95 protein-coding genes and 14 pseudogenes (2 of these 109 only partly in view) are annotated in these 115,343 nt (G+C 71.3%); 68 read left to right on the forward strand and 41 right to left on the reverse strand.

What is annotated here, in order from left to right; translation table 11 throughout:
• From E6W39_RS42420 to E6W39_RS38155, 5 genes and pseudogenes are all read left to right on the forward strand, one after another.
• On the forward strand, positions 1–2,967 hold the end of the coding sequence (locus tag E6W39_RS42420; RefSeq protein WP_267286725.1) for a type I polyketide synthase. 5,883 nt of this gene lie to the left of the window's left edge; the window shows 2,967 of its 8,850 coding nt (coding positions 5,884–8,850); the start codon falls outside the window, past its left edge; the stop codon is at positions 2,965–2,967.
• Positions 2,968–3,050: 83 nt separating this feature from the next.
• Positions 3,051–8,677 (forward strand): annotated as a pseudogene (locus E6W39_RS43840) (SDR family NAD(P)-dependent oxidoreductase); the annotation flags it as partial.
• A gap of 33 nt (positions 8,678–8,710) precedes the next feature.
• Positions 8,711–11,437 (forward strand): annotated as a pseudogene (locus E6W39_RS44440) (type I polyketide synthase); the annotation flags it as partial.
• Positions 11,434–13,686, forward strand: coding sequence for a cytochrome P450 (locus tag E6W39_RS43850; RefSeq protein WP_181799646.1), 2,253 nt, complete (start codon positions 11,434–11,436; stop codon positions 13,684–13,686). The pseudogene E6W39_RS44440 and the gene E6W39_RS43850, both read left to right, overlap by 4 nt.
• Positions 13,686–14,840, forward strand: coding sequence for a macrolide family glycosyltransferase (locus E6W39_RS38155; protein WP_220140328.1), 1,155 nt, complete (start codon positions 13,686–13,688; stop codon positions 14,838–14,840). Before E6W39_RS43850 ends, E6W39_RS38155 begins: the two co-directional genes overlap by 1 nt.
• Before the next feature lie 467 nt (positions 14,841–15,307).
• On the opposite strand, the gene E6W39_RS38160 is transcribed toward E6W39_RS38155, so the two are convergent.
• On the reverse strand, positions 15,308–15,922 hold the full coding sequence (locus E6W39_RS38160) for a GOLPH3/VPS74 family protein (protein ID WP_141637358.1): 615 nt from the start codon (positions 15,920–15,922) through the stop codon (positions 15,308–15,310).
• A gap of 1,145 nt (positions 15,923–17,067) precedes the next feature.
• Here E6W39_RS38160 and E6W39_RS38165 point away from each other — a divergent pair.
• Complete coding sequence (locus E6W39_RS38165) at positions 17,068–17,280, forward strand: hypothetical protein (protein ID WP_141637359.1); 213 nt, start codon at positions 17,068–17,070, stop codon at positions 17,278–17,280.
• Between the two features lie 419 nt (positions 17,281–17,699).
• On the opposite strand, the pseudogene E6W39_RS44445 reads toward E6W39_RS38165, so the two are convergent.
• Together E6W39_RS44445 and E6W39_RS44450 are read right to left on the reverse strand one after the other, a co-directional pair.
• Positions 17,700–18,229 (reverse strand): annotated as a pseudogene (locus tag E6W39_RS44445) (O-methyltransferase).
• 152 nt (positions 18,230–18,381) lie between these two features.
• A pseudogene (locus E6W39_RS44450) lies at positions 18,382–18,621 on the reverse strand (DUF2218 domain-containing protein); the annotation flags it as partial.
• Between the two features lie 263 nt (positions 18,622–18,884).
• On the opposite strand from E6W39_RS44450, the gene E6W39_RS43320 reads away from it, so the two are divergent.
• Together E6W39_RS43320 and E6W39_RS42445 are read left to right on the forward strand one after the other, a co-directional pair.
• Positions 18,885–19,019 carry a hypothetical protein gene (locus E6W39_RS43320; RefSeq protein ID WP_267286727.1) on the forward strand — a complete coding sequence of 45 codons (135 nt, stop codon included), beginning with the start codon at positions 18,885–18,887 and terminating at the stop codon, positions 19,017–19,019.
• Between the two features lie 131 nt (positions 19,020–19,150).
• Positions 19,151–19,336 (forward strand): type II toxin-antitoxin system RelE family toxin, encoded by a 186-nt coding sequence (locus tag E6W39_RS42445; RefSeq protein ID WP_267286785.1) that lies wholly within the window; start codon positions 19,151–19,153, stop codon positions 19,334–19,336.
• Between the two features lie 86 nt (positions 19,337–19,422).
• Here E6W39_RS42445 and E6W39_RS38185 read toward each other — a convergent pair whose 3' ends face one another.
• The 5 genes from E6W39_RS38185 to E6W39_RS38205 all read right to left on the reverse strand — a co-directional run bounded on the left by E6W39_RS38185 (position 19,423) and on the right by E6W39_RS38205 (position 24,193).
• Positions 19,423–19,611 (reverse strand): hypothetical protein, encoded by a 189-nt coding sequence (locus E6W39_RS38185; protein WP_141637360.1) that lies wholly within the window; start codon positions 19,609–19,611, stop codon positions 19,423–19,425.
• A 353-nt stretch (positions 19,612–19,964) separates the two neighbouring features.
• Complete coding sequence (locus E6W39_RS38190) at positions 19,965–20,201, reverse strand: hypothetical protein (protein WP_141637361.1); 237 nt, start codon at positions 20,199–20,201, stop codon at positions 19,965–19,967.
• Positions 20,202–20,245: 44 nt separating this feature from the next.
• A complete protein-coding gene (locus tag E6W39_RS38195) occupies positions 20,246–21,460 on the reverse strand; it encodes an NAD(P)/FAD-dependent oxidoreductase (protein WP_141637362.1) in 1,215 nt (404 codons plus the stop codon).
• Positions 21,461–21,564: 104 nt separating this feature from the next.
• Positions 21,565–22,437, reverse strand: coding sequence for an RNA polymerase sigma factor SigJ (gene sigJ / locus E6W39_RS38200; protein WP_228718579.1), 873 nt, complete (start codon positions 22,435–22,437; stop codon positions 21,565–21,567).
• Positions 22,438–23,329: 892 nt separating this feature from the next.
• Positions 23,330–24,193 (reverse strand): tetratricopeptide repeat protein, encoded by an 864-nt coding sequence (locus E6W39_RS38205; RefSeq protein WP_141637364.1) that lies wholly within the window; start codon positions 24,191–24,193, stop codon positions 23,330–23,332.
• Between the two features lie 46 nt (positions 24,194–24,239).
• On the opposite strand from E6W39_RS38205, the gene E6W39_RS38210 reads away from it, so the two are divergent.
• Positions 24,240–24,680, forward strand: coding sequence for a hypothetical protein (locus tag E6W39_RS38210; RefSeq protein WP_141637365.1), 441 nt, complete (start codon positions 24,240–24,242; stop codon positions 24,678–24,680).
• Between the two features lie 191 nt (positions 24,681–24,871).
• Here the strand turns inward: E6W39_RS38210 and E6W39_RS42450 are convergent.
• The 3 genes and pseudogenes from E6W39_RS42450 to E6W39_RS38220 all read right to left on the reverse strand — a co-directional run.
• Positions 24,872–24,997 (reverse strand): annotated as a pseudogene (locus E6W39_RS42450) (IS5 family transposase); the annotation flags it as partial.
• A gap of 164 nt (positions 24,998–25,161) precedes the next feature.
• Complete coding sequence (locus tag E6W39_RS38215; protein WP_141637366.1) at positions 25,162–27,570, reverse strand: CHAP domain-containing protein; 2,409 nt, start codon at positions 27,568–27,570, stop codon at positions 25,162–25,164.
• A gap of 217 nt (positions 27,571–27,787) precedes the next feature.
• A complete protein-coding gene (locus E6W39_RS38220; RefSeq protein ID WP_181799647.1) occupies positions 27,788–29,701 on the reverse strand; it encodes an AfsR/SARP family transcriptional regulator in 1,914 nt (637 codons plus the stop codon).
• A 317-nt stretch (positions 29,702–30,018) separates the two neighbouring features.
• Here E6W39_RS38220 and E6W39_RS38225 point away from each other — a divergent pair.
• Positions 30,019–30,685 (forward strand): annotated as a pseudogene (locus E6W39_RS38225) (transposase); the annotation flags it as partial.
• On the opposite strand, the gene E6W39_RS38230 reads toward E6W39_RS38225, so the two are convergent.
• Together E6W39_RS38230 and E6W39_RS38235 are read right to left on the reverse strand one after the other, a co-directional pair.
• Complete coding sequence (locus E6W39_RS38230) at positions 30,667–31,125, reverse strand: DUF5990 family protein (RefSeq protein ID WP_141637368.1); 459 nt, start codon at positions 31,123–31,125, stop codon at positions 30,667–30,669. The pseudogene E6W39_RS38225 and the gene E6W39_RS38230 sit on opposite strands and share 19 nt — an antisense overlap.
• A gap of 740 nt (positions 31,126–31,865) precedes the next feature.
• Positions 31,866–33,743 (reverse strand): tetratricopeptide repeat protein, encoded by a 1,878-nt coding sequence (locus E6W39_RS38235; protein WP_141637369.1) that lies wholly within the window; start codon positions 33,741–33,743, stop codon positions 31,866–31,868.
• A gap of 170 nt (positions 33,744–33,913) precedes the next feature.
• Here E6W39_RS38235 and E6W39_RS38240 point away from each other — a divergent pair, with 170 nt between their 5' ends.
• The 4 genes from E6W39_RS38240 to E6W39_RS40155 all read left to right on the forward strand — a co-directional run bounded on the left by E6W39_RS38240 (position 33,914) and on the right by E6W39_RS40155 (position 36,954).
• Positions 33,914–34,186, forward strand: a complete 273-nt coding sequence (locus E6W39_RS38240) for a hypothetical protein (RefSeq protein WP_141637370.1) — start codon at positions 33,914–33,916, stop codon at positions 34,184–34,186.
• A 290-nt stretch (positions 34,187–34,476) separates the two neighbouring features.
• A complete protein-coding gene (locus tag E6W39_RS38245) occupies positions 34,477–36,393 on the forward strand; it encodes a glycoside hydrolase domain-containing protein (protein WP_181799648.1) in 1,917 nt (638 codons plus the stop codon).
• An 89-nt stretch (positions 36,394–36,482) separates the two neighbouring features.
• On the forward strand, positions 36,483–36,674 hold the full coding sequence (locus E6W39_RS38250; protein WP_141637372.1) for a hypothetical protein: 192 nt from the start codon (positions 36,483–36,485) through the stop codon (positions 36,672–36,674).
• A 115-nt stretch (positions 36,675–36,789) separates the two neighbouring features.
• On the forward strand, positions 36,790–36,954 hold the full coding sequence (locus tag E6W39_RS40155) for an SflA family class IV lanthipeptide (RefSeq protein WP_180356272.1): 165 nt from the start codon (positions 36,790–36,792) through the stop codon (positions 36,952–36,954).
• A gap of 482 nt (positions 36,955–37,436) precedes the next feature.
• Here E6W39_RS40155 and E6W39_RS38255 read toward each other — a convergent pair whose 3' ends face one another.
• Positions 37,437–38,396, reverse strand: coding sequence for a LysR family transcriptional regulator (locus E6W39_RS38255; protein ID WP_141637373.1), 960 nt, complete (start codon positions 38,394–38,396; stop codon positions 37,437–37,439).
• 260 nt (positions 38,397–38,656) lie between these two features.
• Here E6W39_RS38255 and E6W39_RS38260 point away from each other — a divergent pair, with 260 nt between their 5' ends.
• The 5 genes and pseudogenes from E6W39_RS38260 (at position 38,657) to E6W39_RS38280 (ending at position 43,061) form a co-directional block, all read left to right on the forward strand.
• Positions 38,657–39,247, forward strand: coding sequence for a hypothetical protein (locus E6W39_RS38260; protein ID WP_141637374.1), 591 nt, complete (start codon positions 38,657–38,659; stop codon positions 39,245–39,247).
• Between the two features lie 272 nt (positions 39,248–39,519).
• Positions 39,520–39,903, forward strand: coding sequence for a DUF485 domain-containing protein (locus E6W39_RS38265; protein ID WP_141637375.1), 384 nt, complete (start codon positions 39,520–39,522; stop codon positions 39,901–39,903).
• Positions 39,900–41,635 (forward strand): annotated as a pseudogene (locus E6W39_RS38270) (solute symporter family protein). Before E6W39_RS38265 ends, E6W39_RS38270 begins: the two are co-directional and overlap by 4 nt.
• 167 nt (positions 41,636–41,802) lie before the next feature.
• A complete protein-coding gene (locus E6W39_RS38275; RefSeq protein WP_141637376.1) occupies positions 41,803–42,402 on the forward strand; it encodes a cysteine dioxygenase family protein in 600 nt (199 codons plus the stop codon).
• 56 nt (positions 42,403–42,458) lie between these two features.
• Positions 42,459–43,061 (forward strand): GNAT family N-acetyltransferase, encoded by a 603-nt coding sequence (locus E6W39_RS38280; RefSeq protein WP_141637377.1) that lies wholly within the window; start codon positions 42,459–42,461, stop codon positions 43,059–43,061.
• A 15-nt stretch (positions 43,062–43,076) separates the two neighbouring features.
• On the opposite strand, the gene E6W39_RS38285 is transcribed toward E6W39_RS38280, so the two are convergent.
• Positions 43,077–44,021, reverse strand: a complete 945-nt coding sequence (locus tag E6W39_RS38285; protein ID WP_141637378.1) for an NADP-dependent oxidoreductase — start codon at positions 44,019–44,021, stop codon at positions 43,077–43,079.
• Between the two features lie 103 nt (positions 44,022–44,124).
• On the opposite strand from E6W39_RS38285, the gene E6W39_RS38290 reads away from it, so the two are divergent.
• On the forward strand, positions 44,125–45,138 hold the full coding sequence (locus E6W39_RS38290; protein ID WP_141637379.1) for a GlxA family transcriptional regulator: 1,014 nt from the start codon (positions 44,125–44,127) through the stop codon (positions 45,136–45,138).
• A 21-nt stretch (positions 45,139–45,159) separates the two neighbouring features.
• On the opposite strand, the gene E6W39_RS38295 is transcribed toward E6W39_RS38290, so the two are convergent.
• Positions 45,160–45,666, reverse strand: a complete 507-nt coding sequence (locus E6W39_RS38295; RefSeq protein WP_181799649.1) for a GNAT family N-acetyltransferase — start codon at positions 45,664–45,666, stop codon at positions 45,160–45,162.
• A gap of 82 nt (positions 45,667–45,748) precedes the next feature.
• Here E6W39_RS38295 and E6W39_RS38300 point away from each other — a divergent pair.
• The 5 genes and pseudogenes from E6W39_RS38300 (at position 45,749) to E6W39_RS43865 (ending at position 51,837) form a co-directional block, all read left to right on the forward strand.
• Positions 45,749–48,531, forward strand: a pseudogene (locus tag E6W39_RS38300) (SpoIIE family protein phosphatase).
• Between the two features lie 352 nt (positions 48,532–48,883).
• The gene (locus E6W39_RS38305; RefSeq protein ID WP_141637380.1) at positions 48,884–49,378 is read left to right on the forward strand and encodes an archease; all 495 of its coding nucleotides are present in this window, start codon (positions 48,884–48,886) and stop codon (positions 49,376–49,378) included.
• Between the two features lie 41 nt (positions 49,379–49,419).
• Positions 49,420–50,403: a CapA family protein gene (locus tag E6W39_RS38310; protein ID WP_141637381.1), complete on the forward strand. Its 984-nt coding sequence runs from the start codon at positions 49,420–49,422 to the stop codon at positions 50,401–50,403.
• Complete coding sequence (locus E6W39_RS43860; RefSeq protein ID WP_323809141.1) at positions 50,400–51,179, forward strand: RtcB family protein; 780 nt, start codon at positions 50,400–50,402, stop codon at positions 51,177–51,179. The genes E6W39_RS38310 and E6W39_RS43860 overlap by 4 nt, the downstream gene beginning before the upstream one ends.
• On the forward strand, positions 51,085–51,837 hold the full coding sequence (locus E6W39_RS43865; RefSeq protein WP_323809172.1) for an RtcB family protein: 753 nt from the start codon (positions 51,085–51,087) through the stop codon (positions 51,835–51,837). Before E6W39_RS43860 ends, E6W39_RS43865 begins: the two co-directional genes overlap by 95 nt.
• 125 nt (positions 51,838–51,962) lie before the next feature.
• On the opposite strand, the gene E6W39_RS38320 is transcribed toward E6W39_RS43865, so the two are convergent.
• The 5 genes from E6W39_RS38320 to E6W39_RS38340 all read right to left on the reverse strand — a co-directional run bounded on the left by E6W39_RS38320 (position 51,963) and on the right by E6W39_RS38340 (position 55,492).
• Complete coding sequence (locus E6W39_RS38320) at positions 51,963–52,838, reverse strand: universal stress protein (RefSeq protein WP_141637382.1); 876 nt, start codon at positions 52,836–52,838, stop codon at positions 51,963–51,965.
• Between the two features lie 38 nt (positions 52,839–52,876).
• A complete protein-coding gene (locus E6W39_RS38325) occupies positions 52,877–53,374 on the reverse strand; it encodes a universal stress protein (RefSeq protein ID WP_181799650.1) in 498 nt (165 codons plus the stop codon).
• A 177-nt stretch (positions 53,375–53,551) separates the two neighbouring features.
• On the reverse strand, positions 53,552–54,331 hold the full coding sequence (locus tag E6W39_RS38330) for a hypothetical protein (protein ID WP_141637384.1): 780 nt from the start codon (positions 54,329–54,331) through the stop codon (positions 53,552–53,554).
• A gap of 136 nt (positions 54,332–54,467) precedes the next feature.
• On the reverse strand, positions 54,468–55,076 hold the full coding sequence (locus tag E6W39_RS38335; RefSeq protein ID WP_141637385.1) for a GNAT family N-acetyltransferase: 609 nt from the start codon (positions 55,074–55,076) through the stop codon (positions 54,468–54,470).
• 158 nt (positions 55,077–55,234) lie between these two features.
• Positions 55,235–55,492, reverse strand: a complete 258-nt coding sequence (locus E6W39_RS38340) for a dsRBD fold-containing protein (protein WP_141637386.1) — start codon at positions 55,490–55,492, stop codon at positions 55,235–55,237.
• 102 nt (positions 55,493–55,594) lie between these two features.
• Here E6W39_RS38340 and E6W39_RS38345 point away from each other — a divergent pair, with 102 nt between their 5' ends.
• Positions 55,595–56,257: an HAD family hydrolase gene (locus E6W39_RS38345; protein WP_141637387.1), complete on the forward strand. Its 663-nt coding sequence runs from the start codon at positions 55,595–55,597 to the stop codon at positions 56,255–56,257.
• Between the two features lie 36 nt (positions 56,258–56,293).
• Here the strand turns inward: E6W39_RS38345 and E6W39_RS38350 are convergent, their stop codons facing one another.
• Positions 56,294–57,262: an ROK family protein gene (locus E6W39_RS38350; RefSeq protein ID WP_141637388.1), complete on the reverse strand. Its 969-nt coding sequence runs from the start codon at positions 57,260–57,262 to the stop codon at positions 56,294–56,296.
• A gap of 119 nt (positions 57,263–57,381) precedes the next feature.
• Here E6W39_RS38350 and E6W39_RS38355 point away from each other — a divergent pair, with 119 nt between their 5' ends.
• Complete coding sequence (locus tag E6W39_RS38355; protein WP_141637389.1) at positions 57,382–58,020, forward strand: hypothetical protein; 639 nt, start codon at positions 57,382–57,384, stop codon at positions 58,018–58,020.
• Between the two features lie 143 nt (positions 58,021–58,163).
• Here the strand turns inward: E6W39_RS38355 and E6W39_RS38360 are convergent, their stop codons facing one another.
• Both E6W39_RS38360 and E6W39_RS38365 read right to left on the reverse strand, forming a co-directional pair.
• Positions 58,164–60,131, reverse strand: coding sequence for a putative Ig domain-containing protein (locus E6W39_RS38360; RefSeq protein ID WP_141637390.1), 1,968 nt, complete (start codon positions 60,129–60,131; stop codon positions 58,164–58,166).
• A 158-nt stretch (positions 60,132–60,289) separates the two neighbouring features.
• A complete protein-coding gene (locus E6W39_RS38365) occupies positions 60,290–60,919 on the reverse strand; it encodes a DinB family protein (RefSeq protein WP_141637391.1) in 630 nt (209 codons plus the stop codon).
• Between the two features lie 147 nt (positions 60,920–61,066).
• Between E6W39_RS38365 and E6W39_RS38370 the strand changes: the two genes are divergently transcribed.
• Positions 61,067–61,405, forward strand: a complete 339-nt coding sequence (locus E6W39_RS38370) for a MazG-like family protein (protein WP_141637392.1) — start codon at positions 61,067–61,069, stop codon at positions 61,403–61,405.
• A 45-nt stretch (positions 61,406–61,450) separates the two neighbouring features.
• On the opposite strand, the gene E6W39_RS38375 is transcribed toward E6W39_RS38370, so the two are convergent.
• Positions 61,451–62,287, reverse strand: a complete 837-nt coding sequence (locus tag E6W39_RS38375) for a pentapeptide repeat-containing protein (protein ID WP_228718580.1) — start codon at positions 62,285–62,287, stop codon at positions 61,451–61,453.
• 263 nt (positions 62,288–62,550) lie between these two features.
• Between E6W39_RS38375 and E6W39_RS38380 the strand changes: the two genes are divergently transcribed.
• The 5 genes and pseudogenes from E6W39_RS38380 to E6W39_RS38400 all read left to right on the forward strand — a co-directional run bounded on the left by E6W39_RS38380 (position 62,551) and on the right by E6W39_RS38400 (position 67,272).
• Entirely contained in the window at positions 62,551–63,258 is a 708-nt protein-coding gene (locus E6W39_RS38380) for a CHAP domain-containing protein (RefSeq protein WP_181799652.1), read from the forward strand.
• 82 nt (positions 63,259–63,340) lie between these two features.
• Complete coding sequence (locus E6W39_RS38385) at positions 63,341–64,015, forward strand: TetR/AcrR family transcriptional regulator (RefSeq protein ID WP_141637395.1); 675 nt, start codon at positions 63,341–63,343, stop codon at positions 64,013–64,015.
• On the forward strand, positions 64,012–64,710 hold the full coding sequence (locus E6W39_RS38390; RefSeq protein WP_141637396.1) for a VC0807 family protein: 699 nt from the start codon (positions 64,012–64,014) through the stop codon (positions 64,708–64,710). The genes E6W39_RS38385 and E6W39_RS38390 overlap by 4 nt, the downstream gene beginning before the upstream one ends.
• Before the next feature lie 316 nt (positions 64,711–65,026).
• Positions 65,027–65,782 carry a GNAT family N-acetyltransferase gene (locus tag E6W39_RS38395; protein ID WP_141637397.1) on the forward strand — a complete coding sequence of 252 codons (756 nt, stop codon included), beginning with the start codon at positions 65,027–65,029 and terminating at the stop codon, positions 65,780–65,782.
• Positions 65,783–65,950: 168 nt separating this feature from the next.
• A pseudogene (locus E6W39_RS38400) lies at positions 65,951–67,272 on the forward strand (DUF5685 family protein).
• A gap of 66 nt (positions 67,273–67,338) precedes the next feature.
• On the opposite strand, the pseudogene E6W39_RS38405 reads toward E6W39_RS38400, so the two are convergent.
• The 5 genes and pseudogenes from E6W39_RS38405 to E6W39_RS38420 form a co-directional block, all read right to left on the reverse strand.
• Positions 67,339–69,416 (reverse strand): annotated as a pseudogene (locus E6W39_RS38405) (phosphocholine-specific phospholipase C).
• Between the two features lie 266 nt (positions 69,417–69,682).
• The gene (locus E6W39_RS38410; RefSeq protein WP_141637398.1) at positions 69,683–70,477 is read right to left on the reverse strand and encodes a hypothetical protein; all 795 of its coding nucleotides are present in this window, start codon (positions 70,475–70,477) and stop codon (positions 69,683–69,685) included.
• Positions 70,478–71,017: 540 nt separating this feature from the next.
• A complete protein-coding gene (locus tag E6W39_RS40160) occupies positions 71,018–71,173 on the reverse strand; it encodes a hypothetical protein (RefSeq protein ID WP_181799653.1) in 156 nt (51 codons plus the stop codon).
• Positions 71,155–71,403, reverse strand: coding sequence for a hypothetical protein (locus tag E6W39_RS40165; RefSeq protein WP_181799654.1), 249 nt, complete (start codon positions 71,401–71,403; stop codon positions 71,155–71,157). Before E6W39_RS40165 ends, E6W39_RS40160 begins: the two co-directional genes overlap by 19 nt.
• Positions 71,404–71,413: 10 nt before the next feature.
• Positions 71,414–72,766 carry a ricin-type beta-trefoil lectin domain protein gene (locus tag E6W39_RS38420; protein ID WP_141637400.1) on the reverse strand — a complete coding sequence of 451 codons (1,353 nt, stop codon included), beginning with the start codon at positions 72,764–72,766 and terminating at the stop codon, positions 71,414–71,416.
• 230 nt (positions 72,767–72,996) lie between these two features.
• On the opposite strand from E6W39_RS38420, the pseudogene E6W39_RS38425 reads away from it, so the two are divergent.
• A pseudogene (locus E6W39_RS38425) lies at positions 72,997–73,624 on the forward strand (histidine phosphatase family protein).
• A gap of 205 nt (positions 73,625–73,829) precedes the next feature.
• The gene (locus tag E6W39_RS38430; protein WP_141638205.1) at positions 73,830–75,125 is read left to right on the forward strand and encodes an MFS transporter; all 1,296 of its coding nucleotides are present in this window, start codon (positions 73,830–73,832) and stop codon (positions 75,123–75,125) included.
• Between the two features lie 4 nt (positions 75,126–75,129).
• On the opposite strand, the gene E6W39_RS38435 is transcribed toward E6W39_RS38430, so the two are convergent.
• Entirely contained in the window at positions 75,130–76,128 is a 999-nt protein-coding gene (locus tag E6W39_RS38435; protein ID WP_141637401.1) for a zinc-dependent alcohol dehydrogenase family protein, read from the reverse strand.
• 117 nt (positions 76,129–76,245) lie between these two features.
• Here E6W39_RS38435 and E6W39_RS38440 point away from each other — a divergent pair, with 117 nt between their 5' ends.
• Positions 76,246–76,590, forward strand: a complete 345-nt coding sequence (locus E6W39_RS38440; RefSeq protein WP_141637402.1) for an ArsR/SmtB family transcription factor — start codon at positions 76,246–76,248, stop codon at positions 76,588–76,590.
• 80 nt (positions 76,591–76,670) lie between these two features.
• Here the strand turns inward: E6W39_RS38440 and E6W39_RS38445 are convergent, their stop codons facing one another.
• Complete coding sequence (locus E6W39_RS38445; protein ID WP_141637403.1) at positions 76,671–77,399, reverse strand: hypothetical protein; 729 nt, start codon at positions 77,397–77,399, stop codon at positions 76,671–76,673.
• Positions 77,400–77,538: 139 nt separating this feature from the next.
• Here E6W39_RS38445 and E6W39_RS38450 point away from each other — a divergent pair, with 139 nt between their 5' ends.
• Both E6W39_RS38450 and E6W39_RS38455 read left to right on the forward strand, forming a co-directional pair.
• Positions 77,539–78,285, forward strand: a complete 747-nt coding sequence (locus tag E6W39_RS38450) for a TetR/AcrR family transcriptional regulator (RefSeq protein ID WP_228718581.1) — start codon at positions 77,539–77,541, stop codon at positions 78,283–78,285.
• A 92-nt stretch (positions 78,286–78,377) separates the two neighbouring features.
• Complete coding sequence (locus E6W39_RS38455; protein WP_141637405.1) at positions 78,378–79,433, forward strand: alpha/beta hydrolase; 1,056 nt, start codon at positions 78,378–78,380, stop codon at positions 79,431–79,433.
• 212 nt (positions 79,434–79,645) lie between these two features.
• On the opposite strand, the gene E6W39_RS38460 is transcribed toward E6W39_RS38455, so the two are convergent.
• The gene (locus E6W39_RS38460; RefSeq protein WP_141637406.1) at positions 79,646–80,542 is read right to left on the reverse strand and encodes a class I SAM-dependent methyltransferase; all 897 of its coding nucleotides are present in this window, start codon (positions 80,540–80,542) and stop codon (positions 79,646–79,648) included.
• A 47-nt stretch (positions 80,543–80,589) separates the two neighbouring features.
• Here E6W39_RS38460 and E6W39_RS38465 point away from each other — a divergent pair, with 47 nt between their 5' ends.
• On the forward strand, positions 80,590–81,159 hold the full coding sequence (locus tag E6W39_RS38465; protein ID WP_141637407.1) for a helix-turn-helix domain-containing protein: 570 nt from the start codon (positions 80,590–80,592) through the stop codon (positions 81,157–81,159).
• A 9-nt stretch (positions 81,160–81,168) separates the two neighbouring features.
• On the opposite strand, the gene E6W39_RS38470 is transcribed toward E6W39_RS38465, so the two are convergent.
• Entirely contained in the window at positions 81,169–81,672 is a 504-nt protein-coding gene (locus E6W39_RS38470) for a GNAT family N-acetyltransferase (RefSeq protein WP_141637408.1), read from the reverse strand.
• A 107-nt stretch (positions 81,673–81,779) separates the two neighbouring features.
• Between E6W39_RS38470 and E6W39_RS38475 the strand changes: the two are divergent.
• A pseudogene (locus E6W39_RS38475) lies at positions 81,780–82,157 on the forward strand (GNAT family N-acetyltransferase); the annotation flags it as partial.
• Here E6W39_RS38475 and E6W39_RS43870 read toward each other — a convergent pair.
• From E6W39_RS43870 to E6W39_RS38485, 3 genes are all read right to left on the reverse strand, one after another.
• Complete coding sequence (locus tag E6W39_RS43870) at positions 82,121–82,372, reverse strand: hypothetical protein (RefSeq protein WP_323809142.1); 252 nt, start codon at positions 82,370–82,372, stop codon at positions 82,121–82,123. The pseudogene E6W39_RS38475 and the gene E6W39_RS43870 sit on opposite strands and share 37 nt — an antisense overlap.
• A 61-nt stretch (positions 82,373–82,433) precedes the next feature.
• Positions 82,434–83,090 (reverse strand): response regulator, encoded by a 657-nt coding sequence (locus E6W39_RS38480; RefSeq protein ID WP_141637409.1) that lies wholly within the window; start codon positions 83,088–83,090, stop codon positions 82,434–82,436.
• Positions 83,087–84,145, reverse strand: coding sequence for a sensor histidine kinase (locus E6W39_RS38485; RefSeq protein ID WP_141637410.1), 1,059 nt, complete (start codon positions 84,143–84,145; stop codon positions 83,087–83,089). Before E6W39_RS38485 ends, E6W39_RS38480 begins: the two co-directional genes overlap by 4 nt.
• Before the next feature lie 150 nt (positions 84,146–84,295).
• Between E6W39_RS38485 and E6W39_RS38490 the strand changes: the two genes are divergently transcribed.
• From E6W39_RS38490 to E6W39_RS38585, 21 genes and pseudogenes are all read left to right on the forward strand, one after another.
• Positions 84,296–84,769 carry a hypothetical protein gene (locus E6W39_RS38490; RefSeq protein ID WP_228718582.1) on the forward strand — a complete coding sequence of 158 codons (474 nt, stop codon included), beginning with the start codon at positions 84,296–84,298 and terminating at the stop codon, positions 84,767–84,769.
• Between the two features lie 110 nt (positions 84,770–84,879).
• On the forward strand, positions 84,880–85,605 hold the full coding sequence (locus E6W39_RS38495) for a DUF5995 family protein (protein WP_220140329.1): 726 nt from the start codon (positions 84,880–84,882) through the stop codon (positions 85,603–85,605).
• A gap of 109 nt (positions 85,606–85,714) precedes the next feature.
• The gene (locus E6W39_RS38500; RefSeq protein WP_141637411.1) at positions 85,715–86,065 is read left to right on the forward strand and encodes a hypothetical protein; all 351 of its coding nucleotides are present in this window, start codon (positions 85,715–85,717) and stop codon (positions 86,063–86,065) included.
• Between the two features lie 151 nt (positions 86,066–86,216).
• The gene (locus E6W39_RS38505; protein WP_141637412.1) at positions 86,217–87,068 is read left to right on the forward strand and encodes an NAD(P)H-binding protein; all 852 of its coding nucleotides are present in this window, start codon (positions 86,217–86,219) and stop codon (positions 87,066–87,068) included.
• Positions 87,069–87,397: 329 nt separating this feature from the next.
• On the forward strand, positions 87,398–88,591 hold the full coding sequence (locus tag E6W39_RS38510) for an FAD-binding oxidoreductase (RefSeq protein WP_228718583.1): 1,194 nt from the start codon (positions 87,398–87,400) through the stop codon (positions 88,589–88,591).
• A 232-nt stretch (positions 88,592–88,823) separates the two neighbouring features.
• Positions 88,824–88,943 carry a BBE domain-containing protein gene (locus E6W39_RS42455; RefSeq protein ID WP_267286786.1) on the forward strand — a complete coding sequence of 40 codons (120 nt, stop codon included), beginning with the start codon at positions 88,824–88,826 and terminating at the stop codon, positions 88,941–88,943.
• 125 nt (positions 88,944–89,068) lie between these two features.
• On the forward strand, positions 89,069–90,601 hold the full coding sequence (locus tag E6W39_RS38515; protein WP_141637413.1) for an AMP-binding protein: 1,533 nt from the start codon (positions 89,069–89,071) through the stop codon (positions 90,599–90,601).
• 389 nt (positions 90,602–90,990) lie between these two features.
• A complete protein-coding gene (locus tag E6W39_RS38520; protein WP_141637414.1) occupies positions 90,991–92,577 on the forward strand; it encodes an IPT/TIG domain-containing protein in 1,587 nt (528 codons plus the stop codon).
• Between the two features lie 17 nt (positions 92,578–92,594).
• Complete coding sequence (locus tag E6W39_RS38525) at positions 92,595–93,656, forward strand: 3-oxoacyl-ACP synthase III family protein (RefSeq protein ID WP_228718584.1); 1,062 nt, start codon at positions 92,595–92,597, stop codon at positions 93,654–93,656.
• Between the two features lie 55 nt (positions 93,657–93,711).
• Positions 93,712–94,008 carry an acyl carrier protein gene (locus E6W39_RS38530; protein ID WP_141637415.1) on the forward strand — a complete coding sequence of 99 codons (297 nt, stop codon included), beginning with the start codon at positions 93,712–93,714 and terminating at the stop codon, positions 94,006–94,008.
• Positions 94,005–95,228, forward strand: coding sequence for a beta-ketoacyl-[acyl-carrier-protein] synthase family protein (locus E6W39_RS38535; RefSeq protein ID WP_141637416.1), 1,224 nt, complete (start codon positions 94,005–94,007; stop codon positions 95,226–95,228). Before E6W39_RS38530 ends, E6W39_RS38535 begins: the two co-directional genes overlap by 4 nt.
• Before the next feature lie 443 nt (positions 95,229–95,671).
• Positions 95,672–96,133, forward strand: a complete 462-nt coding sequence (locus E6W39_RS38540) for a DIP1984 family protein (protein WP_141637417.1) — start codon at positions 95,672–95,674, stop codon at positions 96,131–96,133.
• Positions 96,134–96,500: 367 nt separating this feature from the next.
• The gene (locus E6W39_RS38545) at positions 96,501–96,962 is read left to right on the forward strand and encodes an SRPBCC family protein (protein ID WP_141637418.1); all 462 of its coding nucleotides are present in this window, start codon (positions 96,501–96,503) and stop codon (positions 96,960–96,962) included.
• Between the two features lie 194 nt (positions 96,963–97,156).
• Positions 97,157–98,370, forward strand: a pseudogene (locus E6W39_RS38550) (IS30 family transposase).
• A gap of 565 nt (positions 98,371–98,935) precedes the next feature.
• Complete coding sequence (locus tag E6W39_RS38555) at positions 98,936–99,730, forward strand: hypothetical protein (RefSeq protein WP_228718585.1); 795 nt, start codon at positions 98,936–98,938, stop codon at positions 99,728–99,730.
• Positions 99,727–100,023 carry a phycobilisome linker polypeptide gene (locus E6W39_RS38560; RefSeq protein WP_141637420.1) on the forward strand — a complete coding sequence of 99 codons (297 nt, stop codon included), beginning with the start codon at positions 99,727–99,729 and terminating at the stop codon, positions 100,021–100,023. Before E6W39_RS38555 ends, E6W39_RS38560 begins: the two co-directional genes overlap by 4 nt.
• A complete protein-coding gene (locus E6W39_RS38565) occupies positions 100,014–100,760 on the forward strand; it encodes a hypothetical protein (RefSeq protein ID WP_141637421.1) in 747 nt (248 codons plus the stop codon). The genes E6W39_RS38560 and E6W39_RS38565 overlap by 10 nt, the downstream gene beginning before the upstream one ends.
• On the forward strand, positions 100,757–101,065 hold the full coding sequence (locus E6W39_RS38570; protein ID WP_141637422.1) for a helix-turn-helix domain-containing protein: 309 nt from the start codon (positions 100,757–100,759) through the stop codon (positions 101,063–101,065). Before E6W39_RS38565 ends, E6W39_RS38570 begins: the two co-directional genes overlap by 4 nt.
• A complete protein-coding gene (locus E6W39_RS38575) occupies positions 101,062–102,177 on the forward strand; it encodes a hypothetical protein (RefSeq protein ID WP_141637423.1) in 1,116 nt (371 codons plus the stop codon). Before E6W39_RS38570 ends, E6W39_RS38575 begins: the two co-directional genes overlap by 4 nt.
• A gap of 565 nt (positions 102,178–102,742) precedes the next feature.
• Positions 102,743–103,456, forward strand: a complete 714-nt coding sequence (locus E6W39_RS38580) for a tectonin domain-containing protein (protein ID WP_141637424.1) — start codon at positions 102,743–102,745, stop codon at positions 103,454–103,456.
• Positions 103,457–104,301: 845 nt separating this feature from the next.
• Positions 104,302–105,138, forward strand: a complete 837-nt coding sequence (locus E6W39_RS38585) for a PHP domain-containing protein (RefSeq protein ID WP_141637425.1) — start codon at positions 104,302–104,304, stop codon at positions 105,136–105,138.
• Positions 105,139–105,272: 134 nt separating this feature from the next.
• On the opposite strand, the pseudogene E6W39_RS44455 reads toward E6W39_RS38585, so the two are convergent.
• From E6W39_RS44455 to E6W39_RS38600, 4 genes and pseudogenes are all read right to left on the reverse strand, one after another.
• Positions 105,273–105,380, reverse strand: a pseudogene (locus E6W39_RS44455) (ATP-binding protein); the annotation flags it as partial.
• Between the two features lie 472 nt (positions 105,381–105,852).
• Positions 105,853–107,589, reverse strand: coding sequence for an NAD-dependent DNA ligase LigA (gene ligA, locus E6W39_RS38595; protein ID WP_267286728.1), 1,737 nt, complete (start codon positions 107,587–107,589; stop codon positions 105,853–105,855).
• Between the two features lie 464 nt (positions 107,590–108,053).
• Positions 108,054–108,209, reverse strand: coding sequence for a hypothetical protein (locus E6W39_RS40180; protein WP_181799656.1), 156 nt, complete (start codon positions 108,207–108,209; stop codon positions 108,054–108,056).
• Positions 108,206–108,715, reverse strand: coding sequence for an HIT family protein (locus tag E6W39_RS38600; RefSeq protein WP_181799657.1), 510 nt, complete (start codon positions 108,713–108,715; stop codon positions 108,206–108,208). Before E6W39_RS38600 ends, E6W39_RS40180 begins: the two co-directional genes overlap by 4 nt.
• A gap of 303 nt (positions 108,716–109,018) precedes the next feature.
• On the opposite strand from E6W39_RS38600, the gene E6W39_RS38605 reads away from it, so the two are divergent.
• The 7 genes from E6W39_RS38605 to E6W39_RS38635 all read left to right on the forward strand — a co-directional run.
• Positions 109,019–109,687, forward strand: a complete 669-nt coding sequence (locus E6W39_RS38605; RefSeq protein WP_228718586.1) for a YdcF family protein — start codon at positions 109,019–109,021, stop codon at positions 109,685–109,687.
• Positions 109,644–110,429 carry a WbqC family protein gene (locus tag E6W39_RS38610; protein ID WP_228718587.1) on the forward strand — a complete coding sequence of 262 codons (786 nt, stop codon included), beginning with the start codon at positions 109,644–109,646 and terminating at the stop codon, positions 110,427–110,429. The genes E6W39_RS38605 and E6W39_RS38610 overlap by 44 nt, the downstream gene beginning before the upstream one ends.
• A gap of 79 nt (positions 110,430–110,508) precedes the next feature.
• Complete coding sequence (locus tag E6W39_RS42465) at positions 110,509–110,946, forward strand: AAA family ATPase (protein ID WP_228718588.1); 438 nt, start codon at positions 110,509–110,511, stop codon at positions 110,944–110,946.
• A gap of 813 nt (positions 110,947–111,759) precedes the next feature.
• Complete coding sequence (locus E6W39_RS38620) at positions 111,760–112,131, forward strand: hypothetical protein (protein ID WP_141637429.1); 372 nt, start codon at positions 111,760–111,762, stop codon at positions 112,129–112,131.
• 101 nt (positions 112,132–112,232) lie between these two features.
• Positions 112,233–112,448, forward strand: a complete 216-nt coding sequence (locus tag E6W39_RS38625; RefSeq protein WP_141637430.1) for a hypothetical protein — start codon at positions 112,233–112,235, stop codon at positions 112,446–112,448.
• Positions 112,438–112,629, forward strand: a complete 192-nt coding sequence (locus E6W39_RS38630; RefSeq protein ID WP_141637431.1) for a hypothetical protein — start codon at positions 112,438–112,440, stop codon at positions 112,627–112,629. Before E6W39_RS38625 ends, E6W39_RS38630 begins: the two co-directional genes overlap by 11 nt.
• 1,252 nt (positions 112,630–113,881) lie before the next feature.
• Positions 113,882–115,343 carry the 5' portion of a hypothetical protein gene (locus E6W39_RS38635; protein WP_141637432.1) on the forward strand. The gene runs 170 nt beyond the window's last position, so the window shows 1,462 of its 1,632 coding nt (coding positions 1–1,462); its start codon is at positions 113,882–113,884; its stop codon lies beyond the right edge, outside the window.

Below are 115,343 nucleotides of genomic sequence, written 5' to 3' on the forward strand. Positions count from 1 at the left end.
GTGGTGCCGGTGGGTGGGGTGGGTGGTGGGGCTGATCCGGTGGTGATTGTGGGCATGGGGTGCCGGTTGCCGGGTGGGGTGGGGTCGCCGGAGGAGCTGTGGGGTTTGGTGTCGGGTGGGGTGGATGCGATCGGGGAGTTTCCGGGTGATCGCGGGTGGGACGTTGAGGGGTTGTTCCATCCGGATGCGGATCATCCCGGGACGTCGTATACGCGGTCGGGTGGTTTTCTCGCGGATGCGGCGGGGTTCGATGCCGATTTCTTCGGGATTTCGCCGCGTGAGGCGTTGGCGATGGATCCGCAGCAGCGGGTGTTGCTGGAGACCGCGTGGGAGACGGTCGAGGATGCGGGGATCGATCCGACGTCGTTGCGGGGCAGCCAGACGGGCGTGTTCACCGGCATCTGGTCCTCCGGCTACGGCGACCAGGCACCCGCCGGCGCCGAGGGCTATCTCGGTACGGGCGCCGCGACCAGCGTGACCTCCGGCCGGATCGCCTACCTGCTGGGGCTGGAGGGCGCGGCGGTCTCGCTGGACACCGCCTGCTCGTCCTCGCTGGTGGCGATCCACCTGGCAGCGCAGGCGCTCCGCTCGGGGGAGTGTTCGCTGGCCCTGGCCGGCGGGGTCACCGTGATGGCGACCCCGCTGGGGTTCACGGAGTTCTCGCGCCAGCGCGGCCTGGCTCCCGACGGCAGGGTGAAGGCGTTTGCCGAGGCGGCTGACGGTACGGCGTGGGGTGAGGGTGCGGGGTTGGTGCTGCTGGAGCGGTTGTCGGATGCGCGGCGCAATGGGCACCGGGTGCTGGCGGTGGTGCGGGGTTCGGCGGTGAACCAGGACGGCACCTCCAACGGCCTCGGGGCGCCGAACGGTCCGTCGCAGGAGCGGGTGATCCGTCAGGCGCTGGCGAATGCGGGACTGTCGACGGCGGACGTGGATGCGGTGGAGGCGCACGGTACGGGGACGACGCTCGGCGATCCCATCGAGGCGCAGGCGCTGCTGGCGACGTACGGCCGGGACCGGGTGGAGCCGTTGTGGCTGGGGTCGGTGAAGTCGAACATCGGGCACACGCAAGCCGCCGCCGGCGTGGCGGGTGTGATCAAGATGGTCATGGCGATGCGGCACGGTGAACTGCCGCGGACCCTCCACGTGGACGCGCCGACCTCCCACGTCGACTGGTCGGCGGGCCATGTCTCACTGCTCACCGAGGCCCGGCCGTGGCCGGAGACGGGGCGTCCCCGCCGTGCCGGCGTGTCGGCGTTCGGCATCAGCGGCACCAACGCGCATGTGGTGATCGAGGCGGCTGCTGAGGAGCCGGTCGGGGTTTCGGCGGGGTCCGTGGGTGGGGTGGTGCCGTGGGTGTTGTCGGCCAGGTCCGAGGTGGCGTTGCGGGAGCAGGCGCGCCGGCTGGGCGCCTTCACCGCCGTACATCCCGAGGTGAGCCCGGCGGCGGTCGGGGGCGCTCTGGCTGCCCGCACCGTGTTCGAGCACCGGGCCGTGGTGGTGGGCACCGCCGGGGCCCTGGACGCGCTGGCCGTGGGCGGTACGGCGCCGGGTCTGGTCACCGGGACCGCCCGCCCGCTGGGTCGGTCGGTGTTCGTGTTTCCGGGGCAGGGTGCGCAGTGGGTGGGTATGGGCGGGGAGTTGTACGGCTCGGAGTCGGTGTTCCGGGAGGCGATCGATGCGTGTGACGCGGCGTTGGCGCCGTACACCGACTGGTCGTTGGTGGAGGTGCTGATCGGTGGTGGCTCGCTGGAGCGGGTGGATGTGGTGCAGCCCGCCCTGTTCGCGGTGATGGTGGCGCTTGCCGAGCTGTGGCGTGCCCATGGTGTGGTGCCTGATGCCGTGGTCGGGCATTCGCAGGGGGAGATCGCGGCGGCGTACGTGGCGGGGGCGTTGTCGTTGGACGACGCCGCCAAGGTGGTCGCCCTGCGCAGCAAGGCTCTGGTCGCTCTGGCGGACCGGGGCGGGATGGTGTCGGTCGGCCTCGGGCATGAGCAGGCCGCCGAGTTCGTGGCCCGCTGGGACGGCCGGCTGACGGTGGCGGTGGTCAATGCCGCCGGTTCGGTCGTCGTGTCGGGCGACCTGGACGCGCTGGACGAACTGCTGACGGCCTGTGAGGCCGACGGCATCCGCGCCCGCCGCCTGCCCGTCAACTACGCCGCTCACTCCGTCCAGGTCGAGGCGATCCGGGAGCAACTGCTCACCGACCTCGCCGGCATCACGCCGCACCCGGCGGTGATCCCGTTCTACTCGACGGTGACCGGCGAGGAGATCGACACCTCCGCCCTCGACGCCGGCTACTGGTACCGAAACCTCCGCGAACCCGTGCTGTTCGACCAGACCACCCGTGCGCTGCTCGCCTCGGGTAGCGACCCCGTCTTCGTCGAGATCAGCCCGCACCCGGTGCTCACGCCTGCGCTGGAGGAGCACGAGGCGGGTGTGGTGACCGGGACACTGCGCCGCGACCACGGCACCCCGGCCGAGTTCCTGGCCGCCGCGGCGCGGCTGTTCGTCGCGGGTGTGCCGGTGCGGTGGCCGTTCCCTGAAGGGGAGCCGGTGGCGCTGCCCACCTACCCCTTCCAGCGGACGCGGTTCTGGCTCGCCGGCGGCGCCGGAGACGTTTCCGCGGCCGGGCTCGACTCGGTGGACCACCCGCTGCTCGGCGCCGCTGTCGAGGTGGGCGAGCAGCGGGTCCTGACGGGTCGGCTCTCCCTGGCCACCCACCCCTGGCTCGCGGACCACTCCGTACTGGGGACGGTGCTGCTGCCCGCGACGGCGTTCGTGGAACTGGTGGTGCACGCGGCAGGGGCGGCAGTGGAGGAACTGGTCCTGGAGGCGCCGCTGATGTTGCCGCGGACGGCGCGGTGGACGTGCAGGTCGTCGTGGGCGAGCCGGACGAGACCGGCCGCCGCAGGGTCGACGTCCGGTCCCGTACGGACGGTTGGGTGCGGCACGCCACCGGCACGGTGAGCGGGGAACCCGTGGTCGGGCAGGAGCTGACGCAATGGCCGCCGGCCGGCGCGGAACCGGTCACCGGGCTCTACGACACGCTCGCCGCGGCGGGCTACGAGTACGGGCCGTCCTTCCAGGCCGTGCAGGCGGTGTGGCGCCGCGGCAACGAGGTGTTCGCCGAGGTCACGGTGCCGGACGCGGCCCGGTTCTCCGTCCATCCGGCCCTGCTGGACGCCGCGCTGCAACCGCTGGCGCTGCTGGCCGGCACGGAAGGCGAGGTGCGGCTGCCGTTCTCGTTGGGTGGGATCGCGGTCCACCGCACCGGCGTGACCTCCGCGCGGGTGCGGCTGACGGTGGTGCGCCCCGGCACGTACGCCGTCCAGCTGGCGGACCGGTCCGGCGAGCCCGTGGCGACCATCGAGGCGCTGACCACCCGTCCGATGGCTGAACGCGGCCCGCTGTACGCCCTCGACTGGACTCCGCTGACCCCCGGTGAGGGCCCGCTCGGCGACGCCGTCGTCTCGCCCGGCTCGGTCGCCGAGGCGCTGACGGCCGTTCAGGACTTCCTGGCCGGGCCCGGCGAACGGCTCGTGGTGCGCACGCGGGGCGCGGTCGCCGTCGTTCCCGGCGACGGGGTGAGCGACCCGGAAGCCTCGGCCGTCTGGGGCCTGGTCCGGTCCGCGCAGTCCGAGCACCCCGGCCGGTTCGTGCTGGTGGACGCCGACGAGCTGCCCGACGGTCTGTCGGTCGGCGACGAGGACCAGCTGGCGGTGCGTCAGGGGGCCGTCTACGTACCCCGGCTGGTGCGCTCCGCACCGGAGGCGGCCCTCGACGGACGGCTGACGCAGGCGGGCACGGGCAGCCTGGACGACCTCGCCTTCCTGCCGTACGAGCAGGCCCTGCCCGGGCCCCGGGAGGTGCGCGTCGCCGTGCGGGCGGCGGGCCTGAACTTCCGGGACGTGCTGATCGCCCTCGGCGTCTACCCGGACCCGGCGCTGCTCGGCAGCGAGGGCGCGGGCGTCGTCACCGAGGTCGGCGCCGAGGTCACCGGGCTGCGGCCGGGTGACCGGGTCGCCGGGTTGCTGCCCGGCGCGTTCGGCCGGGAGGCCGTCGCCGACCACCGGGTGTTGGTGCGCATCCCCGACGAGTGGCCGTTCGCCCAGGCCGCCACCGTGCCGATCGCGTTCCTGACCGCGTGGTACGGCCTGCGCGACCTGGGCGGGCTGCAGGCCGGTGACCGGGTGCTGATCCACGCCGGTACCGGCGGCGTCGGTATGGCGGCGATCCAACTGGCCCGGCGGCTCGGGGCGGAGGTGTTCGCCACGGCAAGCCCGGGCAAGTGGGACGCGCTGCGTGACCTGGGGCTGGACGAGGACCACATCGCCTCGTCCCGGACCCTGGAGTTCGAGCAGAAGTTCCCGCCTGTGGACGTGGTGCTGAACTCGCTGTCCGGTGAGTTCCTGGACGCCTCCCTGCGGCTGCTCGGGCCCGGCGGGCGGTTCGTGGAGATGGGCAAGGCCGACATCCGGCCCGGCGTGCTGGCCTTCGACCTGGCCGACGCGGGACCGGAGCGGCTGGGGGAGATCCTGGCCGAGGCCGTCCGGCTGCTCAGCGCAGGCGAGTTGAGCCTGCCACCGCTCACCACCTGGGACGTCCGCCGTGCGCGGGACGCCTTCCGGTTCATGAGCCGGGCCGCGCACGTCGGGAAGATCGTTCTCACTGTTCCGGTGGATTTCGATGCGGCCGGTACGGTGCTGGTCACCGGTGGTACGGGGACGCTGGGGGGTCATGTGGCCCGGCATCTGGTGGTCGAGCGGGGTGTGCGGCACCTGTTGCTGGTGAGCCGTAGCGGTGGCGGTGCGGCGTTGTGCGAGGAACTGGCGGGGCTGGGCGCGCAGGTGACCGTGGCCGCGTGCGACGTGGCGGATCGGGACGCACTGGCGGCGGTGCTGGACGCGATCCCGGCGGCGCATCCGCTGACGGCGGTCGTGCACGCGGCCGGGGTTCTCGACGACGCGGTGGTCGAGTCCCTGACTCCCGAGCGTCTGGCCGTGGTCTGGGAGCCCAAGGCACGGGCCGCCTGGCACCTGCACGAACTCACCCGGGAACGGGATCTGACCGCCTTCGTCCTCTTCTCCTCGACGTCAGGGGTGTTCGGTGCCCCCGGACAGGCCAACTACGCCGCCGCGAACGCCTACCTCGACGGCCTGGCCGCCTACCGGCGTGCCCTGGGCCTGCCTGGCGTGTCGCTGGCCTGGGGCTACTGGGCCGAGGCCAGCGGGCTGACCGGGCAGATGTCCGAGGCCGACGCTGAACGCCTGGCCCGCGCGGGGCTGCTGCCGATGGCCACCGACTACGGACTCGGGCTGTTCGACGGGGGCTTGGACACCGCGGAACCGGCGGTGGTCGCGGCCCGACTCAAGGTGTCCGCACTGGGCGACCGGCCGGTGCTGCGCGCGCTGGCACGCGCCCGCAAACCGGTGCGGACCACCGCACTGGCGGGCGAGCTGGCATCGCTCCCCGAGACCCGGCAACGCGAGATCCTGCTCGAACTGGTCCGCACCCACGCCTCGGCCGTGCTGGGCCGCAGCGACGAGATCGGTGGCGACCTGGCCTTCAAGGACCTCGGCTTCGACTCGCTGACCGGAGTGGAGCTGCGCAACCGGCTGTCCACGGCGGTCGGGACCCGGCTGCCGGCGACGATGGTCTTCGACCACCCGACCCCGGTCCGGCTGGCCGAGTACCTGCGTGAGGTGGTCCTCGGGATGGAGCGCCGGACGGTCGCGCCCGTGCCGGTCGGTGTCGCGGTGTCGGGTGATCCGGTCGTGGTGGTGGGGTTGGGGGCCCGGTATCCGGGTGGCGTGGGGTCGGCGCAGGAGTTGTGGGGCTTGGTGTCGGGTGGGGTGGATGCGGTCGGGGAGTTCCCGCCGGACCGTGGATGGGACGTGGGCCGACTCTATGATCCGGCCGGTGCCCCGGGACGTCGTACACGCGGTTGGGCAGTTTTCTGGGGGATGCGGGTGGCTTCGACGCGGCGTTCTTCGGGATTTCGCCGCGTGAGGCGTTGGCGATGGATCCGCAGCAGCGGGTGCTGCTGGAGACGGTGTGGGAGACGTTCGAGGATGCGGGGATCGATCCGACGTCGTTGCGGGGCAGCCAGACGGGCGTGTTCACCGGTATCTGGGCATCCGGCTACGCGGGCGGAGTGGACCAGATCTCGCGCGACGCGGACGGCTACGTGGCCACCGGCACGGCGACGAGTGTGACCTCCGGGCGGGTGTCGTACCTGCTGGGGCTGGAGGGTCCGGCGGTGTCGGTGGACACGGCGTGCTCGTCGTCGCTGGTGGCGATCCACCTGGCGGCGCAGGCGCTGCGCTCGGGGGAGTGCTCACTGGCCCTGGCCGGCGGGGTGACGGTCATGGCGACACCCGCCGCCTTCATCGACTTCTCCCGCCAGCGGGGGCTTGCCGCCGATGGGCGGGTGAAGGCGTTCGCCGAGGCTGCTGATGGTACGGCGTGGGGTGAGGGCGCCGGCCTGGTGCTGCTGGAACGCCTGTCGGACGCTCGCCGCAACGGCCACCGGGTGCTGGCGGTGGTGCGGGGTTCGGCGGTCAATCAGGACGGGGCGTCCAATGGGTTGACCGCGCCCAACGGTCCGTCCCAGGAGCGGGTGATCCGTCAGGCCCTCGCCAATGCCGGGTTGGCGCCGTCCGAGGTGGACGCGGTGGAGGCGCACGGCACCGGCACCACCCTTGGCGATCCGATCGAGGCCCAGGCACTCCTGGCGACCTACGGTCAGGGGCGCACCGAGCCGTTGTGGCTGGGGTCGGTGAAGTCCAACATCGGGCACACCCAGGCGGCCGCCGGTGTGGCTGGTGTGATCAAGATGATCATGGCGATGCGGCACGGTGAACTGCCGCCGACCCTCCACGTGGACGCGCCGACCTCGCACGTCGACTGGTCGGCGGGCCAGGTCGCACTGCTCACCGAGGCCCGGTCGTGGCCGGAGACGGGGCGTCCCCGCCGGGCCGGCGTGTCGGCGTTCGGCATCAGCGGCACCAACGCGCACGTGATCCTGGAGGCAGCGGCCACGGATCCGGAGACGCCCGCCCCTGTTGCCGCCGTGCCGGTGCCGTGGCTGCTGTCGGCCAAGTCCGAGCAGGCGCTCCGGGCCCAGGCCCGCAGGCTGCAGGCGTACGCGGCCACCGCCCCCGACACGGACGCAATCGGCGCCGCGCTCGCCGCGCGGACCCGGTTCGCCCACCGGGCCGTGGTGACCGGACCGGAGGCACTGGCGGCCCTGGTGCGCGGGGAGGCGCATCCCGGGCTGGTGACCGGAGAGGCCCGCGACTCGGGTAAGTCGGCGTTTGTGTTCTCCGGTCAGGGTGGTCAGTGGGTGGGGATGGGTCGGGGTCTGTATCGGGTGTTCCCGGTGTTTGCGCGGGTGTTGGACGAGGTGTGTGGGTTGTTGGGGTTGCCGGTCGAGGTGTTGTTCGAGGATGCGGAAGGGGTGTTGGGGGAGACGGAGTTCACGCAGGGCGGGGTGTTCGCGTTGCAGGTGGCGTTGTTCCGGTTGGTGGAGTGGTTGGGGGTTCGGCCGGATTTCGTGGTGGGGCATTCGGTGGGTGAGGTGGCGGCGGCTCATGTGGCGGGGGTTTTGGGGTTGGAGGATGCGTGTCGGCTGGTGGGGGCGCGGGGTCGGTTGATGCAGGGGTTGCCTGTGGGTGGGGCGATGGTGTCGGTGCAGGCGTCGGTGGAGGAGGTGGTGGGGTCGCTGGTGCCGGGTGCCGAGGTGGCGGCGGTGAACGGGGTGGATGCGGTGGTGGTGTCGGGGGACGAGGCTGCGGTGGAGTCGGTGGGTGAGGTGTGGCGTGGTCGTGGGCGTCGGGTGCGGCGCCTGTCGGTGAGTCACGCGTTCCATTCGGCGCGGATGGATCCGGTGTTGGACGAACTCGCGGAGGTGGCTGCGGGTCTGTCGTTCCGTCAGCCAGCGATCCCGGTGGTGTCCACGCTGACCGGACATCCGGTGGACATGGGGGTGCCCGGGTACTGGGTGCGGCAGGTGCGGGAGCCGGTGCGGTTCGCGGACGCGCTGGAGTGGTTGAAGGACCAGGGTGTTACCGGCTTCGTGGAGGTGGGCCCGCATCCGCTGCTGCTCGGCAACGGGTTGATGCGCCGTCATGGCGATTCCGTGGAGCGGTTGTTCGCGGGGTTGGGGCGTTTGTGGGCGGACGGCGCGCTGAACTGGGCGCCACCGGTTGGGGAGTTGGGCGGGCGGGTGCCTTCGTACCCGTTCCAGCACCAGCACTACTGGCTCCAGCCCACCACCCCGTCGGAGGGCCTCGACACGCCCGACCACCCGCTGCTGCGGTCCCTGGTGAAGCTCCCCGACGGGCAGGGCGTGGTGCTGACCGGGAAGCTCTCCACGTCCGTCCACCCGTGGCTGGCCGAGCACACCGTGCTCGGTTCGACGCTGCTGCCCGCGATGGCGTTCGTGGACATGGCCGTCCACGCCGGCGAGCACACGGCCAGCCCCGTACTGTCCGAGCTGGTCCTGGAGGCGCCGCTCGTGCTGTCCGAGCGCGACGGTGTGCACGTGCAGGTCACCGTCGGTGCGCCCGACGACACCGGACACCGACCCGTCACCGTCCACTCCCGCACCTCCGCCGAGCCCGACGAGTGGACCCGCCACGCGACCGGCGTGCTCAGTCCGCCGGCGGACCGGGCGACACGGGCCGATCGGACGGCCGTGCCCGGGGCGGACGACAGCGAGGCCGCGCCGATCGACATCGGCTCGCTCTACGACCGGCTCGCCGAAGCCGGCTACGACTACGGGCCGACCTTCCAGGGGCTCACCGGCATCCGGCGGCACGGCGAGGACCTGCACGCCGAGGTGAGCTTCCCGGCGGACCCCGCGCAGCTCACCGGTTACCGCGTCCACCCCGCGCTCCTGGACGCCGCCATACAGCCGCTGACCCTGCTCGCCGGCCTCGCGGCCGAGGACGGCGGCGCCGGCGGCAGCCCGGCGCGGCTGCCCTTCTCGTTCTCCGGTGTGTCGGTCACCGGGTCGGCCGCGACGGTCCGCGTGGTGCTGCACCCGACCGGGCCGGACACCTGCGCGGTGCGGATCACCGACACCGCCGGGATGCCGGTCGTGAGCATCGACGAGATCGTCCTGCGGCCCGTCGAAGCGGCGGGTCACGGGGCCGGGCGCCGGCCGAACACGCTGTTCGCCGTTGACTGGACCCCGATGGCGGCACCGGACGGCCCGGACACCGAAACGGTCCTCCACGAGGTCGTCGGCGAGGGCGAACCGGTCGCGGCCGCCCACGCGGTGACCCGGGAACTGCTCGGCAGGGTCCGGGAGTTCCTGGCCACCGACACGCCGGTCCGGCTCGTGGTCCTCACCGGCGACGACCTGGCCTCGGCCGCCGCCCGCGGCTTCCTGCGCAGCGCGCACAGCGAGAACCCCGGGCGGATCCTGACCGTCCGGCACGACGGCACGGCCGCCTCACGACGGGCGATCCCCGCCGCGGTGCGCGCCGCCGTGAGCGACGGCGAGCCCGAGATCCAGTTGCGCGACGGAACCGCCCTCGTGCCGAGGCTGGTGAGGGCCGCCCCGACCGGGCCGGCCGGGCCCCTGGACGGCGCGCCCCTGGACGGCACCGTGCTGATCACCGGCGGCACCGGCACCCTCGGCGTCCTGGTCGCCCGGCACCTGGTCGCGCGGCACGGCGCCCTGCACGTGGTGCTCGCGAGCCGCCGCGGCGTCGAGCCGCCCGGGCTCCGGCAGGAGCTGGGCGCCGCCCTCACCGTGGTCGCCTGCGACGCCGGTGACCGCGGGGCACTGAGGGATCTCGTCGCCTCGATCCCCGACCTGCGGGTCGTCGTGCACGCCGCCGGGGTCGTCGACGACGCCCTGGTGGGATCGATGACACCGGAGCAGATCGACACGGTGCTGCGCTCGAAGGCCGATGCCGCGTGGCACCTGCACGAGGCCACCGAGCACCTGGACCTGCGGGCGTTCGTGCTGTTCTCCTCGGCGTCCGGGGTGTTCGGCGCCCCCGGGCAGGCCAACTACGCCGCCGCGAACGCGTTCCTCGACGCGCTCGCCGAGCACCGGCACGCGCGCGGTCTGCCGGTCACCTCCCTGGCCTGGGGCCAGTGGGCCGAGTCCAGCGGCATCACCGGGAACCTGACCGAGGCCGACCACCGCCGGCTGGCGAGGACCGGGATGCTGCCGCTGGCCACAGCGCAGGCCCTCGACCTGTTCGACACCGCCCTGGCCGGCGAACGCCCGGCGCTGGTGCCGGTCCGCCTCGACCTCGCGGCGATCGACACCCCGCCCGCGCTGCTGCGCGGACTCGCCCGGCCGCGGCGCGCGCCGGCCCCGGCGGCCGGCCCCGGCGACCTGCGGGCCAGGCTCGAAGCCCTGCCCGAGCCCGAGCAGCGCGCCCTGCTGCTCGACCTGGTCGTCACGCACAGCGCGAGCATCCTCGGGATGGCCCCCGGCGGGATCGACGACCCGCGTCAGCTGTTCCGCGACCACGGCGTCGACTCGCTGACCGCCATCGAGCTGCGCAACCAGCTCAACGCGGTCACCGGGCTCCAGCTCCCGGCGACCCTCGTCTTCGACTTCCCGACGCCCGAACAGCTCGTCAACCACCTCTACGGGCAGCTGTGCTCGCCGGAGAACCGGGTCGCCGGGCCGATGGAGCGCCTGCTGCGCAAGGCCGTCGACGTCGGCCGCGCGCAGGACGGCCTCGACCTGCTGGCCACGGCGTCCCGGCTGAGCCCGGCCACCGACGCGCCCAAGGCCGAGGTGGTCGCCCTCGCGGCCGGCTTCCTCCAGCCGTCGCTGGTCTGCCTGCCGTCCGCGCTGGCGTCCAGCGGCATCGAGGAGTACGGGCGGTTCGCCGCGGCGCTGGAGGCCGCCCGCGACGTCACGGCGGTCACGCTGCCGGGCTTCGCCGGCGACCCGCTGCCCGCAGACGCCGACGTCCTGGTCCAGGCACTCGCCGAGGCCGCGTCGGCCGTCGCCGCGCCGGTGCTGGTCGGCCGTTCGGTGGGCGCGTGGCTGGCGCTGGCGACCGCCAGGGAACTGGAACGGCGGGGGGCCCGGCCCAGCGCCGTGGTGCTCATCGACGGCTACCCCGACGACCTGCCGGGTGTGCTCACCGGCATGCTCGACGCCGGCCACCAGGTCCAGCCGGTCGACGACGACCGGCTGGTGGCCATGGGCCGCTACCTCGATCTGGCCGGCGCCCCGGAGCCCGTCACCGCGCCGGTGCTGCTGGTGGGCACCGGGAAGCGCTCGTGGCCCCGGCTGTCCACCACCGCCCAGGAGGTGCTCACCGTCTCGGGCGACCACTTCACCGTACTGGAGGAGCACTCCGCGGCCACGGCGCTGGCCATCAGCACATGGCTCCTCGACTTCAGCGGATACGGGGCCGGGTTGTCCGCACTCAGGGGAAAGGACTATGCATGATCTGGGACAACGTCTACATCGGCGGAACGGGGCGATACCTGCCGCCCCGCACGCCCGCGACGCAGGCCGTGCCGGACACCGAGACCATGCGGCGGCTGCTCGCGCTGTCGGACTTCGTGTCGTTCACCCGCTCCGACGACGTCACCGAGCACGCGATGGCCGTGCACGCGGCGATCGGAGCCCTGCGCGAGTCCGGCCTCAGCGGCGCCGACATCTCCATGGCCGCCTACGCCCAGATGGACCACCAGGACCACATGGCGTCCTCCTGCCACCTGCAGCGCGTCCTCGGCCTCGGCCACGCCCTCGTCTACGAGGTCGAGGCGACCAGCAACGGCGGCTCGGCCGCGCTGCAGTCCGCCGCCGCGCACCTGGTGGCCGACCCGGCCGCGACCGCGACCCTGGTCACGGCTACCGCCCGGTTCCTGCCGCCGCGGTGGGAACGCTGGCAGCCCACCATCGGGATCTTCCTGGCCGACGGTGCGGTCGCGGCCGTGCTCAACCGCGAGGGCGGCCGGGCGCGGCTGGTCGCGACCGCCAACAGCTCCGCGACCCAGATGGAGGTCCTCGCCACCCCGACGATCCCGGACCCCGAGGGCCACCGCAACCGTACGCCGATCGAGGTCACCGGCCTGGCCCCGTATCTGACGCTGATGAGCGGGGCACTGGTCACCGCGGTCGAGCAGGCCGCCAAGGAAGCCGGCGTCAGCGTCGCCGACATCACCAGGTTCGTCGTCACCGGTCTGGGCCTGGCCCAACTGGAGGTCGTCGTGCTGGAGCCGCTCGGCATCGACCTGGGCCGCACCACCTGGCCGATGCTGCGCGAGCTCGGCCACGTCGGGCCGTGCGACCAACTGCTCGGCATGGACCACCTGCTGCACGACGAGACCCTCAAGCCCGGCGACACCATCATGTCGATCGGCCTCGGCATGGGCTCGCGGTTCACCGCGTCCCTGCTGGAGGTCACCGAGCCGCCCAAGCCCCGCACGACCACCACCTTCACCGAGCCGGTGCGCGCGCAGGCCCCGCCCGCCGACGCGTATGTCATCGACCCCTCGGGCGGCGACATCTTCGGCGAGGCCGCTGCCTTGCGCGAGCGCGGCCCGGCCACGCCCGTCGAACTGCCCGGTGGCGTGTCGGCCTGGGCCGTCACCGGGCACGACCTGGCGAAGAAGCTGCTGCTCGACCCGAAGGTCTCCAAGGACGCGAACAAGCACTGGCCCATGTGGCGCGACGGCGACATCCCGCCGGACTGGCCGCTGATCATGTGGGTCGCGATGCAGAACATGTTCACCGCCTACGGGGCCGACCACACCAGGCTGCGCAGCCTGGTGGCCAAGGCGTTCACCCCGCGCCGTATCGAAGCGATGCGGCCGCGCGTCGAGGAGATCACGGCCGGCCTGATCGCCGACCTGGCCACGGTGCCGCCGGGGCAGACGGTCGACCTGCGCGCACGGTTCGCGTTCCCGCTGCCGATCCAGGTCATCACCGAATTGTTCGGGGTGACCGTGCAGACGGGCGCGGACCTGCGGCGGCTGGTGGACGCGGTGTTCAGCCTCGACGCGGACCCGGCGGGCGTGCAGGCCGCCTCCGGCGAGCTGTACATGCTGCTCAAGGAACTCGCGGCCGCCAAACGGCGCGACCCCGGCGACGACATGACCAGCGACCTGATCGCCGCGCAGGAGGCGGACGGCACACGACTGTCCGAGCGGGAACTGCTGGACACCCTGCTGCTGACCATCTCCGCCGGTTTCGAGACGACAGTCAACCTGCTCGACCACGCCGTCCACGCGCTGGCCACGCACCCGTCTCAGCTCGCCCTGGTCCGGTCCGGGACCAGCACGTGGGAGGACGTGGTGGACGAGACCCTGCGCTGGCAGGCGCCGGTGCCGAACCTGCCGCTGCGGTACGCCGTGGAGGACATCTCCGCGGACGGCGTGCAGATCCGCAAGGGCGAGGCGATCCTGCTGTCCTACGGCGCGGCCGGCCGCGACCCGGCGCAGCACGGGGCCGACGCGGAGGACTTCTCCGTCACCCGGCCGTCGCGGGCCGACCACCTCACCTTCGGGCACGGCGTGCACTACTGCCTCGGCAGCCCCCTGGCGAAGCTGGAGGCGACGACGGCGCTGTCCGCGCTGTTCTCCCGGTTCCCCCGGCTGCGGCTGGCCGTCCCGTCGTCCGAACTCGAGCCGCTGGGTTCCTTCTTCACCAACGGGCACAAGACTCTGCCGGTCATCCTGGAGGAGAGCTGATGGCCCATTTCGCCTTCGTGAGCGCGCCCGCGTCCGGGCATGTGAACCCGACCCTGCCGCTGGTCGAAGAGCTGGTCCGGCGCGGTCACCGGGTCAGCTACGCCACGGGACCAGCCACCATGGACGCCGCCCTCGCCGCCGGGGCGTCGCCGGTGACCCTGCCCTCGCAGCTGCCGCCCGACATGGCGGCGCGGGGCGAGTTCACGGCGGAACAGCTCGCCGTGACGATGGAGTACTACCTCGACGACGCGCGTGCCTCTTTCCCCGTCCTGGCCGAGCACTTCTCGGCCGACCCGCCGGACGCGGTGTGCTACGACTCGGTGACCTTCACCGGGAGGATGCTGGCGAACCTGCTCGAGGTGCGGGAGATCTCCCTGGTGCCGACCTTCGCGGAGAACGAGTCCTTCTCGGCGGCGCAGGTGTACTTACCGGCCGACTTCGACCACACCAACCCCCGGCTGGTGGCCGCGATTCAGGACATGGGGAAGTTCGCGCAGGGCCACACCTTCCTCGAGGACCCGAACCTGATGTTCGGCTACGTGGCCCCGACGAGCCTGGTGTTCATCCCCCGCGAGTTCCAGATGTCGGGGGATGCCTTCGACGAGCGCTTCCACTTCGTCGGGCCGTCGCTGAGCAGCCGGCAGACCGCTGAGGAGTGGAGCCCCCGGTCGCAGGCCCCGGTGCTGCTGATATCGCTGGGAACCGTCTTCAACGACCGGCCCGAGTTCTACCGGACCTGCATCGAGGCGTTCGGGGACAGCGACTGGCAGGTCGTCATGGTGGTGGGCGGGCTGGACCAGGAGTCGCTGGGCCCGATCCCGGCGAACGTCGAAGTGCACGCGCACGTGCCGCAGGTGGCGGTGCTGCGACACACCGAGGTGTTCCTGAGCCACGCCGGGATGAACTCGGCGATGGAGTCCCTCTACCACGGGGTGCCCTTCGTGGCGGTGCCGCAGATCCCGGAACAGCGGGCGATCGCCCGGCGGGCGGAGGAGCTGCAGGTCGGCAGGACGCTCGCCGAGCCGACCGTGCAGGGCCTCCGCGACGCCGTCCAGGACGTCCGGTCCTGCCGCCCCTGGGCGGCGGCCCTGAGCCGGATCGTGCGCGGGGCGGGCGGCGCGTCAAAGGGGCGGACGTCCTGGAGAAGCTGCTGACGCGGTAGCGGCCGGACTCCACCGGGCAGTCCGCACCCGCACCCCGCCCGGTGGAGCCCGTTCCCGCGCTCGGACTCGTACGGCGTGCTCGGGTTGGGCCGTGGATTGGTCTGTTCGGGTGAAGTCACAAGTTCGGGTGCGGGAGGAATGCCAAGCTCCAGTTCAAGGTGTCGGAGGTCCAGGCCTGGGTCAAGCAGCAGAGGATGCGGGCTGTGTAGGCATGGGAGGCACGGCCACCCAGAACTTCCAAGGCGCGACGGCCTACGGCGCCAGGCCCGGGGAATTACGTGATCGTCCACACACAAGCCGCCATCGGAGCCCCGGGGCGACAGCCCGGCGGCACCGTTCGACGGAAACTCTGCGTAGTTCGGCGCGTCGTCCAGTAGTGAACACGCGACACCTCTAACAGGCGGGCTCACCAGTCCCGGCACCCGGTAGGGCCTGTCCACAGCCTTCCGCGGATCACCTCAGTAACCTCGCCAGACGTTCTCGAAGGCGGCCTGCTCGATCGCGCGCCTTTGACGCATGGCCTCCAGGTGCATCAGTGCGTCGTGGACGGAGGCAAGCACGGTGTCCACGCCCTCGTCGTCCACACTCGGGGGGTCCACCGCCTGCGTGCGGTCCCCACCGCGGAGCCCGAGGGCCGCCGCGAGGGCGGTCAGGACGGGCTCGTCGGAGGCCCGACGGGCGGCCGCGGCGCGCCGCTCCGCGGAATCGGCCAGCACGATCCGACCGGCCAGGAGGGGGATGCCGCGGCGGGGCTGCCGATTGAGCAGCCCTTCCGATTCGAGGGTCGCCAGATAGGCTGCGGACAGGCCGCGGCCGCGGCGCCACAGCCAGTCCTCGACCGACTCGTACGGCGTCTCGCGGACCAGCGCCGCTGCGGCCTGGTCCAGCAGGGGATCGGCCGTGGTAGGGCGGTAGCCGGGCACGATGCGATCGTCGTCCAGGCTCAGTGCCCGGGCATCGAGGAGATCGATCACCTCGGCCCCGGCGAGCGCCAGTGACAGGTCGCCTTGTTCCACGGGGTGGCTGGGCGCCACGTCCACGGCGGTGATCATCAGATCCCGTGCGGTGGTCATAGGGCAGTTCACCTCGATCCGGAGAGTCGGCACGGCAGGCCGAGGACGTACCCGGCCGCCTCACACCTTGTCGAGCCGTTGCACGCCTCCGTGCAGGCCACAAGAGCGTCGAGGAAGTCCTGCCCCATCGCTGGATTCATATCACTGACTGTAACTCAGCAAGCCTGCGTGGTCATGATGCTGGAGCGCCCATCGGCTCCGAGGCCTACGCCACCGCATCGACGGGCGACTCGTTGCCAGGCAGCGGCGCTGCCTGCGGCCGGCCAGCCCGCTGTGTGAGGGCGGGTGTGCTCGGTGGCCGCCTCCCACAGCGGGCGGAAGATGCCCCATGACCAACAGAGGTGGGCGAGGAGGACCACGGCACCGATCACGGAACTCGCGCCAGGCCCTCGCAGCCGACCATGATCCGGGCCTGGCTGGGCGCGGCGTGCTCCGCCCCCGCACCCGTGGCCAGCGCCAAGGGCTGCGCTGGACCAGCCCCTGCCGCCTGCCCTGCGCCGCCGGATCCGCCGCCAGGGCCGTGGCCGGCCCCGCCGCCGGCCCGTCACCACACCGGCCGGACCGTGGACGGTCCGGCACTGGGCAGTTGCCATCGAGAAGGCTGGCCAGTACCCGTGCCGGGCGGAGCCGCCTGCCGATCCGGCCTGCACCCGTGCCGGGCGGAGCCGCCTGCCGATCAGCCTGCACCCGGTGCCGCGTGCTGCCCGCCACCGCGATGTCACCACCTGCCGACGAAGACCTTGTCGCCCACCTTTCACGACCGGGAAGCGCTGGCCGGGACCACGCGGTGCCCGCACCCGCCGCCGAGCCTCGGTGCCAGCAGCGGCAGGGCACGGGCACCAGCCGCCTGAACTCGTCTGGCCCTACCAGCAGGGCCAGACGACGAGGCGTGCGTCGCGGCTCGGTCTCACCGGCGCCCGTTACCACCAGCGGTAACGGGACTGTCCGGGGGAGAGTACGAACGCGGGCTCGTGCCTGGTCCAACCTGGGCGGCAGGGATGGAGTAGCAGAGGCTTAACCACTCTGTTCTGGAGATCTGAAACACGGCCGGCTGCGGTTGGCACCGGTGGCCAGGGCCAGACCGCTGTCACCGGTGTTAGCGGTCTGGCTCACACGACCCGGCCCGGGCTGCGAGACTGGTGATCATGACCGACCGCCGCACTCTCGCGATGCCCTTCTCCGAGCCGGCCGCCGACGCTGCCGTGCCAGCCCTGTCCGGCGGGCGCCGGCTGCTGCCGGTCGAGCAGGGCGCCGACTTCCGCCAGCCGCCCAGCGAGACCGCGGCCGTACCCGCTCCGGCCCGGCGTCCACTCGGGGCCGGCGGCCTGACCTTCTCCGACCCGGACCGGCAGATCTGACCGGCCCGTCCGTCAGGCCGCAGGCCGCTGACCTGCGGCGGTTGACTGGTGGGCTCACATGTCAAGGTGTTGCGTATGCCGCAAACAGATCCCGAGGTCTGTTACACAGAGTAGTCGAAACCTGGCCGGCCTCACCGACCCGGAGGGCAGCCAGTGCATCGGCCTGCCGAAGACGAGTGAGGACGCCCCGGGGTTCGCGCCGGAGAACGCCACTGGCGCGATGGCCAAGGTCTTCCTCGACACCGACTGCGCGGGTGACGTCTTCTACGTCATGCACCCGGGCAAGAGGCTCGGCGGCCGGCTGAAGCTGCGGTCCGTGACCTTCTACTGATCCGAGCCCGACCGCTGATCCCTGCTCGGCTGCTGGGGTGACCCGGGCGTGCTGGTGTCCTGCTGCCGCCGCCCCGGCATCCGCGGCCTCACCGCTTGCGCGCCAGGGTCACCCCGTCGCGGACCGGCAGCATCACCGCGTCCACCCGGTCGTCCGCCGCGATGAACTCGTTCAGCCGGCGCATCGCCAGGTGGTGCTCCTCCTGGTAGGCCGGGTCCAGGGAGCGACCGCCGAGCAGGACGTTGTCGAGGACGACCACCCCGCCCGGGCGCAGCCGGCGCAGGATCTCCTCGTAGTACGCGGGGTAGTTCTGCTTGTCCGCGTCGATGAAGGCGATGTCGATGTGCGGCTCGTCCGGCAGCGCCTGCAGGGTGTCGAGGGCGGGGGCGATCCGCAGGTCGATCCGGTCGGCCACCCGGCACGCTCCCAGTGCTCCCGGCCGATGGCGGCCCACTCGGCGTTGGTGTCACAGGCGAGCAGGCGGCCGCCCTCGGCCAGGCCGCGGGCGATGCAGAGGGAGGAGTAGCCGGTGAAGACCCCGACCTCCACGACGTACTTCGCACCCAGCATCCGCACCAGCATGGTGAGCAGCGCGCCCTCGTCGGCCGTGACCTGCATCCCGGCGGCCCGGCCGGTGGCTTCCCTGGTCCGCTCGGCGAGGTCGTGGAGCACCTGGTCGGCGGGGTGCAGTGGCGCAGCAGGTAGCCGTCGACCAGCGGGTGGACCGGCTCCAGCTCGGCGCCGTCGACCGGCGCGGTCCACTCGACGGTGAGCTCCTCCTGGGTGGCGAAGCGCACCAGGTGACGGGCGACCACGTCCTGGACCCGGCTCAGTGCCTCGGCGTCGGCCGCGGCCGCGATCAGTTCCAGCTGTCCCCACGAGGGCCTGTCCGGCCCTCGAAGGCGGCCTCCCCGACACGCGATGAGCCCGCATGGTCCGGTGTCGCGTATTCGCAGCCCAGGGTCCAGTGTTGTCACCGAGAGTGGTCGCCGGGTGCGTATCGACTCCACGGAGCTCCGACCTCGGTGGCGACGTAGGCGGTGGTGACCTCGGTGTAGCCGAGTGCCTTGGCGACGACCGGCGGCGGCGCGTGTTGGAGGTAGTGCCGGAGGGCTGTTACTCGGGCGGATCTGGGGGAGATGCCTGCTGCCTGTAGGTGTTCGCGGAGAGCGCCGGGCTCATCGGCTGCCCGGCCTGGCGGCCGGGGAACAGCCAGCAGGCGCTCCGGGGACTGGCATGGCGCAGTCGTCCGTCGGCCTTGAGGTGCGCCCGGATGAGGTCGGCGACGGGCTCGGGCAGCCGGGAGGGCGGGTCGCCGAAGGCGCTGGTGAGGGTGGAGCCGTTGTCGGCGATGTGGTCCGTGGTGAGCCGGACCAGCCGGGTGAGCCCCGGCGGGGCGGCCGGCTGACCGCAGGGCCTACCGATGGCCGGGGCTCCTCGGCCACCTGGGCGAGCAGCACGGTTGCGCGCTGGTCGATCGAATGATCTTGACGACTGCGCCAGCTGCTCATCGACCTGCCGGGCAGCGGCTGGGCGCCGATCGCGGACCTTGCCTGGCTCTCCGCTTCCTGCAGGCGGCCTTGCGACTCCCCCCACCCGCCGGGCACCGCGGCATACGGCTCCGCTGACCTGCGCCGGATGCACGTCGGCCGCTACCGCGTGCTGTACGAGGTCACCGAGGCCACCGTCACCATCGTCGTGATCCACCTCGGCCGGATCGGCTGACCACCCACACCAGGTCCGGGTGCGCGAGGGCTGACCGAAGTACCAGCCGTACATGGTCTGGGGAGGTCGAGCGACCGCCGCGACGCCTACGACGCCGGCGTGGCGAGGGTGTCGTCGATGATGATCTCGGGGGCCGGGTCCGTCGCGTTACGGGTGCCCTTGATGGTGTCCAGCGCGTTGCCGACCGCGTTGTAGACCCGCAAGGCGGCTTCCTTGCTCACCGGTCCGTCCGGGTCCGCCCAGCCCGGATGGGCCCACTCGTCCAGGTATTTCACGTAGCTGACGACCTGAGTTCCGGTCAGGTTGACCCGGATCAGGCCGCGGGCCCCCCTTTCTCCGTCCAGCCGATCGCCGTTGACCTTGCTGAACGTGCTACTGGTCCCGATGTTGCCATCACCTCAGGTCTCCTTCCAGAGCCCTCCGGCATGACCAGCGAGATCGACGCCACTCCTGCGGCCTTGGTCAGCCTGGTGTCCTGAGAGGCCGGAGTCTGAGTGGAGGCACCGCAACCGGTCAGGGCAGCGCAGCCCAGAGCGAGTGCGGCAAGGCGCAGGAGACAGCGGTGTGAGATCAGCACGGCGTCATGATCAGCGCTGTATGGCTCCTCGGGAAGCGTTTCACTCGTTGATCACCGAAACGAGGTGACCTTCGTGTCGCGTTGACGGACTACACGAATCGCTGCAGGGGGAGGAGTTCGGCCAGCTGCGCCCGGACCGCCCTGCGCGCCGCCCGCCGGATCCTCGCCGTCCTCGGCGCGTACTTCACACCTATCGAGGCCGCGCTGTAAGCGGTAGCCGGGCCGACCGTTCGAGCCGAGCCGGTACACGATTGACCCGCAGCCCAGCACCGCCTCGGTGATCGCCATCGCCGGCAGTGGCGCGTGGCCCGTGAGGCCCGTGGAGGCGGCTGTCAGCCGTTGCTTCGGCCGCCGCGGGTCCACAGCATTCGGGAGGGCAGGTTGAACCGGGTTGAGAGCCGGTAGGTCTGCGGCGGGGTGTTGCTGACGAATTCCTTGTACGCCATCGCTCGCTTGCCGGTCAGGCAGGCCCTGCGCGGGGTGTCGTCGGGGCGGGTGAACTGGACGACGCCGTCGTGGCGGCCCAGGCTCACCGGCTGGTGGAGGTAGCCGAAGCGGAAGGGCTTGGGTGCGCGCCCGCGCAGGGTCCGGGTGATCTGGTCGGCGGCGTGGATGCCGGTGGGGATGCCGCTTTGGCAGGTGCCGTGCACGACGCCGTAGGACTGGCGCACCGCCGCGGCGTCGCCGATCGCCCAGACCGAGGCGTGCGAGGTGGAGCGCAGGCTCGGCTCGGTGAGTAGCCGGCCTCGGTCGTCGGTGGCGATGCCGGCGTGGGCGGCCAGCGGCGGGACCCGGACGCCGGCGGTCCAGACGGTGGCGTCGCTGTGTACGAGTTCGCCTGCGGCCAGCTCGATCCCGTCCGGCAGTACCTTGGTGATCTCGACGCCGGTGCGGACCTCGACGTTGAGCCGGGCGAGGGCGGCGTCCAGGTGGGCCCTGGCCTTCGGGCCCATCATCGAGCCGGGCCGCTCCCGGCCGAGCAGCACGACGCGCAGCGCCGGGTGGCTCTCGGCGATTTCGGCCGCGGTCTCGACACCGGTCAGTCCGCTGCCGCTGACGGTCACGGTGCCGCCGCCCGCGGCGTTCAGTTCGGCGAGCCGCTCGGCCAGCCGGGTGGTGGCGCCGTGGCCGTCCAGGGTGTAGGCGTGGTCCTCGGCGCCCGGGACGGCGGCGGTGTCGGTGATGCTGCCGAGTGCGTGGACCAGGGTGTCGTAGCCGAGGGTGCGCACGCCGTCGGCGGTGCGCAGCGCGACCTCCTGCCGCTCGGCGTCGATCGCGGTGGCCCGCCCTTCGACGAACCGGATGCCGGATCCGGCGACCAGGTCCGGGATCCGCAAGTCGGTCAGCTGCTGGCCGGCCGCGCTCTGGTGCATCCGCAGCCGCTCGGCGAACCGCGGGGTCGGGTTCACCAGCACGACCTCGGCGCCGAGCCCGCGGGTGCGGCGGGCGAGGCGCACCGCCGCCGCCATGCCGGCGTAGCCGGCGCCGAGGACGAGGATGCGGTGCGGGGCGGCGGGGGTGGCGGGGGTGGCGGTCGAGCGGGTCATGGCGGGCTCCCTTGGTGGCTGACTCATCCGTTGTTCGCCTCACGGACGGGACAGCCGCCGAGAACGTGACAGCCACAGACGTGACCCGTGTCACACTGTCGGGCTCAGTGTGTCACACCGGTCAGCTTCTCCGGGTTGCTGACCAGGTGGACGGCCGCGATCCGGCCGTCCACCAGGTGCGTCGTGATCGCCGCGACCGGGGTGCGGCCGGTGTACACGACCACCCCGGGACCGCCGTTGAGCTGCAGCACCTCGGCGCTCGGGTCCTCGGGCATCCGGCCGGCGAAGGTGGCGAGCGCGCGGGCCACCAGGTCCAGCCCGTGGATCGCCTTGCGCGGCGCGGGAGCCAGCCCGCCGCCGTCGCTGACCAGCACCACGTCCGGCGCCAGCACCTCCAACAGCGCGTTGAGGTCGCCGCCGACGCTGGCGGCCAGGAACCGCTCGGTGGCCAACTGCCTGGTCACCAGGTCGGTGTCGTAGCGGTGACGGCGCGCCTCGACGGACTTCCTGGCCCGGCTGCTGATCTGCCGCACCGTCACCTCCTCGCGCCCGACGAACCCGGCGATCTCGGCGTGGCTGTAGCGGAACGCCTCGCGCAGCACGAACACCGCCCGCTCCACCGGGGACAGCGCCTCCAGGACGAGCAGCATCGCGGTGGACACCGAGTCGGCCAGCGCCACGTCCTCGGCGATGTCACGGCTCGTCAGCACCGGCTCGGGCAGCCAGGGCCCCACGTACGACTCCCGCCGCACCTGCGCGCTGCGCAGCCGGTCGATGGCCAGCCGGGTCGCGGTCCGGACCAGGTAGCCCTCCGGGTCGTCGACGGTCGCGGTCTCGACCCGGCTCCAGCGCAGCCAGGCGTCCTGGACCACGTCCTCGGCGTCGGCAACGCTGCCGAGCACCCGGTAGGCCACCGCCTGCAGCAGCCCGCGGTGCCGGGCGAACACCCGCTCCGCCTCGGCTTGCCCCGTCTCCACACCAGCACCCATCGCGTCCCCCTCGCCGAACCGAGGGCCGATGATAGCCAAACCCTTGATCGCCAAGCCCTCCGCCGCCGACCCGGCAGCGCCAAGACCCCTCCCGGGCGGCCGGTGGTGCGCGGGCATCTCGCCGCCGTGGACTACCTGGTTGAGCCGGTTCTTGGCAATCAGGAGCAGCCACCGGGGGTAGGGGACAGCAAGCGGCCCCCACCCCCGGACGGTTCACTGCTGGCGGTTCCTGAGCCAGGTCAGCGCCCTGGACACCCCGGCGCCGATCACCACGACCACGAGCAGACTTGCATGGGTGGGCATGGTGCGGGTCGGGGAGCAGGATGACGACCAGCGGCGCCCCGCGCAGCATCGGGTTGCCAGGCATCTTGCTCGTGTTGCCCGTTCGGCTTCGATCTTCGAGTGGTTGCAGTGGTCGGTGCGCGGGAGGCCAGACGGTTGCGAGCCAAACTCGGCTTCCGCGCACGGCTGCGACCCTAGAACGCGGTCTGATGCGCCGTCAGTTGCGACAAAACGGACTTCCTGTCGATCTCCGCAGGACACTCGTCGCGTGAAGTCACCAGGCACGGGAAAACCGGATCGTCCGCCCCGGAAAACACGATCTCTGAACGGCACTTGTGGTACGCCACTGGCCTATTCCGCCGGCATGACGGGCATCCCAGCGGACAGCAGACCACTGCCGCTACTCGGTCCGCTCGATGGCGACGCTGCACTGACGATCTGGCCGCCCGGACAAGGTGGCCCTAGGGCGGCCCTTCCGATGGAGCCAGGCGCGGCCAACCCGACCTGCCGCAGGCAGCGTGTTGGCTGTGCTCGAGCATGTCCAGCCGCGATGCGCCAGGAGATGTTTCAGGCCCGCCGCCTGGGGCGGTCGAGGATGTCAGTCCGGTTGGGCGGTGAAAGTGACCAAGGCCTGGCGGGCTCGGATGGTGCCGTGGTGGTCATGGCCGAAGTGGGTGCGCCAGGCGTCGTGGGTGGCGTGCAGGAGTTCGGCTGCTTCGTCGTTTCGGTGCAGGACTGCCAGGGCGCTTCCCAACGTGGTGGCGGCTTCTAGCGCGCGGTGGTGGGCGGGGCCGAGGTGACGCTCGCACTGGCTGAGGCAGTGTCGGGCTTCGTGTTCGGCGTCCGCGGGTCGGCCCAGTGCGAACTGCGCCGCGGCTCTGGCCAGGTGGATCGCGCTCAGGTCGTGCAGCAGCCCGCCGGTGCCCGGGGCCTGGTCGAAGATGTCCTGCGCGTTCTCGACGGCGGTAAGCGCCTCCTGAGCCCGGCCCTGACCGGTCAGCGCCCGGGCCGCGCCGAGGTGCAACACCATCAGGAACCTGCCCAGGCGCTGCCGGCGTGCCTCGTCGAGCACCGGGCGTAGCAGGTTTTCGGCCTGCTCATAGTGGCCGTGGAGTGAGAGGCTGAAGGCCTGGCCGTTGCTGACGGCCAGCGGCAGCAGGATCCGGTGGATTCCTTCGGTGCCACGGGCGGCGGTCTTCACGGCGCTTGATTCTGCGACGACTTCCTCGTGCAGGCCGAGGTAGGCCAGGTGCTGGAGGCGGTCGCTGCGGCCCTTGAGGACCAGCGGATGGTCGGAGGAGGTGGTGCGGGCGCGTGCCGCGGCGGTGGCGGCCAACAGGTCGGCTGCCTCGCGGTGGCGGCCCAGGTCGCCGAGGACCAGAGCCAGCACATCCCGTCCGTTGCGCCCCTCGAACCTGCCGGGCAGCGGCTGGGCGTCGATCGCCGCCTCATACCGTTGCACCGTCGATAATCCGACGACTGGTCGTGGATGGCGGGGGACTCCAAGGGTGGAACTGACGGTACGTGAGCGGCGCTGGCTGGCCGCGATGGGCGTGATCGGGCTCGGGGTGGCGGCCTGCTACGTGTGGGGCGCCGACTACCCGCTGCCCTACAGGACGCGGGACGCCTCGGTGGTGGACCGGATCGCGTTGGACGACCCGTCCGCCAGCGGGGTGATCGTGGATGCGGACGATCGCACGATCACGCTCGACGTGAGCTGGGCCGGCTGCGACTACAAGCCCGACCTGGTCGCGCAGGAGACGGCGGAGCGGGTGACGCTCGTGCTGAAGCGCCGGGACGCCTCCAGCCCCGGAATCGGCTGCGAGGACGGCGGCGTTGCCCGGCTCAGGACGGTCCTGCACCACCCGCTCGGCACCCGATCCCTGGTCGACGCCGTCACTGGCAAGCCCGTTCCCCACGGTGGACCTGGGCAGCCTCCTCCCGGCTGACACACCTACCGCGACGTACCGCGCGGTCACCACTGAGGATGCGCGTCGGGCGACTTCGCGCTGGGAGAGTTGGGAGGCCCGGATGATCGGGAAGGCCACCCCACCCTTGGCTGCGGAAAGGTACGTCGTGCCGCTGTGCCTGCTGATGCCAGCGGCGACCTGCTGCTCCCTCGCAGCGCTGGCGACCCTTCCACCGTCTTCCTGACAACCGCAGCTGCGCGGCCGATGATCTTCTTGCCGACGTCGGCGCCCTGGCCGTCGGCGGGGACGTTTGTGGAGGTCTTGAGGCTCTGGGAGTCCACTATGCAGGCGGTCGGCAACGTTGGACCGGTACGGCCAACGCCGGCAGCCGGTGCCCGGGCGGTCGATTGACGACGCACCCAGGCACCGGCTGCCGGCGTTCACCGGCCATCGGTCACCGGCAGTGGCGGGAGCTCCGGCGCCAGGCCGGCTCGCGCCCGCCTGGCGCCGGAGCTCCGGCTCAGCTCGCAGGCGTCAGATCGCCGGTCTGGCCGTAGCAGCTGGTGCAGAGGTACTTCAGGGTCTTCTGCTCCCGGGTGAACTTGAGGTGGGTCTCCGCCTGCCCGGTGGTGTTGTAGTGCGGGATCTGGATGATCTCGTAGGACGGGAACTGGTCGGCCATCATGCTGACGTCGTAGCCGGCGCCGTTGGTGCCCTGCGTGAGGTCCATGTTGCCGTCGATCGCGCCGGTGCCGAAGAAGGTGCCCCCGAACGGGATGCTCTCCTCGGCGTTCGCGAACTGGTACTGGATGTGCACGTGGCCGTTGCTGCCGCCGACCGCGATCAGGTTGTTGTTGAAGTCGGTCATGCAGGTCGGGTGGAAGCCGCCCTCGCACTCCGAGACCGGGGTGAAGCCCAGCGGCATCGGCTTGATGGTCAACGCGCTCTTGCAGACGCCTCCCGGGCAGGACGGGCTGGCGGTCAGCCCGACCAGACCGGACTTGGGCTCCCAGAGCATGGCCACCCGGTACGGCGCGTCCAGGTCGGCCGACGGCCCGTCACGGTCCTTGATCTTGTCGGACCAGAAGTCGCCGCCGTGGATGTAGGCCCGGATGAGGACCAGGTCGTCATCCGTGCCACCGCCGACCGTCTGGAGGATCGCCTGCGCGTACAGCCCGCTGTGGAAGCCGGTGTACTTGTTGAGTGCCTCGGTGTACGCCGGGTTCACGAAGGTCTGCGGAGGGGTGGTCGACGTCGGCGGGCTGGGTTCGCTGCCGCACTGGGGCACGTCCGGGTCCATGCCGGAGTAGCCGGTCTTGACGTAGTAGTCCGGCACCCAGAGGTTGTCGTACGTGTAGTCCCAGATGTTCGAGCCGTAGGCGTCCGGGCCGGTGTCCTGGCACTTGACCGAGACCATGCTTCCGGCCGGGTACTTGTCCGGGAAGTCGTGGTTGTTCAGGTCCTTGACCGAGCGGCCGTCCAGCGTGGCGGTCGCCGGGAAGACGTTGCCGGTGTGCGGCAGGTCTGGCAGCGCGGTCTCGCCGTCCTCGTCGTGGATCGGCGACACGATGGCGTAGATCGGCTCGCCGCCGGTGTTGCGCGGGTCGAACGGGGACTTGCGGACCACGCCGTCGCCCCAGTTGCCTTCGATGGTGCCGATCCGACCGTCCGACAGGACCGTCTCGACCACCCCGATGTGCACGCTGTTGTCCAGCGAGCCGTAGATCACGGCATCGCCCGGCTTGATGTGGTTGAAGTCGCGCAGCAGGCCCTTGGGCGCGGCCCAGTAGTAGAACTGGTTGGAGCCGCCGAAGTTGGCGCCCCACACGCCGGCCTGCCGCCAGGCCCAGCTGGCGAAGTAGGCGCACCACGGCTCACCGCAGTGGTACGGGGTGCCGAAGTCGGTGTAGTACGGCTCGCAGTTGTCCCGGTCGTGCTCCGGGTAGACGCCGACCTGGGACTGCAGCGCGGCCACGATCTTGCCGCGCACGGTGCCCGGGTCCGGCGTGCTGGGCGGCGGAGTCCCGGTGTCGCCGCCGCAGTTGGGCAGGTCGGGCGTGAAGCCCGTGTAGCCGGTCTTGACGTACTTGTCGGTCACCCAGAGGTTGTCCGAGGTCTTGTCCCAGACCGTCGAGCCGTAGGCGTCCGGCCCCGACTCCTGGCAGGTGATGGTGACCATCGAGCCCTGGGCGTACTTGTTCGGGTAGGCGTGGTCGTTCAGGTCCTTGGTCGACCGTCCGTCCAGCGTCGCGCCGACCAGGAACTGCCGGCCGCCCGGCGCCGCCGGCGTCCCGCCGTCAGCGCACCGGGGCAGCGTGGACACGAAGCCGGAGCTGCCGGTCTTGATGTACGTGTCGGTGACCCACAGGCCGTCCGACGTGTAGTCCCAGATGTTTGAGCCGTAGGCGTCCGGGCCGGTGTCCTGGCAGACGATGCTGACCATGCTGCCCTGGGCGTACTTGTTCGGGTAGGCGTGGTCGTTCAGGTCCTTGGTCGACCGTCCGTCCAGCGTCGCGGTGGCCGGGAACGCGTGGGCACCGGGCTGCTGGAGCGCCGGCGAGTTGTTCTCGTCGCAGCGCGGGATGTTCGGATCGAAGCCGCTGTAGCCGGTCTTGATGTAGTAGTCGACCACCCAGAGGCCGTCGGCCGTGTAGTCCCAGATGTTCGAACCGCCGTAGGTGGCGGGGCCGGTGTCTTGGCAGACGATGTTCACCGAGCTGCCGGCCGGGTAGCGGTTGGGGTACGCGTGGTCGGACAGGTCCTTCGCGATGCGGCCGTCGAGCGTGTCGGTCGCGGGGAACGGCGTGCCGGTCGCGTGGGCCGCCGGAGCGGCACCCAGTACGGTCAGCACCGAGGCCGAGACCGCGAGCAGGCAGGACTGCGCGGTGCGGCGGCGGAAGGCGCTGCGGAGGCGGATGGGCGTGCGCATCGGTCAGCCCCCGCGCCGGGCGGACACGGCCGGATGGGCCGCGATGGTGGAAATACTTGCAAGGTGGTGCAACGGTTCTCCCGGTGTGTCGGTACCGGCGATGCTCGACGGACCGGGTTTCGGACCGGTGTCGTGCCGGTCGCGGGCGGCGACACCGGGACGACACCGGCCCGGGGTGGAATTCCTGAGGCGGGATCAGGGAGTGCGAACGGCGCTGTCAGCGGGGGAGCGCTGAGGGGAGCGGCTTCAGTGGGGGAGCGCTGAAAGGCACGGTTCCTGGTCGGTGGGCCGGTGCTGGGCCGGGGACGCTCGACGCGAGCCGGCAGGCCTGGCCCCCGCCGACCCGCAGCGCCACCTCGCCGGCGAACTCCCGGACGAGGTTGTGCAGCGTGTACTGCCCCGGGGCCGGCTCGGTGAACAGCGCCGCGTCCACCAGCCGGTCGGCTGCCAGGCCGGCCTGAGCGGTGCTCAGCCCCGACAGCCGGGCCAGCACTGGCACGCTGTAGCGAGGCAGCGAGAGGGCGTCGGCGCTGCGTAGGAGCAGCGCGGCGTGCCGGTCCGACGGATGGTCGGAGTGGGCCAGCGACTCGTAGCTTGCGCTGAGGGAGCCGCGCACGCTCAGGTCGTCCAGCTCCAGGTGGTCCAGGCGGCTGCGGCCCGGTTGCAGGCGGTCGACCATCATGGCGAGCGGCCAGGCCGGCCGGGAGGCGAGCTTGGCGCCGACGATCCGGACGGCGAGCGGCAGCCGCCCGCACAGCCGCACGATCCGGGCCGCCGCCTGCGGTTCGGCCGCCACCCGTTCGGCACCGGCGAGCCGGGAGAGCAGGCTGAGGCTCTCGGCTTCCGGCAGCGGGCCCAGCGGTATCCGGTGGGCGCCCTCGAGGGCGGGCAGGCCGGAGCGACTGGTGACCAGGATGGCGCACCCCGGGCCGCGCGAGAGCAGCGGGCGGACCTCGGTGGCGGTGCGGACGTCGTCGAGCACCAGGAGGACGCGGGTTGCGGCGAGGACGCGGCGCAGCAGGGCGTCGGCGGCGTTGGGGGAGCCGGGGAGGTCCTGCCGGGGGACACCCAGGGCTTGCAGCAGGTCGGCGACCAGCTCCCGAGTTCCAGTGGAGTGACGCACCGTCAGAAAGACTTGCCCGTCCGGGAATCGGTCGGCGAGGCGGGTGCCGATCTGCAGGGCCAGCGCGGTCTTGCCGGAGCCGGGCATGCCGCTGAGCACGACCAGCGGCGCGGGGGTGGAGGTGGGTGCGTGGGTGGGAGCGGGCGCGGGCGCGGGGGCGGGGGGCAGGAGCTGGGACAGCGTGGCGAGGTGGGTGGTGCGGCCGACGAAGTGCGCGGGTGGTGCGGGGAGGGACGGAGTGGCCCGGCGGGTCGGCCTGGTATTCGGTTCGCTTAGCAACTCGCGCTGCAGGGAGCGAAGTTCGGAGCCCGGCTCGACGCCGAGCTCGCCGACCAGGACCTGCCGCGTTCGGCGGTAGGCCTCCAGCGCTTCGCCCCGCCGGCCCGCGCCGCGCAGGGCCCGGATCAGCCGTACCGCGAGCGATTCGCGGTACGGGTGTTCGGCCACGGCCGCCGCCAGTTCGGGTAGCAGTTCCTCGTGCCGGCCGAGCTCGGCGTAGACGTCGGCACGGGCCTCGCGCAGGTCGAGCAGTCGGGACTCGATCGCGCTCGCGGCGGCGAGGACGGCGGGAGAGCGCGGTACGTCCGCGAGCACCGGTCCGACGCCGAGCGCGCAGGCGGCGTCCAGGGCTTCCCGCGCACCGTCCAGGTCCCCGGCGGCACGGGCCGCCCGGGCGAGCGCGGCGAGCCGGCCGATCTCGCGGGCGTCGACCTGTGCGTCGTCGACGGCGAGCAGGTACCCCGGGGCACGCGTGACCAGGGTGCTCCCGTCCGGGTCGCCCAGCAGGGTGCGCAGTCGGAAGACGTACGTCGCGACCACCTTGGCACCGGTGGTCGGTGGGTGCTCGTCCCACAGCTCGTCCACGAGCCGGTGGGTGGCGACCACCCGGCCCGCCTCGCTGATCAGCAGGGCGAGCAGCTGTCGCTGCTTGCCCGAGGAGACCGGGAGCCACCGGCCGTCGCGCCGGACCTCCAACGGACCCAGCACCCGGAAGTTGATCTTGTCCACGGCCCGGGAGAGTACAGGCAAATTGTGGAAACTTAATAATTTTCTTAGATAACTGTTGCATCACACCTTCACATCTCATGCACCGTCAACCCGCTTGCGGGGGATCCCGAATCGACTGCCGATGAATGTGCGACGACGAACGATGCGGCGTTCACGGCCTGGGTGGAGAGCGCGCCCGCCTGATCGGGGCCCGGGCGGGAAGGCGTTCGGCCGTGGATCAGTTCCGGGAGGAACGCGGAGGGCGTACCTTCCCGAATGATTCCGTGATGGTCATCGAGTAGGCCCGCGTTCGCAGCGCGGGTCGGGAAGGCACGCCCGTGCTCACCGTGGTCAATCCCGACGGCTCCACGAAAGACGGCTCCCTGCTGGACGAGATCGTCCGCGAGGGGGCGAGGCGGATGCTGGCCGCCGCGCTCGCGGCCGAGGTCAACGCCTGGATCGCCGAGTTGGCCCACGAGAAGAACGAGAACGGGCGGCGCCTGGTAGTCCGCAACGGCTACCACCAGCCCCGGAAGGTTCACCACCGCCGCCGGCGTGATCGAGGTGAAGGCCCCGCGGGTGAACGGCAAGCGCGTCGACGAGACCACCGGCGAGCGCGAGCGGTTCTCCTCGGCGATCCTGCCACCCTGGTGCCGCAAGTCCCCGAGGATCGCCGAAGTGCTGCCGCTGCTCTAGCTACACGGCCTGTCCTCGGGCGACTTCGTCCCGGCGATGGAGCAGTTCCTCGGCTCCTCGGCCGGGCTGCCGCCGGCCACGGTGACCCGGATGACCGCCCAGTGGCAGGCCGACCACCAGGCGTTCCAGGAGTGCGACCTGTCCGGTACTGACTACCTCTACGTCTGGGTCGACGGCATCCACCTGCGCATACGCCTGGGCGAAGCCAAGGCCGCCGTCCTGGTCGTCATCGGCGTGCGGGCCGACGGCACCAAGGAGCTGGTCGCCATGGCTGAGGTCGCTCAGGGAGCTCAGCGCGGCCGGGCGGACCACTCGATGAGCGGCGGCCGAACCGCCGCACACAGCGGGTGTCCCTTGGCATCAGTGAGGCGAAGGCGTCCGAGCAGAAGCCCGGACCGCGTGGCCGCGTCGACGGTGGCCGAGTCGATGGCGTCGAGCATGAGCTTGGCGCGTCGAAACAGGGTGAAGGTGCCGGCTTCGTCGACGGTGCCCCACGAGAGGTAGATGAACCGGCCACCGGGGCGGCCCTGGATATAGGGGCCTTTGAGGTCGATGCCCTGCGGGCCGGGGGTCGCGGTGCAGTCCAGCGTCCAGGCCGCAGTGGCGCCGTCGCCGGGCTGAGGGTCGAGCAACTCGTCTCGTCGGTCCTTGCGTTGGACCGCGACGTGGATGTTCGTGTAGCCGGGGAAGTCGGGGCTGGCACCGCAGGTGCGGCCCGGCAGGTCGAAGGCGTCGATCCGGATCTGCATGGGGCCATCTTCCTCGGACGGGGCGTCAGCAGCCGTACGGGTCCTGGTCGCGGGGCTCGGCGCGGCGCGTCGGGCAGCACACCCGACGCCGACGCCGCCACGCGTGGCTGATCGCTGCCCTGACCACGCTGATCGTGCCTGCGGCCACGCCGCCGCGCTCGATGACCTGACCGAGCAGCCCCGGTCCCAGCACCACTGTCATGGGCGCCGGCCGGTCCCGGCCAGGCACCGAATGGGTGGATGTGAACCTCACGCCGACCGAAGCACCGCAGGGACCACCAAGCGAACGGCCCGTGCCACCGGACAACCTAACGCCCCATCAGCCGCCCAGCGTGCTGCTGCCGCTCAGCGGCCTCCAGCTCGTTCGTCCTCGCCCGCTCGTTCCTCACCAGGCTCCGGGAGCTCCAACCGGACCCCTCCACGCACCAGCAGCGGCCCGGGACCACGAGGGTCCCCCCAATCACCGGCCCCGACGGAAAACCGCGAGGTCACAACCCATCGCGCGCTTGACAGGCCCAACCCTCATGGGTGGGAGGACGTCGGACCGGGCAGGTGCGCTGATGCGGGCGTGGCGGCTGGCCCCGGCGGCCGCCACCCAGAGTCGACAGAGATGGCGAATGCAGCTCCTCGCCAGCCCTGGGAAGAGTCTCCCTGAAGTTCAATCGTTCTCAGGTTTGCGCGCGTACAGCAGGTCCACTCGTACACTTGCCGACTTTTTGCTGACTTGGCCTGATGCGACATCAGGCAACGTCGGCGGCTTCGGCGGCCGCGATCAGCTCGCGCAGGTCGGGCAGCACCTTGGCGTCGCCAGTCGCCAACTGCCGCAGTGCGGACCGCCACTGGGCCAGCGCCTGGGCCGGCTCGCCAACGTCGCGCAGCACCAGGCCGTAGACGTGCCGGGCCAGCCCCTCGCCGTAGGTGTCCTGCAGCTCGGCGGCGAGTCCGAGCAGCTCCCGGCAAGCCGCCCGGGCCTCGTCCAGTCGGCGCAGTCGGCGCAGCGCCTCCACCAGGCCGAGCCGGCACTCGCGTTCGGTGTGCCACTGGCCGCTGCCGGTCTCCAGCTCCAGCGCGGCCCGGTAATGGCGCAGTGCCTCGGCCGGTTCGTCCAGTCCCAGGTGAGCGTTGCCGATGTTGCAGAGGCCGGACATCTGCACCAGGCCCATGCCGCACCGCTTGCCCGCCTCGATGCTGCGGCTGTGGTGGACGATGGCCAGGCGGGGATCGTGCTTCTCGGCCAGATTGCCCAGCCCACTGAGCGCCAGCGCCTCGTTGTACGGGTCCGTGTGCTCGACGGCCAGGGCCAGCGCCTCTTGCAGCGCCACCACCGCCTCCTCGTCGCGGCCGAGCAGCCCGAGCAGCATGCCGCGGTTGTTGAGGATCAGCTGTTCGCGCGACGGATCGCGCAGGCCGCGCCAGAGCGGCAGGGCCTGGTCCATCAGCCGCAGGGCTTCCGCGAACCGGCCGGTGTCGAAGTGTGCGCCGGCCAGGTCGATCAGCGCTATGCCTTGGGCGTTGCGATCCTGCTCGCGCAGCGCGACCTGCAGGGCCAGCTCGTTGAGCAGGGTCAGCTCGGGAATCCGGCCGCGGGCCCGCAGGTACGGCAGCAGTGCCTGCACCAGGGTCAGCAGCTCGGTCGCGGCCTGCCCGTCGCGGGCCGAGTGCTCGGCCAGCACCACCAGGTTGGCGCACTCGACGTCGCCCCAGGCCAGCACGGACTCCTGGTCGAGCTCACCGGTGCTGGGAACCGCGGGCAGGGCGCGCTGGCGGTGCAGCTCCGGGGCGAGCACCAAGGCCGAGCGGGCGGCACCGGCCATGAACCAGCGCAGTGCGGCAGCCGTCAGGCGACGGCGGTCGGCCACGTCCTCGGCGAGCTCCCGGGCGAAGTCGCGGACCAGGTCGTGCGGGACGAACCGGTCCAGCCGCACCTCGTCCAGCAGGGCGACGTCCACCAGGCGGTCCAGCGCCGCACCCGCCTGTGCCTCGCTGCTCTCCAACACCCCCGCCAGCAGCGGGGCCGAATACTCGGGCAGGTCGAGCGCCCCGACCGCGACCAGGGCGTCCGCCGCCCGTCGGTCCAGCCGCCGACCGGATGCTCGCAGTGATTCGTAAGCCATGAGGAGGGATTGGCGGACACTCAGATCGTCGAGCTCCAGCTGGTCCAGCCGGTCCTCGTGTGCGGTCAGCTGCCCGACCAGGCTGCTCACCGGCAGCGCGTCACGGGCCGCGAGCCGGGCTGCGACGATCCGCAGCGCCAGTGGCAGGCGCCCGCACAGCCGGGTCAGCCGGGCGAGATCGGCCTGCTCCAGGGGCACCACCTCGCGGTCCTCGGTGCAGCGCCCGGAGGCCAGCGCGACCAGTGTGACGCTCTCCGCCTCGGTCAGCGTGGCGAGCCGGATGTGGGTGGCGCCGTCCAGTGCGAGCAGCGGGGAGCGACAGGTGACCAGTACCCCGCAGCCGGGCCCGGACGGCAGCAGTGGGCGGACCTGGGTGAGGCCGGCCGCGTCGTCCAGCACCAGCAGGGTGCGGGTGCCGGCCAGCGTGGTGCGCAGCAGGGCGGCTGCGGCGTCCGGATCCTCCGGCACGGCGGCGGCGTCAACGCCGAGGCCCCGCAGCAGCATGGCGAGCGCCTGCTGGACGCCGAGCGGAGTCAGGCCCGGGGTGGCGCCGCGCAGGTTCAGGAAGAGCTGTCCGTCGGGGCAACACCGACGGTACCTGGTCCGGCGCCAACGTCCTCGACCAGAACGGCCACATCACCGCCATCTCCGCCGCAGGCCTGGCCGATGGCACCATGCACGTCCAGTCCGTGGTGTCCGGCAACCTCTACGACAACCAGCGCAACACCGACGGTACCTGGTCCGGCGCCAACGTCCTCGACCAGAACGGCGCCATCACCGCCATCTCCGCCGCAGGCCTGGCCGACGGCACCATGCACGTCCAGACCCTGACCGGCGGCAAGGTCTACGACAACCAGCGCAACCCCGACGGCACCTGGACCGGCGCCAACCTGGTCGACGGCAACGGCGCCATCACCGCCGTCTCCGCCGCCGGTAACGCCGCGTGAGACCGGGCGGCGGTTGAACCGTGGCCGGACGTCGGCGAGTTGTCCGCACCACCTGCCACCGCACTGCCGCCCGCTGCCACCGCCTTCCCCCCCTCGCGATCGGTCGGCCGGCTCGCCATGCCGGCCGACCGATCGGCCTCCAACCGAGCAGAAAGGAGACGGCCGTGCGTCACCGGTCGCACCTTGCCCGATCCAGGGCGCTGCTGACCTTCGGCATCGCAGCAGCGATGGCGACAACCGTCGGCGTCGGAGCGGCTGACGCCGCCTCGGACCTTGGTCCCACGAAGTCGGTGTCCTATCACGGGCACAGCTTCCAGGTGCCCGCCGTCTGGCCCGTCATCAACCTCCAGGAGCACCCCACCGAGTGCGTGCGGTTCGACCGTCACGCCGTCTACCTGGGCACGCCCGGCACGACCCAGGACTGCCCGAGCCACCCCTCCGAGCGGACCGAGGCGCTGCTGATCGAGCCGCAGGCCGTGACCGGCACCGCCGCGGGCACCACGGACGACCCCTTGGCTGCTGAATTCGAGGCGGCGGCACCGGGGATCAAGATCACCGCCACCTACGGTGACGACCGCCCCCTGATGCAGAACATCCTGCGGCAGGCCGGACTGCCCTCGCCTGGCGTGAAGCGGCCGCAGGGCCTCGCCGCCGCGCCGCCGATCGCTCCCCGGCTCACGGCGGCGGCCCTCCCGAGCACCATCACCGACTACACCGGGTACGGGTTCGAGACCTGTGCCGCACCCGACTCGGGCACCATGAACGCCTGGATGAACTCGTCACCCTACCGGGCTGTGGGCATCTACATCGGCGGTGCCCGAGCCTGTTCGCAGCGGAACCTGTCAGCCGACTGGGTTCAGCAACAGGCCACCGCCGGATGGCACTTCATGCCCATCTACGTGAGCGTCAAGGCCGCGAACATCAACAACCCGGTCAGCGAGGGCACCGCGGCGGCGGACGACGCGGTCAACCAGGCCGCCGCACTCGGCTTCAGCCCCGGTTCAACGCTCTACGACGACATGGAGGCTTACTCCGATCCGAGTCTTGCCCCCACGGTTCTGAGCTACCTCTCGGCCTGGACCAAGGAGATCCACGCCCGTGGCTACGTCTCCGGCGTCTACTCGAGCGCCGCCTCCGGCATCGCCGACCTCGCCCAGAACGTCACCAACTACACGATGCCGGACGTGATCTGGATCGCCCGGTACAACGGGGACCCCAGCACCAGCGACCCGGCCGTCCCGTCCTCGCTCTGGGCCAACCACCAGCGCATCCACCAGTACATGGGCGATGTCCAGAACGAGAGCCACGGCGGCGTGTCGATGAGCATCGACCGCGACTACCTCGATGTCGCAGCCTCATCCGGCCAGAGGGCCTCGAACGTCATGCGGGTGGACACGATCGCCGCGGGCAACGTCTTCGACGACCAGCGCAACACCGACGGCACGTGGAGCGGCGCGGCGTTGCTGGACGGTAACGGCGGTGTCACGCAGGTGGCCACCGCCGCGCTGACGGACGGCACCTTCCACGTGCAGACGCTGGCCGGTGGCAAGGTCTTCGACAACCAGCGCAACCCCGACGGCACCTGGACCGGCGCCAACCTCCTGGATGGAAGCGGCACCGTCACCGCCATCTCCTCGGTGGGACTCACCGACGGCACCATGCACGTGCAGACGCTGGCCGGTGGCAAGGTCTTCGACAACCAGCGCAACCCCGACGGCACCTGGACCGGCGCCAACCTCCTGGACGGCAACGGCACCATCACCGCCGTGTCGTCGGCACGTCTGACCGATGGCACCATGCACGTCCAGACCGTGGTCTCCGGCAACCTCTACGACAACCAGCGCAACACCGACGGTACCTGGTCCGGCGCCAACGTCCTCGACCAGAACGGCCACATCACCGCCATCTCCGCCGCAGGCCTGGCCGACGGCACCATGCACGTCCAGTCCGTGGTGTCCGGCAACCTCTACGACAACCAGCGCAACACCGACGGCACCTGGACCGGCGCCAACGTGCTCAACATGGGAGGTGGCATTACAGCCGTCGCGGCGGCCGGGCTCGCGGACGGCACGCTGCACGTCGAAACCCTCAGCTCGGGAGACGTCTACGACAATCAGCGCAACCCCGACGGCACCTGGACCGGCGCCAATCCGCTGGACAGCAACGGGAGCATCACCGCCATCTCCGCTGCGGCCATTGCACGCTGACCCCTACGACTGCCGGGCTTCTGAGGCACCTCAGAAGCCCGGCAGTACCCGGTTGTGCGAGTACCTGGGCCGAGGCCGAGCTGCGCGCCGTGATCGCCGATACCGCCGGGCAGGAGCGGGCCTGGAGCCGAATCGCCGACCTGTTGGACCGTCAGAAGCCGGGTGCGCGCATTCCGCAAGCCCGCCGTGAGTTGGTGTCGGCACCCCTGAGGGCCCATCGTGAGCTCATGACCTCGGCCGGGGTGCGGAGCGGGCGCATCGGAATTTTTTCCGTCGGCTGACGTGAAGTACCGGTGAAAAAACGGGCTGGTCAGACCCCTAGGCCAAGGACGAGAGTCAGCTAGTGTGATTCGCCCTGGCAGTAGCATCAACCACAGTGAATGGAAGTGATCCCTCATGACCACCCTCGCTCTGGACATCCGCGACGCGGGCATGCTCGACATCGACGACGAAGTGATCGCCTTCGAGGACGACTTCGACGCCGAACTCGCCCCCGCCGCCTGCTGGCGTGGCCCCCTCACCTTCATACCGGTGCACGTTCCCGGCGACGACACCGTCTGACCCGTTCCACTCTGGGCGGTGCTCCGGCGGATCCCTGTCCGCCGGAGCACCGCCCGCGCGCTCCACGCCCTCTACCCGGCTGCCATGGGCAACCGGGTGGAGGGCGTGCAACCTGCCAGGCCGACGCGGAGCTGAGCGAGCAGCCGGCCCAGTGCGACATCCGCGAACTCGTCCGAGCCAGCCGGCTGACCGCGAAGAGCCGAAACATCTGCGAAGCCGATTCCATATCAGGCCTCGGTGGCTTCGAAACAGTGCGGAGTCAAGCCCGCCCGGGCTTGGCCCCGCACTGTTTCAGGCGGCCGTGTCGTGGCGACGCTCATGACCCGGCCGCAGGATCGCGTCGCCGGGCTGAACAGCTCATCGGATGTTCCGGTCGCCTCGGCTTCGCCGCGTTCCTGACTGTCGCCAGCGGCCCAGCTGCCGTACTGGCCCGACAGGCCAGGCGGGCAGGTTCAGCTGCCAGGCGATGCAGACTTGGTCGCTCACTCGCTCGGGTCGCGCAGGGCGCGGACGCGGATCTCCAGGGCGATGCGGCCGGCCGCCGTTTCCGCTTCCAGGTGGTTCCGGGCGGCTTGGAGCAGGGCGTCGGCGGCGATGCGGGAGGCCAGGTCCTGGGCCGTGTGGCCGTCGCGGTGCAGCAGGCGGAAGATCAGGGTGCCGCTGACCGGCAGGGTGGTGGTCGTGGCCTGGGGCAACTGGGCTGCCATGAAGGTGGGGAGGACTGCGGCGCCCAGCCGAGCTGCCATCAGGGCGGCCACCGCGGCCGGGTGTTCGGCGACGTGCACGGTGGCCGGCTCGATGCCGTGCTCGGCCGCGAACCGGGAGAAGGCCCGGCCCCGGGCGGACTGCGGGGGCGCGGTGATCCACGGTCGGCCGGAGAGCTCCTGCGGTGTGGCCGGCGGCTCCCAGGAGTCCGGGACCACCACCCGGTAGTCGTCCTCGCCCATCAGCCTGGCCCGGGTGCCGGGCGGCAGCGGCACGGCGGTGTCCCGGTCGTCGGCGAGCAGCAGCACGTCCAGCTCGCCGCGGCGCATTGCGCGCAGGCCGCCCACCAGGTCGTACTCCTGGAAGCTCGGCTCCAGCCCCGGGTGGTAGTGGTTCAGCAACTGGACCACCCCGGCGGCCAGCCGGGCGATCAGCCAAGGGCTGGCGCCGATCGCCACCTGACCGAAGAGCGATTGGCTGCCGGCCAGCTGCTCGCGCGCCGCCGCGAGCTGGCCGCTGATCTGCTCGCCGGTGGCGGCCAGCACCCGCCCGGCGCCGGTGAGTTCCGGGCGGGGGCCGGTGCGGTCGAGCAGCGGCAGCCCGGTTTCCTGCTCCAGGGCGGCGAGTTGCTGGGAGACGGCGGAGCGGCTGACGCCGAGGGCGCGGGCCGCCGGGGCGATGCCGCCGGTGCGGGCCACGGTGGCGAGCACCAGGAGGCGGCGGGGGTCGAGGTCCATGCGGGCCCGTCCAGGAGTGTGGGTTCTGGGGTTTGGGGTGCGGGGTGCGGGGTCTGGGGTGTCGGTTTTGCTTTCGGGCTGGGCAAGTATGCCTGGACGAGGGTGCTGCGCGAGCGGGACGGGGTTGCCAGACTGACGGGCATTCCCGGTTCCGCTCCTCAGGAGGCCTCCCGTGCCTGCTCGGCGTCTCGCCCTCGGCTGCTCGCTGCTCGCGCTCTCGGCGCTGCTGACCGCCTGCGGGTCCTCCGGCTCGCGAGGCGGTGGCTCCACGACCACCGGCTCGCTCGGCGGTTCCGCCCCCGCCCCGCCCCCGTTCCCGCCCCGCCGCCGCCCACTGGGCCCTGACCGCCCCGCAGACCGCGGGCGGCTACCAGCTGGGCCAACCCCCTTCGCAGACCACCCAGTTGGTCAACTCCGACCTCGGCCAGGATGCCAAGCGGCTGAACCTCTCCGGCACCCCGGTGCACGCCACCTACGACGACCAGGCCGACGGCGCCTGGATCTTCTACTCCGGCCTCAATGGCAGCGGGTTCGACCCCGACCGCCTGCACGACGCGCTCACCCACCCGGTCACCACCGGCAACGACGGCGCGGGCGACCACACCACCTTCAGCTACGCCGACACCGAGCCCGGCCCGCACGGCGGCCGGGCGATCTGTGACAGCCTGCTGATCCGCAACGCCCTCCTCACCACCACCGCGACCACCTGCTCCTGGTTCACTCCCACCACGGCGGCCCGGGTCACGTTGGTGATCAAGGGTGACGGCAGCAACACCAAGATCGGCTTCACCGCCGCCGACGTCGGCCCGGTCATGCGCGCCATCCGCGGCGACGTCGAGCAGAAGCAGTAGTCAGGCTGGGGCAGGGTTGGCGGAGCAGCAGCCTGCTGGACATGGGCGGTTCGGGCGCGTTGTCCACGGTTCTCCTCCGACTGGGGGGTTCTGACGCCGCGTTCAACGCGCGTTGATCGCGGGTTCCTATGGTGATGCCGTTCCCGACCAGGGAGCGAGCCCCGCTGCGGGCGGCCATGGTCCCGGACCCCGTGCCTGTCTCCCCGGTGCGGGGTCCGGTCCAGCCGGAACGCTCCGCGTCGCCAATCCCGCACTGTCTCGAAGGATGTCCAATGTTTGACCCCGCTGCGCCGTCGCGCCGCGCCGCGCCCTGGATCGGCGACGATCCGCGATTCGTCGAACTGCGTTCCGCCTACCGGAGGTTCGTCTTCCCGGTGACGGCGGCGTTCTTGCTCTGGTTCCTGACCTACGTCCTCTGCTCGGCCTACGCCCGCGGCTTCATGGCGACCAAGGTCGTCGGCAACGTCAACGTGGCGCTGGTCTTCGGCCTGCTGCAGTTCGCCTCGACGTTCGGCATCGCGGCCGCCTACAGCCGGTTCGCCTGGCGGCGGTTGGACCCGCCGGCGGCGGCCCTGCGCCTGCGGGCGGCGGCCGCTGCGGGCGAGCCGGCGGCCGTTGCCGCCGCCGACGGTTCACTGAAGGGGCGTCAGGCATGAGCAAGCACCTCGAACTGGCTGCCAAGGCGGCTGCCGACGCGTCGAACAAGGGCCTGACCATCGGCCTGTTCGTGGCCCTGGTGGCGGCCACCCTCGGGATCACGATCTGGGCGCGGCGCAGTACCCGCGGCACCGGTGGTTTCTACACCGGCGGCGGGCAGTTCTCCGCCCTGCAGAACGGGATCGCGATCTCGGGGGACTACCTGTCCGCCGCCTCCTTCCTCGGCATCGCCGGGATCATCGCGCTGTCCGGCTACGACGGCTTCCTCTACTCGATCGGGTTCCTGGTCGCCTGGCTGGTCGCGCTGCTGCTCGTCGCCGAACTGCTGCGCAACACCGGCCGGTTCACCATGGCCGATGTGCTGGCCGCCCGGCTGCGCAGTGGGCCGATGCGGACCGCGGCCGGCGTGTCGACGATCGTGGTGTCGATCTTCTACCTGATCGCGCAGATGGTCGGCGCGGCGACGATCGTCGGGCAGCTGCTCGGCGTCAAGGGCGCCGCCGCCCAGATCTGGACCATCATCGGGTGGGCGCGCTGATGATCGTCTACGTCGTGATCGGCGGGATGAAGGGCACCACCTGGGTGCAGATCGTCAAGGCGGCGCTGCTGATCGCCGGCGCGGCCACGATGACCTTCTGGGTGCTGGCGAAGTACGGGTTCAACATCAGCCACCTGCTCGGTGACGCCGCGACCGCCTCGAAGAAGGGCGACTCGTTCCTGCGGCCCGGGCTGAAGTACGGGGCGACCGACGGGTGGTCGAAGCTCGACCTGATCAGCCTCGGCGTCGCCCTGGTGCTGGGCACGGCAGCCCTGCCGCACGTCCTGGTCCGCTTCTACACCGTTCCGACCGGGCGCGACGCGCGCAAGTCGGTGAACTGGGCGATCGGCATCATCGGGGTCTTCTACCTGATGACCCTCGTCCTCGGCTTCGGCGCGGCCGCACTGGTCGGCACGGCGACCATCAAGGAGAAGGACCCGTCCGGCAACACCGCCGCCACGCTGCTCGCCCAGCACCTCGGCGGTGGCGCCGGCAGCACCGGCGGCTCGCTGATGCTCGCCTTCGTGGCGGCGGTGGCCTTCGCCACCATCCTGGCGGTGGTCGCCGGGCTCACCCTGACCTCCTCGTCCTCGTTCGCGCATGACCTGTACGCCAACGTGATCAGGAAGGGCCGGGCAACGGAGCGGCAGGAGCTCACCACCGCGAAGATCGCCGCCGTGGTCATCGGCGCCGTGGCGGTTGCCCTGTCGATCTTCGCCAGGGATCTCAACGTGGCGTTCCTGGTCGCACTCGCCTTCGCCATCGCGGCCTCGGCCAACCTGCCCGCGATCCTGCTCACCCTCTTCTGGCGGCGCTTCACCACCTTCGGCGCCAAGTGCGGCATCTACGCGGGCCTGGTCAGCGCGATCGGCCTGGTGCTGCTCTCCCCGATCTGCTGGGGCGGGGCCAGCAGCACCGTCCCCGCAGTGAAGCTGACGGCCGCTCAGGCGAAGGAATGCGGGGTCGCGGCGACGAACAAGCACGTGGGCAACGCCACCGCGCTGATCTCCTGCACGGCCACGGCGCCGGTCCCGCTGCAGAACCCCGGCATCGTCTCGATCCCGATCGGGTTCGCCGCCGCGATCATCGGCTCGCTCGTCGGCGGACGCCGTCGGCGGGCGGAGGCGGCGGCCGATGAGCAGCGGTTCGCGGAGCTGGAGGTGCGGGCGCTGACGGGGGTCGGGGCCGGGTAGGCGAATTCTGACGGATCGTCAGGCAGGTCCTGGCGGGCCGTCAGAAGAGGCGATCAGGGGGGTGCGCCCATGCGGGGGCGCACCCCCCTGCGGCGTGCCGGGAGCCGGCCCAGGGCCGTCCATCCGACGGTGATCATCCGTCGATCCCCGGATCGCAGCATGGTGCCATGCAGAACAGCACCGAACGCGGTTCCAATCTCGACGAGTTCCTCTCCGATCTCCAGCGCTACGCCGCAGCCGACGTCCTGACCCCGCAGCTCACCGCCGACACCCTGCGCAAGTACCTCCGGGCCGGCCTGATCGTCCCGGAGGACCTCTGCGCGGGCGACACCGGCGGCTACGCGCAGCGGGTGCTGCACACGGCACGGACGTACTCCGTGGTGGCCCTGACCTGGCTGCCCGGCCAGTCCACCCCGATCCACGACCACATCGCCTGGTGCGTGTCGGGTGTGCTGGAGGGCGCCGAGGTGGACGAGGCGTTCCGGTTGTGGCGCCTGCCGCACTCCGGCCGCAAGGTGCTGGTGCCGACCGGCCGCACCACGTGCACGGCCGGCCGCGTGCAACTGCTGGTGCCGCCGGACGAGGACATCCACCGGGTGTCGAACGGCGGTACGGGGCGTGCGGTCTCCCTGCACGTGTACGGGGCGGACATCACCCGCAGCGGCAACAGCTCGATCAACCGGGTCTTCGGGCACGAGGTGGTGGCCGGTCCGCCGCCGGGGGCGAGCCTGGTGAGCTGGCGGCTGGGGAGCGGGGTGGTGGGGTGAGCGCTTCCGCAGGCTGCTCCGTCCCGCCACATACAAGATCGTTTAGGGTTTCGAACATGAATCGCACAACTGTCCAGCCGCCCGCGACGCTGCCGGTCCTGGAGACCGCCCTCGTCCGTCTGCGGGACCACCGCGCCGACGACCTCGACGCCATGCGCCTGGTCTGGGGCGACCAGGCCGGGATGCGCCACCTCTCGACCGGCGTCATGGACGACACCCGGATCCGGCGCAGGCTCGACGAGGCAGTGGCGACCGCCGCCGCGGCACCGCGCCGCCACTACCAGCTGGCCGCGTGCCTCCAGGGCGACGACCGCCCCGTCGGCGGCATCCGCCTCGACATCGAGGACGCCACCACCGGCTACTCCGGCGTCTTCACCATGGCCCGGCACCTGCGCGGCTCCGGGTGCGCGCCCGACATCGGCTGGCTCATGCTCAAGCTCGCCTTCGCCGAGCTCGGCCTCACCCGGGTGTGGAGCATGGCATCCCTGGAGAACACCGACGCGGTCCGCGCGATCACCCGCTTCGGCTTCACCCCCACCGGCGAGACCGAGCGCTACTTCGCCGAGGCTTTTGACACCACCATGCGCCTGGTGACCATGGAGATCCTCGCGGACACCTGGCGCGCCATGCCCGTCCCGGGCGGCCCCGGCCCCGCATGACCCCGGCCCGCTGCGTCAGTCGACGGTGAGCACCAACTTGCCGGTGGTCCTCCCGGTTTCACCGAGCTCGTGGGCCTTGGCGGCGTCCGCCAGCGGGAAGACGGCGTCGACGTGCACCGTCAGCTTGCCGTTCTCGACCAGCTCCGTGATGGCCAGCAGCGCTCGCCGGTCGGGCTCGACCAGCATGAAGCCCGAGCGGATGGAGCGCGCGGCCGCGGCCGAGGCGAGCGCCTCGGTCTCACGGGCCGGGAGGGTGACCAACGTGCCACCGCTGCGCAGCACCGACAGCGAGCGCTCCTGGTAGTCCCCGGCGAGCGGGTCGATCACCACATCCACATCGGAGACCACCGAGGCGAAGTCGACCGCCGTGTAGTCGATCACCTCGTCCGCACCCAGCCGCCGCACGAACTCGTGCTTGCCCGCGCTGGCCGTGCCGATGACGTACGCGCCGTACGCCTTGGCGATCTGCACCGCCAGGTGGCCCACGCCACCCGCCGCGGCGTGCACCAGGACCCGCTGCCCCGCCCGCAGGGCCGCCATGTCCACCAGGGCCTGCCAGGCCGTGAGCGCGGCGAGCGGCAGGGCCGCCGCCCGCACGTGGTCGAGTCCGGCCGGCTTGGGGGCGAAGTGGCGGGCCGGAGCGGCCACGTACTGCGCATAGCCGCCGACCATCCGCGGAAAGCCCGGCATGCCGTACACCTCGTCACCCGGCCGGAAGAGCGTCACGCCGAGGCCGACGGCCGCCACCACACCCGAGACGTCCCACCCCACGATGCCGTCGCCGGGGACGAACAGGGCACCGACCGCCCGGGTCTTCCAGTCCACCGGGTTGACGCCGGCCGCGTGCACCCGGACCAGGACCTCCCCCGGACCGGGTACCGGCCGGTCCCGTTCCACGACCTCCAGGACCTCCGGCCCACCGGGCGCTGCGAAGGCCACGGCCGTCATCTTCTCCGTCATCCGGATCCACTCCCCATGTCTCGTTCGCGGTTGATCACCAGCCTGCCGCCACCTGGCGACCGAAACGAGTGGCCAGATCGCCAACAAGTGAGAGGATCCGGCCATGCAGCGAGCCAGGCACCGCGTCGTCGTCCTCGCCCTCCCCGGCGTCTTCCCCTTCGAACTCGGCATCCCCGCCAAGGCCTTCGGCCTCGCCCGCGGCCCGGGCGGCGACCGGCTCTACGAGGTGCTCACCTGCACCCCGGACGGTCGGCCGGTGCGCACCAGCGAGGACTTCTCGATCGCCGTCGAGCACGACGCGAGCGTGATCGCCACCGCCGACACCCTGATCGTGGCGGCCATCGACGACCCGATCGGCGTCGGCGACCCGCTCCCCGAGCCGGTCGCGGCCGCGCTGGGCCGCCTTGGGCCCGGTAGCCGCCTGGTGTCGATCTGCACGGCCGCCTTCGTCCTCGCCGCCGCCGGGCTGCTCGACGGTCGGCCCGCCACCACGCACTGGGTGCACGCCGAGCGCTTCCGCGAGCGCTACCCGCGGACCCCGCTCGATCCCGACGTGCTCTACGTGGACGACGACGACGTGCTCACCTCGGCCGGCGCCGCCGCCGGGATGGACCTCTGCCTGCACCTGATCCGCAGCGACCACGGCAGCGACATCGCCAACCGGGTCGCCCGCCTGTGCGTCGTGCCGCCATGGCGCGACGGCGGACAGGCCCAGTACATCGCCCGCCCCGTCCCCGACGCGAGCGGCAGCGACACCGCCGGGGCCCGCGAGTGGGCCCTCCGGCAGCTCCACCAGCCCATCAAACTCGCCCAGTTGGCCACCCAGGCGGGCATGAGCGTGCGGACCTTCAGCCGCCGTTTCCTCGCCGAGACCGGCCAGACCCCCGGCCAGTGGCTCACCACCCAGCGGCTCGAACTCGCCCGCAGGCTACTGGAGTCCAGCGACCTGCCGGTGGACCGGGTCGCCGAGCACGCCGGGTTCGGCAGCGCCTCCTCGCTGCGCCAGCACCTGGCCGCCGCGATCGGCGTCTCACCCGCCGCGTACCGCCGCACCTTCCAGGGCCGGGACCGCGAGCCGCCCAGCCGCCAGCCGGTCAACGCCGCGGCTGCCGGCTGACCCCGGCCTTGCCTGCCGGTGTCAGCTGCCGATGCCGGGCGCCGGCTGGACGCTCTTGCGCAGCGACATGGACGACACGTCATAGCCATTGCGCTGATAGAGGGCGATGGCCGCCTCATTGTCCCCGAAGACGTTCAAGCCGAGAGACGTCCAGCCCTCGCGGGCGACGAGTTCCTCGGCGGCTGAGAGGATGCCGGACCCGTAGCCGCGGCGCCGGAACGCGGGGAAGACATTGATGTCGTACAGCCACGCCGCGCCGGCAGTGCCCGAGGCCCGGCGCGGATCCGGGCCGATCCACGCGTTCCCCACCACCTCGCCCGACCCGTTCTCCGCCACCACGAGATGGTGACCGGCCGTGTCGGCCCCGTCGGGGAGGAACTGCGCCGTACCCCGCTGAGCCCGCTCCCGCGCCAGCTCCTCGGGCATGAACTTGCCGAGTTCTCGGGCCGTCTCGGCTTCTCGATGCTCGGTCGCCAGGTCGTACTCCGACGGCGTCATCTTCCGCAAGGTCACCTTCTGCGCAGCCATGCCCCCATTCTCATGAAGCCCTCCCGCTATGCACATCCCCGGGCGGAGTGGCAGCGTGGAGGGGAATCGAGGGACGGCCTGGATGGATGCAGCGGACGGTGACGCCGCTCGGGGCGGCGCGGCGGCCGGCGGACCAGGGGAACACCGGTCCGCCGGGGGCGGGCTGCGCTCTCGGCTGAGGGTGCGCAGTGTCGCCGGGCAGGTGTTCGTCTGGCTGCTGGCCGTCGTGGTGCTGCTGGTCGGCGCGGCGCTGACGGCGCTCGTGCTGCAGGCCAGGAACAACGCCATGAACGATGCCGAGCATCGCACGCGCGCCGCTGCCGTCACCCTGGCGCAGGTCCCCGCCGTGGCGATCGCGCTGGACGGCCCCAATCCGACCGCGGTGCTGCAGCCGCTGGCGAACGAGGTCATGACGAAGGGCAACTTCGACTACGTGGTGTTCGCCAGCCCGCAGGGGATCCGCTACACGTCCGACAACCCCTCGCTGGTCGGGAAGCACGTCGTCGGCCCGTACCAGGAAGCCTTCAAGGGGCCGATCACGATCAGCTTCACCGCGCCCATCGGGAAGGTCGTGGAGAGCACCGCGCCCGTCACCAGGCCGGACGGTTCGATCGCGGGCGTGGTCCAGGTCGGCTACACGGTCGCGCACACGTCCAGCGCGGTGGGCCGGCAGCTCCCGGTCCTGATCGGCGGCGCGGCGGTCGCGCTCGTGGTGGGCACCGGTGGGGCGTTGCTGGTGCGCCGGCGGCTGCGCCGCCAGACGCGCGGCTACGACCCGTCCGAGATGACGCAGATGTTCGAGCACCACGACGCGGTGCTGCACGCCGTCCGCGAGGGTGTGCTGATCGTCGGCGGGGACGGGCGGGTGCTGCTGGCGAACGACGAGGCCCGGCGGTTGCTCGACCTGCCGCCCGAGGTGGAGGGGCAGCCCGTCACCGAGCTCGGGCTCGATCCCGGGCTGGCCGAGCTGCTGGCATCCGGGCGGGTCGCCACCGACGAGGTGCACCAGGCCGAGGACCGGCTGCTCGCCGTCAACAACCGCCCCACCGCACCGTTCGGCGGCGGGCCGGGCAGCGTCGCGACCATCCGGGACACCACCGAGCTGCGAGCGCTCGCCGGGCAGGCCGAGGAAGCCCGGGCCCGGCTGCAGCTGCTCTACGACGCGGGGGTGCGGGTCGGCACCACCTTGGACGTGGTGCGGACCGCTCAGGAACTGGCCGATGTCGCGGTTCCCCGGTTCGCCGACTTCGTCACGGTCGAGTTGGCCGATCCGGTGCTGCGCGGCGAGGAGCCGCTCCCGGACCCGGGCACCGGGGAGCGCCCGCGGATCCGCCGTGCGGCCGTCAGCAGCGGCATCAGCGACGACCAGCCGTTCTATCCGGTGGGCTGGCAGATCGAACCGCTCCCGGGCACTCCGGAGGAGACCGCCATGGAGACCGGGCACGCCGTGCTCGCCGCCGATCTGCGCCAGGCGCACGCCTGGCGGGCGCGTGACCCGGGGCCTCCGAGCGGGTGCTCGACTACGGGGTCCACTCGCTGATCTGCGCACCCCTGCGTGCCCGCGGTCTGACCCTGGGCACGGTCAACTTCTGGCGAGCGGGGGAGTCCGCGCCGTTCGGGGAGGAGGACGTCTCCTTCGCCGAGGAACTGGTCGCCCGCGCGGCGGTCTGCATCGAGAACGCCCGCCGGTACACCCGTGAGCACCGGATGGCGGAGACGCTGCAGCGCAGTCTGCTGCCCCGGGGGCTGCCCGAGCAGAGCGGCCTGGACGCGGCCTACCGTTACCTGCCGGCGCTGCACGGGGTCGGCGGAGACTGGTTCGACGTCATCCCGCTGCCCGGGTTCCGCGTGGCGCTCGTCGTCGGTGACGTCGTCGGCCACGGTCTGCACGCCGCCGCCACCATGGGCCGCCTGCGCACGGCCGTGCTCAACTTCTCCACCCTCGACCTGCCGCCGGACGAACTGCTCGGCCGCCTCGACGAACTGGTCACCCGCCTCGACCAGGTGGAGGCGGCCGTGGGAGAGCAGGACATCACGGGCGATGGTGAACGAGCGCCCGTCACGGGCGCCACCTGTCTGTATGCGATCTACGATCCGGTGTCCGGAGACTGCACCATGGCGCGGGCCGGCCATCCACCGCCCGTGCTGGTGGACCCGGACGGCGGTGCGCAGTTCGTCGACCTGCCGGCCGGGCCGCCGCTCGGCGTGGGCGGTCTGCCCTTCGAGACGGCCGAACTGCGGCTGGCGCCCGGAAGCACCCTGGTGCTCTACACCGACGGGCTCGTCGAGAACCGGGACCGCGACCTGGGGACCGGCCTCGAGGCACTGCGCCGCTCCCTGGTGGGCGCCGACGCCCGCCGCTCCCCGGACGACATCTGCCAGGCCGTGTTCGACGCGCTGGTCCCGCCGCGCCGGAGCGACGACATCGCGCTCCTCGTCGCGCGCACCCGGCTGCTCGACCCCGGCCAGGTGGCCACCTGGGACGTGCCGTTCGACTTCGCCGCGGTGTCACGCGTGCGGAACGAGTGCGTCGAGCAGCTGGCAGCCTGGGGACTGGAGGATCTGACCTTCACCGCCGAGCTGATCCTCAGCGAGCTGATCACCAACGCCATCCGCTACGGTGCCGCGCCGATCCGGGTCCGCATGCTGCGGGACCGCAGCCTGGTCTGCGAAGTCTCCGACGGCAGCAGCACCGCCCCGCACCTGCGCTACGCCGCCACCACGGACGAGGGCGGCCGGGGCCTGTTCCTGGTGGCGCAGCTGGCCGAGCGGTGGGGCACCAGGTACCCGGCCCGGGGCAAGGTCATCTGGGCTGAACAACCGCTGACCGCACCGGAGTTCCAGTTCGAGGCGTTGCTCCTGTGAGCCGCCCCAGCGTACGAGCCGCACCATCGCGGTGAGCCTGGGAGTCGCCCTGCTGGTGGTCGACGTGGTCGCCTGGCGGCTGGTGGCGGCCATGTTCCACCGCGAACGCCTGGTGACCGGAGCCATGTCCTGACCGCGCTGCCCGACCACCCACCAGGGGCATCCGCAGTGCTCGGTGGGCCCAGGCCTGCGAGTTCGCCGCGTGAGCCCACCGCCGTGCCGGAAAACGGGCGATGTGAACCGGGCAACCGATCAAGGCCGCCGTCGGCGCGAGCGCCCACCCGATCGCGTTGGCCGGGCCGGTGCAGCAGGATGGAAGCACGGGCCCGAACCGGCAAGGAGGGCCCGGGAGATGCGCGGGCAGTCGGCTTCGCGCACGCGATGTGAGGGGGCGCTGCCGGTGACCGGGCAGCAGCGCTCAGCCAGCGGCCACCGAACCGTGGCGCACACGGCCGACCTGCGGGTGGAGGCATGGTCGCCGACCGTGGCGGGCTGCATCACGGAGGCGGTGCGCGCGGTGGTCGAGGGCTTCGCCGACACCTCGGCGGCCCGGCCCGTCGGGGAGCGGGTGTGCGAGGTCAGCGCGGCGGCGGACGAGGACCTGCTGGTGGCCGTCCTGGAGGAGGTCGTCTACCGGATGGATGCCGACGGCGAGATACCGCTCGACACGGAGGTGCTCGCGATCCGGGACACGGCGGACGGCCGGGCGCTGTCGGTGCGTTTCCGGATGGCGGACGCCGGCACCGCCGAGCCGGTCGGCGCGGTGCCGAAGGCCGTCTCGCTGCACGGCCTGCACCTGCGCGGCGGCCCCGACGGCTGGACCTGCGCGGTGACGGTCGACGTCTGACCGGACACCGTCCGACTGAACAGGGGGATTGGAGCGGAGGTATGGCGCTCACGGTGGCACTGGCCGGCGACACCATGCTCGGGCGCGGCGTCGCCGAAGAGCTGCGGCGCTCGCCGACACCGCGGACCCTGCTGGCCACCGAGGTACGGCAGGCACTTGCGGCGGCCGACCTCGTGGTGCTCAACCTGGAGTGCTGCGTCTCCGACCGGGGCCGCCGCTGGCGGGACCCGCTCAAGCCGTTCTTCTTCCGCGCCCCGCCCGCCGCCGCGACCGTGCTCGCCGAGCTCGGGGTGGACTGCGTGACCCTGGCCAACAACCACGCCCTGGACTACGGATTCGACGCCCTGGCCGACACCCGGAGCCTGCTGGAGCACGCCGGCGTCCGCGTGGTGGGCGCGGGGCGGGACGTCCTGGCGGCCCGGGAGTTCGCGGTCCTGGAGGCGGGCGGCGTGCGCCTGGCCGTGGTCGGCGCCACCGACCACCCGGCGGAGTTCGCGGCCGGCGAGCAGCGCCCCGGCGTCGCCTGGGCCGACCTGTACCGGGGCGTGCCCGACTGGCTCGGCCACTTGGTGGAGCGCGCCGCGCGGCAGGCCGACGCCGTGCTGGTCACGCCGCACTGGGGCCCCAACATGACCTCCCACCCGCCCCGGCACGTGCGCGCGGCGGCGGCCGACCTGCTGGCCGCCGGAGCGACCCTGGTCGCCGGGCACTCCGCCCACGTGTTCCACGGCGTCGCCGACCGGATCCTCTACGACATGGGCGACTTCGTCGACGACTACGCCGTCGACCCGGTCCTGCGCAACGACTTGAGCCTGCTGTTCCTGGTGACCCTGGGCGGGCCCGATCCCGCCCGCCCGGCGCCCGTCCGGCTGGAGGCGCTGCCCCTGTTCCTCGACTACTGCCACACCAGCCCGGCCCGGGGCGAGGAGTGGGTGTGGATCCGCGAGCGGTTCACCACCGCCTGCGCCGAGTTCGGCACCCCGGTGGGCGAGCGTGCCGGACGGCTGACCGTCGATTGGAGATGAGTGACGTGGAGATCAGGCTCACCGAGGAGAGCGCGTACCGCTTCCGCATCGAGCAGCAGGACCTGATGCGGGTCCCCGGGGTGGTGTACGCGTCCAAGGAGCTGCTGCCGCAAGGGGAGGGGGACAAGGCACTGGAGCAGGTGGCCAACGTGGCGACCCTGCCCGGGATCGTGCGCGCCTCCTACGCCATGCCCGACGTGCACTGGGGCTACGGCTTCCCGATCGGCGGAGTGGCCGCCACCGACATCGGCCACGGCGGCGTCATCTCACCGGGCGGCGTCGGCTTCGACATCTCCTGCGGGGTGAGGCTGCTGGCGGCCGGCATCGACCGCGAGGAACTCGATCCCCAGCGGATGCACCGCCTGATGGACATCCTGGACGACACCATCCCGCGCGGCATGGGGCGCGGCGGCCTGTGGGAGCTGTCCGGCACCGAGGAGATGGACGAGCTGCTGGTCGGCGGCGCCCGGTACGCGGTGGAGCACGGCCACGGCGTGCCGCGCGACCTGGACCGCTGCGAGGACCTCGGCGTCCTGGAGGGCGCCGCCCCCGGGCAGGTCAGCAGCCGGGCCGTGGCACGGGGCCTGTACCAGGTCGGCAGCCTGGGCAGCGGCAACCACTTCCTTCGAGGTCCAAGCCGTCGACCAGCTCTTCGCCCCCGACACCGCGGCCGCCTTCGGGCTGCACGAAGGCCAGGTCTGCGTCATGATCCACTGTGGCTCGCGGGGCCTCGGCCACCAGGTCTGCACCGACCACGTCCGCACCATGGAGCGTGACCTGCACCGCTACAAGATCTCCCTCCCGGACCGCCAACTCGCCTGCGTACCCGTCGACTCCGCACCCGGCCGCGCCTACCTCGGCGCCATGGCGGCCGCCGCCAACTACGGCCGCGCCAACCGGCAGTTGCTCTCCGAGGCCGCCCGCCGCGCCTTCGCCACCGCGGCCGGGGCGGGCCTGGCGCTGGTCTACGACATCTCCCACAACATGGCCAAGATCGAGACCCACCGGGTCGGCGGTGCCGAGCGGCAGCTCTGCGTCCACCGCAAGGGCGCCACCCGGGCGCTGCCGCCCGGCGATCCCAGCCTGCCGCCCGACCTCGCCGACGCCGGGCAGCCGGTGCTGGTCCCCGGCACCATGGGCACGGCCTCGTACGTGATGGTCGGCCTGCCGGGCAACGACGCGTTCCACTCCGCCTGCCACGGCGCCGGCCGGGTCTGGAGCCGCCACCACGCGTTGCGCATGGTGCGCGGTGAGCGGCTCCGCGACCAGCTGGAGGCGGGCGGCATCGCGGTGCGCCCGGCCTCCTGGCGCGGTCTCGCGGAGGAGGCACCCGAGGCCTACAAGGACGTCGACGCGGTCGCCGCCGCCACCGAGGGTGCCGGACTCGCGCGGCTGGTCGCCCGCCTGGTACCGCTGGGGGTCGTCAAGGGCTGACGTACCGCCGGGCGTGCTCAAGGGCTGACGGTGACCGTCGTCAAGGGCTGACGGCGACCGGGCACCCGCCGCGGCTCGCCGACCGAACGGCGTGGTCCTGCCGCCCGGTCGTACGGCGCTCACTGTCAGTCGCGGGGGTCGTGGGGGATGACGGCGACCGGGCAGACGGAGTGGTGGATGGCGGCGTGGGCCACCGAGCCGATCCGCGGCGCCGGGCCGCTGCGGTATCCGCCGCGGCCGACGACCAGGAGCCGGGCACCGACCGCGATGTCCACGACGGCGCGGGCCGGGCTCTCCTGGCTGAGGTGCTCCACGACGTGGACGTCCGGGTACTTCGCCCGCCAGGGTGCCAGCGCGGCGCTCAGCGCCTGCCGGTCCGCCTCGGGCGAGGCCTCCGCCGGCGGGTGCTCCCGGGCGATCACCGGCCGGCGGCGGCTGGTGGCGTGCACGGCGAGCAGCGCGGCGTCGCGCCGCTGGGCGGCGTCGAAGGCGAAGTCCAAGGTGTTGTCGTACCCGGCCCGGAGGCTGACGCCGACCGCGACGCCGCCGGGCGGTGCGGCCGGGAGCCGGGTGCCGGACGGCTCCCCATCCGTCCGGACCAGCACCACCGGTCGGTCGGCGTGGGCGACGGCGTACAGCGCCACGGAGCCGAGCAGGTAGCCGCTGACGGTCCCGAGCCCCTGCGAGCCGAGGACCACCAGCTCGGCGTCCTGGGCGGCCGACACCAGGGCGGCGGGGGAGTCGGCGGGCAGCACCTGGTTGATGAGCTGCAGGCCGGGATACTGCTGCCGCATGGCGTGCCTGGCCTCATGGAGCAGGCGCTCGGAGGCGGCGGCCTGCTGGTCCTCGCGGACGATCTGCTGGCCCGTCATCGGCGGCAGGATCCACAGGTGCAGCAGCCGCAGCGCCAGGGCCCGCCGCTGGGCCTCACGGGCGGCCCAGTGGGCGGCGGACAGGCTTTCGGGTGAGCCGTCGAGACCGACGACGATCTCGGGTCGCATGCTGGTTGCCCCACCTTCCTGGCGTGGGTTCGGACTGCTCACTTGCGGATCGGCACGACGACCACCGGCAGGTGGGCGTGGTGGATGACCTCGGTGCTGGTCGAGCCGAGCGCGAGGCGGCCCCACGCACCGGCACCGCGGGAACCCACCACCAGCAGGCTCGCATCCTGGCTCTCGTCCAGCAGGACCTGTGCGGGACGGCCGCGGTCGCAGCGGACCTCGACCTCGACGAACGGTTCGCCGACCTCCTGGCGCAGTTCCTCGACCGAGTCGGTCGTCTGGCGCGTCACGATGTCGTGCTGGTGCGGGGGCAGGTTTCCGGTGGCGCTGGGCCACGCGATCCGCTCCATGCCGTGCTGTGCGGTGCGGCTGGTGCCGTGGGTGCGGCCGGAACCGTAGGCGCAGACCGCGCGCACGCTGGTGCCGCGCAGCTGCGCCTCGCGCAGGGCGAAGAGCACGGCTTGGCGGGCCGACTCAGAGCCGTCCGTGCCGACCACGATCGGACCGGCGGATGCCTGCGGGTGGGTGTCGCTCATGGGGACCTCCAGCGACGTGCTGCCGGTGGGCGAGGCGGGCCCGGCACACCCGAGCCGGTCCGGTGGGTGCGGCCCGCCGGACCGTGCTCTGCTGTTCATGGTCCTCTCCTACCGGCCGGTTCGCGCGTGCCCGCGGTGCGGGGGAGCGCGGCCGGCCGGCTTGCCGCGATCAGCGGCTCAGCCGCTCAGGCCCCGCACCTCCAGCGTGGCGAGGTCCTGCAGCTTCGGCATCCCGCCCCGGTGGTTGTCGCCGGTGACGAACAGCACCCGGTCGCCGACCCGGATGATGATCGACTCCATCCGCTGCACGATCGCGTCGGGCCCCGGCGTGCACTTGAGGTCGATGGCCTCGTCGCCGAGCCCGGACAGCGGGTCGGCGGTCACCGTCATGGTGGTCTGGCGGCCCGAGTAGACGTCGAAGGAGGAGCAGCGGTCCGCGAAGTCCCGGATGTCGCCGAGGAGCTTCTTGGCGTCGCCGGGCTGGTAGGCGGCGATGAAGTCGTCGACCACGGGGTGGAAGACGCTGTCGCTGGGGGCGTCGTCGCTCTCCCTGGCCCAGGCGGTCCGGAAGTCGGTGGACAGGTTGAAGCCCTTGGCGTCCACCAGGAACGAGCAGTCCTTGCCGGGCAGTTCGGCCGCGGCGGGGGCCGACGCGGGCCCGCCGTCCTCCAGGCTCGTGAGTTCCGGCGTCCAGTCGGCCGGCCGGTTCTGGTACTGGCAGATCGGCAGCAGGGCCCGCAGATCGTGGCCGTTCACCGGGCCGCCGGGCGCCGGTGAACCCGACGGGCAGTCAGGCGGGGTGTAGGACGGGACGGCGATGGTCGGCGAAGCCGACGGGGTGGGCACGACGGCGACCGCCGTGGTCGGCGTCGCGGTGCTGCCGTCCGCCAGCGGTCTGCCGCCGTCGGACGAGCAGCCGCTCGCCCCCAGGACCACCGTGAGCACTGCCCCGACCACACCCGGCATCCATCCCGCTCGCACTGGAACCCTCCCTGAAAATGGCGGAGTTGGCATTCTGCCATGCGGGTCGGACGATTCTGACGGTTTATCGGACGGGGCCTGCCGGACGGGGCGTCCCGGACCGGCGGGGGTGTCAGCTCACCCGGGCCGCGCGCAGCCGCTCGCGCGAGGCGAGGAACTCGGCGCGCTGCTCGCTCGCCAGCCACTCCTCGGCGAGCAGCGACCAGACCTCCTTGTTCTGCCGGGCGCCGTTGTGGGGGTAGCGGGAGCGGAGCACGCCGTCCAGGCTCATCCCGGCCCGCTCGGCGACGGCCCGGCTGCGGGTGTTCTCCGGGCTGCTCAGCCACTCGACGATCGGCATGCCGCGCTCCACCAGCGCGTACTCGATCAGGTGCCGCACTCCGGCGGAGATCAGCCCGAGCCCCTCGCCGGCCGGCTCCGCCCAGACCCCGATCTCGGCGATCCCGTGCGTGGTGTCGAAGTGCGGGAACATCACCCCGCCCACCAGGGTGCCGTCCAGCCAGATGCCGTAGATCCGGGCGGTGTCCGCGGCGGCGCGGTCGGCGTACCGCTGCAGGGTGGCGCGCGCGGAGTCAAGGTCGGTGCTGCGCGAGGCGAAGCTGATGAACCGGTCCACGCTGACCCGGCCCCGGTCCATGTGCGCGAGGAACTCCTCGGCGTGGTGCGGCTCCAGCGGGCGGAGCTCGGCGGGGAGGGTCTCGGACAGCGGTATGGCGAACACCGGGGTCTCCTTGGGGCGCGACTGTGCATAACAAACGTTTGGTACGCATGAGGAGCCTAGCGCGGCCCAGGGCTTTCCGGGAGAGCGGGTCACCCTCAGGTGACCGGGGCGTTCACTCCGGGGCGACCGGGGCGACCAGGGCGTTCGCCGCCAGGCGGCTACTCCCGGGCGGCCGGGTCGTTGCCGGTCGCCTCCGCCGTGCCGGCGCGGAGCAGCTGGTGGCCCAGCTCCACCAGGGCCCGGCCGACGGCGAACTCGTCGCCGATCTGCGGCACCCGGGCGTCCAGCGGATTGCGGCGCGCGCTGCTGGTGGTCTCCAGCACCCCTTCGCCGGTGTCCAGCACGGCGTGCACCGTGGTGAGGTCCCCGTCCTCGGTGAGCTCCAGCCGCAGCTGCCACTCCTTGGTACGCACCATGCCGACCAGCCTCCTAGACGCCCGTCTCCCATCCTGCTCCCGCCCGGGCCGCCCTGCCGAGCGCGCCGTACTCCGGCCGTGGGGGCGTGGCATCATGGGCCGATGCTGACGGATGATCATGTAATCGGCGCGGTCTTCTTCGATGTGGACGGCACCCTGGTGCCCGGGACCAGCTCGTCCGTCCATCTCGCGGGATCCCTCGGGCACCGCGCCGAACTGGCCGCCGCCGAGGACGCCTATGCGGCCGGCACGGTGGACAACCGGCAGGTCTCCGAACTGGACGCGGCGGGTTGGACCGGAGCGACCGAGGCCCGGGTGCGCGGGCTGCTGGACGACTTGCCGCTGGTCACGGGCATAGCGGAGACCGTCGCCTGGTGCCGCGACCGCCGCCTGGTGCCGGTGCTCGCGACCCTCGCCTGGTCACCGGTCGGCGGCTACCTGGCCGAGCGGTTCGGGTTCCAGGCGTTCAGCGGGCCGACCCTGGAGACGGTCGGCGGCCGGTACACCGGTCGGGTCGCCACCCACTTCGACGAGTACGACAAGCGGGACGTCGCCCTGGCCCAGGCCCGCGCCCTGGGACTGGACCCGCGCCGCTGCGCCGCCGTCGGCGACAGCCGCTCCGATCTGCCGCTGTTCGCCTCGGTGGGGCTGAGCGTGGCGTTCAACGCCTCGCCGGGCGCGCGGTCGGCGGCGAGTGCGACGGTGGACGGCGGCGACCTGCGCGGGGTACTGCCGGTGCTGGAGCGGCTGACGGGCGCGGGCTGAGCGCTCGGCGAGTGCCGTTCGGTCAGGGGCGCTCGGTCAGTGGGTCGCGCCGAGCGCCAGCGCGGCCGCCCCGATCACCCCCGCGTCGGTGCCCAGCTGCGCGGGGGCCACCACCAGGCCACGGGTGTAGGAGAGCGTGGCGTAGTCGTCGAGGTGGCGCCGGAGCGGGGCGAAGAACAGCTCACCGGCCTGCGCGACGCCGCCGCCGATCACCACGGCTTCCAGGTCGACCAGCGCGGCGGTGCCGGCGATGCCCACCGCCAGCGCCCGGGCCGCGCGGTCGAAGGCGGCCAGGGCCAGCGGATCCCCGGCCCCGGCGGCCTGGGCGACGGCCACCGCGGAGTCGTCGCCGCCACTGGGCCGCCAGCCCGCCGCCCGGGCATGGCGGGCGATGGCGGTACCGCTGGCCAGCCCTTCGAGGCAGCCGCGCGAACCGCAGGCACACGGTTCGCCGTCCGGGTCGATGCTGATGTGGCCCAGGTGCCCGGCGTTGCCGCTCGGCCCCGGATGCACCTTGCCGTCCAGCACCAGACCGGCGCCGACCCCGGTGGAGACCACGATGCAGAGCGCGTTGCGGTACGGCCGCGCGGCGCCGCGCCAGTGCTCGGCGGCCGCCATCGCGACGGCGTCGCCACCCAGCACCACCGGCCGGTCACCGATCGCGGGGTGCTTCAGCACCTGCTCGACCAGCGGAAAGTCGCGCCACCCGGGGATGTTGACGGGGCTGACGGTGCCGGACCGGATGTCCACCGGCCCGGCGCTGCCGACGCCGACGGCGGTGGCCCGGGGCCACAGCGGGTGCTCGGCGAGCGCGTCCACGGCCCGGGCCACCGCGGCGAACACCGACTCAGCCGACTCCTGGGCGGGGGTGGGCACCTGGCACCGGTGCCGCAGGGTGCCGTCCCGGTCGACGAGGCCGGCGGCGATCTTGGTGCCGCCGATGTCGACGGCCGCGGTCACGGCGGTTTCGCTGCCGCTCGGTCGGTGCACGGGGTGGCTGTCCATGATCTGGAGCATACGGGCTGGCGTTCGGCGCAGGGGAGAGGACCTCCCCGGCGATCACAGGTTGTCAGCCGTCGCCGCTAGCGTTCTCACCGCGACGTCCGAGAGTGGGGGAAACGATCGTGAGCTTCCTGGGAATGTGGGTGGTGGTCCCGTTGCCCGACCCGGTGGTGGCGGAGCTCGCGCCGGTGCTGAGGCCGGTCATAGCCGAGCGGCAAAACCTGCCGGAGACACGCGGGTTGTGGGAGCAGTGGGTCCAAGCACCCGAGCTGGTCCGGGGGTTGCGGCCGCGGCGCCGGTCCGACGAGGCGGTGTCGGAGGCCGCGAGCGAGGCCTTCATGGAACTGTCCGACGCCTGCCCGCTGGACGAGCACGTCGAGCTGCTCTACGACGCGATGAACCGGTCACCGAAGGAGTGGCACGACCTGGTGGTCTGCGCTGGATGCCGCAAGGGCTACCCGGCGGCGGCGCTGGCGCACGGCCTGGGCCCGGCCCGGTTCGCCATGCTGCCCGGCTGGTTCGGCGACTTCGTGCTCACCGCCGACGAAGTCCGCGCCACCTTGCCCGCCGTCACTACTGCCCTGGCCCTGGACCCCGAGGAGCGCCGCGCCGCCGGGGAACGCACCGCCGAGTGGCTCTGCGAGACGGGTGACGGCGACCCCCGCGAAGCGGACGTGATGCTGGACGGGCTGGTGCCGCTGTGGCGCGGGGCGGTGGAACGCGGGGCCGGGCTGCTGGGCTGCATGATCATCCCGAGCTGATGCCGAGCCGGATGCGCGGTGACCGGCCGCAGCGCCTCAGGCTGGGGCGCGCTCCCGTGCGCTGCGACCGGTGGCCGCGCCGCGCTCCCGGACTGGCGGTGGGTCTGCCCCCGGCCGTGCGGCCGAGGGCAGACCCGGATGTCTCAGTAGAGCTTCACCGAGGCGTCGTCGATCAGGAACGCGGTCTTGCCACTGGTCTCATGGGCGACCAGCTTGATGCCGACCGTGGACCCGAACTCCGGTGACACGAACGGCGTCAGGTCCAGCTGCTGCAACTGGTAGCCGCTGGTGGTGTTCTGGTTGTTCCAAGTCCGCACGGTGCCGAGGTAGTTGCCGCTCCACTGGTCGTAGAGCTCCAGGGCGAGGGTGTCGACCGGCGGGCCGGCGGCGGCCGTGGTGCCCGGGGTGTTGCCGGTGATGTTCAGCCAGAAGGAGAGGTGCTCCTTGCTGTAGCCCGGGGTGGTCTCGACCCACTGGGTGATGGAGTCGTCGGTCGCGGTGTTCTGGCCCAGCCAGGCGTACTTCATTCCGCTGTGCGGCTGGTGCGCGCTGGACGGCGTGATGATGTTGTAGCCGGAGGCGTTCCAGACACCGTGGTCGCTGGTGCCGTTCTCGAAGCCGGCGTCGTTGAGCTGCTCGATCGCGGTGCAGCCGAGCTGCGGGCCCTTGAAGAAGCCGGCCTTGAAGGTCTGGCTCTGCGAATTGCCCTGGTCGTCCTGGCCGGTGACGGTGATGGACTTCCAACCCGTGCTGGTGGTGGTGCCGGTGATGTGGCCGGTGGTGGCGTTGATCTTCAGGCCGCTGGGCAGGCCCTTGGCGCTGTAGCGGACCGGGCGCCCGGCGGCGTCGGAGGCCAGCACCGGAATGTCGACCGGCTTGCCGCTCGTCACGGTCTGCTCGCACGGCTGGGTGACCAGCAGCGGGGAGTTGGTGACCAGCGGGTCGTCGCCCATGCAGAGGTGGTCGTAGTTGGACCAGGTGGTCTGCACCGGGAAGTTACCGGTGGACAGCTTCAGGTTGAACATCCCGCCGTTGGTGCCGACCGGTATCCAGGAGCACTTGTCGCCGTTCTCCTGGCCGGTGGCGTCCGTCCAGGCGCCGACGGGGTTCTGGTCGGTGATGGTCTCGGCGTACTCATGGCCGCCGATGATCCCGTAGCCGTCCAGGCGGCCGCGCGGACCGGGGTTGATCCAGTTGGTGCCGCACGGGCCGACGTCGGTCAGGTACGGCATCAGGGTGTAGGCCAGGGTGCCGGCCGAGGGGGTCCGCATGAAGGTGTGCCAGGCGCAGTAGCCCAACTCCTTCCACTTGTCGGAGTCCTCGCCCTGCGGGGTGTTGATGATGTACTGCACGTTGCGGTTCTGGTTCGGGTCGCCATTGCCGAAGTGCTTTGCGGCGGCCAGCACTTCGGCCGCGATCTGCGGCTCGGTGGCGGCCTGCGGGGAGGGCGCCGCGTTGTCGTACCAGACGCCGGCCAGGGTCTGCCCGGCCTGCGGGAAGCCGACGTGGTTGGCGCCCGCCGGACAGGAGTCGGCGCCGGGGGCGATGCCCTCGCAGTACTGGGTCATCACCTTGGACCAGGTGTCGGTGCTGCTGCCCAGGCCCTTGAAGAACTCCTGCTGGTAGGGCGCGGCCTGGTCGGGGTCACCGGTGAAGGTGGTGTCGCCGGTGGCCGGGTCGGTGCCCTTGGTACCCCACTGGCTGCCCCAATAGATCAGGTAGACCTTGGGCGATCCGGTGGTGACGCCGATGGAGTCCTGGCCGCCGCGGTAGGTCATCTGCAGGTCGTAGTTGTTGTGCGTGATGACCTTGCCGCTGGCGTTCGCCGCAGCCGCCTTGGCGGCCTTCTGCTTGGCGAAGGTGTCGGCGTTGGGCATCGCGTTGGGGCGGGTGGCGCCGAGTTGCACCCAGGTGCCGTCGATCTGCTGCCAGCCCTCGGCGGCCGGGTGGGTGTCCGGGCTGGTGGCGGCCGTGGTGCTGCTCGCCGGAGTGGTCGGCTGCGGCTGCGCGCCGGCCGTACCGCTGAGCCCGGCGGTGGCGACACCTAAGGTGAGGCCGGTCAGCAGCAGTCGTTTCAGTGCGCTACCGGCGCGGGAGCGTGCTGTGGGCACAAGGGGGTCCTGACTCTCAGTGAAATGGGACGACGGCAGCCGTCGACGCGCGCTGGGCAGCGCAGCGGTCGACGGTGCCGTGTGCAATAACACATGTCACCCGTCACAGGGTCAAGCCTTCGGCGCGATGTTCTCGCGACGGCTCGGGTGTCCCGGTGCTACCCGACGGCCGGCCCCCGGTCCCGGTGGAGGTCGCGCAGCAGGGCGATCTCGGCGCCGTGGTGCAGCAGTTCCTGGTTCACCCACCAGACCACCTCGACGAACGGCTCCTCCGCATCGCCGCCGTACGGGTAGGTGCAGTGCCCGACCCTGTCGAGCGCCGCGTCGTCCGCCGCGAGCAGCGCGCCGCGCCAGGCCTGGGCGGCCGACGTCAGGATGGCGACCGCGGAAGCGGCGTCCGTACCGACCGGGCAGTCGTCGAAGGTCAGCGACCGCCCGCCGACCGTGTATTCGGCGCGCAGCGCGAGCATCTCGCTGAGGTGGGTCATCCGCCAGGCGATCGTGGTGAACGGCGGGGGCCAGGGATGCTCCCCGGCCGCACTGTCACGCCCCCAGTCGCCGCCGCCGAGCAGCCGGGTCGCCCGAGGCCCCGGCCCACCCGCGCGCGGCCGCACCGACCAGCAGCCGGCCACCGGCTCCCAGAGGTACTCCTCGTCGGTCAGCGGGCCGGTCTTGATCGGCGTCCCGTTGCCGCTGTCCATCACCGGTCCGGTCAGCCGGTCCCGCAGGCGCTCATACGCGAAATCGAACTGCGCCAGCAGGGGGCCGAGCCGTGCGGATGTCGCCACCTTGGAACTCCTCTGTGTGAAGACGGCAATGCGTCGAACACTGCCACGGTGGGTTCCGGAGGCGCACCCCATTTCGTGGGTGACCGACCGTCAAGTCACTTGCCCGGCTTGGACAACCGGTGGGTCCACCCGGCAGGATCACCGGGCATGGACGATGCAGCGTGGCGGTTCGCCGAGGACTTTGTCGGTTACCTGGAGACGCACTCGGAACTACCGAGGGACCAGCGGGTGCTGGTGCAGGCCCTGAAGCTCCAGGAGGAGAGCGGTGAGGTCGCCTCGGCCGTCATCGGCGCCCTCGGGGCCAACCCGCGCAAGGGGCCGGACCCGCGCGGCTGGGACGGCGTGCGGGCCGAGGCCTGCGACACCGCGATCACCGCGCTGGTGCTGCTGACCCACCTCTGCGACGACCCGGCCGGGTACTTCACCGCCCACCTGCGCGGGCTGACCGAGCGGCTGGCGGCCCTGGAGTCACGCGGGGCCGCATAGCACCGGCCAGCGGAGGGGGCGGCGCCAGCCGAGTGCAGGAGCCGCCTAGGACCAGTGCGCGGGCCGGGTGAGGGCGGCCGGCAGGGCGGTGGCGGCATCGCCCTTGGCGGCGTTGAGCTGGGCCTGGGTGACGAAGAGGGCGCCGGTGAGGTCGGCGCCCCGAAGGTCGGCGTCGCGCAGGTCGGCGCCGATCAGGTCCGCCGTGCGCAGATCGGCCTTCTTGAGGTCGGCGGCGACCAGCAGCGCCCCGCGCAGGCTGGCCCCGCGCAGATTCGCACCGGCGAGCTTCGCGCCCATCAGGTCGGCCCCGCGGTGGTTGCGCTTCTTGCCGGGCACCGTGGCCCGGGCCAGCTCGCCGGCCCGCAGCAGCAGCTCATTGACCTCGCCGCGCAGCGCCATCACATCGAGCTCGGTGATCGACTCTGCGCTGCCCCGGGTGAGGCCGTCCACCTTGTCGTAGGCGCCGCGCAGCTGCTTGTGCACGGAGCGGGCCTCGGGCAGGGCGAGCGCCTCCGCGACGTACCAGAGCAGCTCCTGCAGGTGCCGCATCACCGGGAAGACCTGGAACATCAGCCGTGAGCTGCCCGGTTCCTCCCGCCAGCTCCGGCCGCCGAAGGTCACCTGGGAGACCTTCTGGCCGGCGCCGAAGCAGTCGAAGACGGTGCAGCCGGCGAAGCCCTTCGGTCGGAGCTCCGAGTGGATGCCGCACCGGAAGTCCTGCTGCAGGTTGCGACACGGCTGACCGGCGTCCTTATTGACCGCGAAGTCGGCGGACCGGGCGAACGGCAGCGCGACGCAGCAGAGGCCGAAGCAGTTCGCACAGTCGGCCGTCAGCTCCTGGCGGCCGTCGTGGTGGGCTGGGGCGTGGGGCTGCTGGGACAACGTGCTGATCTCCTGCCGAGTACTCCGGACCTCCTGCCGAGTGCTCCGGAACCGATCCATTCTCCCAGACGCCGGGGCCCCTCCGAACGCCGAGGCCTCCGTCGCACATCTGCGCCAACCGGGTGGACCCGGCCGTCGCCCCACCCCGGGTGCGTCGGTGAAACGGCGGGCGAGTGGTCCGATGGTGCCCCGATCCCCGCCGAACGGAGGCGTTACCGATGCGCTCGTTCCGCCGCGCATTGCCCGTGACCACCAAAACCACCGTGAGCACCAAGACCACCGTGAGCACTGTGACCACCACGACCACCACGGCCACCAGGCCCGCACTGCCCGGGCGGGCGGTCACGCTGGGGGTGCTGCTCGCCGCCGCGCTGGTCGCGGCCGACGGCTCGACGGCCGCCGCGAAGGACATGCGGTTCGGCTGGCACCCGGGCCGCGCCGCCGCACAGCTGGCGCGGGCGAACGAGGGGCGCGGGGCCGGGACCTGCTCCAGCGTCAACCCGTCCCGGAACGTGCTCGGCGGCACCGCGTTCGGCGAGAGCTGCACCGGTAACAACGGTGAGCCCGAGTACTGGTGCGCGGACTTCGTCAAGTGGGCCTGGCAGCGCGCGGGCGCCGATGTCACCGGCCTGGACGGCTGGGCGCACAACTTCGTGACCCATGCGCCCGACAATGGCAGCAGGGTGCACACCGACCCCGACTACCGCCCGCGGCTGGGCGACGCCGCCGTCTACTCCACCCACCACGTCGGCATCGTGACCGCCGTCCACCGGCACGGCTCCATCGAGATCACCAATGGCGACTGGGGCGGCGAGGACATCCCCGGGGACCCGGTCGCCGCGCAGGCCCACTTCGCCAGGACCTCCCGGGTGGTCACCGAGCCGGTGGCCGCCGACCAGGTCCCGGTCGGCAGCTACCAGACGGCCCAGCACTACGTCATCACCGCGTATGTCACGCCCCGAGGAATCTGATCCCCAGCGGCGGTCCCCCGCACCGCAGTTGATCGGCCGTCCACTCTTGCCAGGAGTTACTCGCAGGACGTAATTTTTACTCATGCCAGTAAGAGATCCGGGCCGCTCGGTCACCGCCGTCGCCCGGCGCGCGCAGATCGTCGCGGCCACCATCGAGACCATCGCCGAACTCGGTTACGCCCAGACGTCGTTCGCGCGAATCGCGGAGCGCGCCGAGCTGAGCAGCACCCGGCTGATCTCCTACCACTTCGCGGGCAAGGACGAGCTGATCCAAGCGGTGGTGGCCGACGTCCACGCGAACATGGCGCGGCACCTGGGGGAGCGGCTGGCGAACTGCGCGGACTCGCGCGGCGCCCTCGCCGCGTACATCCGGGGCGTGACCGGCTTCATCGCCGAGCACCGGCCGCAGATGCAGGCCCTGATGTCGATCTTCCTGGAGCAGCAGGGCACCGAACGCCGTGGCACGGAAGGCCGGGGTGCGGAACGCCAGGGAGGGGAAGGCCAGGGTGCGGGCCCGGCCGGCGGCTACGACGCGGGCACCGAGAGGGAGGTGCTGGGCCATCTGCAGCGCATCCTGGCCGCCGGTCAGCAGGCGGGGGAGTTCCGCCCCTTCGACACCTTCGTCATGGCGGCCGCCGTGCAACGCTCGCTGGACGGCCTGCCGTTCCTGCTCCGCACCGAGCCCGGCCTCGATCTCGGCCACTACGCCGAGGAGTTGGTCACCCTCTTCGACCTCGCCACCCGGCGGACCCGATGAACCCCGTGCAGCGGCGGCGACTTGGCCGAGTGCTGCGGGTGCTGGCGGACATCGGAGTCCCAACGGCGATCTACTACGGGCTGCGCGCCGCAGGCGTCAGCATCTACCTCACGCTGGTGATCGTCGCGGTGCTGCCCGCGGCCGTCGCCGTGATCCGGCTGCTCCGCTACGGCAAGGTGGAGGGCCTGGCCCTCTACATGATGGCCGTGATGCTGTTCAGCACCGCCATCTCGCTGATCGACGGCAGCCCGCGGTTCCTGCTCGCCCGCGGCGCCTGGCTGACCGGGATCTCCGGGCTCTGGTTCATCGGCTCCATCTGGGCGGCCCGCCCGCTCGCGTTCCACTACACCCGGCCGCTGCTCGAACACCGCACCCGGGTGGTCAGCATCCCGGGCGACTGGGACGAACTGTGGGAACGACTGCCGAAGTTCCGCCGCATCTGGCGAGTCGGCAGCGTGCTGTGGGGCATCGCACTGCTCGCCGATTCGGCGGCCCGGGTGGTGATGGCCTACACCCTGCCGCCCGATCTGGTGCCGGGCCTCGGCAACCTGCTCTACGGCGTGACGCTGCTCGTCATGATCGTGATCACCAACGTCTACTACATCGCCACCGGCCTCTACGACCGCCGCTCCAGCCTCTACGCCCCGCTCGCCGAACCGGCCCGACCGGCAAGTGCGGAGACCGCGACCCCCTGACGCCCCCGCGCCGCCGGCCTCTTGCGTGCACCCTCGCATGACCTCTTGCGCCGACGCGAACCCGCGTGGGACGATCTTCCCGCCTTGCAGAATGCAAGCAATTCTCATCAAAGGAATGAAGTCCTATGGCCCCGGCGTCCTTCAGCGGCCGCCGCCGGTACTGAGCAACTGCTCCAGTCTCAACTGGCAGCACTCGTCGTACCGTTCACCCCAGCGGTGGCCCCACGAACGCGCGAGCTGACGCAGCGTCAGCAGTGCCGCATCCGTTGAAGCATCCTGCCTTCATCCATCTTCTTTTCGTGAGGTCAACACCACCGTGGACACCCTTGTCCAGAACTTTGCCGTTGCCAACCTGCGCCGCCGCCCCGAGGTCGTCGAGACCGGGGGCTTCGTGGTCGGGATCGACCCCGGCACCACCAGCCCGTACATCAACTACGCCACCCCGCTGCCCGGTACCCGGCCCACCGAGGCCGATGTCGCCGCACTGATCGCGGTCTTCCGGGAGCGCGGGCTCAAGCCGCGCCTGGAGTTCGCGCCCAACACCGCGCCCGAGGTGGCGCCGGCGCTGCTCGCCGCCGGCTTCACCGTCGAGGAGACACACGAGTACCTGGTCTGCACTCCGGAGACCCTGACGCTGCCCACGGCGGCCGACGGCCCGACCGTGGAAATCCCGTCCCAGGACGAGGAGTTCGCCGCCATCGACGCGGCGCTCGCCGAGTCGTTCGGTGGCGCCTTCGCCCACTCCCCGGAGGGCATCGCCCGGCTGCGCCGGACCCAGCAGAACGGCGGGGCCGTGCGGTTCGTCCGGGCGCCCGACGGGAGTTGCGCCGGCGGGGCGTCCTGCTCGGCGCCGGCGGTGGGCACCTCGGAGCTCGCCGGGGTCGGCACCCGGCCGGAGTTCCGCCGCCAGGGGATCGCGGGCGCCGTCACCGCGGCGCTGACCGAGGCGATGTTCGCGCAGGGCGCCGAGTCGGTCTGGCTGGAGTACTCAGGCGACGGTTCGCGCCGGGTCTACGAGGGCGTGGGCTTCCGGCCGGCGGGCACCCGCCTGTACATCTCGCTCGAAGGCTGAGCAGCTCTGGGGGTGGGGCGGTCCCGGCCGCCCCCACCACCACGGATGATCAGTAGGATGACGCCCGATCATGGGGGCGCCCTCGTCGGCGCGGACGAGGAGTCATACGTGTTCGGAATCATCAGACCATGCCAGCACCGGCTGACGGACAAGCTGAAGACGTCCTGGATGGCGCACCTGTGCGGGCTCTGCCTGGCACTGCGGGACGACCACGGCCAACTGGCCCGGACCGCCACCAACTACGACGGCCTGATCATCTCAGTGCTGGTCGAGGCCCAACGTCCGGCCGCCGCCCGGGCGGACGGGCGGCGCACGGCCGGACCGTGCCCGCTGCGCGGCATGCGGTCGGCCGAGGTGGCGAAGGGCGAGGGGGCCAGGCTGGCGGCAGCCGTCTCGCTCGCCCTGGCCTCCGTCAAGGTCCGGGACCATGTGCTGGACGCCGACGGGGTGTTCGCCCGCCGCCCGGTGGCGGCCGGCGCCCGCGTGGTGGCCCGCCGCTGGGACAAGCAGAGCGCGGGCAGCGGCGCGGTGGTCGGCTTCGACACCGCCGTGCTGCTGGACGCCGCCTCGCGGCAGGGCGAGTTGGAGCGCACCGCGATACCCGGCAGCTCGGTGCTGCTGGTCACCGAGCCCACCGAGACCGCCACCGCCGCCGCCTTCGCGCACACCGCGGTGCTGGCCGAGCGCCCCGGCAACGCCGCCGCGCTCAGCGAGGCGGGCCGCCTCTTCGGCCGCCTCGCCCACCTGCTGGACGCGGCCGAGGACCAGGAGGCCGACGACAAGGCCGGCGCCTGGAACCCGCTGACCGCCACCGGCACCTCCCGGGCCGAGGTCGAGCGCCTCTGCCGGGACGCGGTGCACGGAATCCGCCTCGCCCTCAAGGACGTTGAGCTCACCGACCGGGCGCTGACCCATCTGCTGCTGGCGCACGAGACCGAGGCGGCCGTGGAGCGGGTCTTCGGGCACCGGCACGGCGCCGCCTGCGCCACGAAGTCGCAGGGCGCCACGGGCTCGCACAATCCGTACCAGGGCAACCCCTACCAGGGGAACCCCTACCAGGGTGCGCCGAACCAGGGCGGGCCGTACCAGCAGAACCCCTACCAGGGCGGGCCGTACCAGCAGAACCCCTACCAGGCGGGCCGTTCCAGGACGCGCCGCCGCCCGGCAACCCGTACCACTACGGCGGGGGCCAGCCGCCGATGCCGCCCCAGACTCCGGGCAAGCCGCCGCGCGGCCCGCTGGCCGGCTGCGCGATGTGGGCGCTGCTCGCCTGCACCTGCCAGTTGCTCTGCTGCGAGCACAATCACCCGTTCACCCGCGAGCCCCGCAAGGGCTTCTGTGAGCGGCACGACTGCGACTGCTGTGACTGCTGCGATCCTTGCGACTGCAGTTGCCAGGGCTGCCAGTGCTGCTGTGACGCCGAAAGCGCCGGCTGCTGCGGTGGGTGCGACTGCGATTGCGACTGCTGCAGCTGCTGCGACTGCAACTGAATCCCATCAGACGGGGCGCGGCTTCCAGAAGGAAGTCGCGCCCCGCCCTCAGCGGGTGACGGACCGTCAGCCGCTCACGCTCGCGTTGCCGGTCTCGATGTGGCCGGTGGCGCGCCGGCTCCAGGAGGAGTCGCCGCTCACCGTCACGGTGAAGTCGTACCAGCCATTGCAGATCGCGACGTTGTTGAAGTAGTCGGTCACGGTCGCGCCCGGGGCGACCTGGTAAGTCCAGCTGCCGGTGCGGTAGTTGGACGAGGTGATGGTGAAGGTCACGGCGGCGGTGCCGGTGTTGGCCAGCTTGAACCAGACGGCCTGCTGGCCGGAGTCCGGCGCCGGGGCGTAGTACGTCGACGCCTCGGCGGTCCTGCCGGCCGCGGTGGCGTCGCCGGTGAAGTGGCGCAGGAAGCGGTTGGGGCCGTACACGCTCAGGTCGTACTGGCCGTTGCCGTAGTTGGCACCGATGTTGAAGAAGTCGCTGGTGCTGCCATCGGTCCCGGTGGCGGCGTTGTGGGGCGCCACGGTGTACTGCCAGGGCCGCCGGTGCGGTGGGCGTTCGAGTAGATCGAGTAGTGGGCGTAGGCGGTGGCCTGCGGGCCCTGGTTGGCCATGTCGATCCAGAGCAGGATCTGGTTGTTGGCGTCGTACTCGATCCGGTCGACCCAGGCGTTGGGCTGGTAGGGCAGCGCACGGGCCGGCTTGGTGCCGGACTCCTGGGTGGGCAGCGAGTTGGTGCCGGGGCTGGGGTTGATCTGCACGTTGGCGGTCGCCTGGCTGATGGTGGCGCTCGTGTCCGGCAGGCTGGGCAGCCCGTAGACGGGGTTGGCGAAGTCGAACGCGCCGGTGAGGTCGCCGCAGACCTGACGCCGCCAGGCGCTGATGTTGGGGGAGAGGGCGGGGGTGCCCAGCGCAGCGGTCCAGGTCTCCAGGAACCGGATGACGCTGGTGTGGTCGTAGACCTGGGAGTCGACCCAGCCACCGCGGGTCCACGGCGAGGCGATGATCATCGGGACCCGGAAGCCGAGGCCGATGTTGGTGCCGTTGTAGAACTCGCCGGCGGTGTTGGCCGGGGCGGCCGGCGGCGGCACGTGGTCGAAGAAGCCGTCGTTCTCGTCGTAGTTGAGGAACAGGACGGTGGAGTTGAAGGTGTCCGGGTTGGCGGCCAGCGCCTGCAGCACCAGGTTGACGAAGTGCGCGCCGTTCTCCGGCGGACCGTCCGGGTGCTCGGAGAAGAGCTGGTTGGAGACCACCCAGGAGACCTGCGGCAGGGTGCCGTTGACGGCATCGGCCTTGATCGCGTTGGCGATGTCGTCCGGAGTGGAGCCGCTGCTGGGCACCGAGCCCATGCCGTACTGCGACAGCGGGCTCGAACTCGGCGCGCTGGTGAACTGGTTGAAGTAGGCCAAGCCGTTGTCGCCGAAGTTGTCGGAGGCGTTCTGGTAGACCTTCCAGGTCACCCCGGCGTTCTGCAGCGCCTCCGCATAGGTCTGCCACTTCAGACCGGACTCGGAGCCGCCGTCGTAGGCCGGGCCGCCCGCCGTGCCGGCCGGGTCGATCATGCCGGACCACAGGTAGGTGCGGTTGGGGCCGGTCGCCGACAGGATCGAGCAGTGGTACGCGTCGCAGATGGTGTAGGCGTCGGCCAGCGCGTAGTGGAACGGGATGTCCGACCGGTTCATGAAGCCCATGGTCCGGTTGGAACCCTTGGCGGCGATCCAGGAGTCCATCTTGCCGCCGTTCCAGGCCTGGTGCTGGGTGGACCAGGAGTGGTCCAGCGACCCGTCGCACTGGGCCAGCAGCTCGCCGCTCGACCCCCACCACCAGGTGCCGGTCGCGCTCAACTGCCACGGGTACTGCCGGCCGCTGCCGTTCGGCTGGTTGAACACGCTGTTGCCGTCGGGCAGTTGGATGGCCGTACGATCGCCGAAGCCGCGCACGCCCTTCAGCGTGCCGAAGTAGTGGTCGAAGCTGCGGTTCTCCTGCATCAGGACCACGACGTGCTTGACGTCCGTGATCGTACCGCTGGTGCCGGTGGCACCGGTTGCGGCGGTGGCGCGCTGGGCGGCACCGGGGAGAGCCTCCAGGCCGACGACCGCGCCAAGCGCGGCGGCAGAGCCCAGGAACGTGCGGCGGGTGACGGGGGACACCATGGCCTCCGGGGAAGAGTAAGCTATACAACTTGGGGGGCCATAGGACTATCTGGCAAGCAGGTTGCGACTCACCAGTAACTGTATGGCTGTCAGATGAAACCGAGTGGACGGTTCACCGTCAAGCCACCCGACAGCACGGAGCCCGTAGCGCGCGCGGGGTGCGTAGCATGTGGTGATGCGACCGCTGCTCTTCCTGGTTCACCGTGGTCATGGTGATCGAGTACTCGACGCCCCGCGCCGGCATCCGCAACTTCATGCAGGGTTCATCGATTCAGGGCGGCCTTGACGGCTTCGGGCAGCCAGTTCCGCAGGACGTCATAGCCCTCCCCGTCGTTGGAGTAAATGCAATGCCGGAATCGCTGCAGGTCGAACGGGATGTGGCTGGTATCTTGAGCGAGGATGATGACATCCTTCCCCAGGGCGTGGGCCAGGCCCAACTCGTAAAATACGTTGGCGTTTCGGTTGGTCACCTCGGCAATCACGATTCGAGCCGTTGCAATGGATTCGTATACATCCACCATGACGTCATGACCGTACAGGTCGTCCGCCCGGCGGCAGATAAGGGAGTGTCCCTCGATGGACTCGACGATCTGCTTGACCTCTCGCCTCCAAATATAATCGGACCAATTCTCGCTGAAGGGCATCAGCACGAATACCAGGTTGGTCTGGGGCTCGAGCGAGCGCCGGTGGAAAACCGCACGTGACTCAACGAACCCGCTCTGGGGAACCTTGGCGGCCACCGTCTTGACGGGCCTGCCGATCAGTGAGCGGGCAACGCCGACGTACTGACTGAACACGATGAAAGCGCCCTCAAGATCCCTCGGACTGTTCCCGAGGTGCCATTGCGCATCATGGGCCGTAGCTGCTATCGATCCGCTGTAGTCCTCCCCGAGTGGGTCGATGAGGGAGATTAATGCCTTGAGCTCCTCGATCCAGGCTGCACATTCAGGTATGAAGCGGCTGCCGGCAAGCAGCGATTCAGCGCGTTCGAGGAGATGCAGAACAATATCCCTCTCCGAAGAGACGAGCTCTCGGTAGGAATAGGTGAAGTTCCCCATTACAGATGCCACTCGAAACCTTCCCCAAGCGAACCCTTGTGTGGCAAGCGGAGCCCAGCAGGTAGTGCGAGAAGCAGATTTACCAAAAGAATGTCAGGCAGGGCAGGGGCCTTTGTCACATGCAAATGCTGTGCTTGCGGTGATCGGGTCGGACACCGAACCTCCTGGGCCTGATGCTGGACGGCTGGGATTCTATCGGACTTGCGGAGGCGGGGGACGCGTGAGGACGCTCGGGCTACCAGGTTCTGCCGACGCTGCACTGGCGGCCGAGTTGCCACGGTGGCTGGTCGGGGACGGCCGCGAAATGTTCCCGGCCTTCGACAGCCCAGTCGGCGAGGAGCGGGAGCAGCGGCTGTACGAGCGGCGAAGTGCGGAGGCCGGGTAAGGCGATGCTCCTCCTGCTTACGCGACCTGACACCACGTGGGCAAGGCCGTCGAGCATCCCGCCCGCCGCCTGAACGATCGACGTTGGTCCAGAGCTTCCCTTGAGGTGCGGGGTGCGTACTGAGTGCCACGCTGGCTGACAGTCGGTTCGGCAAGCTAGGGGGGAACCTGATGGACGGTCACGGCGGCGGCGACTTCGGTGGGCACCACGATGGCGGGCACCACCACTACGGCGGGCATCACGACGGTGGAAGCCACCACCACGGCGGGCAGCACCACCACGGCGGGCATCACTACGGTGGACAGCGCCACCAGGACGCCTGGACCGCGGCTCCCTGGGTGCCCGGCGACGGGGGGAGTGGCCGGCCGGCGTCGTCGGCGTCCCCGGCCTTGCGGGCCCAACGGCGGAGCTTGATGATCGTGGTGTCGGTGCTGCTGGGGCTCTTCGGGTTGGTGATGGTGCTCCTTCCGCTGCTCGGCGGCTGACAGCGGATGCGGCTCGGGGCCACCGCAGCGAAGGCGGCGGTGGCCCCGACGATCACCAGGAGTTGGTCAACTGGGCAGCTTCCACTGCTGGTTGGCGCTTCCGGTGCAGTCCCAGATCTGCACCTGGGTGCCCGGGGTGGTGGACCAACCCGTGTCGTCCAGGCACCTGTTGGACTGCGGGTTGTAGAGGGCGCCGTCAGACTGCGGGATCCAGACCTGGGCGGCCGTGTTGTTGCAGGTGTAGAGGTCGACGGTGGTGCCGTTGGCGGTGCCGCCGCCGTTGATGTCCAGGCACTTGCCGAGCGCGTGCAGGGTGCTGCCGGCCTGGACGAAGGTCCACTGCTGGGCGGGTGTGCCGTTGCAGGTGTAGACCTGGACGGGGTTGTAGTCGGCGGTGCTGCCGCTGCGGTCGTCCAGGCAGAGCCCGCCGTAGCCCACCACCGGTCCGCCGCCCGAACCACCGCCGCCCGAGCCGCCGTTGGTGGTGTACGCCGCGACGTAGCCGACGCTCATCGTGCCGCCCGAGGTGGTGGCGGAGGTCGGTGTGGTGCAGCCGCAGACGCCGTTGGGGAACCCGCCGCCGATCGCCAGGTCGAAGATGATGGACAGGTTGTGGTCGAAGGCCTGCTGCCAGACGGCGGAGCCGACCTGGCTCTCGTTGACGCTGAAGTACGCGGCCCCGTCCAGGTACCAAGTGATGCTCTCGGCCGCGGTGTTGGTGCGGTCGAGGATCATCGAGTAGGTGTGGAAGCCGCTTTGGCAGCCCGAACAGGCCTGCAGCCCGCTGCCGATGCCGTTGCCCTCGTTGCAGACGCCGCCGGGGTAGGTGCCGCAGTGGATGGTCCCGGCAACCTCGGAGAGGGAGTTGACGTCCTCCATGATGTCGATCTCACCGTTCTCGGGCCACTGGCCGGGGCCCAGCATCCAGAACGCGGGCCAGTAGCCGGGGCCGCCGGCGGGTTGCTGGATGCCGGCGGTCACCTCCAGCTTGCCGCCGGCCGGTGCACCGACCAGCGCGCTGGGGGTGTGGATCCGGCCGGAGGTCCAACTGCCGCCGTTGCCCAGGGCAGTGATGTCGAGATGGCCGTTCCCGTCCAGGTGCACATTGCTGGTCGAGTTGGTCATGGTCTCGATCTCGCCGGTGCCGAAGTTCGAGCCCGGCCCGGTGTCGTAGGTCCAGTTGGCGGCCGACGGCGCGCTGCCGGCCGGGCCGGAGAAGTCGTCGCTGAACACGGTCGTCCAGCCGGCCGGGGGCGGGGGCACCGCGGCGGCTGCGGCCCGGGTGGCGGGGGTGACCAGGACGGCGAGCGCGGCCACCAGTGCGGCGGCCGCCCAGCGACGGAACAGGCGGCGGAGCGGCCGGCGCGGGTGGTGGGGGAGGTGGTGGGGGACAGGGTGGGGGATGGTTCGGGAAGGCATGAGTGGCTCCCTGAATCGACTGACGCGGATTCAACTCCTGTAGTAAGGGACACGTCAATACGCTGAACGGCCGTGGGTTCTCGGAAGAGTTGATTCAACTAATGGACGATCATCGCAATCGCCGACCCGATGATCGATCAGGTTCGGAAGTGGAACCGGGGGCGCATTAACGAGCGTCAACGGGCGGAGGGGCGGCGACGACCGCCCGGGACGAACATGGAGCACAGGACATGACCGGCACGGCAACCCGCTACCTCTACCTGGTCCGGCACGGCGAGGCGCTGCCCGACGAGACCGGCCTGTCGGCGAACGGGCGGCGGCAGGCCGTACTCGTCGGGCAGCGCCTGGCAGGGCGGCCGATCTCGCTGGTGCACCACGGTCCGCTCTGCCGGGCCGCGCAGACCGCCCGACTGATCGCCGAGCAACTGCCGGGCGCCGAGCTGCGCGAGGCGGAGTGCGCCGGCGACTACATGCCGTCCTTCCCGCAGCGCTCGGAGCTCCCACCGGAGGCCGCGGACCACCTGATGCGGTTCCTCGCCCAAGCGACGGACGAGGAGCGGGAAAACGGGCCGGTGCTGGCGCGACAGGCGGTGGAGCGGTTCACCGGCCCGGTCGTCGGCGACCGGGAGCGCCAGCCATGAACTGCTGGTGACGCACAGCTTCCTGGTCGGTTGGCTGGTCCGCCACGCCCTCGGTGCGCCCGAGTGGCGCTGGCTCGGGCTCAACCAGGGCAATGCCGCGCTGACGGTGATCCGGTACGCACCCGGGCGGTTGCCGTCGGTGCTGGTGCACAACGACGTGGACCACCTGCCCGCCGAACTCCGCTGGACCGGCTTCCCGCCCGAACTACGGGTCTGATGCCGACTGGCCGTCGGTGTCCGCGGACCCCGGTTGGAATATCAGTGGTGTAGACCATCATGCCTCGCTAGGTTGCGTGGCCATGACTGGTCAACGGCAGCACTCCCCAATCACCGACCGGGCAGTACCACTGACGCAGGACCAGGAACCCCCGGGCCTGTTCTCCCGCCGCTACGCCGCCGCAACGGTCAGCTTCACGGCGGTGATGTTCCTCACCGGGTTCGCCGCGCTCGCCGTGCTGCCGACGCTGCCGCTGGCGGCGCGCGAGCTGCACGGCCTGCCGCTCTACCCGTTGGCGGCCGGGTGCTTCGTGGCGGCCGGCCTGCTCGGCGGGGTGATCGGCGGTGGCTGGGCGGACCGCCGGGGCGCGCGCCGGCCGCTGGCGGCGGGCGTGCTGCTCTCCGTGGTCACCCTGCTGGTCTCGGCCACCAGCACCTCGATCTGGCAGCTGGCGGCCGGCCGGTTCCTGGACGGGATCGCGGCGGGCCTGGTCGCGGTGTCGGTCAACACCGCGATCGGGCAGTCGTTTCCGGACCGGCTGCGGGCCCGGGCGTTGGCGCTGATGAGCTCCGCGTGGATCATCCCGTCGCTCACCGGGCCGCCGCTGGCCGGACTGGTCGCCTCCTGGTGGTCATGGCGGGCGGTGTTCTTCGCCTTGGCTGCGCTGACCGTGCTGCCGTCCGTGGCCGTCGTGCTGGTGCTGCGCCGCCGCGGATCCGAGCCGCCGCCAGCCCGACTGTCCACTGCACGGCCTGGGTTGGGCGCGGCCGCCGCCGTCAGTGTCGGGGCCGCGTTGGGGCAGTACGCCGTCGCCGGCTCGGACCTCGGCCATCTGCTCTGCGGCGCGGTGGGAGTGCTGCTGCTGGTGCTCTTCGCCTCCCGCCTGCTGCCGCACGGCACTTGGCGGGCGGCGCGCGGACTGCCCGCCTCGGTGCTGCTGCGCGGCCTGAGTTCGGGTGTGTACTTCACCGTCGAGGCGTTCGTGCCGCTGCTGCTGGACACCGTGCGACGCGTTCCAACGGCGGTCCCCGCATTGGCTTTTACGGGTGCGGCACTGGCTTGGGCAGCGGCCTCCTGGGTGCAGAGCCACTGGCTGGAACGGGTGCCGCGCCACCGGCTGGTGGCCGGCGGCGCGGTGGTGCTGGCCGGTGCGGTGGCGGTGGCAGGGCTCGCCACGGTGCGCGCGTTGCCGGCGGCACCGGCCGCCGCGGCGTTGGTGCTCGCCGCCGTGGGCATGGGCGCGTTGGCCCCCTCGCTGACGCTGCTCTCCCTCTCCCACGCACCGGCGGACCGCCAGGGGTTCGCCAGCAGCGCCATGCAGACCACCCAGAACCTCGGGCAGATCGTGGTGCTGGGCGCGGCGTCGGGGCTGTTCAACGGGCTCGGGGGCGTCGCGGCCGGCGTCGGGGGCTTCCGCTGGGCGTTCGCGGTGCTGCTGCTTCCGTGCGCGGCGGTGGTACTGCTGGCGGGGCGGGCCAGGGCGACCTCCGCACCCGCCTGACCGCTCAGCGCGGCACGGTCACCACGATCTTGCCGATCTGCGCGTTGGACTCCAAGTGGCGGTGCGCGTCCACGATGTGGTCCAGCTCGAAGGTCCGGTCCACCACCGAGCGGAACGCGCCGGACCGCAGCCCGGCGATGATGAACGCCTCGGCCCGGCGCAGCCGTTCGGGGTGCCGGCTGACCTCGTGCATGGTGTACGAGCGGATGGCGAGGGCGGGCAGGCCGAGTTCGATGCCGGGGTAGGGGGTGGGCTCGCCGCTCAGCGCGCCGTAGACGATGTGGGTTCCCTCCGGGGCGACCAGTCGGGCCAGTTCGGTGATGCCGGGGCCGGCAACGGCGTCGAAGACGAACTCCGCGCCCCGCCCGTCGGTGGCCGCGCGCACCCGCGCGGCGACGTCCTCCTGCTCGGTGGCGATCACCTCCGCCGCGCCCTCCTTCAGCAGCGCCTCCTTCTTGGCCTCGGTGCGGGTCAGCGCGATCGCGCGGGCGCCGATCCGGTTGGCGAGGTGGATGGCCGCCAGCCCGGTGCTGCTGGACGCCGCGTTCACCAGCACGGTGTCGCCGGGCCGCATGCCGCCGGTCTCCATCAGGGCGCCGTAGGCGGTGAGGTAGGGCATCCAGACCGAGGCGCCCGCCACCGGGTCGAGCTCCTCGGGGCGGTGCAGCAGCGCGCCGGCGGGGACCAGCGCCTGTTCGGCGTAGATGCCGTAGTCGTTCTGCGAGAAGCCGGGCACGGTGCTGACCGGCTGGCCGGGCCGGAAGTCGGTGACACCGTCGCCGACCGCCTCGACCACGCCGGCGGCCTCGGTGCCCAGCCGCGCCGGGAACTGCCTGACGGCCTCGATGTAGTGGCCGGTGCGGAACAGTACCTCCGCCCGGTTGAGGCCGATCGCATCCACCCGGATCCGCACCTCGCCGGGGCCCGGCTCGCCGACCGTCACCTCCTGAAGCCGCATCACCTCAGGTCCGCCGAGCTCGTGAAACAGCACTGCCTTGGTCATCGCGTCGTCCTCCCCTGCCCTTGTGCGGGTCACCCCGGAGGCCTCTCCGAGGCGGTTCCCACTCAAACGGAAAGTACGATCGCTGTCAAACTTTGACGGCCGTCGTACTATGGAGCCATGGACGCCGATCGCACCCCGCACCACCCCGACCCGCGGACCGTCAGCCTGCAGCAGGTCCTCGACGCCCTGGTGGACCCGGTCCGGCGCAGCATCGTCACGCAACTCGACGGTGCCCGCGCCGACGTCAAGTGCGGTGAGTTCGACCTCCCGGTCAGCAAGTCCACGGCCACCCACCACTTCCGGATCCTGCGCGAGGCGGGGCTGATCCGGCAGTACTACGCGGGCACCGCGCGGATGAACGAGCTGCGCGGTGCGGAGGTCGAGGCGGCCTTCCCGGGCCTGCTGGCCGCGGTGATCGAGGCGGAGCGGGCAGCGCAAGGGGCGGGCCCGGGCGGCGCATAGCGGTAGGCCCGGGCGGCGCGCTGACGGTGCGTCGCGAAGCGAACGGTCAGGCCTGCCGAGTGGTCGGACCCGCTCGGTGGTCAGACTTGCTCGAGGTCGGCGGTGAGCGCTGCCATGTCGATGCCGTTGACGGTCCCCGCCTCCTTGTACTCCTGGGCCAGCACCGCCCATGCCTCGTCGGAGTAGGTGGACCACCAGTTCCAGGCGATCCGCTGCACCCCGCCCCAGGTGATCGCATAGATGTAGTCCGCGTCATAGCCGAGCAGCGGGATCGCGTGCCCGCCCTCGATCGGCTGCTGCTGCCAGTCGGGCACCAGGCTCCATGGCTGCCCCTGCTGGAACTGCGTCTGTGCGTTGGCCGGCACCTGAATGCCCGCGTACACGGCGCCGAAGAGCCACATGGTCTGCTGGAGTGCGGTCAGGTCGTGCACGTTGACCGGTGCGTAGCCGAGTGCGGTGTTGCCCCACAGGCCGCTGCGCTGCCAGTTCTTGAGCACATCGGCCTCCACCAGGCCGGTGTCCTGGCCGCCGGTGAGCTGGAGGTACTCGGCCACGACGTCCTTGGGCGTCGGGACGGCGTCGGACTCCTTGGTCTCGGCGTTCCAGGATTGGATCATGTGCGCGGCGGCGGCCATCGTGCAGTCGCCGTACTGGTCGTTGCCGTCCATGGGCCACTCGGGAACGTTGTTGGCCCAGTCCACCGCCGCCGGGGGTGCGGGGAGCGGGGTCTTGGCATAGGCCGCGAAGTCCCGGAGCGCGGTGGGGAACTGGGGGGCGAGTTTGCCGAACTTGCCGGCGACGTGGTTCATGGTCCATCTCCCTGCGCGGCTACGCGTTGGATGTACGTATATGCCAGATATGTACCTTGTATACTTACAAGCCTCCGCCCCCTTCGAGGACCAGTCAAGAAGGACGAGGCAAGCCACCGGAAGAGCCCAGGAGGCGGCCGTGAGCAGGGACGGGACCGGCAGCTCCGCCGCACATGACGGGGATCGTGCACCCCCGGCGCGGCGGGCCCGACTGACCCGCCCGCGGGTGCTCGCCACAGCCGTCGCCCTGGTCGACCGCGACGGCCTGGCCGCACTGACCATGCGCAGCCTCGCCACCGAGCTGGGCGTCGAGCCGATGGCCCTCTACCGCTACGCCTCCGGCAAGCAGGCGCTGCTGGACGGCATGGTGGAGGCGTTCTGTGCCGAGGTGAACGAGAGGCTCGGGCTGGCCACCGACTCCGGCCCGGCAGGCGCTGCCGTCGGTGCGGACTGGCGTGCCGAGCTGCACCGGGTCGTCAACGTGTTCCAAGCGGTCGCCGAAGCCCACCCTCGGGTGTTTCCGCTGGTGGTCACCCGCCCGCTGGACGTGCCGCTGGCCCGCCGCTCGACGGCGGCGCTCCGGCTCAATGAACACGTCCTGGCGCTGCTGACTCAGGCCGGACTCGACGACCGCGCCACACTGCGCCTCTACCGCGCCGTCGTCGGCTGGACGACCGGCTACCTGCTGGTGGACCGGCGGCAGGTCGTCGACAATCCCGACGAGCCGGAACCGCTGCTCAGGCTGGGGCTGCACCGGCTGCCCGTCACGGAGTACCCACGGCTGCGCGCACTGGCCGGGCTGCTGGCGGACCATGATCCGGAGGTGGAGCTGGCGGCCGGCCTGGACATCCTGCTCGACGAGCTGGGGACGCCCCCGCAGCGGTGACGGGCGGCCCTCTGCCCAACTCGGCTACCGTCCGGTAATTTTGTCGCCATCCCGGCCGGCGGCCGGCCCAGGCGGCGAGAGAGGCAGGCCCGATGGCGATTCCGTTCCAGGTCCGACTGCAGGCGGCAGCGCTGCGGGCGGTGTACGGGCTGCCCGCGCCGCTGCGCCGGGCGATCGCCGGACCGCAGGTGCGCCGCGACGGGCAACTGCTGGCGCTCGACGCCCAGCTGCTGCTGCGGTTGCAGCAGCTCTCCGGCGAGGGCCTGGTGCACCCCAGCGGCCAGGTCGAGCCGTCCCGGACCGGAGTGGAGCACTCGCGGCACACCCTAGGCGGCGCGCGCATCGAACCGATGACGGTCCGCGAGATCCCGGTACCGGTCGAGCACGGCGAGCTCCCGGCCACCCTCTACATCCCTGCGGGCCTCGGGGACGAACCGTCCGGGCTGCTGGTCTTCTACCACGGCGGCGGCTGGGTGCTCGGCTCCCGGGCCAGCCACGACGGCGCCGCCCGGTTCCTGGCCCGGCACGCGGGCGTCCGGGTGCTGTCGGTGGAGTACCGGCGAGCACCCGAGCACATCTTCCCGGCCGCCGTGGACGACGCACTCGCCGCCTTCGACCACGCCCACGCCAAAGCCGCCGACCTCGGCGTGGACCCGGACCGGATCGCGGTCGGCGGCGACAGCGCCGGCGGCAACCTGGCCGCCGTCGTCGCCCAGCTCGCCGTCACCCGGGGCGGCCCGGCACCGGCCTTCCAACTGCTCTGCTACCCGGCCACCGACGCCTCCCGGCGCCGCCGCTCCCGCGAGCTGTTCGCCGACGGCTTCCTGCTGACCAGCGACCAGATGGACTGGTTCGGCGACCACTACGCGCCGGCCGGCGTGGACCGCGCCGACCCGCGGATCTCCCCACTGCTCACCGCCGACCTCACCGGCCTGCCGCCGGCCTACATCGCCACGGCGGGCTTCGACCCGCTGCGCGACGAGGGCGAGGCCTACGCGGAGCGGCTGCGCGAGGCCGGCGTGCCGGTGGCACTCAGCCGGCAGCCCGACCTGATCCACGGCTACCTCAGCTACCTGGGCGTCGGCCGCCGCTTTCGCGAGGCCGCCGCCGAAGCGGCGGGCGCGCTGCGGATGGCGCTCAGCCGCTGAGCGGCGTCGCGGGCCGGGCCGGCCCGGTGGCGAGTGGCCACCGGCACGGAGCCGCTGAGGCGGTGCCCACTGCATCACCCAGCCCGTCGCGGGCCGGGCCGGCCTGGTTGCGAGTGGCCACCGGCACGAACCCGCTGAGGCGGTGCCCACTGCATCACCCAGCCGCCCGGCGCTGGGCCCGTCCCGGCCCCCGCTGTTGAGCAGCCCCCGCGTCACTTCACCGGACGCCGCCCCAGCCACACCTGGCGGCCGGCGCGCACGGTCAGGTCGGCGCGCCGCAGCACGCTGTGCGCGCCGTCGTCGTCGGTGAGTTGGTCGAGCACCGCCAGGTCCTCGGCGGCCGCCGCCTCGGCGATCCGGTCCCGCAGCCCGCGCAGCACCAGCTGGGCGTAACGGCCGACCGCCTTCGACCCGGTCGGCGCCAGCTCGGCCTCGAAGCGCCGCTCGGCCGCGATCTCGAATCCGGCGCCGGTCAGCAGCGGCCCCCAGTCCGCGCCCAAGTACGGCAGCTCCACGGCCCGTTGGGGCTCCAGCAGCGCGCGGCAGCGGAGCTCGAGGCCGGGCCGGCCGATGCCGAGCTCCTCCGGCAGGAACCGGGGCTGCGAGTCGATCTCGACCAGGGCGAACAGCCCGCCGGGCCGGAGCGCGGCGAACACCTCGCGCATCGCCCGGGCCGGGTCCGCCATGTGGTGCATCGCGGTCGCGGACCAGGCCAGGTCCAGCCCGCCGCCGAAGTCCGGCCAGTCGCCGTCCAGGTCCGCTTCGACAGCGCGCACGCGGTCCGCCGTCCCATTGGCCTTCGCCTTGCCGAGCATGTGCTCGGTCATCATCGGCGATCCATCGACGGCGACCGCCTCGGCCTCGGGGAAGCGCGAGAGCAGCGCGAAGGTGCCGGCCCCGGTGCCGCTGCCCAGGTCGACGAACCGCCGCACGTCCCCGGCGTCCCCGGCGTGCGCGGCGACCAGGTCGACCACGTCGTCGTGCAGCGAGCGCAGCACCTCGGCGTCCAGGTCGAGCATCGCGGCCAGGGCGGCTTGCCGCTCGGCGCTCTCCGGTCCACCGTGGCCGCTGCCGTGGTGGTGGTGATGGTGGTGGGTGTGATCAGCCATGCTTCGACGATACGAACATCTTGCGCCAATGGCATAGCCTCTTGCCCATGGCGCAAGAATTCAGTGAGTTGGACGCCCTGGTGCGCAAGCGGATCCGCGGACTGCGGCTGGCGATGGGCTGGTCACTCGACGAACTCGCCGCCCGCTGCTACCTCAGCCCGTCGACGCTGAGCCGCATCGAGACCGGGGCCCGCCGGATCAGCCTCGACCAGCTGGCCTCGCTGGCCCGCGCCCTGGACACCTCGCTGGACCAACTGGTCCAGGCCGGCACCGACGAGGACGTGATCCTGCGACCCCGCCCCGACTCCGGACCCGGCGTGACCAGCTGGGCCCTGGGTCGCGACCCGGCCGTCACCGTGGCCCGGATGCGGATCACCCGCCCCGCCCCGACCGGCCCCGCCGACCTGAAGGCCCACCCCGGCCGCGAGTGGTTCACCGTGCTCTCCGGCACCATCGTGCTGCTGCTCGGCGACCGCCGGATCCTGGTCGACGCGGGCCAGGCCGCCGAGTTCCACACCATGACCCCGCACGCGATCGGCGCCCAGTCCGGTGCTGCCGAGATCCTCGGCATCTTCGACCGCGACGCCCAGCGCACCCACCTGCGGCCGGAGAGCTGACGCACGACCTCAGGTGACCGGCAGCCGGGCCTCGACCTGGTCACCGTCCGGCGCGGGGCTGAGCGCGGCACCGTTGCGGCGCAGGGCGCCCAGCGCCGCGGCGTTGTGGGATCGGGTGTCGGCGACCACGTGGTCGGCGCCCAGGCGGGCAGCCTCGGCGCGAATCAGCCCCAGGGTGGCGGTGCCGATGCCGCGTCCGCGCCGGGAGCGGGCGAGCCAGAGGCCGGTCTCCAACACCCCTGGGGTGGACGGGTCGCGGCGCGCCAGCCGGGCCGAGCCCACGATGCTCCCGTCGTCCACCACGGCGAAGGTGACCTCGGCGAGCGGGCCGGCGAGGCCTGCTCGGCGGGCACGGTGCCAGGTGCGGAAGGCTTCTTGGCGGGTCTGCGTCCACCCGGGCGGGCCGGCGACGGGCGGCATCACCTCCTCGGGTGCCGCGTCGGCGACCGCCACGGCCAGCAGCCCGGCCAGGGTCTGCTCGTCCATTGCCCGCAACTCCACCTGCTCGGTCATCTGTTGGGAGGTCCTCTCTGGTCGGGCCGGCTGACCGCCGCTGATCCGGTCGGCCGGCCAAGGGAATTCGCTGGCAGACCGACCAGGACGGATGTTAGGTGTAGGGCATGCTACGAGGTGTTAGGACACTGCTCCGGGCCAGGCATCAGGACGACGTTCCGGTGCTGCAGGCCGAGTTGTACGACGATGTCCCGGTCCGGGTGCAGGGCGACAGCCGCCCCTGGCACCCGGTCCCGGACGGGAGCGAAGCCGCCCTCTTCGCCGTGCGAGCCCCGACACCGGAGGCCGCGCACTTCTCGGTGGTCGAGCTGGCCTCGGGGGAGTTGGCGGGAGAGGCGCTGCTCTGGGGGATCGACCAGCACAACCGCGGCGCCCACCTGGGCCTCGCGCTGCGGCCGGCCTGGCGCGGCCGGGGGCTGGGGAGCGACGCGGTCGAGGTGCTCTGCCACTACGGGTTCACCGTGCTCGGCCTGCGGCGCCTGCAACTTGAGACGCTGGCCGAGAACGCCGCGATGATCCAGGCCGGCACCCGGTCCGGCTTCACCGTGGAGGGCGGCTGCGCCGTGCGGCCTGGGTGTACGGCGAGTTCCGCGATGAGGTCATCATGGGCCTGCTCGCCGAGGAGTGGCAGGACGCTCGGCTCGGCGGACCGGCCTGATCCGCCGAGCAATTCGCCGCCTGGTAGCGCGAGATCGGCCATGGCCGAGCCCTGGGCCCGACCGCTCGACCAGGCCGCTCACCCGGCCCTGACGCCAAGTCGACTACCGCGGGCGCTGGTCCCAGACCCAGGCCGCGATGCCGACGCGGTTGCGGGCGCCCAACTTGCGTTGGACCGTGGCGAGATGGTTCTTCACCGTGCCGGCGGCGAGGAACAGCTCGGCCGCGATCTCGGCGTTGGTGGCGCCGTCCGCGACCAGCTCGGCGATCTCCTTCTCCCGCGGGCTGAGCGGCTCCAACGGCGGTGCGCTGAGTGGTGGTTGGCCGCCATCACGGTGGGACAGCTCGCGCAGCAGCCGCACCGTCACCTGTGGGCTGAGCAAGGTGTCCCCGGCCGCCGCCGCGCGGACCGCCTCCGCCAGCAGCGCCGGGCTGGACCGCTTGAGCAGGAACCCGGCGGCGCCGTGCCGCAGCGCGGTGTGCACGTACTCGTCCAGGTCGAAGGTGGTGACCACGACCACCCGCAGCGGGTCGGCCACGCCGGGGCCGGCGAGTTGCCGGGTGACCTCCAGCCCGTCCAGCTGGGGCATCCGGATGTCGGCGAGCACCACGTCCGGGCGCAGCGCGCGGGCCTGCTCGATGGCGCTGCGGCCGTCGGCGGCCTCACCGACCACCGTCATGTCCGGTTGGGCTTCCAGGATGATCCGGTAGGCGCTGCGGATGTCGTCATGGTCGTCGGCCAGCAGGATCCGAATGGTCACAACGCCTCCCCGGCGAGCGGCAGCAGTGCCCGAACCTGCCAACCAGCCTCAGTGCGACCGGAGTTGAACGTGCCACCGAGCGCCTCGACCCGGGCGCCCAGCGCCGCCAGCCCGTGGCCGCCGTCCCGCCGGGTCCGCCGATCGCCGGGCCTGCCGTCATCGGTGATCCGCACCTCCAACTGCCCGCCGGCGGTGCGCACGCTGACCTCGACCCGGGTGGCGGTGGCTGCGTGCCGCCGCACATTGGTCAGCGCCTCCACCACGATCCGGTAGGCGGTCGCGCCGACTTCGCGGCTGACCTGCCGGGCGGAGTTCCGCAGCCGTGCCTCGACGGACCCGGCGGCGGTGAACCGATCGGTCAGCGCGGGCAGTTCGTCCAGCCCGTGCTGCGGTTCGCGCTCGCCGGCCTGCTGCTCGGTCCGGAGCAGCCGCACGGTCCGGTCCAGGGCGGTCAGTGCCTGCTGCCCGGCCTGCTCGATCCGCTGGAAGACGGCGGCCGCCTGCTCCGGGTGCTGCTGCGCCAGGATCGCCCCGGCCTGCGCCTGGGCGACCATGCCGCTGACGTCATGCGCCACGAAGTCATGCAGGTCGTGGGCGAGTTCGAGGCGCTGGGCGCGGCGGGTGGCCGCCACCTCGCGGTGCCGCCGCTGGTCCAGGGCGCCGAGGTACCGGCCGACCAGAGCCGCGACCGCCAGGCCGCCGGTGCCGAAGCCGAGCAGCTGCACCTGCTCCGTCCAGGTCGGCGGGTGCATGAAGCGCAGCGGCCACAGCAGCGCGGCCAAGACCGCCGGGGCCAGCGCGAGTTGCTGCCGTCCGGCCCGCACGGCCAGCGCCACCAGCAGGAGCAGCGCCAGCAGTTCGAGCACCCCGGCCAGCCCGGAGAGCCGGTCGCCCTCCTGGTACGGCCGGGCCCACCAGGCGGCCGCCGTCAGTGCCGTGGACCCCGCGCCCACGCAGCCGGCCGCCAACGCCGGCCGCACGCGGCCACCCCAACCGGCCAGCACTGCGCCCAGTACCGCTCCCGCGGCCATCAGAACCGCCAATACCTCATACATGGTGATCAGCTTAGGGAGTCCCACCCCTCCCGCGCCCGTGCCGAAGGGCACCTGAGCGGGCGTCAGTAGTGCCGATCGGCATCTGCCGCCGATCCCGGCGAGTCGCGGAAGCTGGAGTCATCCCGAAGACGACTCCCCGAGGAGCTCACCATGATCGACACCGCACCGCGCTGGGCCGACCGCGCCGCCCGCCTCACCGTGCTCACCACCATGCCGTCCGGACTCTGGCGACTGGCCCTGGGGGTTGGCATCCCGGTCGGCTTCTCCGGCGAAACCAAGCGCATGTTCGACTCCAATACGCCAGGCTGGGGAACGGTCCTTGCGATCGCGCTGAGCGCCCTCGCCGAGGTGCTCGCCTTCCTCACCGTCGGCCTGGTCCGCCCCTGGGGCCGGGTGGCGCCCCGCTGGCTGCCGTGGCTCGGCGGGCGCCGGATCCATCCGCTGGCCGCCGCCATCCCCGCCTCGCTCGGCGCCGCAGTCGTCACGCTGCTCACTTGGTCGGCCGCGTTCGGCGGCTGGGAGCACAACATGACCAACCCGGACTCCCCGCGCGGGACGGCCGGCTTGATCATGACGCTCTGCTACGCGCCACTGCTGCTCTGGGGCCGCTGTTGGGCGCCGTGACAGTGGACTTCCTGCGCCGGTCTCGGGCATGACGCGCGGAGCTGGCATGATCTGACGATACGTCATATATGGAGCGTATGGTCTGACGGAAAGCCATCCGGGAGGTCACTGTGGGTACCGAACCAGCCCCCGAGCCCATCACTCAACTGCCGACCACCGTCCAGGACGTGATCCAGCGGATGAAGCGGATCGACGCCGAATTCGACGCCCGCGACGGGGTCGCCTGCTTCAACCGGATGTACCTGAGGGTCACCGAGCTGGTCGCGGCCAGCCTCGCCGAGAACTACTTCGCGGACGGCGCCTTCATCGAGCGGATGGATGTGATCTTCGCCGGTCTGTACTTGCGCAACGTCGAGGCCGCCAAGGCCGGCAATCCGGTCAACGCCGCCTGGCGGCCCCTCGTCGACCTGCGCGACGACCGGAGGATCCTCTCGATCCAGTACGCCCTGGCCGGAATGAACGCGCACATCAACCACGACCTCGCGCTCTCCGTGATCCTCACCTGCAAGGAGCGCCGCACCACGCCCGACACATCGCCGGTCCACGCCGACTACCTCAAGGTCAACGAGCTGCTGGCCAGGGTGGAGGCCGAGGTACGGGCCGAGTTCGAGCCCGAACTCGTCAGACTGGCGACCGCGGACGCCGAGTCGATCACGCACATCCTGAGCACCTTCAGCATCGAGGCCGCTCGGGACGCCTCCTGGCTCTCGGTCCAGCTGCTCTGGCCGCAGCGGGACATTCCGTTCACCTATGACCGGGCCTGCGCCGGAATCGCGGAGACCACCGGCATGGTGGGGCGCCTGCTGCTCACCCCGGTGCCGTTGTCGGCAAGTTGACGGATAGTCCGAATTCCGGGTGGGCAACCCGGTGGAGCAAATTTCAACAGAGTGTTGACGCGATGTTTCCAAGGCGCTCAGCTGGGCGTCAACACGGCAGCGCATAGCGGTGGGCGGTATCCGCTCGCTCGTCAAGATCAACCTGGATGATGCGCGGAACATCGTGATCATCTCGGTCTCGCTGGCGATCGGCGTCGTCCCGCTGGCTGCGCCCGATGTCCGCGACCCGCGCGGCCAGTTGGCGCTGGCGATCGGCGTCGTCCCGCTGGCTGCGCCCGATGTCCGCGACCCGCGCGGCCAGTTGGTCACCCCGGGCATCTACCACGACTTCCCGTCCTGGGCGCAGACCATCTTCGGCAGCGGCATCAGCGCCGGCGCCCTCACCGCGGTCGCGCTCAACCTGCTCTTCCATCACATGGGCGCGCGCCGGCGACGGGACCGGGTGGCACTGGCGCCGTAGTCCGACGGCTTCTTCGTGCTTGCACGGCAAGACACTTGGAACTTCCGACCGCACTTGACTCCGGGCCGATGATCCCGCAGGCTGCAGGGGTGAGTGAGTATTCACCCACCCCTGCTCCCGCCTAGCGGGAGCCTGATCGAGGAGGACACCAGTGATCGTCGTCACCGGCGCCACCGGCGGCATCGGCCGCCGCCTGGTCGACCAACTGCTGGCCGAGGGTGCCCCGGTTCGCGCCCTGACCAGGAACCCCGCGAACGCCGGCCTGCCGATCGCCGCGCAGACCGTGCGGGCCGACTTCACCGCCGGGCAACCCCTGGAGCCACTGCTGGAGGGCGCCGAGGCGCTCTACCTCAACCTCGCGGCCACCGGCGAGCAGGGCACCCAGGCGCTGATCCGGGCCGCCGGGAACGCCGGGGTCCGCCGGATCGTCTTCAACTCCGCGATGGCCGTCACCGGGCTGGCCGGCCGGCCCAGCCTGATCGGCCAACTGCACGTGCCGGTCGAGGAGGCGATCCGGGCGACCGGTCTCGAATGGTGCTTCATCCGCGGCGGGATGTACGCGACCAACAGCCTGAACTGGGCGCCCGCCATCCGCGCCACCGGCACCGTGCACGCCCCCTACGGCCAGGCCGTGGTGGCCCCGGTGCACGAGGCGGACGTTGCCGATGTCACCGCCCGCGCCCTGCTCGACCGGGACGGCACCCACAACGGCACGGTGCACACTCTGACCGGCACCCAGCCGCTGACGGTCGCCCAGCAGGTGGAGCAGATCGGCCAGGCCATCGGGCGCGAGCTCAGCTTCGTCGAGGTCGGCGAGGAGGACGCCCTGGAGGCACAGGTGGCCCACGGGGTGCCGCGCCCGCTCGCGGCCGAACTGCTGCGGTTCCTGGCCGCCTCGGTCGGTGCGGTGCCCGAGATGACGGACACCATCGAGCAGGTGACGGGCCGGCCGGCGCGCAGCTATGCCGACTGGGCGCGCGACCACGCGGCCGACTTCCGCTGATGCGGTCCCGTGGTCCGTTGGCGGCCGCCGAACTCCCGGCCGCCAACGGACCACGGGCTTGCGGAACGGGCGGGCGACCTGCGGGTTCATCCACGGCTGGATGGCGCGCCACCCCTCGCACGCCGATCTCGCCCACCAGGACAGCGGCCAGGCGTCCGGCTGAGGACCGCCCTGGGCGGTCAGCCGGGTGCCCGTTCGGCCCCGAAGCGCCCGGTCCACCGAAGGGCCCAGCCTGACGCGCCCTCATCCGCGCCGCGGGCGAGGATGGCGGCGTTGTCGGCCGCGCGGTGGGCGCGGCGGGATCGGGGCACCCAGGAAGAAGCAGACGCATGACGATCGATCGACGGCGGCTCCTGACCGCGTTGGGCGCCACCGGCGCCATGGTGATGACGGGGGCGCGCGGCGCGGCGGCCCAGGCCGCTACCGGGACTCGCACCGGCCCCGACCTGCTGCCGGGCATCGACGCCTGGCCGGTCCGGCCCCGGGGGACCGCCGCCGCACCACCCGACTGGAAGGCGCTCAAGGCCCGACTGGGCAGCCGGCTGGTGATGCCCAGCGACCCGTCCTACAGCTACGAGCGGCTCGGCTTCAACGAGTTGAACGACCAGCAGATGCCCGCCGCCGTCGCCCGGTGCGTATCGGCCGGCGACGTCCAGGCCTGCCTCGACGTGGCCCGGGGCCACGGGATCCCGATCGCGGCCCGCAGCGGCGGGCACAGCTACCTCGGCTACAGCGTCCCGAACGGCGGCCTGGTGATCGACCTGCGCTACCTGTGCCAGGTGCGGGTGCGCTCCGACGGCACCGCGCTGGTCGGGGCCGGAGCCCGGCTGATCGAGGTCTACGCGGGGCTCGCCCAGGCCGGCCGGCTGCTCCCGGCCGGCTCCTGCCCCACCGTCGGGGTCGCCGGGCTCACCCAGGGCGGCGGCATCGGTGTGCTGACCCGCAAGTACGGGCTGACCTGCGACCGCTTGACCGCCGCCCAACTGGTCACCGCAGACTCGAAGTTGCTCCTGGCCTCGGCCGAGTCCGAGCCCGACCTGCACTGGGCGCTGCGCGGCGGTGGCGGCGGCAACTTCGGCGTGGTCACCCAGTTCGCCTTCCGCACGGAGCCGGCGCCCCCGCTGACCGTCTTCATCCTGACCTTCCCGGCCGGCTCCGCCGCTGCCGTCATCGGTGCCTGGCAGAGCTGGGCGTCGGCGGCGCCCCCCGAGTTGTGGTCCAGCTGCCAGATCGCCAGCGGCACGCCGCCGACCGTCCGGATCGTCGGCTGCTACGTGGGCGACCAGAGCAGCCTGACACCGCTGATCGACCAACTGGCCGCGGCCGCCGGGGTGCAGCCGACCCGCCTCGTCCAGCCCAAGGACTACCTGGACGCCATGAAGTTCATGGCGGGCTGCGCCAGCGACACCATCGAGCAGTGCCACCTGTGGTGGGAGGGCGGCATCCTGCAGCGAGCGTCCTTCATCGCCGAATCCCGGATGCTGCCCGCCAAGCCGCTGGACGGGGCAAGGTGGCGGACCTGATGGTCGGGCCGAACGGAATGTCCCTGCTGCTGGACGTACTTGGCGGCGCCGTCGCCGAACTCGCCCCGACGCAACGGCATTCCCGCACCGCCACTCCCTGGCGAGCGCCCAGATCTACGCGGACACCACCCGAGCCGGCTACGCCGCCACCAAGAAGGCGGTCGACGCCGTCCGCGACGGGCTCGCCGCCCTGGGCGCGACGGGCGCCTACGTCAACTACATCGACGACACCCTGCCGCACTGGGGGCAGGCGTACTACGGCAGGAACCTGCCCAAGCTGAAGAAGGTGGCGCGACACTACGACCCGGACCGGGTGTTCGCCTTCCCGCAGTCGGTGGTGAACGGCACCTGATGGTGGTTCCGCTCGTCACGGGTGGCTGAAATGCGTGCGGCAGCGGCTCGAAAGGGCCGCTGCCGTGTCGCACTGCGTGCTTCTGCCGCTACGGTCGGCCCAACGTGAGAGCCGAAGGAGCCACCGTGTACGTTCCCCTCACCGTCCGGGACTTCCTCGACCGGGCGGAGCAGGTCTACCCCGACCGCGTCGCCATCGTCGACGAACCCGAGCAACCGGCGCAACCGCTGGGCGAGCTGACCTACCGTCGGATGGCCGAGCTGGCCCGGGCCCAGGCCGCGCGGCTGGACGAACTGGGCGTGCCCGTCGGCGGACGGGTCGCGGTGATCTCGCAGAACTCGGCCCGGCTGCTCACCGCGTTCTTCGGGGTCTCGGGGTGGGGCCGGGTGCTGGTGCCCGTCAACTTCCGGCTGAGCGCCCCCGAGATCGAGTACATCGTGCGGCACAGCGGCGCCGACGTGGTCTACGCCGACCCGTCCTGCGCCCACCTGTTGGACGGGCTGGATGCCGAGCACCGGTTCGTGCTCGGCGACGACGCCCAGCTCTACCGCGAGGGGGTGGCACCGCGGCCGTGGGCGCAACCGGACGAGGGCGCCACCGCCACCATCAACTACACCTCCGGAACCACCGCCCGCCCCAAGGGCGTTGAGCTCACCCACCGCAACCTCTGGCTCAACGCGACAGTGCTCGGGCTGCACGCGGGACTCTCGGAGAGGGAAACATACCTGCATGTTCTTCCTCAGTTTCATGTGAACGGCTGGGGCATGCCCTTCGGCGTGACCGGCCTGGGCGGACGCCACGTCATCCTGCGGCAGGTCGACGGCGCGGAGATCCTGCGCCGGGTCGAGCAGCATGGGGTGACCCTGCTGTGCTGCGCGCCCGCCGTGATCAACACCGTGCTGGACGCCGCCGCCGACTGGGCGGGCGAGATCCCTGGGCGCGACCGGGTACGGGTGATCTGCGCCGGGGCACCGCCGCCGACCCGCACCATCGAGCGGGTCGGCGAGGAGCTCGGCTGGGAGTTCCAGCAGTTGTACGGCCTCACCGAGACGGCGCCGCTGCTGACCTTCAACCGCACCCGGGCCGAGTGGGACGAGCTGCCGCCCGCCGAAAGGGCCGCCCGGCTCGGCCGCGCCGGGGCACCGGCGCTCGGGGTCCGGCTCGCCCTGGACGCCGACGGGGAGGTGCTGGCCGCCACCAACCACGCCCTCCAGGGCTACTGGCAGCAACCCGAGGAGACCGCCAAGGCGCAGGCGGGCGGCTGGTTCCACACCGGCGACGGCGGCCGGCTGGACGAGGACGGCTATCTGGTGATCTCGGACCGCAAGAAGGACGTGATCATCTCCGGTGGTGAGAACGTCTCCTCCATCGAGGTCGAGGACGCCCTCTGCGCCCACCCGGCGGTCCGGGAGGCCGCGGTGATCGGCACGCCCGACGAGAAGTGGGGCGAGCTGGTGACCGCCCTGGTGGTGGTGGCCGATGGCGCGCCGCTGACCGAGGCCGAGCTGATCGCCCACTGCCGCACCAGGCTGGCCGGGTTCAAGTGCCCCAAGCGGGTCGAGTTCACCGATTCCTTGCCGCGCACGGCCACCGGCAAGCTGCAGAAGTTCAAGATCCGCGAGCCCTACTGGGCCGGCCGGCAGCGGCAGGTGCACTGACCGGGCGGGCCGCCCGGGCCGGGACGGGTCCGGGCGGCGGGCCACCGGGGCTGGGACCGGTCGGGGTGGCCGGTCGGGACGCCGGCCCCTGGCGGCTGGGACGGCGGACGCGGGAGCGTGGCGGGTGAGCACACGAGGTTCGGGAGGTGAGCACCATGCCTCGGATCCAGATCACCCGGCGGCCCGCCCAGCCGCGCCCGCGCCCGCCGCTCGACCTGCGCACGCCCTCCGGGCGCCCGCTGCCCTACTGAGCCCGACGCTGGGCCGCAAGCGTGAATCCTGTAGGCCATCCGGGCGCCTGACGATCGAGCAGGTGCTTGGATCGGCAGGCCGGTCGCATACGGTCGACGGTGGTCCGTCTCCGGTTCCGCGAGCACCCAGGAGTGAGCATGACCACGCCGACGCAGCCTCAGGTCTGCATGACGTTGTCCGCGCTGGCCGCCACCGGCGCTACGCCGCGACCGTCGGGGGAGACCTTGGCGCAGCAGACCTGGCGCATCATCGCCGGCGTCTCGCAGCAACTGAGCAACGCCGCGCTGGCGACCCAGGGTGCCTGGCAGCTGGCGTGGCTCGCGCTGAGCCCGGACAACGCGAACCTGGCGTACATCGCCAGGACCACCGACGGCTCCAACCAGTTCGCCGTGGTCTCGCGCGGGACGATCGGCAACATCACCGACATCCTGGAGGACCTCGACGTCGGCACCGTGGTCCCGTTCACCGCGAGCGGCTCGCCGACGCTGGTCGCCGTCTCCAAGGGAGCCATGACGGCGTTCACCCAGGTCGCCACCATGGTCTCGATCCCGCCGCCGAACGGGGACGTGCTGGGCGTGACGCTGCCGGAGAGCGCGTTCGCCTATCCGGGCACCACGTTGGCGCAGGCGCTGGCCGGCATGGTCCAGGCAGCGCCCACCACACCGCCGCCGACGGTGTTCGTGACCGGTCACAGCCTGGGCGGCTGCATCGCCACCATGCTCGCCCCCTACCTGTACACGCAGGCGCAGAGCTGGACCAACGTCCCGCGGTTCGCGCTCGAGACCTTCGCGGCCCCAACCGCCGGGCTGCAGAGCTTCGCAACCTACGTCAACGGACTGCCGTGGCTCAGCAACAACCACCACTTCAACGCCTGGGACGCGGTACCGCTGGCCTGGAGCAGCCTCGGGGTGGTGAAGCAGGACAAGTGGTACCCGACACCCGGCCCGGCCGGCAACACCACCGTGCACGATCTGTTCGCCGTGCTCAACGGGCTCCGGAAGGGCAACGTCTACGTGCAGCCCGGTGTGCAGCAGCAGTTGCCGCTGGACGGGGACTACTCGGCGCACGATCCGGCGCTGATCAACAGCACCACGGCGGACTTCATGGGGCAGGTCGCGTACCAGCACGCCAACAACACCTACCTCGGCCTGCTCCAGGCCCCCCGCATCCCCTCCGGGCCGGTCGTGACCGGCCTCAGCCAGACCTCCGGCAATGGCTCGGACACGGTGACCATCTACGGGAGCGGCTTCACCCCGGGCATCGCCGGCTTCACCTCGACCGTCGTTGTCGACTTCGGCCCCGTCCCGTGCGTCAGCAAGTACGTCGTGTCCTCGGACGGGACCAAGGTCACCGTCAACGTGCCGGACGGCGTCGGCATCGTGGACGTCCGGGTCACCAACACCCTCGGCACCTCGCCCGCGGCGCCGCTCGGGCAGTTCGCCTATGACGGGCCGGCACCTCTGGTGGTCACCGGCGTCAACCCGATCAGCGGGCCGGCGAAGAAGACCACGGTCACCATCACCGGCTCGGGGTTCCCCAAGGACGCCGGCGTGGACTTCAAGGACCGGGCGTCGACGTCGGTCACCTGGGTCTCGGACACCCAACTCACCGCCACCGCGCCCCTGCAGGTCGACGACAGCCAGACGGTGGACATCACAGTGACGGTCGGCGACATCGCCAGCCCCACCAGCCCGGGCGACGAGTTCACCTACACGGGCCTCTGAGCCGGGTGCACGCGCCTTTGAGCCGACGAACCAGGCCCCCGGCGCTGCGAGCGCACCTGGCCGGCGTCTGCGCCCACCTGCCCGAGCGGTACGTCTCCATGGCCGAGCGCGAGGCGCAGATCGCCGCCGCCGGACCGTACGCCCCGCCACCGGGCCTGCTGACCCAGCTCACCGGCGTGCGGGGCGTCCACCTGCTCGACGACGACCAGCAGGCCTCCGACCTCGCCGTGGCCGCCGCCCGCAAGCTGCTGGCCGAGCAGGGCACCGCCGCCGCCGACATCGACCTCATGATCTTCGCCGCGGCCTCCCAGGACCTGGCCGAGCCGGCCACCGCCCACCTGGTGGCCGCCAAGCTCGGCCTGTCCTGCCCGGTCTTCGACGTGAAGAACGCCTGCAACAGCGTCCTCAACGCGATGCAGACCGCCGAAGCCCTGATCGCCACCGGCCAGTACCGCAGGGTCGTCGTCGCCTGCGGCGAGGCGCTCTCGCTCGCCACTCGGCTGCACCTGCCCGATGCGCAGGCCTTCGCCCGGGCACTGCCGTCCTACGGCTTCTCGGACGCCGGCTGTGCGCTGCTCCTCACCGCCCGGGAGGCCGACCACGACGACCCGCTGCTGGCGACCGGGGTGGTCGCCAGCCGGTTCGCCGCCGACTCCACGGTCTGGTCCTCGGCCACCATTCGCGGCGGCGGAACCATCGCGGCCCGGCAGGCGCCCGATCCGCAGGCCGGCTGGTTCCAGATGGAGAGCAGCCGGATGCGCGAGACCCTGCGCGAGCTGACGTTCCGTCAGGTTTTCCCGCTGCTGGACGAACTCGGCCTGACACTGGGCGACTTCGCCTTCGTCGGGGTCCACCAGGTCGCCGTCGCGGACCTCGACTACGTCTGCGGCCCCCAGGTCGGAGTGCCGCGCGATCGGCTGGTGGTCACCGTCGAGCAGCACGGCAATGTCGCCTCGGCCTCGCTGCCCCTCCAACTCGCCCGCGCCCTGGAAACCGGGCTGGCCGGCCCGGGCGACCTCATCGCCCTGGTCGGCCTGGCCGCCGGCAGCAGCGCCGGCATCGTGATCATCAGACTCTGACGCCCACTGGCCCACTGGCCCACTGGCCCACTGGCCCACTGCTAGGGAGACCCGCATGACCGCGCTCTACGAGCCCATCAAGACCAAGCTGGCCCAGCACTTCAACATCCCCGAAGACACCATCACCCCGGACACCACCTTCGACGAGCTGGGCCTGGACTCGCTCGGCAAGGTGGAACTGCTCTGCGTGCTGCAGGACGAACTCGGCCTGCGGATCCCCGCCACCGACGCGCTGAGCGCCGGCGACACCACGTTCGGCCAGGCCGTCGCCACCGTCGAAGCGGCCCAGGCCGACGGGTCCGCCGGCGAAGCCGCGCAACACGGCACCACCGCACCCGTGGCCGGAGCATGACCGCCCACGACATCGCCGTCACCGGCCTCGGCCTGGTCACCCCCGGCGGGCCGGACGTCGCGACGACCTGGGAGGCGGTGTGCGAGGGCCGGGCGACTGCGGCGCTCGATCCGGACCTGGGCGACGTGCCCGTGCCGATCAGCTGCCGGGTCCCCGACTTCGACGCCAGGGCACTGCTCGGCCGCGAGGTGTGGCGGATGGACCGCTTCGTCCAGCTGGCCCTGGTGGCCGCCCACCAGGCCGTCGCCGACGCCCGGTTGGATCCTGCCTCGTGGGACGGCGCCCGGGTCGCGGTGATCGTCGGTGTCGGCGCCGACAGCCGGGACACCGTCTTCACCGCCTCACGCAAGATCCTCGAACACGACTACGCGACCATCTCGCCGCTGACCATCCCGAGGGCCACCACCAACGCGGGCGCCGCGGAGATCGGCATCGCGCTCGGCGCACACGGCCCGAGCATGGCCGTCACCACCGCCTGCGCCTCCGGTGCCACCGCGATCGGCGTGGCCAAGGACCTCCTGGCCGCCGGCCGTTGCGACATCGCGCTGGCCGGCGGAGCCGAAGCCCCCTGCCATCCGCTCGGCTCGGTCGGCTTCTCTCAGATGGGCGCCCTGTCCACCCGCCTGCACGACCCGTCCGCCGCCAGCCGCCCCTTCGATGCCGACCGCGACGGCTTCGTCCTCGCCGAGGGAGCCGGCATCCTCGTCCTGGAGCGCGCCGCCGACGCCCGAGCCCGCCGAGCCCCCGCGCAGGCCTACCTCGCGGGCTACGGCGCCTCGACCGACGGCCACCACTACGCTGCCCCGCACCCCACCGGCCTCGGCATCGAACGAGCCGTCACCGCCGCACTCTCCGACGCCGACCTGCACCCCACGGACATCCACCACGTCAACGCCCACGGCACCGGCACGCCGATGAACGACCGCATCGAAGCAGCCACCCTCCGGCGGATCTTCCGGGGCCGTCCGCCCGCCGTCACTTCCGCCAAGGGCGCCCTCGGCCACACGCTCGGCGCCGCCGGAGCGATCGAGGCCGCGCTCGCCGTGCTGACCCTGCGGCACCAGACCATCCCACCCACCGCCAACCTGCACCGGCTCGACCCCGAGATCGACCTCGACGTCGTCGCCAAGGAAGCCCGCCGCACCCGGGTCGACGCCCTGCTGAGCAACTCCTACGGCTTCGGCGGGCACAACGCCATCCTGGTCCTGAAGCGGTCCTGAAGCGGTCCTGCAGCGGTCCTGAAGCGGTCCTGAAGCGGGACCTGAAATGGCGGCGGGCCGACGGTGAGCACGGGTGTCGATGGCGCTTGGCTCAGGCGCTTTGCCTCGCGACGGGCAATTCTCTCGAACGGTGTCCGCTGGGGTCCGCGGCCGTTCTGACCTGCGGCGGAGTGAGCGGTCAACGAGCCTCCGAACTCGGTTGGACGGGGGTGAATGAGACCAGAACCGAGACCATGACGGCGAGCTGGCCGAGATCCTGCTGCAGACAGACCAGTGCCACCGTGATCTGCGACGACATGGACTCGGCCTTCTCGGGCGACAACGCCGGCGGGGGCCGATCACTCGGGCTGAGCGTCGCAGGGTCAGCTTCGCGAAATGCGGATGCGGGTACGCGGGTCGGTTCCCCATACTTGCCGGGACCGAAGAGGGTGGGGGTGGAAGCGATGAAGCTGGCCGAAGCGCTGACGCAGCGCGCGGACGCGACGCGACGGGTGGAACAGCTGCGGGCGCGGATTGTCGGGAGCGCGCGGTACCAGGAGGGTGAGGTCCCGCCGGAGGACGCGGCGCGGCTGCTGGTTGAGTCCGGCGAGGTGCTGGACAGCCTGGAGTCGCTGATCCGCCGGATCAACCGGACCAACGCCACGGTGGAGATGCGCGGTGGTGGCTCGCTCACCGATGCGCTGGCCCGCCGGGACGTGCTGCGGCTGCGGCACGCGGTCGTGACCGCGGCAGCGGACGCCGCCGCCGGACGGGGCGGCGGGCGGCAGCTGCGGTCCGAGCTGAAGATGCTCTCCGCCCTGCCGGTCGCCGAGCTTCGCGCGCAGGCGGATCTGCTTGCGCGTGAGATCCGCGAGGTCGACGTCGAGATCCAGCGCACCAACTGGGAGGCGGACCTTCTGGACTGACCGACCGGAGGATGTGGAGCAGGTAGTCGTCACGGAGGCGTGCGCACACCGCGGGTCGGCGGTCAATCCGACCCCTTTCTTGGCGCGCGGAGAGCAGCGCGGGGTTCGACTCCCCGAATGACAGTGCAGCTCTGCACGGCGTACAGGTAACGGTGCACACCGAACAGCACACCACCACGCGCAGATCCGCAACGACGAGGGCGGGAACGGGGCATCCACATCAACCACGAACCGACGGCAGCCGAGGAAACCCCATGCCGAGGAGCTTCTCGCATGGCCTGGCGGAACCGGCGGGATGGTGCGATCATCCACCGATCGTTCCCGGGTCACGACGACGGCCGAACCCGGGCCGAACAGGGGGTTGGACGTGCCCAGCACCGAACTGAGCCACAGCTATGACATCGCGGCGACGCCGGCCGCCGTGCTTGCCCATCTGGCGGAGCCCGCGAACTACATCGGGCTCTCTCCGCTGCTCGTGGAGGTGCGGGACGTTCGGTGCGAGGGCGGGGTCACGCACTACGTGGCCGTCGAGCGCTTCCGGTTCCTCGGACTGGTCCGCCACGACAACGTCATCCAGGTCAGCCTGCGCACCGAGGACGCCCGGCTGCCGGATGAGGCGACGGTCAGCGGCGAGGTGGTCAGTCCTGGCGGCGTGCGGATGGACTACCTCTTCGCCGTCACGACCCGGGCCGACGGCGGCTCCCTGGTGGTCGACCGACTGCGGCTGCACGCGCCGTTCGGCCTGCTTCACTATGCGGCTGGGAAGGCCGGAGCAGTGCAAGCCGAGCGCGGCCGAGTACTGGCCCGGCGGCTGGGCGGTGGCAACTGAGGCGGGCGGGCCTACGGGCATCGCCGAGCGAGTGGGTGGTCTCATCCGGTAGGTGGCCCAGGGCGTCGAGGAGGACGGCCCGATGGCCGACCATACGGCCGGCTGAGACTGTGGTTGAGACTACGAGCGACGAAGGCCCCGACCGCTCACTTGAGTTCTAGTGGCCGTTGCAACACCCCAGTTCAGGGGATGCGATGGACTTCGAGATCCGCAACGACCGGAAGCCTCAGGGACGGAAGAAGCTAGCTGAGGAGCGGGCGGCATACTTCCAGCTCATGCAGCAAGGCATGAGCAATCCGCAGGCGTGCCGGATCCTTGGGATCAACCGGCGGACCGGCCAGCGCTGGCGGAACGGACGCATTGCGTCCGGCAAGGACAAAGCGGCACCACCGATTCGCGCGGTGGTGCCGCCTTCCCTGTCGTCCCGGTACCTGTGCGAGGCCGACCGGATCCACATCGCCGACCGGCTGCGCGAGAAGGCAAGCATCCGGGCGATCGCCGCCGAACTCGGCCGCAGCCCGTCGACGGTCAGCCGGGAGATCCGCCGCAACCGGCATCCCGTCAACGGACAGTACCGCCCATTCGCGGCCCAGGCCCGCGCCGACGACCGTCGGCCACGCCCGAAGCCCGGCAAGATCGCCCAGAACCCCGAGCTGCGGGACGCCGTCCAGGCCGGCCTGAACGAACGGTGGAGCCCGGAGCAGATCTGCCACGCTCTGCGCAGACAGTTCCCCGACCGGCCGGAGATGCACGTGGTCCACGAGACGATCTACCAGGCCCTCTACGTCCAGGGCCGCGGGGAACTGCGACGCGAACTCGCCGGTGCCCTGCGGACCGGACGCGCCCGTCGCAAGCCCCACCGCCAGGCCAACTGCCGTCAGCCGCGCTTCGCCGATCCGATGGTCATGATCAGCGAGCGCCCCGCCGAGGCCGAAGACCGGGCGGTGCCCGGCCACTGGGAGGGCGACCTGATCATCGGCAAGGACGGCGCCTCCGCCATCGGCACCCTCGTCGAGCGCGCCACCCGCTACGTGATGCTCCTGCACCTGCCCTACGGCCGTACCGCCGAGCACGTGCGCGACGCCCTGGTGGAAACCGTTCAGAGCCTTCCCGCCCACCTGACGCGGTCACTGACCTGGACCAGGGCGCCGAGATGGCCGCCCACAAGAGCTTCACCATCGCCACCGACATCCCGGTCTACTTCTGCGACCCCGCCAGCCCCTGGCAGCGCGGCTCCAACGAGAACACCAACGGCCTGCTGCGGCAGTACTTCCCCAAGCGCACCGACCTGGCCGTCCACGGCCCAGAACACCTCGCGGCGGTCGCCGCCCAACTCAACGGCCGACCACGCAAAACGCTCGACTGGGAAACCCCAGCCGAGCGCCTGCATAAACTGCTCGCGGCCTGACCAACCGACCACGTGTTGCAACGACCCCTAGAAACTGCCTCAGCGGTCGGGGCCTTCGTCTGCCCAGCTAGGCAAAGGCGGAGGATACGAGATTCAAAAAGTCTCGCCACATCACCTGGATCCCAGTGGACGGGTATGAATGAGACCAGAACTGAGACCATCGGCCTCCGGCCGATCCAGCAAAACCGCGCTCGTTGAGCTCCGCCTCGTCGTGCCGGGGTCGATTGCCCTCCGCCTCGCATTGGGGCCTTCCAGCCACGCGGCCTCCCGGCAGGGGCTCCTGCGACCCACAGCTGGTCTCGATTTAGTGTTGGTCTATCCCTGCACCACACGTATCGTGAGGGCAGTGCCGTCCGGCCGGAAGGAGGTCGCGCCCCAGTGGTCGATGTCGTCCGGCGTGGGCCAGTCCATGCGGCGGAGATTGGCGGCCTGCCGACCATCGGCCACTGACAGGATCTAGCAACTCGCATTTTTACGCCTGCTGCCGGGATTTCGGCCCACCGGGCGCAGAGTTGGCGTCAAGCGCAACCAACTACCCACTCTCATCGAGCAGGTGATGGTTCACATGACGTTGCACCCGACCGGCCGGACCTGGGACACGCCCAGGCCGGACGACACCCGCCGCCTCTGCCTGGCAGCGGACATCGAGCAGTACAGCCGCTTCGACACCCCGGACCAGTGGGCCGCACAGGCCCGACTCGCCCGGGCGATGCGGGCGGCAGCCGAACGCAGCGGGCTGGACCACGGCAGGTGGTCCACCCAGCCGCAGGGCGACCTGGAGTTCGCGGTTCTCCCGCCCGGCACCCCCGAGCAGTTGGTCCTTGGCGAGTTCGTCACGCACCTGGCGGCCGGGCTCGGCGGTTACAACGCAACCCGCCGGCCTGCCGGGCGGATGCGGCTTCGGCTGGCGATCGACACCGGCGTGGCAGCCACGGCCGCCTTGGGTTTCTCCGGCCCTGCCCCGATCGCGGTGGCCCGCTACCTGAACGCTCCCGAGGTGAAGCAGGCGCTGGCGACCGCCGGGTCAGCGAGCCTGGTCGTGGTGGTCTCCGACCGGCTGTACCAGGACGTGGTGCGCTCGCGGGTCCACGGACTCGATCCGGAGCAGTACCACCGCATCCACGTGCGGCAGAAGGAGTTCGCCGGGTACGGCTGGGTCCGGTTGCCGGGTGTGGATCCGCAGGACGAGCGGGAGCCCTGGCCGGGTGCGCCGGAGGGCGGACCGCGGCACCCGGCGCGAGCCGCGGAGCGGGAGCAGCCGAGCTTCGTGCAGCACGGCGTCCACGGCACCGGCATCCAGGCCGGCGTGATCCACGGGTCCATCGTCTACAGGGCTGTTCCCGGCGAGGCAGGTCGATGAGCGACGACCCGGCCGCCGGAGACTGCACCGCCTGCGGGAAAGCGGCGGGCGGCAACCGCCAGCAGGACACCCGGGGCCTCTCTGTCCAGGGCCATACCGGCGACGTGCACTACTACGCCGCCGCCTGCGACCACCACTCCACCGCGGGCGTGCGGCGGCGCACGGCCGCCTTCTCGCCGGTCCCGTACGAGGCGCTGCGTGAGGAGTTGCACCGGATCACCCGGGCCTGCTCGCGCCTCGTGGACGACCTGCGTGACGACACCGACTATTCGGAAGGTTCACCATGGGACTGATCCCCCACAGCCGGGTGTTCGACGTGCTGGAGCAGCGGTTCCGGCCCGCCGAACTGCCCTTCCCGGTCACCACGGCCGACGGCCTGGCCCGGCTCTCCGCGCTGGCGGCCCGGCGGGCGCTGTACGGCAGGTCGGCGGACCCGCGGCTCCGCGAGGAGATCTGGCGCGAGGCCGTCCGTGCGGCGCAGCGCGACATTGGCACGGCCGGACCTGACCGGCTGCTGGCGCTGTGGCTGGCGCTGCCCGCGATGCGGCGCACCCTCCACCGGATCGCGCTCCGGTGGAGTGCCGACCGGCGAGAGCTTGAATCCGAGGCGCTGCTAGCCCTGTTGGCAGCACTCGCGAACGTGGACCCGCAGGCACAGGAGGTCGGCCGCGCCCTGCTGCGCCCCGCCATCAACCGGGTCTGGGCGTTCGCCCAGGCCAGCATCCGGGAGCGGCCGGTGGCGGACATCGCGGCGCTTGCCGCCGCGCACCTCGCCGTGGAGGCGCCCGCAGAGTCGCCGGTCAGCGACTGGCAGGACGGCTGGGAGCTGTGCGTGTCGCCGCCTGCCCGGCCTGACGGCCTGTCGGCGACGGTGCGGTTCAGCGTCGCACCCGAGCGGCTGGAGAGCTTCCGGCTGGGCGAGCTGGCAGGCCACCTGGGCCTCGGAGAGATCGTGCACCGGGCGCGGCGCCCGAGCGAGGGCAGCCGGATCGGAATGCTGTCGCTGCATCCGGTTGGAGGTCGGCGATGACCCCGCGCTCCGGCACCTGGCTGTCGTTCGGCGAGGCGTTCGACCTGCCGCTGGCCGTCGACCTGCGCACCGCCGCCCGCGCGCTCGGGCTCTGCCCCGCCACCGCCTACAAGCTCATACACCAGGGCGGTTTCCCCTGCCTGGTCCTGCGCCTCGGGTGGCAGTACCGGATCCCCACCGCCAGCCTGCTTCGGGCGCTCGGGATCGAGGAGCGCCCCGTCTACCCGGCTGATCTGCGAGCCGGCGCTGACTTCGTGGAACAGCGCAATTGTGCAACGGAGTTCGAAACGGAGGACTACGCATGAACATCATGACCGTTGCTGACCCGGAGCCCAAGGGGGCGCCGGTGACGACTTGCTTCGTCATCGCGCCCATCGGCAACGAGCACGCCCCGGACGGGAGCCCGGAGCTCCTGGCGTTCGAGGAGAACCTGGAGATCTACGAGAAGGTGATCCTGCCCGCCTGCGCCAGGCACGGTATCGTCCCGGTCCGGGCGGACGGGATCGCCGACTCGGGCGAGATTACTGAGCAGATCTGCCGTCACGTGCTGCAGGACGACATCGTGATCGCCGACGTCACCGGCGGCAATGCCAACGTCGCGTATGAGCTCGGGATCCGGCATTTGACCGGCAAACCCATCATCCACATCGGCGAGCACGGGCAGTTGCCGTTCGACCTCTCGCAGATCCGGACGATCATGTTCAACCGCAGTCGGAGCGGGTTGGTCAAGGCGAGGCGGGACCTGGAGGGCGCACTGGATGGTGCCCTGCACAACGGGTTCGAGCCGCTGACCCCGGCCCGGATCCTGTTCGGGCTGCCAGCGGTGGCGCCGCTTCCGGCTGTGGTCGAGGCGGAACCGGACGACCCGGATGCCCCCGGGCTGTTCGACCGGTTCGCCCGGGTGGAGGAGCAGATGGAGGCGATGACCGAGACCTCTGAGGCGATCGCCGGGTTCATGACGGTGATCGGCGAAGCCGCCGTGCAGGTCGGACCCGTAATGGAGCGGGCCTCCCAGCCCGGGGCGCCGATGAGCGCATGGCTGCCAGCGATGACCGAGCTGGGGAAGGCGATGGCTGAGCCGGCCTCCGGTCTCCGGGAGGCGTGCACCCGTTTCGCCGGGCAGATGGTGGAGATGGACGCGGCAGCCCAAACGGCGTTCGACGTCATCGCGGCGATGCCGCCCGAGCAGCGAACCGGTTCGCCGACCGGGTTCCTGGAGCAGATGATCAGCATCGCCGAGTCCACCCACGAGGTGGTCGGCGTGCTCGGCGAGGTCGAGGTCTGCATGCGATGGGTGGCGAAGATGAGCCGGGAGCTGCGAGCGCCCGGTCGGGACATCTCGGCCGCAGCCAAGCAGGTGAGTGCCGCGATGACCCGGATCGCCGACTGGGAGCGCCGGGCCCGCGCGCTGATCTGACCGTGCGGCGGGTGGCGCCGCGTGCTCCACCATGGCCCAGCGGCTGAACCGGGTGTACACGGTCTCGGCGGGTACGGCCACCGAAAGCGCAGAAGGCCCGGACCACCGGTGCGGTCCGGGCCTTCTGCCGGCGGAGGATACGAGATTCGACTCGTGAGGGGTTGCCCCCAACACGCTTTCCAATTCTCACGAACGGTGTCCGCCGGGGTTCACACCCGTTCTGACCTGCAGCGGAGCGAACTGCTGGATGGCGGCTGAACCTGGCTGGACGGGGGTGAATGAGACCAGAACTGAGACCTGAAGCCAGAGTCGCCTGTTGCTCTCGGGTGGTCGCGGGCGGATGCATGAGCCGGCGCCTCTGTCGATCACCCTTGGGTGGGACAGCTCTTTCAGCCGATCCACTCCGAGCCGAGCTGTCCGCGCCCCACGTCGAAAGAGGTGGCCGAGGGCGAAACATCGATTCTCCGCCTTACTGGATGGTCTGGAAGCAGAGGATCCCGTTCTGACGGCCCATTTCGTCGCCCATGATGGCTGCCAGCACCGGTCGACGAAGGGTGAGTTCGGCATGGCTGATTGGGTGAAGGTCGCGGGTGGTCTGTCTGCCATCTCGGCGGGGTCCAGGACCACGGTGTGGGGTGTGAACGCGGCAAGCGCCATCTTCCGGTACACCAACTACGACGGTAATCCGTGGATCAACATCCCGGGGGGCCTCAGCGACATCGGCGCGGGCGCCGACGGCACCACGTGGGGCGTCAACGGCGGCAACCAGATCTACCGGTACGTCGGAGACCAGGGGGCGCCGGACCCGTGGCTGGGAATCTCCGGCAGCCTGGTCCGCATCGACGCGGGGTCCAGGACCAACGTGTGGGGGGTGGACTCTGCCGGCGCCATCTTCCGGTACACCAACAACGACGCCAATCCGTGGATCAAGATCCCGGGGGCGCTGAGTGACATCGGCGCGGGCGCCGACGGCACCGTGTGGGGCGTCAACGGCGGCAACCAGGTCTTCCGGTACACCGGGGACCAGGACGCCTCGACCCCGTGGACGAGCGTCGCCGGCAGCCTCAAGCGCATCGCGGTGGGCTCCCGGACGAATGTGTGGGGCGTCGATCCCGCCGGAAGCATCTACCGGTACACCAACAACGACGCTAGCGGCACCAACCCGTGGATCAAGATCCCCGGCGCCGCCGTCGACATCGCCGCCGGCGCCGACGGCACCGCGTGGCACGTCAACAGCGTCGGCGAGATCTACCGGTACACCGGCGACCAGCCGAGCTGACCCCGCTCTGGCATGCCGTGCGGGCCCTGGCTGGGACAAGCCAGGAGCCCGCACCCGCGTCCTGGTCGGGCCACGCGCCGCTGCTGGCTGTGCTGCCGCAGCCGACGCAGGCGTCCGTCATGCGCGGTCTCGCTCTCTAGGTGCCGCCGTGAGTGGTGCATCGGCCTTCGGCCGATCCGGCGGTGCCGCGCCCGCTTTGCTCCGTGTAGCCGGACGACGGGTTGACTGCCCTTCCGCCGGACCTGAGTGGCTTCCAGCCGCGCGGAGCCCCGGCGGGGGCTCCTCCGGCTATCAACGGTTTGCTTGAGTGAAATGACCGTCGTCCCAGTTCGTAGCGTTCGTTCTATTGCAACAGCGACGCCTGGCGGTGGAAGTTCAGGTCGCCGAGTGGCTGGTGTCTCCGGGGACGCTGCCCCCGCCAGCGCCCAGGCAGCGCTGGACCCGCCATGCTGCCGCCCTCCGCTCCGTGTCCTCGGAACGTCGTCGCCTCGGCGGCGACGACGTTCCTGCGGGCCGGTGCTCGGTTGCCATCGGGGCCGGAAACAGAGGGCGCCCGACACTGGGTGGGCCTCCGCTGCGCCTGCCCCCGTGCCGCACCGCGGGGGTAACCTTTCCGCGGCTGGGCCCATCCATGGTCGAAGTTCTCGGCTCTGCCGGGTTTCGGGGTACGAGTTCGTGATCAGAGCGACGTACAAGCTCGAGGGAGGAGGTCTGCTGAAGGACGCTTGACATCTGACGATCCGTTGTTCAGCACCTACGACTGAGCTGACCGGAGTTGACCTTGCCCCAGGGGTCGACTTGATCATGTTGTTCGGATGATGGCAGTGGTGGAAGGGGATAGGGGCATGTTGCCGCCGGACAGTCATGTGCACAGTCAGTGGTCGTGGGATGCGCTGGCAGGGTCGATGGAAGCGACCTGTCGGCGTGCGCTTGAGCTTGGGCTGCCCTCGGTGGCGTTCACCGAGCACGCTGACCTCACGCCCTGGACTCTCAGGCCGGGCGAGGAGGTCCCGCAGGAGTGGCGCCCGCTGCTCGCTGACGGTGTACTGACTCCGCCCGCACTTGACCTTGACGGCTATCGGGACTGCCTGGAGTCGTGCCGGCAACGCCACCCCGATCTGCGCATTCTGTCCGGTATCGAGTTGAGTGAGCCTCACTGGCACACCTCACGGGCTGGGGCCCTGCTCGGCGTGGGTGGCTTCGAGCGGGTGCTGGCCTCGGTGCACTCCGCACCGGCCATCGACGGTTCCGGTTTCACCGAGGTCTCCACCAGGTATGACGATCAGCCGCCAGCCGACGTCGTGCGGGCCTATCTGGCTGAGACCGTGCGCCTGATCGAGCAGTTCGACGCATTCGAGGTCCTGGCGCACATCGACTACCCGGTCCGCTACTGGCCCGCCGACGCGAAGCCGTATGACCCGTTCGACTTCGAGGAGGAGTATCGCCACGTCCTGCGCTGCCTGGCAGCGGCCGACAAGGTCCTGGAAGTCAACACCAGGGTTCCGCTGCACCCCCAGGTGCTGGCCTGGTGGCGTGAGGAGGGCGGCCAGGCCATCACCTTCGCCAGCGACGCCCACGATCCCGGCGCACTCGCCCGGGGCTTCGCCGACGCCGTGCAGATGGCTGAGGCCACGGGTTTCCGCCCGGGCCGCGATCCGCATGCCTTCTGGGGCCGCGGCTGACCCGCCGGACGACGGGGTCCGTTTTTCGATCGAGGCGGTATTCCCGCTCAGATTCGGCGGTTGGTCGGGCTGAACGGGTCGGCTGCTTCGGCCGATGGGTGACGGTGGGGCGGTGAGACGCCGGCGAGGGCGGCGTCGAGGGTGGAGAGCTGGTTCTTCAGGCGGTAGCTGGGGCCGTTGATCGGGATCGTGATGCAATGACGCAGCAACCGGTCGAGAATCGCGGTAGTCAGCACGTCGTCGTCTTCTTGCCTCAGTGTGAGTCGCCTGGCTGTCCGCCGGCCGTTGCGCTGCCATGCCAGGTAGCCGGCGACCACCGGAACACCGACCTCGTTCCAGACGCCGACCTGCCCGGTCTCCTCCAGGTACGTCCACCACTGAGCGAGACCGGTGGCGTAGGCACGGACGGTGTCGGGTGACCACTCGATCCTGTGTGCTTCGAGCCACTCCTCCACCGGCTCGACCGTCATGTAGGCGCAGTCCACCACAGTCCACGTTCGCGGCCCTCCTGGTGGGCGCAAGGGCAGGACGTAGGCCATGGCACCTCCTGTCGCATCATGTTGTTGAGGACCAGGCGATAGGTCCTCAACAACAAACGAGCGACTAGCGATGACGTTACGTCGTTTACGTCGTTGAAGTGCCTTGGATGCCCGTTGATAACTCCGGACCCCGCCCCGCCGGCCGTGGCGCTTCATTGCTTAGTGAATGCGCCGCTTACGTCAGATGCGCAGCGAGGCGCTGAGCGAGTTCCTCCGGTGGGAAGGGTTCGATGCCCAGGGTCTGGGCCTTGTCGAACTTGCTGCCGGCGTTCTCTCCGGCGACGACGAGGTGGGTGCGGGCGGAGACGCTGGATGAGGCACGGCCCCCTGCCCTGGTGATCAGTTCGGTCATCTCGGTGCGGGAGCGGTCCGCGAGAGGTCCCGTCATCGCGCCGGTGACGACCACGGTCATCCCGGCCAAGGGCAGCTCGCTCCCCGACTTCTGGGCGGTCGTCTCCGCGTCGGCTTGGGCATCTTCGGGAGCGCTTGGGACGAAGTCGGGTTGGTCCATGTTCACGCCTGCGGCGACGAGTTTGTCGATGAGTGGGGCGAAGTCGGCCAGTTCTGCCACGATCACCGGGGCCTTCTCACCGCCGATGCCGTCGACCTGTTCCAGGGCGACGGCATCGGCGTCTCGGATGGCCTGCATGGAGCCGAAGTACGCAGCGATGCGCAGGGACATGGAGCGGCCGGTGCCGAGGACGCCGAGTGCGCAGAAGACGCGGTTGAGGGGTTTGGTCTTGGCGGCTCCGATGGCTGCCATGAGGTTGTCGACGCTCTTTGCTCCCATACGTTCCAGGGTGAGCAGCTGGTCGCGGGTGAGGGTGAACAGGTCGGCGAAGTCCTCGATCAGTCCCTTGTCGACGAGTTGCACGATGATCTTCTCGCCTAGGCCGTCGACGTCGAGCGCGTCGCGGGTGACGGCGTACCGGATCGCCTCTGTCCGGCCGCAGGCGCGGCCCCGCTCGCAACGCCAGCGCTCCTGACTGCGGTCGATGCCAGCACCACAGCGCGGGCACACTTCGGGGAAGGCGATGGGCTCCTCACCGCCGGTGCGGAGGCCCGCGACCGCGCCTTCGACGCGGGGGATGACTTCGCCGGCCCGGTAGACGATGACGTGGTCTCCGAGCATCAGGCCGCGGCGGGCGATGTCAGCCGGGTTGTGCAGGGTGGCATAAGTGATGGTGGTGCCGGCGACGTCCACCGGGTCGAGGACAGCGCGCGGGGCGATCACCCCGGTGCGGCCCACGCTCCACTCGACAGCGCGCAGCACGGTGATCTTCTGGGCGGCAGGAAACTTGAAGGCGGTGGCCCAGTGCGGCGTGCGGGAGCCCATCCCGGCCCGGATCTGATCGGCGGGGCTGTCGGCCTTGATCACGGCCCCGTCGAGTTCGAAGTCGAGATCCGCGCGCAGCGCGCCGATCTCGCGTACCCGGTCCACGACTTGGTCCAGGGTTGCGCAGGCCATGGTGGCGACTGGGGTGTCGGCCGTGGTCCCCAGCCCGAGGGCGGCCAGACGGGCGATGAGCTGGATGTGGGTGAGCCCGGCGAGAGTGCGGTCGTTGGTGTGCGCGGGGTCGGTCAGTGCGGCGTAGGCCAGGAAGGTCTGCCCGATCCGGTAGGCCCGGTCCTTGGCGCGCAGTGAACCTGAGGAGGCGTTGCGGCGGTTGGCGAAGGCCGTGGCCCCGTGCGCAGTCCTCAGCTCGTTCGCGGCGGCGAACTGGGCCTCGGTCATGAGGACTTCGCCCCGCAGCTCGATCGTGACCGGTTCGGTCAGGGGCAGGCCCGTGATGTCCCCGATGGCGTGGGACACGTCCTCCCCGGTTGTCCCGTCGCCCCGGGTGACCAGTTGAACCAGCCGGCCGTCGCGGTAGCGGGCGGCCAGGGCGACGCCGTCGAGCTTGGGCTCCACGGCCCAGCGGTGCCAGTGGCGAGGGCGCCGGCGACCGTCTGGCTCGTGATCACGGGCGGGCAGGCGCTGGGCTCCAGCCCGTGGCTGTCGAACGCTCGCCACACGTCTTCGAGCAGGGTGTCCCCGGTGACGCGCAGGTGCTCGCCCCGCACCTCCCTGGAACCCCGGCCCGGGAGGTCGAGGAGGATGCCGCGCGTCCCGTCCGGGCACTGCAGCTGGGCGGGGTAGGTGAACCTGGACCCGAGGACGCGCACTGGTCTTTCCTCGCGCGTCAGCATCGACTCCAGCTGTTCCAGGGACGTGATGCGGGTCCAGCCGCCCTGGGTGGCGATGGTGACGTTGCCACCCCAGTTGGTGAGAGTCATGGGAGATGTCCTCACTGGTCTTGCGCCAGGGACGGCGGGTATCCGTCTCCCCCTGGTGCTGGAGTGCCTGTGCTTGAACTCGCCGCCGGTCCCTACGAGTTAGAAGCTGTGCGTCAGGTCGGGGTCGCGGTCGTCGGTGAGCTTGCGGACGGCCGTGTCCAGCGTGCTGACGATGCTGTCGGGGACGGCCTGCTTGAGGAGCAGGTAGCCCTGTTCGGTGAACTGGGCGACGGCGTCGTCCGGTGAAGTCGTCACGATTGGCTGCTTTCTGCTTCGGCCTTGGGCGGCAGCGGGTTGTTGAGGGCCGTGCGCAGGCGCTGTGCGACCTCCTCCTTGCGGGCCGGATCGGCCAGTCGAGGGAAGACGACGATCGAATCGCCGTCGTAGCGCGGCACGACGTGGATGTGGAAGTGGAAGACGGTCTGATGAGCGGCCTGGCCGGTCGCGTGAACCAAGTTGATGCCGGACGCGCCGCAGGAGTCCTGCAGAGAGTTCGCCACCTGCTTCGCAGCCGCCATGACGTGCTGGAACGACTCTTCCGGAATGTCGAACAGGTCCCGGCAGTGCTGCTTGGGAACGACGAGGACGTGCCCGTAGGTCGCCGGGAGGTGGTCCAGGAAGCACAAGGTGTCTGCTGTCTCGGCGATGACGTGGGCGTCCACCTCGCCGCGGACGATGCCGCAGAAGACGCAGGAGGACTCCGTGTTGGCGACCGGATCCTGTGCCGCGTATCGAGACAGCCACTGGGGGTCGAAGGTCAAGGACATGACGTATGGGGCTTTTCTCTAGGGGCGCCGCCCAGGAGCTGGAGGGCCAGTCGGGCATGGCGACATGGCCCGTGGGCGATCGATGCGTCGGGGCGGTGCCGGATGGTGGGCTGGCCGGCGGCCGAGCCGCCGACCGGCCCGTCATCGAGCAGAGGACAGGTGCCCGGCGGCTCCCTCAGGAGCTGGTTCTGGCCGGGTACCAGTTCAGCCTCAGCCACCAACTCCGCGCCATCGAGGGCATCAGGACCTCTTTCCGGGGGCTGCTCAGCCCCCGGCCACGGTGACCAGGGAGAGCGCGTGACGCACGACGACAAGCCCGGCCTGACCGACCAGCAGCGCAAGGCGGCCCAGCTGATCTGGGACTACCACCAGATGCACCACCAGCTCCGGCCCTGCGACGCGGCCATCGCCCTCGGAAGCCACGACCTGGGCGTGCCCGCCTACAGCGCCGAGCTGTTCCGCGCCGGCCTCTGCCCAACCCTGGTCTTCTCCGGCGGTCCGAACCCCACCGCCCCCGACCGCTTCCCGCGCGGCGAGGCGATCCACTTCCGCGAGCACGCCCTTGACCTCGGCGTACCGACCGACGCGATCCTCATCGAGCCGAACGCCACCAACACCGGCCAGAACATCACCCTGTCGCGCCAGGTCATGGCCGATGCCGGCATCCGGCCCGGCACGCTGATGCTGATCGCAATGCCGTACATGGAACGACGCGCCTTCGCCACCGCCCGCCAGGTCTGGCCCGAGGTCGAGATTGTCTGTGCTTCCCAGCCGATCGACTTCGACGACTACCTCAAGGGCATGGGAGACGAACGCAAGGTCGCCGAGATGCTCGTCGGAGACCTGCAGCGGGTGATCGAGTATCCGAAGCTCGGCTTCGCCGTCGAGCAGGAAGTCCCGAAGGACGTGCATGACGCCTACGATGCCCTTATCCGCGACGGCTTCACCAGCCGCCTCCTCAACTGACCCTCTCCCCTGGCGGGGTGGGGTCTGCGCGATCCACCAGCCCAACTTCCTGCCCCGGCTCAGCACGCTGGCCAAGATCTTCGCGGCGGACTACTGGATCGTCCTTGACGACGTCCAGTTCGCCCGCCGCGACTACCAGCACCGTGCCCGCATTGCCCCACTCGACCGCCCCGACCAGCAGCACTGGCTGAGCCTGGCCACCCATCTCCCCAACGGCCGCGCCACCTTGATCCGTGATGCCCGGCTGATCGACCCACAGCGCAGCCGCAGCCAGACCGCACAGGCAGTCCGCCACTGCTACCGGCGCAGCCGTCACTGGCGGCACGTCAGTGACGTCCTCGAACACGTACTTACTGCGTTCACCAACTCAGAGCGCACCTGGATCGTGGCTGAGGACTCCACCAGGGCCCTCCTAGCCCTACTGGGTTGGCCCGGGCGGATCATCCGCAGCAGTCAGCTCCCGGCACGCCGCGAACGCTCGCAGCGGCTCGCCGACCTCGCAACAGTGACGGGAGCGACCACGTACCTCTGCGGCCCAGGCGGACTCCGGTACCTCGATCACGGTCCGTTCGATGCTGCCAAGGTGCCGGTGGAGCCGTTCCTCACGCCTTCGGACGGCCTCTGGAGCAACAGTCGCCGACTGTCGGCGCTGCACACGCTCTCTGCGCTGGGGGCGGCCGGCTTCGCGGACGCGCTCGCCGAGACTGCCCGGCGACCGCCATGCCGAGATGGGGAATCATGAAGTAGGCGCGGGTTAGGTCGGGCTCGGGCTGGAACAACCAAGTCGGGCACCCGACAGCCCGCTGGGAAAGAAGCTGGCCTTGAAGACTGCACCGCTTGCCGTCCTGCTGGTCGGCATCACCGGCTCCGGCAAGACCGTGCTCGCCCAGGCTCTCGCAGAACGCGGCCCGATTCGCCTGTCCGTGGACGAGGAAGTCCACCGCCTCCACGGTCGCTACGGCGTCGACTACCCGGAGCACGAGTACTTCGAGCGTGAACGCCCACGCCTCCCGGTCGGAGCGGCGCCACAGGCCGTGGTCGAGGACGACATCGCCAATGCGCTCACCGTCACCCCCGAAGCGTTGAACGACTTCTTCGCGCGGTTCGAGGCTCCGATCGAGAATGAGGACGCCGTCCTCTACGACGGCGATCCCGAGGCGATTGTCCGAGTGGTTGATCGGTTGCTGTCAGAGCTCTCGAGCGAGCGACCTGAGTCCTCAGGGTCAACGCTGAACGACGTTGACCCCGAGGGAACTTGAGCTCAGCTCCACGTGGTGCCGGCAAGCAGGCCGTCGTCAGCAAGTGCTCACATGGCGGTGTCGAAGTCGTCCCACTCGTGTTCGGGGGCGGTGAAGTGCAGGTCGAAGCAGGGGCGGGTGAGGTCGGGCGCGTGCCACTCGGCTTCCGTGGCAAGTCCGAGCGTGTTGCTCCGGTAGCTACGCCCTACTTCGGTGCCCGGAAGCCGCCAATCTTCTGCTCGAGCAGTTCGGCCAGCCGCAGCGGGGTGCGCAACTCGACGCCACCGGCCCCAGCGAAGGAGACCACAACCTAGACCAGAGACGACGCCGGCCCCGACCGCTGACGCGGTTGGGGCCTTCGAGCTGCCCTGGCGGGCAGGTGGCGGGCCAACTGCTGCGGAGGTCGAGATCGCGAAACGACGAAGGCCCGGACCACTGGTGCGGTCCGGGCCCTCTGCCGGCGGAGGATACGAGATTCAGACTCGTGAGGGGTTGCCCCCAACACGCTTTCCAACTGTTCGTCTGGCTGTCCGGGGAGATCCGTATGGGTCCCGACCTGCGGCGATGTGATTCGTTGACCGGATCCTGAACGGCGCTGAACAGGGGTGAACGCAACCAGAACTGCAACCACGGCGGGCCGCGCACTGCGACGGGGAGGCTGTCTCACGCTCTATGTCACGCCTGGGAGTCTCTTCGCGCCGAACGGCGAGCAGGGTGGGCGCTGAAGTCACTCATGCAGCCCGGGCTGGCGCCAGAGGCGTTCGGGGCCACTGTGGGACGGGATGGCTGTACGTTGCTGCTGTACTTCAGAGCGCGAACAAGGGGTGGGACGCGATGGACGAACGTATTGTCGCGATGATGGCAGCGATGAGGTCGGGTGAAGCCGACAGGCTGGTGCATGCCGTACGACGCATGGTGGATGCCAACCCCGAGATATCGGGACGTGAGGTGCTTCTTCAGCTCGAAGCGCTGGCCCAGCAGACTCAGGAACAGGCGAACGAGGCGATCGTGGCGAGCGAACCTGATAGGGACACATGCGCCAAGTGCGGGCAACCTATCGAGACCGACTCCCGCGACCGGTCACGCTGGATCCACAGTTCCGATCGCAGTCGAGGCTGCCGGGCGGCCACCTTCACCGTTGAGGACGGCTGGAATGACGAGATCCCCCGGTCATGGATGGCTACTCCACGCAAGCGGCGGCTCTAACCCATTCCTCTCGGCGTGCCGTTGTGTCCTGCCACGCTGTCGGTGACCTCCCCTAAGGTCCTGCATCGTCAAGTTGAGCTGGTTTCTGCGAGGGGTAGTCGGTGCTGCAGGAGAACGAACAGGTCGCTCGAGTGGCCAGGGTCCGGCAGCTCGCGGAGGTCGGCGATGTGGCCGGCCTGGACAGGATCCTGTACCAGCTGAGTTTCGACATCGACGGCGACTGGACGTTCGACGGCGGCCAACTGATCGGTCTACTGCGGGAGATGCCCGTCTCCACGCGAGTCCTGTTGTTGCGGAGCATGACCGATGGCCTTTGAGGAGACGGCCGTTCACTGGCCGAGTCGCTGCCGTGGTCTGGCCACGTTGATCACCTTGGTGGCGCACGGCCTCTCCGCTGAGCAGCTGGCTGCCTGGCGCGAGCCCGTGATGGCCCGGGCGGCGGGTGAGATGACGTTGTGCGAGGGTTGGCGGCTGACCAGCCTCGTCGAGGTCGAGTAGGCGGAGGGGCGGGCACTGCCTGATCTGGTGGTTGCCACTGTCCGCAGAACCGCGCTCACCTCCGAGACGCCCGGCGACCTCCGCACCCTTGCCGCGAGCATTGTGGAACCCGTACTCAACCCTGGTGAGCCCTGGGCCGATCGCGCGATCGCGGATGTGACGGGAGCTGAACCCGGGTGGCACGCACTGGTCGCCCACGCGCTGACCAGCTCCGGATCCCGCCCCACAGGGAAGTGGCAGCGCATCGGACGCGAACTGCTGGCCGATGTTGGTCCTGACCACGCTCGTAGGGCGATCACCTCCTGGCTCGCCCTGGCCGGTGAGGCCCGCAGCGTGCCGGTGAACTCCCACCATCGCATGGGTGTCGCCGAGTATGAACCGGACCCCTTCAACTTCCGGGCCCTGCAGGGACTCGCGGCGATGTTGGCCCTCACGCCGCCCCACCCGCACTCCGCGGACGCCCTGGGTCAGTCGGTCGAAGCCGCCCTGATCCGCCTCCCTGGCATCGGCTGGCGGTCCCCCAAAACCGCCAGCGCCGCCGTCTATGCCCTGACCGAGATTGGGGACAAGGATGCCTACACCGAGCTCAGAACCCGGGGAAGTACGGTGACGCCAGCGATTGGTAGCCGAGGTCCCGTACAGCGGAGGGGTTCGGCCTTGGGCCATTGCGCCAGTTCATGGCCGAGCTCCTCGCCAGCCAGAACCCTCGTGTGCCTTGAACAGGGTGCTCCAGCTGTAGAGGCCGCGAGCCCGCCCGAGGTCCGAGAGGCTATTGCTCCTGCTCTCGGGACGTGAGATGGACCGGCCATAAGTGGCCGGTCCATTGCCTGGCTTCTCGGGAGTCTGATCTGCAGCGTGGGCAGCAGGCGCCGGTCCCGGTATCCATCGTGCTGGCCCGGCGGACTTGGTCGTCCCACCACGCGCAGCGGCCAGCCCGCCCGGAGCCGGTAGGCCAACGACGACCAACCTTGGAGGGCTGACATGTTCGACGAGTTACCGAGGACGGAAACGGGGGCTGAGGCCCGGATCGCGGACGCTTTCCTTGATGGTGTGCCCTCGGTAGGTGTGCCCTGGGGTGACCTGTGCCGACCGAGGTGAACAACTGGCGCTGTCGGAGAGTCGGTTGGAGTTCTGGAGCATTGGTTGTTGTTTCCTCGGTTCCCTTCCGGGCCAAGAGGACGGGCGCCATACTGTCTACTGAAACTCGCTCACAAACCTTTCCTGGTTGGGCAGTTCGAGCGTCGGGGGATGCATGACCACCTACAGCAGGTTTGTTTCGCTGTCGTCGGCCACCGAGCCGCAGCACACCCGCAGCGAGGCCACCCGCCTGCTCTGCGCGGGGGTCTACTTCGACGGGGAGTTCCGTCAGCGCGTCATCGAGCAGTTGGTGGAGCACGAGGAGCGGCCGGTGGCTCCCTCGCTCGGGATCGACGCTTTGCAGGTACTCGCACACGCAATTCGGTCCCGCCGCCAGGAGGCGCAGGCCGCGCTGTACCTCCTGGTGATCTGGGCGGGGTTCATCGTGTTCGGGCTGTTCGGGATCGGCTCGGAGGAGGTGCTGCTGCCCGTCCCCTGGTTCGCCGCCTACATGGTGGTCTGCGTGATGTCGTGGGCGGCGCAAGGCGGCCCGATCGCGATCTTCGTTCTCGGCCGTTCGGTCATCAAGGAGGCCACTCGCGGCAGGCTGAAGAGAGTGCTGCCGCTGGTGCCGTTCCTGGTGACGGTGGCCTACTGGGCGCTTGCCGTCTTCGCGCTGTTCAGGGGCGCCGACGCCTGGGCGGCGCTGGTGTTCCCCGCGCTGCTGGTGCTGCCCGTGCAGGCGTACCGCGCGCAAGTGGTGTCCGTGATGCGCCGCAGCCTCAGTCGGACCGCCCACGCCACGGAACCCCGTGCGAAGTTGCCGGACAGTGCCCAGTACCAACGCATCGGTGCGGCCATCGACCGGGAGCAGCACGCCGGCATGGTGATCTACGACCCGTTCAAGCCGTTCGTCGGCGCCGGTGAACCGTACAAGCCCTGGTCGGTCGTCACGGAGCTGCGGAGCAAGGCGGGGCAGCCCCCGCAGCCCGAGGCGCTCACCGCTCGTGAGGTCATCGACCTCATCAGGCCTCGTCTCGAAGCCCTGGCCACGTCGGCCGCGGCCACCAGTCGCGACCGCCTGCGCTCGATCGAGATCGACGAAGTGGTCTACATGCCGGTCGGCCTGTCCCGGAGCCAGCTCGAGTTCCAGCCCGCCCAGATCCGACAGCAGGTCAACGGCGCCGTCGGTGAAGGCGGCGAGGCGCGCCGGCACTTCCTGCGCATCCGGGTCGGAGCATGGGACGAGCGGATCGGTCTTTCCCTCCTGGTCCGTGTGCACACGCAGGGCGGGATGCTGGTACTGGAGGTCGTCCCGCACGTACTCGCCCCGGTCCGGCACGAGTTCAGCTCCGTGGACGTGGTCGCGGCACGTGGCACCGGTGGTCTGCTGCGCCAGGCCGTGTCCGGCCTGTTCGTCAGCCCGGCGGCGAACCCCGCTGCCGGGGTCTCGCTGATCCTCACCACGGTCTCGCTCCTTCGGGTCTGGCTGACCATGCCGCACCGGGCTCCGCTCGACGCTCCCGCCGCGTCGGTGCGGGAGTTGGGCAGCGTGAGTGACCTGTCGTTGTTCCAGGAGATGGACATCAGCCGGTACGTGCGGACGCTGCAGGACCGGATCGCCAGCGGGGTGGAGG

Origin of the sequence: Kitasatospora acidiphila (assembly GCF_006636205.1) — a bacterium.
Taxonomy (GTDB): Bacteria; Actinomycetota; Actinomycetes; order Streptomycetales; family Streptomycetaceae; genus Kitasatospora; species Kitasatospora acidiphila.

Bases quoted from the DNA above. Each gene is read 5' to 3' on its own strand.
- E6W39_RS38455 (WP_141637405.1), top strand. From the start codon at position 78,378: ATGGCGATTCCGTTCCAGGTCCGACTGCAGGCGGCAGCGCTGCGGGCG.
- E6W39_RS38555 (WP_228718585.1), top strand. From the start codon at position 98,936: ATGACGTTGCACCCGACCGGCCGGACCTGGGACACGCCCAGGCCGGAC.
- E6W39_RS38285 (WP_141637378.1), bottom strand. From the start codon at position 44,021: ATGACGGAGAAGATGACGGCCGTGGCCTTCGCAGCGCCCGGTGGGCCG.
- E6W39_RS38340 (WP_141637386.1), bottom strand. From the start codon at position 55,492: ATGGTGCGTACCAAGGAGTGGCAGCTGCGGCTGGAGCTCACCGAGGAC.
- E6W39_RS38620 (WP_141637429.1), top strand. From the start codon at position 111,760: ATGGACGAACGTATTGTCGCGATGATGGCAGCGATGAGGTCGGGTGAA.
- E6W39_RS38265 (WP_141637375.1), top strand. From the start codon at position 39,520: ATGTTTGACCCCGCTGCGCCGTCGCGCCGCGCCGCGCCCTGGATCGGC.
- E6W39_RS38490 (WP_228718582.1), top strand. From the start codon at position 84,296: ATGATCGACACCGCACCGCGCTGGGCCGACCGCGCCGCCCGCCTCACC.
- E6W39_RS38420 (WP_141637400.1), bottom strand. From the start codon at position 72,766: ATGCCTTCCCGAACCATCCCCCACCCTGTCCCCCACCACCTCCCCCAC.
- E6W39_RS38215 (WP_141637366.1), bottom strand. From the start codon at position 27,570: ATGCGCACGCCCATCCGCCTCCGCAGCGCCTTCCGCCGCCGCACCGCG.
- E6W39_RS38280 (WP_141637377.1), top strand. From the start codon at position 42,459: ATGAATCGCACAACTGTCCAGCCGCCCGCGACGCTGCCGGTCCTGGAG.
- E6W39_RS38230 (WP_141637368.1), bottom strand. From the start codon at position 31,125: ATGCAGATCCGGATCGACGCCTTCGACCTGCCGGGCCGCACCTGCGGT.
- E6W39_RS38440 (WP_141637402.1), top strand. From the start codon at position 76,246: ATGGACGCCGATCGCACCCCGCACCACCCCGACCCGCGGACCGTCAGC.
- E6W39_RS38460 (WP_141637406.1), bottom strand. From the start codon at position 80,542: ATGGCTGATCACACCCACCACCATCACCACCACCACGGCAGCGGCCAC.
- E6W39_RS38580 (WP_141637424.1), top strand. From the start codon at position 102,743: ATGGCTGATTGGGTGAAGGTCGCGGGTGGTCTGTCTGCCATCTCGGCG.
- E6W39_RS38445 (WP_141637403.1), bottom strand. From the start codon at position 77,399: ATGAACCACGTCGCCGGCAAGTTCGGCAAACTCGCCCCCCAGTTCCCC.
- E6W39_RS38240 (WP_141637370.1), top strand. From the start codon at position 33,914: ATGCACGTCCAGTCCGTGGTGTCCGGCAACCTCTACGACAACCAGCGC.
- E6W39_RS38295 (WP_181799649.1), bottom strand. From the start codon at position 45,666: ATGGCTGCGCAGAAGGTGACCTTGCGGAAGATGACGCCGTCGGAGTAC.
- E6W39_RS38290 (WP_141637379.1), top strand. From the start codon at position 44,125: ATGCAGCGAGCCAGGCACCGCGTCGTCGTCCTCGCCCTCCCCGGCGTC.
- E6W39_RS38435 (WP_141637401.1), bottom strand. From the start codon at position 76,128: ATGACCAAGGCAGTGCTGTTTCACGAGCTCGGCGGACCTGAGGTGATG.
- E6W39_RS38195 (WP_141637362.1), bottom strand. From the start codon at position 21,460: ATGACCCGCTCGACCGCCACCCCCGCCACCCCCGCCGCCCCGCACCGC.
- E6W39_RS38345 (WP_141637387.1), top strand. From the start codon at position 55,595: ATGCTGACGGATGATCATGTAATCGGCGCGGTCTTCTTCGATGTGGAC.
- E6W39_RS38510 (WP_228718583.1), top strand. From the start codon at position 87,398: ATGACGATCGATCGACGGCGGCTCCTGACCGCGTTGGGCGCCACCGGC.
- E6W39_RS43870 (WP_323809142.1), bottom strand. From the start codon at position 82,372: ATGGCCGATCTCGCGCTACCAGGCGGCGAATTGCTCGGCGGATCAGGC.
- E6W39_RS38470 (WP_141637408.1), bottom strand. From the start codon at position 81,672: ATGACCGAGCAGGTGGAGTTGCGGGCAATGGACGAGCAGACCCTGGCC.
- E6W39_RS38575 (WP_141637423.1), top strand. From the start codon at position 101,062: ATGAACATCATGACCGTTGCTGACCCGGAGCCCAAGGGGGCGCCGGTG.
- E6W39_RS43320 (WP_267286727.1), top strand. From the start codon at position 18,885: ATGAGGTCGGCGACGGGCTCGGGCAGCCGGGAGGGCGGGTCGCCGAAG.
- E6W39_RS38385 (WP_141637395.1), top strand. From the start codon at position 63,341: ATGCCAGTAAGAGATCCGGGCCGCTCGGTCACCGCCGTCGCCCGGCGC.
- E6W39_RS38165 (WP_141637359.1), top strand. From the start codon at position 17,068: ATGACCGACCGCCGCACTCTCGCGATGCCCTTCTCCGAGCCGGCCGCC.
- E6W39_RS38560 (WP_141637420.1), top strand. From the start codon at position 99,727: ATGAGCGACGACCCGGCCGCCGGAGACTGCACCGCCTGCGGGAAAGCG.
- E6W39_RS38320 (WP_141637382.1), bottom strand. From the start codon at position 52,838: ATGCGACCCGAGATCGTCGTCGGTCTCGACGGCTCACCCGAAAGCCTG.
- E6W39_RS38410 (WP_141637398.1), bottom strand. From the start codon at position 70,477: ATGGGGAACTTCACCTATTCCTACCGAGAGCTCGTCTCTTCGGAGAGG.
- E6W39_RS38430 (WP_141638205.1), top strand. From the start codon at position 73,830: ATGTTCCTCACCGGGTTCGCCGCGCTCGCCGTGCTGCCGACGCTGCCG.
- E6W39_RS38305 (WP_141637380.1), top strand. From the start codon at position 48,884: ATGCGCGGGCAGTCGGCTTCGCGCACGCGATGTGAGGGGGCGCTGCCG.
- E6W39_RS38190 (WP_141637361.1), bottom strand. From the start codon at position 20,201: ATGGCGATCACCGAGGCGGTGCTGGGCTGCGGGTCAATCGTGTACCGG.
- E6W39_RS38390 (WP_141637396.1), top strand. From the start codon at position 64,012: ATGAACCCCGTGCAGCGGCGGCGACTTGGCCGAGTGCTGCGGGTGCTG.
- E6W39_RS38540 (WP_141637417.1), top strand. From the start codon at position 95,672: ATGAAGCTGGCCGAAGCGCTGACGCAGCGCGCGGACGCGACGCGACGG.
- E6W39_RS38535 (WP_141637416.1), top strand. From the start codon at position 94,005: ATGACCGCCCACGACATCGCCGTCACCGGCCTCGGCCTGGTCACCCCC.
- E6W39_RS38465 (WP_141637407.1), top strand. From the start codon at position 80,590: ATGGCGCAAGAATTCAGTGAGTTGGACGCCCTGGTGCGCAAGCGGATC.
- E6W39_RS38485 (WP_141637410.1), bottom strand. From the start codon at position 84,145: ATGTATGAGGTATTGGCGGTTCTGATGGCCGCGGGAGCGGTACTGGGC.
- E6W39_RS38155 (WP_220140328.1), top strand. From the start codon at position 13,686: ATGGCCCATTTCGCCTTCGTGAGCGCGCCCGCGTCCGGGCATGTGAAC.
- E6W39_RS38610 (WP_228718587.1), top strand. From the start codon at position 109,644: ATGCCCTTATCCGCGACGGCTTCACCAGCCGCCTCCTCAACTGACCCT.
- E6W39_RS43850 (WP_181799646.1), top strand. From the start codon at position 11,434: ATGATCTGGGACAACGTCTACATCGGCGGAACGGGGCGATACCTGCCG.
- E6W39_RS38275 (WP_141637376.1), top strand. From the start codon at position 41,803: ATGCAGAACAGCACCGAACGCGGTTCCAATCTCGACGAGTTCCTCTCC.
- E6W39_RS38565 (WP_141637421.1), top strand. From the start codon at position 100,014: ATGGGACTGATCCCCCACAGCCGGGTGTTCGACGTGCTGGAGCAGCGG.
- E6W39_RS38570 (WP_141637422.1), top strand. From the start codon at position 100,757: ATGACCCCGCGCTCCGGCACCTGGCTGTCGTTCGGCGAGGCGTTCGAC.
- E6W39_RS38585 (WP_141637425.1), top strand. From the start codon at position 104,302: ATGTTGCCGCCGGACAGTCATGTGCACAGTCAGTGGTCGTGGGATGCG.
- E6W39_RS38630 (WP_141637431.1), top strand. From the start codon at position 112,438: ATGGCCTTTGAGGAGACGGCCGTTCACTGGCCGAGTCGCTGCCGTGGT.
- E6W39_RS38325 (WP_181799650.1), bottom strand. From the start codon at position 53,374: ATGAGCGACACCCACCCGCAGGCATCCGCCGGTCCGATCGTGGTCGGC.
- E6W39_RS38160 (WP_141637358.1), bottom strand. From the start codon at position 15,922: ATGACCACCGCACGGGATCTGATGATCACCGCCGTGGACGTGGCGCCC.
- E6W39_RS38235 (WP_141637369.1), bottom strand. From the start codon at position 33,743: ATGCTGCTGCGGGGCCTCGGCGTTGACGCCGCCGCCGTGCCGGAGGAT.
- E6W39_RS43860 (WP_323809141.1), top strand. From the start codon at position 50,400: ATGAGTGACGTGGAGATCAGGCTCACCGAGGAGAGCGCGTACCGCTTC.
- E6W39_RS38255 (WP_141637373.1), bottom strand. From the start codon at position 38,396: ATGGACCTCGACCCCCGCCGCCTCCTGGTGCTCGCCACCGTGGCCCGC.
- E6W39_RS38530 (WP_141637415.1), top strand. From the start codon at position 93,712: ATGACCGCGCTCTACGAGCCCATCAAGACCAAGCTGGCCCAGCACTTC.
- E6W39_RS38520 (WP_141637414.1), top strand. From the start codon at position 90,991: ATGACCACGCCGACGCAGCCTCAGGTCTGCATGACGTTGTCCGCGCTG.
- E6W39_RS40155 (WP_180356272.1), top strand. From the start codon at position 36,790: ATGACCACCCTCGCTCTGGACATCCGCGACGCGGGCATGCTCGACATC.
- E6W39_RS38310 (WP_141637381.1), top strand. From the start codon at position 49,420: ATGGCGCTCACGGTGGCACTGGCCGGCGACACCATGCTCGGGCGCGGC.
- E6W39_RS38370 (WP_141637392.1), top strand. From the start codon at position 61,067: ATGGACGATGCAGCGTGGCGGTTCGCCGAGGACTTTGTCGGTTACCTG.
- E6W39_RS38350 (WP_141637388.1), bottom strand. From the start codon at position 57,262: ATGGACAGCCACCCCGTGCACCGACCGAGCGGCAGCGAAACCGCCGTG.